Source organism: Roseateles sp. YR242 (assembly GCF_900109745.1).
GTDB lineage: Bacteria > Pseudomonadota > Gammaproteobacteria > Burkholderiales > Burkholderiaceae_C > Roseateles.
Map to the genome: position 1 here is coordinate 1 of NZ_FOAV01000010.1, position 111,240 is coordinate 111,240.

The 111,240-nt window shown below is 65.5% G+C and carries 115 protein-coding genes, 5 tRNA genes, 1 pseudogene and 1 riboswitch (1 of these 122 only partly in view); of the genes and pseudogenes, 33 read left to right on the plus strand and 88 right to left on the minus strand.

Going from position 1 to position 111,240, the window contains the following annotated elements; all coding sequences use genetic code 11:
- Window positions 1–283, plus strand: a 283-nt coding sequence (locus tag BMY53_RS17545) for an IS66 family transposase (protein WP_143074120.1), incomplete at its 5' end; no start/stop codon positions are given.
- Window positions 284–428: 145 nt separating this feature from the next.
- Window positions 429–1,886 (plus strand): hypothetical protein, encoded by a 1,458-nt coding sequence (locus BMY53_RS17550; protein ID WP_143074121.1) that lies wholly within the window; start codon window positions 429–431, stop codon window positions 1,884–1,886.
- A gap of 268 nt (window positions 1,887–2,154) precedes the next feature.
- On the opposite strand, the gene glmS is transcribed toward BMY53_RS17550, so the two are convergent.
- Window positions 2,155–4,029, minus strand: coding sequence for a glutamine--fructose-6-phosphate transaminase (isomerizing) (glmS, locus tag BMY53_RS17555; RefSeq protein ID WP_092947802.1), 1,875 nt, complete (start codon window positions 4,027–4,029; stop codon window positions 2,155–2,157).
- A 135-nt stretch (window positions 4,030–4,164) separates the two neighbouring features.
- On the opposite strand from glmS, the gene BMY53_RS17560 reads away from it, so the two are divergent.
- Window positions 4,165–4,650 carry an Lrp/AsnC family transcriptional regulator gene (locus tag BMY53_RS17560; protein ID WP_092947803.1) on the plus strand — a complete coding sequence of 162 codons (486 nt, stop codon included), beginning with the start codon at window positions 4,165–4,167 and terminating at the stop codon, window positions 4,648–4,650.
- Between the two features lie 6 nt (window positions 4,651–4,656).
- Here BMY53_RS17560 and BMY53_RS17565 read toward each other — a convergent pair whose 3' ends face one another.
- The 8 genes and pseudogenes from BMY53_RS17565 to BMY53_RS17600 form a co-directional block, all read right to left on the minus strand.
- Window positions 4,657–5,838: a class I SAM-dependent rRNA methyltransferase gene (locus BMY53_RS17565; protein ID WP_092947804.1), complete on the minus strand. Its 1,182-nt coding sequence runs from the start codon at window positions 5,836–5,838 to the stop codon at window positions 4,657–4,659.
- Between the two features lie 176 nt (window positions 5,839–6,014).
- Window positions 6,015–6,668 (minus strand): annotated as a pseudogene (locus BMY53_RS17570) (HipA N-terminal domain-containing protein); the annotation flags it as partial.
- Between the two features lie 24 nt (window positions 6,669–6,692).
- On the minus strand, window positions 6,693–6,974 hold the full coding sequence (locus BMY53_RS17575) for a helix-turn-helix domain-containing protein (protein ID WP_092947806.1): 282 nt from the start codon (window positions 6,972–6,974) through the stop codon (window positions 6,693–6,695).
- Window positions 6,975–7,126: 152 nt separating this feature from the next.
- Complete coding sequence (locus BMY53_RS17580; protein ID WP_143074122.1) at window positions 7,127–8,926, minus strand: hypothetical protein; 1,800 nt, start codon at window positions 8,924–8,926, stop codon at window positions 7,127–7,129.
- 11 nt (window positions 8,927–8,937) lie between these two features.
- A complete protein-coding gene (locus tag BMY53_RS17585) occupies window positions 8,938–9,867 on the minus strand; it encodes a tyrosine recombinase XerC (protein WP_092947808.1) in 930 nt (309 codons plus the stop codon).
- The gene (locus BMY53_RS17590; protein ID WP_092947809.1) at window positions 9,845–10,543 is read right to left on the minus strand and encodes a DUF484 family protein; all 699 of its coding nucleotides are present in this window, start codon (window positions 10,541–10,543) and stop codon (window positions 9,845–9,847) included. Before BMY53_RS17590 ends, BMY53_RS17585 begins: the two co-directional genes overlap by 23 nt.
- On the minus strand, window positions 10,540–11,406 hold the full coding sequence (gene dapF, locus BMY53_RS17595) for a diaminopimelate epimerase (protein WP_092947963.1): 867 nt from the start codon (window positions 11,404–11,406) through the stop codon (window positions 10,540–10,542). Before dapF ends, BMY53_RS17590 begins: the two co-directional genes overlap by 4 nt.
- A 45-nt stretch (window positions 11,407–11,451) precedes the next feature.
- Window positions 11,452–12,342, minus strand: a complete 891-nt coding sequence (locus BMY53_RS17600) for an LpxL/LpxP family acyltransferase (RefSeq protein ID WP_092947810.1) — start codon at window positions 12,340–12,342, stop codon at window positions 11,452–11,454.
- A gap of 164 nt (window positions 12,343–12,506) precedes the next feature.
- Between BMY53_RS17600 and metK the strand changes: the two genes are divergently transcribed.
- The 3 genes from metK (at window position 12,507) to BMY53_RS17615 (ending at window position 16,061) form a co-directional block, all read left to right on the plus strand.
- Complete coding sequence (gene metK, locus BMY53_RS17605) at window positions 12,507–13,685, plus strand: methionine adenosyltransferase (RefSeq protein ID WP_092947811.1); 1,179 nt, start codon at window positions 12,507–12,509, stop codon at window positions 13,683–13,685.
- 152 nt (window positions 13,686–13,837) lie between these two features.
- Window positions 13,838–14,872, plus strand: a complete 1,035-nt coding sequence (locus BMY53_RS17610) for a GGDEF domain-containing response regulator (protein ID WP_092947812.1) — start codon at window positions 13,838–13,840, stop codon at window positions 14,870–14,872.
- Window positions 14,873–14,960: 88 nt separating this feature from the next.
- Entirely contained in the window at window positions 14,961–16,061 is a 1,101-nt protein-coding gene (locus tag BMY53_RS17615; RefSeq protein WP_092947964.1) for a DNA glycosylase AlkZ-like family protein, read from the plus strand.
- A gap of 15 nt (window positions 16,062–16,076) precedes the next feature.
- On the opposite strand, the gene BMY53_RS17620 is transcribed toward BMY53_RS17615, so the two are convergent.
- Window positions 16,077–17,132 (minus strand): aldo/keto reductase, encoded by a 1,056-nt coding sequence (locus BMY53_RS17620; protein WP_218151257.1) that lies wholly within the window; start codon window positions 17,130–17,132, stop codon window positions 16,077–16,079.
- Window positions 17,133–17,314: 182 nt separating this feature from the next.
- On the opposite strand from BMY53_RS17620, the gene BMY53_RS17625 reads away from it, so the two are divergent.
- Window positions 17,315–18,241: an AraC family transcriptional regulator gene (locus tag BMY53_RS17625; protein ID WP_092947813.1), complete on the plus strand. Its 927-nt coding sequence runs from the start codon at window positions 17,315–17,317 to the stop codon at window positions 18,239–18,241.
- Window positions 18,242–18,560: 319 nt separating this feature from the next.
- Window positions 18,561–19,109, plus strand: coding sequence for a hypothetical protein (locus BMY53_RS25990; protein WP_092947814.1), 549 nt, complete (start codon window positions 18,561–18,563; stop codon window positions 19,107–19,109).
- Here the strand turns inward: BMY53_RS25990 and BMY53_RS17635 are convergent.
- The gene (locus BMY53_RS17635; RefSeq protein WP_092947815.1) at window positions 19,010–19,843 is read right to left on the minus strand and encodes an HAD-IIB family hydrolase; all 834 of its coding nucleotides are present in this window, start codon (window positions 19,841–19,843) and stop codon (window positions 19,010–19,012) included. The genes BMY53_RS25990 and BMY53_RS17635 overlap by 100 nt on opposite strands.
- Window positions 19,844–19,873: 30 nt before the next feature.
- A riboswitch (S-adenosyl-L-homocysteine riboswitch) is annotated at window positions 19,874–19,971 on the plus strand.
- A 165-nt stretch (window positions 19,972–20,136) separates the two neighbouring features.
- Between BMY53_RS17635 and ahcY the strand changes: the two genes are divergently transcribed.
- The 4 genes from ahcY to BMY53_RS17655 all read left to right on the plus strand — a co-directional run bounded on the left by ahcY (window position 20,137) and on the right by BMY53_RS17655 (window position 24,177).
- Window positions 20,137–21,570 (plus strand): adenosylhomocysteinase, encoded by a 1,434-nt coding sequence (gene ahcY, locus BMY53_RS17640; RefSeq protein WP_092947816.1) that lies wholly within the window; start codon window positions 20,137–20,139, stop codon window positions 21,568–21,570.
- A 111-nt stretch (window positions 21,571–21,681) separates the two neighbouring features.
- A complete protein-coding gene (locus BMY53_RS17645) occupies window positions 21,682–22,446 on the plus strand; it encodes a TlyA family RNA methyltransferase (RefSeq protein ID WP_092947817.1) in 765 nt (254 codons plus the stop codon).
- Between the two features lie 58 nt (window positions 22,447–22,504).
- Window positions 22,505–23,398 carry a methylenetetrahydrofolate reductase [NAD(P)H] gene (gene metF, locus BMY53_RS17650; RefSeq protein WP_092947818.1) on the plus strand — a complete coding sequence of 298 codons (894 nt, stop codon included), beginning with the start codon at window positions 22,505–22,507 and terminating at the stop codon, window positions 23,396–23,398.
- A 119-nt stretch (window positions 23,399–23,517) separates the two neighbouring features.
- Complete coding sequence (locus BMY53_RS17655; protein ID WP_092947819.1) at window positions 23,518–24,177, plus strand: OmpW/AlkL family protein; 660 nt, start codon at window positions 23,518–23,520, stop codon at window positions 24,175–24,177.
- 170 nt (window positions 24,178–24,347) lie between these two features.
- Here the strand turns inward: BMY53_RS17655 and pepQ are convergent, their stop codons facing one another.
- Window positions 24,348–25,724 (minus strand): Xaa-Pro dipeptidase, encoded by a 1,377-nt coding sequence (gene pepQ / locus BMY53_RS17660; RefSeq protein ID WP_218151258.1) that lies wholly within the window; start codon window positions 25,722–25,724, stop codon window positions 24,348–24,350.
- Window positions 25,721–26,377 carry a 5-formyltetrahydrofolate cyclo-ligase gene (locus BMY53_RS17665; RefSeq protein WP_092947821.1) on the minus strand — a complete coding sequence of 219 codons (657 nt, stop codon included), beginning with the start codon at window positions 26,375–26,377 and terminating at the stop codon, window positions 25,721–25,723. Before BMY53_RS17665 ends, pepQ begins: the two co-directional genes overlap by 4 nt.
- An 82-nt stretch (window positions 26,378–26,459) precedes the next feature.
- Here BMY53_RS17665 and BMY53_RS17670 point away from each other — a divergent pair, with 82 nt between their 5' ends.
- Window positions 26,460–26,885 carry a TfoX/Sxy family protein gene (locus BMY53_RS17670; RefSeq protein WP_092947822.1) on the plus strand — a complete coding sequence of 142 codons (426 nt, stop codon included), beginning with the start codon at window positions 26,460–26,462 and terminating at the stop codon, window positions 26,883–26,885.
- On the opposite strand, the gene BMY53_RS17675 is transcribed toward BMY53_RS17670, so the two are convergent.
- Window positions 26,833–27,201 carry a DUF2917 domain-containing protein gene (locus BMY53_RS17675; protein ID WP_092947823.1) on the minus strand — a complete coding sequence of 123 codons (369 nt, stop codon included), beginning with the start codon at window positions 27,199–27,201 and terminating at the stop codon, window positions 26,833–26,835. The genes BMY53_RS17670 and BMY53_RS17675 overlap by 53 nt on opposite strands.
- Window positions 27,202–27,327: 126 nt before the next feature.
- On the opposite strand from BMY53_RS17675, the gene BMY53_RS17680 reads away from it, so the two are divergent.
- Window positions 27,328–28,305, plus strand: a complete 978-nt coding sequence (locus BMY53_RS17680; RefSeq protein WP_092947824.1) for a LysR family transcriptional regulator — start codon at window positions 27,328–27,330, stop codon at window positions 28,303–28,305.
- A 27-nt stretch (window positions 28,306–28,332) separates the two neighbouring features.
- On the opposite strand, the gene BMY53_RS17685 is transcribed toward BMY53_RS17680, so the two are convergent.
- Window positions 28,333–28,923 carry a 5-formyltetrahydrofolate cyclo-ligase gene (locus tag BMY53_RS17685; protein ID WP_092947825.1) on the minus strand — a complete coding sequence of 197 codons (591 nt, stop codon included), beginning with the start codon at window positions 28,921–28,923 and terminating at the stop codon, window positions 28,333–28,335.
- Between the two features lie 11 nt (window positions 28,924–28,934).
- On the opposite strand from BMY53_RS17685, the gene BMY53_RS17690 reads away from it, so the two are divergent.
- Window positions 28,935–30,995 (plus strand): lytic transglycosylase domain-containing protein, encoded by a 2,061-nt coding sequence (locus tag BMY53_RS17690; protein ID WP_092947826.1) that lies wholly within the window; start codon window positions 28,935–28,937, stop codon window positions 30,993–30,995.
- A 54-nt stretch (window positions 30,996–31,049) separates the two neighbouring features.
- A complete protein-coding gene (locus BMY53_RS17695; RefSeq protein ID WP_092947827.1) occupies window positions 31,050–31,754 on the plus strand; it encodes a glutathione S-transferase family protein in 705 nt (234 codons plus the stop codon).
- A gap of 245 nt (window positions 31,755–31,999) precedes the next feature.
- On the opposite strand, the gene BMY53_RS17700 is transcribed toward BMY53_RS17695, so the two are convergent.
- The gene (locus BMY53_RS17700) at window positions 32,000–32,275 is read right to left on the minus strand and encodes a hypothetical protein (RefSeq protein WP_143074123.1); all 276 of its coding nucleotides are present in this window, start codon (window positions 32,273–32,275) and stop codon (window positions 32,000–32,002) included.
- Between the two features lie 194 nt (window positions 32,276–32,469).
- On the opposite strand from BMY53_RS17700, the gene BMY53_RS17705 reads away from it, so the two are divergent.
- Entirely contained in the window at window positions 32,470–33,699 is a 1,230-nt protein-coding gene (locus tag BMY53_RS17705; protein WP_092947966.1) for a multifunctional CCA addition/repair protein, read from the plus strand.
- A gap of 29 nt (window positions 33,700–33,728) precedes the next feature.
- Here BMY53_RS17705 and BMY53_RS17710 read toward each other — a convergent pair whose 3' ends face one another.
- The 11 genes from BMY53_RS17710 to purE form a co-directional block, all read right to left on the minus strand.
- The gene (locus BMY53_RS17710; protein ID WP_177200934.1) at window positions 33,729–34,883 is read right to left on the minus strand and encodes a class I SAM-dependent methyltransferase; all 1,155 of its coding nucleotides are present in this window, start codon (window positions 34,881–34,883) and stop codon (window positions 33,729–33,731) included.
- Window positions 34,880–36,976, minus strand: a complete 2,097-nt coding sequence (locus BMY53_RS17715) for a putative bifunctional diguanylate cyclase/phosphodiesterase (RefSeq protein WP_092947829.1) — start codon at window positions 36,974–36,976, stop codon at window positions 34,880–34,882. Before BMY53_RS17715 ends, BMY53_RS17710 begins: the two co-directional genes overlap by 4 nt.
- A complete protein-coding gene (locus tag BMY53_RS17720; protein WP_092947830.1) occupies window positions 36,977–37,903 on the minus strand; it encodes a uracil-DNA glycosylase in 927 nt (308 codons plus the stop codon).
- Window positions 37,900–38,397: a ribosomal protein S18-alanine N-acetyltransferase gene (rimI, locus tag BMY53_RS17725; protein WP_255370266.1), complete on the minus strand. Its 498-nt coding sequence runs from the start codon at window positions 38,395–38,397 to the stop codon at window positions 37,900–37,902. The genes BMY53_RS17720 and rimI overlap by 4 nt, the downstream gene beginning before the upstream one ends.
- A gap of 10 nt (window positions 38,398–38,407) precedes the next feature.
- A complete protein-coding gene (gene tsaB, locus BMY53_RS17730) occupies window positions 38,408–39,172 on the minus strand; it encodes a tRNA (adenosine(37)-N6)-threonylcarbamoyltransferase complex dimerization subunit type 1 TsaB (RefSeq protein WP_092947832.1) in 765 nt (254 codons plus the stop codon).
- 49 nt (window positions 39,173–39,221) lie between these two features.
- Complete coding sequence (locus tag BMY53_RS17735) at window positions 39,222–39,920, minus strand: OmpW/AlkL family protein (RefSeq protein ID WP_092947833.1); 699 nt, start codon at window positions 39,918–39,920, stop codon at window positions 39,222–39,224.
- 26 nt (window positions 39,921–39,946) lie between these two features.
- Window positions 39,947–41,368: an alpha/beta hydrolase family protein gene (locus BMY53_RS17740; RefSeq protein ID WP_092947834.1), complete on the minus strand. Its 1,422-nt coding sequence runs from the start codon at window positions 41,366–41,368 to the stop codon at window positions 39,947–39,949.
- A 426-nt stretch (window positions 41,369–41,794) separates the two neighbouring features.
- Window positions 41,795–42,733, minus strand: a complete 939-nt coding sequence (locus BMY53_RS17745) for an SGNH/GDSL hydrolase family protein (protein ID WP_092947835.1) — start codon at window positions 42,731–42,733, stop codon at window positions 41,795–41,797.
- Window positions 42,730–43,785: an L-threonylcarbamoyladenylate synthase gene (locus BMY53_RS17750; RefSeq protein ID WP_255370267.1), complete on the minus strand. Its 1,056-nt coding sequence runs from the start codon at window positions 43,783–43,785 to the stop codon at window positions 42,730–42,732. The genes BMY53_RS17745 and BMY53_RS17750 overlap by 4 nt, the downstream gene beginning before the upstream one ends.
- A 5-nt stretch (window positions 43,786–43,790) precedes the next feature.
- Window positions 43,791–44,951, minus strand: a complete 1,161-nt coding sequence (locus BMY53_RS17755) for a 5-(carboxyamino)imidazole ribonucleotide synthase (protein ID WP_092947837.1) — start codon at window positions 44,949–44,951, stop codon at window positions 43,791–43,793.
- Window positions 44,951–45,439 carry a 5-(carboxyamino)imidazole ribonucleotide mutase gene (purE, locus tag BMY53_RS17760; protein ID WP_092947968.1) on the minus strand — a complete coding sequence of 163 codons (489 nt, stop codon included), beginning with the start codon at window positions 45,437–45,439 and terminating at the stop codon, window positions 44,951–44,953. Before purE ends, BMY53_RS17755 begins: the two co-directional genes overlap by 1 nt.
- A 203-nt stretch (window positions 45,440–45,642) precedes the next feature.
- On the opposite strand from purE, the gene BMY53_RS17765 reads away from it, so the two are divergent.
- Window positions 45,643–46,602 carry a tetratricopeptide repeat protein gene (locus BMY53_RS17765; RefSeq protein WP_092947838.1) on the plus strand — a complete coding sequence of 320 codons (960 nt, stop codon included), beginning with the start codon at window positions 45,643–45,645 and terminating at the stop codon, window positions 46,600–46,602.
- Window positions 46,603–46,644: 42 nt separating this feature from the next.
- Here BMY53_RS17765 and BMY53_RS17770 read toward each other — a convergent pair whose 3' ends face one another.
- The 4 genes from BMY53_RS17770 to fba form a co-directional block, all read right to left on the minus strand.
- A complete protein-coding gene (locus BMY53_RS17770) occupies window positions 46,645–47,787 on the minus strand; it encodes a hypothetical protein (RefSeq protein WP_092947839.1) in 1,143 nt (380 codons plus the stop codon).
- Between the two features lie 14 nt (window positions 47,788–47,801).
- Window positions 47,802–48,698, minus strand: a complete 897-nt coding sequence (locus tag BMY53_RS17775; protein WP_092947840.1) for a phosphoribosylaminoimidazolesuccinocarboxamide synthase — start codon at window positions 48,696–48,698, stop codon at window positions 47,802–47,804.
- Window positions 48,699–48,810: 112 nt separating this feature from the next.
- Entirely contained in the window at window positions 48,811–49,245 is a 435-nt protein-coding gene (locus BMY53_RS17780; protein ID WP_092947841.1) for a gamma-glutamylcyclotransferase family protein, read from the minus strand.
- A gap of 30 nt (window positions 49,246–49,275) precedes the next feature.
- Window positions 49,276–50,340, minus strand: coding sequence for a class II fructose-bisphosphate aldolase (gene fba, locus BMY53_RS17785; RefSeq protein WP_092947842.1), 1,065 nt, complete (start codon window positions 50,338–50,340; stop codon window positions 49,276–49,278).
- A 324-nt stretch (window positions 50,341–50,664) separates the two neighbouring features.
- Between fba and BMY53_RS17790 the strand changes: the two genes are divergently transcribed.
- Window positions 50,665–51,684: an STAS-like domain-containing protein gene (locus tag BMY53_RS17790; protein ID WP_092947843.1), complete on the plus strand. Its 1,020-nt coding sequence runs from the start codon at window positions 50,665–50,667 to the stop codon at window positions 51,682–51,684.
- A 103-nt stretch (window positions 51,685–51,787) separates the two neighbouring features.
- Here BMY53_RS17790 and pyk read toward each other — a convergent pair whose 3' ends face one another.
- A complete protein-coding gene (pyk, locus tag BMY53_RS17795; RefSeq protein WP_092947844.1) occupies window positions 51,788–53,218 on the minus strand; it encodes a pyruvate kinase in 1,431 nt (476 codons plus the stop codon).
- A 106-nt stretch (window positions 53,219–53,324) separates the two neighbouring features.
- On the minus strand, window positions 53,325–55,646 hold the full coding sequence (locus BMY53_RS17800; RefSeq protein ID WP_092947845.1) for an NADP-dependent malic enzyme: 2,322 nt from the start codon (window positions 55,644–55,646) through the stop codon (window positions 53,325–53,327).
- Window positions 55,647–55,966: 320 nt separating this feature from the next.
- Here BMY53_RS17800 and pstS point away from each other — a divergent pair, with 320 nt between their 5' ends.
- Window positions 55,967–57,085: a phosphate ABC transporter substrate-binding protein PstS gene (gene pstS, locus BMY53_RS17805; protein WP_177200935.1), complete on the plus strand. Its 1,119-nt coding sequence runs from the start codon at window positions 55,967–55,969 to the stop codon at window positions 57,083–57,085.
- Window positions 57,086–57,228: 143 nt separating this feature from the next.
- On the opposite strand, the gene BMY53_RS17810 is transcribed toward pstS, so the two are convergent.
- From BMY53_RS17810 to def, 8 genes are all read right to left on the minus strand, one after another.
- Window positions 57,229–58,422 carry a phosphoglycerate kinase gene (locus BMY53_RS17810; protein WP_092947847.1) on the minus strand — a complete coding sequence of 398 codons (1,194 nt, stop codon included), beginning with the start codon at window positions 58,420–58,422 and terminating at the stop codon, window positions 57,229–57,231.
- Between the two features lie 108 nt (window positions 58,423–58,530).
- Window positions 58,531–58,860, minus strand: a complete 330-nt coding sequence (locus BMY53_RS17815; RefSeq protein WP_092947969.1) for an AzlD domain-containing protein — start codon at window positions 58,858–58,860, stop codon at window positions 58,531–58,533.
- A complete protein-coding gene (locus BMY53_RS17820) occupies window positions 58,857–59,600 on the minus strand; it encodes an AzlC family ABC transporter permease (RefSeq protein ID WP_092947848.1) in 744 nt (247 codons plus the stop codon). Before BMY53_RS17820 ends, BMY53_RS17815 begins: the two co-directional genes overlap by 4 nt.
- 177 nt (window positions 59,601–59,777) lie before the next feature.
- Window positions 59,778–60,542: a head GIN domain-containing protein gene (locus tag BMY53_RS17825; RefSeq protein WP_092947849.1), complete on the minus strand. Its 765-nt coding sequence runs from the start codon at window positions 60,540–60,542 to the stop codon at window positions 59,778–59,780.
- A 172-nt stretch (window positions 60,543–60,714) separates the two neighbouring features.
- The gene (locus BMY53_RS17830; protein WP_255370268.1) at window positions 60,715–61,212 is read right to left on the minus strand and encodes a hypothetical protein; all 498 of its coding nucleotides are present in this window, start codon (window positions 61,210–61,212) and stop codon (window positions 60,715–60,717) included.
- A gap of 38 nt (window positions 61,213–61,250) precedes the next feature.
- Window positions 61,251–62,096: a zinc metalloprotease HtpX gene (gene htpX / locus BMY53_RS17835; RefSeq protein WP_092947850.1), complete on the minus strand. Its 846-nt coding sequence runs from the start codon at window positions 62,094–62,096 to the stop codon at window positions 61,251–61,253.
- A 159-nt stretch (window positions 62,097–62,255) separates the two neighbouring features.
- Window positions 62,256–63,212: a methionyl-tRNA formyltransferase gene (gene fmt, locus BMY53_RS17840; RefSeq protein WP_092947971.1), complete on the minus strand. Its 957-nt coding sequence runs from the start codon at window positions 63,210–63,212 to the stop codon at window positions 62,256–62,258.
- A gap of 47 nt (window positions 63,213–63,259) precedes the next feature.
- Complete coding sequence (def, locus tag BMY53_RS17845) at window positions 63,260–63,775, minus strand: peptide deformylase (RefSeq protein ID WP_092947851.1); 516 nt, start codon at window positions 63,773–63,775, stop codon at window positions 63,260–63,262.
- A 214-nt stretch (window positions 63,776–63,989) separates the two neighbouring features.
- On the opposite strand from def, the gene BMY53_RS17850 reads away from it, so the two are divergent.
- The 3 genes from BMY53_RS17850 (at window position 63,990) to BMY53_RS17860 (ending at window position 66,956) form a co-directional block, all read left to right on the plus strand.
- Window positions 63,990–65,150, plus strand: coding sequence for a LysM peptidoglycan-binding domain-containing protein (locus BMY53_RS17850; protein ID WP_092947852.1), 1,161 nt, complete (start codon window positions 63,990–63,992; stop codon window positions 65,148–65,150).
- 27 nt (window positions 65,151–65,177) lie between these two features.
- The gene (gene dprA, locus BMY53_RS17855; RefSeq protein WP_092947853.1) at window positions 65,178–66,410 is read left to right on the plus strand and encodes a DNA-processing protein DprA; all 1,233 of its coding nucleotides are present in this window, start codon (window positions 65,178–65,180) and stop codon (window positions 66,408–66,410) included.
- Between the two features lie 93 nt (window positions 66,411–66,503).
- On the plus strand, window positions 66,504–66,956 hold the full coding sequence (locus BMY53_RS17860) for a Smg family protein (RefSeq protein WP_092947854.1): 453 nt from the start codon (window positions 66,504–66,506) through the stop codon (window positions 66,954–66,956).
- Between the two features lie 135 nt (window positions 66,957–67,091).
- Here BMY53_RS17860 and BMY53_RS17865 read toward each other — a convergent pair whose 3' ends face one another.
- From BMY53_RS17865 to yajC, 4 genes are all read right to left on the minus strand, one after another.
- Entirely contained in the window at window positions 67,092–69,461 is a 2,370-nt protein-coding gene (locus tag BMY53_RS17865; RefSeq protein WP_092947855.1) for a DUF1631 family protein, read from the minus strand.
- A gap of 34 nt (window positions 69,462–69,495) precedes the next feature.
- Window positions 69,496–70,527: a protein translocase subunit SecF gene (gene secF / locus BMY53_RS17870; RefSeq protein ID WP_092947856.1), complete on the minus strand. Its 1,032-nt coding sequence runs from the start codon at window positions 70,525–70,527 to the stop codon at window positions 69,496–69,498.
- A 32-nt stretch (window positions 70,528–70,559) separates the two neighbouring features.
- Window positions 70,560–72,488 carry a protein translocase subunit SecD gene (gene secD / locus BMY53_RS17875; RefSeq protein WP_092947857.1) on the minus strand — a complete coding sequence of 643 codons (1,929 nt, stop codon included), beginning with the start codon at window positions 72,486–72,488 and terminating at the stop codon, window positions 70,560–70,562.
- A gap of 120 nt (window positions 72,489–72,608) precedes the next feature.
- On the minus strand, window positions 72,609–72,932 hold the full coding sequence (gene yajC, locus BMY53_RS17880; protein WP_092947858.1) for a preprotein translocase subunit YajC: 324 nt from the start codon (window positions 72,930–72,932) through the stop codon (window positions 72,609–72,611).
- Between the two features lie 263 nt (window positions 72,933–73,195).
- Between yajC and BMY53_RS17885 the strand changes: the two genes are divergently transcribed.
- The 3 genes from BMY53_RS17885 (at window position 73,196) to BMY53_RS17895 (ending at window position 76,719) form a co-directional block, all read left to right on the plus strand.
- Window positions 73,196–73,861 (plus strand): GntR family transcriptional regulator, encoded by a 666-nt coding sequence (locus BMY53_RS17885; protein WP_092947859.1) that lies wholly within the window; start codon window positions 73,196–73,198, stop codon window positions 73,859–73,861.
- Complete coding sequence (locus BMY53_RS17890) at window positions 73,858–74,865, plus strand: proline racemase family protein (protein ID WP_092947860.1); 1,008 nt, start codon at window positions 73,858–73,860, stop codon at window positions 74,863–74,865. The genes BMY53_RS17885 and BMY53_RS17890 overlap by 4 nt, the downstream gene beginning before the upstream one ends.
- Window positions 74,866–75,138: 273 nt before the next feature.
- A complete protein-coding gene (locus BMY53_RS17895; RefSeq protein ID WP_255370272.1) occupies window positions 75,139–76,719 on the plus strand; it encodes a glycine betaine ABC transporter substrate-binding protein in 1,581 nt (526 codons plus the stop codon).
- On the opposite strand, the gene BMY53_RS17900 is transcribed toward BMY53_RS17895, so the two are convergent.
- The 4 genes from BMY53_RS17900 to BMY53_RS17915 all read right to left on the minus strand — a co-directional run bounded on the left by BMY53_RS17900 (window position 76,676) and on the right by BMY53_RS17915 (window position 81,643).
- Entirely contained in the window at window positions 76,676–77,833 is a 1,158-nt protein-coding gene (locus BMY53_RS17900) for an HDOD domain-containing protein (protein ID WP_092947861.1), read from the minus strand. The genes BMY53_RS17895 and BMY53_RS17900 overlap by 44 nt on opposite strands.
- Window positions 77,834–78,047: 214 nt before the next feature.
- Window positions 78,048–78,785, minus strand: coding sequence for an ABC transporter ATP-binding protein (locus BMY53_RS17905; protein ID WP_092947862.1), 738 nt, complete (start codon window positions 78,783–78,785; stop codon window positions 78,048–78,050).
- A gap of 1 nt (window position 78,786) precedes the next feature.
- Window positions 78,787–80,547, minus strand: a complete 1,761-nt coding sequence (locus tag BMY53_RS17910) for a branched-chain amino acid ABC transporter ATP-binding protein/permease (RefSeq protein WP_255370273.1) — start codon at window positions 80,545–80,547, stop codon at window positions 78,787–78,789.
- A gap of 58 nt (window positions 80,548–80,605) precedes the next feature.
- Window positions 80,606–81,643, minus strand: a complete 1,038-nt coding sequence (locus BMY53_RS17915) for a branched-chain amino acid ABC transporter permease (RefSeq protein ID WP_092947863.1) — start codon at window positions 81,641–81,643, stop codon at window positions 80,606–80,608.
- 222 nt (window positions 81,644–81,865) lie between these two features.
- On the opposite strand from BMY53_RS17915, the gene BMY53_RS17920 reads away from it, so the two are divergent.
- Window positions 81,866–82,624: an enoyl-CoA hydratase/isomerase family protein gene (locus BMY53_RS17920; protein WP_092947864.1), complete on the plus strand. Its 759-nt coding sequence runs from the start codon at window positions 81,866–81,868 to the stop codon at window positions 82,622–82,624.
- Window positions 82,625–82,662: 38 nt separating this feature from the next.
- Here BMY53_RS17920 and BMY53_RS17925 read toward each other — a convergent pair whose 3' ends face one another.
- A complete protein-coding gene (locus BMY53_RS17925) occupies window positions 82,663–83,184 on the minus strand; it encodes a GAF domain-containing protein (RefSeq protein WP_143074124.1) in 522 nt (173 codons plus the stop codon).
- 617 nt (window positions 83,185–83,801) lie between these two features.
- Here BMY53_RS17925 and BMY53_RS17930 point away from each other — a divergent pair.
- Window positions 83,802–84,038, plus strand: a complete 237-nt coding sequence (locus tag BMY53_RS17930; protein ID WP_067278790.1) for a hypothetical protein — start codon at window positions 83,802–83,804, stop codon at window positions 84,036–84,038.
- Window positions 84,039–84,098: 60 nt separating this feature from the next.
- Here BMY53_RS17930 and BMY53_RS17935 read toward each other — a convergent pair whose 3' ends face one another.
- Entirely contained in the window at window positions 84,099–84,659 is a 561-nt protein-coding gene (locus tag BMY53_RS17935) for a thymidine kinase (RefSeq protein WP_092947866.1), read from the minus strand.
- 186 nt (window positions 84,660–84,845) lie between these two features.
- On the opposite strand from BMY53_RS17935, the gene BMY53_RS17940 reads away from it, so the two are divergent.
- From BMY53_RS17940 to selD, 4 genes are all read left to right on the plus strand, one after another.
- Window positions 84,846–85,049 carry a hypothetical protein gene (locus tag BMY53_RS17940; RefSeq protein WP_092947867.1) on the plus strand — a complete coding sequence of 68 codons (204 nt, stop codon included), beginning with the start codon at window positions 84,846–84,848 and terminating at the stop codon, window positions 85,047–85,049.
- Between the two features lie 197 nt (window positions 85,050–85,246).
- Window positions 85,247–86,239: a ProQ/FinO family protein gene (locus tag BMY53_RS17945; RefSeq protein ID WP_143074125.1), complete on the plus strand. Its 993-nt coding sequence runs from the start codon at window positions 85,247–85,249 to the stop codon at window positions 86,237–86,239.
- A gap of 100 nt (window positions 86,240–86,339) precedes the next feature.
- Complete coding sequence (locus BMY53_RS17950; RefSeq protein WP_255370274.1) at window positions 86,340–86,948, plus strand: tRNA-uridine aminocarboxypropyltransferase; 609 nt, start codon at window positions 86,340–86,342, stop codon at window positions 86,946–86,948.
- Window positions 86,949–86,978: 30 nt separating this feature from the next.
- Window positions 86,979–88,082 carry a selenide, water dikinase SelD gene (gene selD / locus BMY53_RS17955; RefSeq protein ID WP_092947870.1) on the plus strand — a complete coding sequence of 368 codons (1,104 nt, stop codon included), beginning with the start codon at window positions 86,979–86,981 and terminating at the stop codon, window positions 88,080–88,082.
- Window positions 88,083–88,197: 115 nt separating this feature from the next.
- Here the strand turns inward: selD and BMY53_RS17960 are convergent, their stop codons facing one another.
- The 37 genes from BMY53_RS17960 to BMY53_RS18140 form a co-directional block, all read right to left on the minus strand.
- Window positions 88,198–88,764 (minus strand): hypothetical protein, encoded by a 567-nt coding sequence (locus BMY53_RS17960; protein WP_092947871.1) that lies wholly within the window; start codon window positions 88,762–88,764, stop codon window positions 88,198–88,200.
- A gap of 195 nt (window positions 88,765–88,959) precedes the next feature.
- A tRNA-Met gene (locus tag BMY53_RS17965) sits at window positions 88,960–89,036 on the minus strand.
- A gap of 162 nt (window positions 89,037–89,198) precedes the next feature.
- A tRNA-Met gene (locus BMY53_RS17970) sits at window positions 89,199–89,275 on the minus strand.
- 78 nt (window positions 89,276–89,353) lie between these two features.
- A complete protein-coding gene (gene dsbD / locus BMY53_RS17975; RefSeq protein WP_092947872.1) occupies window positions 89,354–91,300 on the minus strand; it encodes a protein-disulfide reductase DsbD in 1,947 nt (648 codons plus the stop codon).
- 200 nt (window positions 91,301–91,500) lie between these two features.
- On the minus strand, window positions 91,501–91,890 hold the full coding sequence (gene rplQ / locus BMY53_RS17980; protein ID WP_092947873.1) for a 50S ribosomal protein L17: 390 nt from the start codon (window positions 91,888–91,890) through the stop codon (window positions 91,501–91,503).
- Window positions 91,891–91,984: 94 nt separating this feature from the next.
- Window positions 91,985–92,977: a DNA-directed RNA polymerase subunit alpha gene (locus tag BMY53_RS17985; protein WP_058933619.1), complete on the minus strand. Its 993-nt coding sequence runs from the start codon at window positions 92,975–92,977 to the stop codon at window positions 91,985–91,987.
- Window positions 92,978–93,131: 154 nt separating this feature from the next.
- Window positions 93,132–93,755 carry a 30S ribosomal protein S4 gene (rpsD, locus tag BMY53_RS17990; RefSeq protein ID WP_092947874.1) on the minus strand — a complete coding sequence of 208 codons (624 nt, stop codon included), beginning with the start codon at window positions 93,753–93,755 and terminating at the stop codon, window positions 93,132–93,134.
- Window positions 93,756–94,027: 272 nt separating this feature from the next.
- Entirely contained in the window at window positions 94,028–94,432 is a 405-nt protein-coding gene (rpsK, locus tag BMY53_RS17995) for a 30S ribosomal protein S11 (protein WP_056194196.1), read from the minus strand.
- Window positions 94,433–94,457: 25 nt separating this feature from the next.
- Window positions 94,458–94,823: a 30S ribosomal protein S13 gene (rpsM, locus tag BMY53_RS18000; protein WP_067065203.1), complete on the minus strand. Its 366-nt coding sequence runs from the start codon at window positions 94,821–94,823 to the stop codon at window positions 94,458–94,460.
- 32 nt (window positions 94,824–94,855) lie between these two features.
- A complete protein-coding gene (rpmJ, locus tag BMY53_RS18005) occupies window positions 94,856–94,969 on the minus strand; it encodes a 50S ribosomal protein L36 (protein WP_058933616.1) in 114 nt (37 codons plus the stop codon).
- A gap of 218 nt (window positions 94,970–95,187) precedes the next feature.
- Window positions 95,188–96,498 carry a preprotein translocase subunit SecY gene (gene secY, locus BMY53_RS18010; RefSeq protein WP_092947875.1) on the minus strand — a complete coding sequence of 437 codons (1,311 nt, stop codon included), beginning with the start codon at window positions 96,496–96,498 and terminating at the stop codon, window positions 95,188–95,190.
- Between the two features lie 22 nt (window positions 96,499–96,520).
- Window positions 96,521–96,952, minus strand: a complete 432-nt coding sequence (rplO, locus tag BMY53_RS18015; RefSeq protein ID WP_092947876.1) for a 50S ribosomal protein L15 — start codon at window positions 96,950–96,952, stop codon at window positions 96,521–96,523.
- Window positions 96,953–96,977: 25 nt separating this feature from the next.
- Window positions 96,978–97,160 (minus strand): 50S ribosomal protein L30, encoded by a 183-nt coding sequence (gene rpmD / locus BMY53_RS18020; RefSeq protein WP_092947877.1) that lies wholly within the window; start codon window positions 97,158–97,160, stop codon window positions 96,978–96,980.
- Between the two features lie 16 nt (window positions 97,161–97,176).
- A complete protein-coding gene (gene rpsE / locus BMY53_RS18025; RefSeq protein WP_092947878.1) occupies window positions 97,177–97,695 on the minus strand; it encodes a 30S ribosomal protein S5 in 519 nt (172 codons plus the stop codon).
- A gap of 18 nt (window positions 97,696–97,713) precedes the next feature.
- The gene (gene rplR / locus BMY53_RS18030) at window positions 97,714–98,079 is read right to left on the minus strand and encodes a 50S ribosomal protein L18 (RefSeq protein ID WP_092947879.1); all 366 of its coding nucleotides are present in this window, start codon (window positions 98,077–98,079) and stop codon (window positions 97,714–97,716) included.
- Window positions 98,080–98,090: 11 nt separating this feature from the next.
- Window positions 98,091–98,624 carry a 50S ribosomal protein L6 gene (gene rplF / locus BMY53_RS18035; protein ID WP_092947880.1) on the minus strand — a complete coding sequence of 178 codons (534 nt, stop codon included), beginning with the start codon at window positions 98,622–98,624 and terminating at the stop codon, window positions 98,091–98,093.
- Window positions 98,625–98,643: 19 nt separating this feature from the next.
- Entirely contained in the window at window positions 98,644–99,039 is a 396-nt protein-coding gene (rpsH, locus tag BMY53_RS18040; protein ID WP_092947881.1) for a 30S ribosomal protein S8, read from the minus strand.
- Between the two features lie 23 nt (window positions 99,040–99,062).
- The gene (rpsN, locus tag BMY53_RS18045; RefSeq protein WP_058933608.1) at window positions 99,063–99,368 is read right to left on the minus strand and encodes a 30S ribosomal protein S14; all 306 of its coding nucleotides are present in this window, start codon (window positions 99,366–99,368) and stop codon (window positions 99,063–99,065) included.
- 8 nt (window positions 99,369–99,376) lie between these two features.
- The gene (gene rplE, locus BMY53_RS18050) at window positions 99,377–99,916 is read right to left on the minus strand and encodes a 50S ribosomal protein L5 (protein WP_092947882.1); all 540 of its coding nucleotides are present in this window, start codon (window positions 99,914–99,916) and stop codon (window positions 99,377–99,379) included.
- A gap of 10 nt (window positions 99,917–99,926) precedes the next feature.
- Window positions 99,927–100,244, minus strand: a complete 318-nt coding sequence (rplX, locus tag BMY53_RS18055; RefSeq protein WP_092947883.1) for a 50S ribosomal protein L24 — start codon at window positions 100,242–100,244, stop codon at window positions 99,927–99,929.
- Window positions 100,245–100,270: 26 nt separating this feature from the next.
- A complete protein-coding gene (gene rplN, locus BMY53_RS18060; RefSeq protein WP_058933605.1) occupies window positions 100,271–100,639 on the minus strand; it encodes a 50S ribosomal protein L14 in 369 nt (122 codons plus the stop codon).
- Between the two features lie 383 nt (window positions 100,640–101,022).
- Window positions 101,023–101,529: a peroxiredoxin gene (locus BMY53_RS18065; protein WP_092947884.1), complete on the minus strand. Its 507-nt coding sequence runs from the start codon at window positions 101,527–101,529 to the stop codon at window positions 101,023–101,025.
- Between the two features lie 168 nt (window positions 101,530–101,697).
- Window positions 101,698–101,967 (minus strand): 30S ribosomal protein S17, encoded by a 270-nt coding sequence (gene rpsQ, locus BMY53_RS18070; protein ID WP_092947885.1) that lies wholly within the window; start codon window positions 101,965–101,967, stop codon window positions 101,698–101,700.
- On the minus strand, window positions 101,964–102,161 hold the full coding sequence (gene rpmC / locus BMY53_RS18075; protein ID WP_088454501.1) for a 50S ribosomal protein L29: 198 nt from the start codon (window positions 102,159–102,161) through the stop codon (window positions 101,964–101,966). The genes rpsQ and rpmC overlap by 4 nt, the downstream gene beginning before the upstream one ends.
- A gap of 12 nt (window positions 102,162–102,173) precedes the next feature.
- Window positions 102,174–102,590, minus strand: coding sequence for a 50S ribosomal protein L16 (rplP, locus tag BMY53_RS18080; protein WP_092947886.1), 417 nt, complete (start codon window positions 102,588–102,590; stop codon window positions 102,174–102,176).
- A gap of 2 nt (window positions 102,591–102,592) precedes the next feature.
- Window positions 102,593–103,408 carry a 30S ribosomal protein S3 gene (rpsC, locus tag BMY53_RS18085; RefSeq protein ID WP_092947887.1) on the minus strand — a complete coding sequence of 272 codons (816 nt, stop codon included), beginning with the start codon at window positions 103,406–103,408 and terminating at the stop codon, window positions 102,593–102,595.
- A 15-nt stretch (window positions 103,409–103,423) separates the two neighbouring features.
- On the minus strand, window positions 103,424–103,753 hold the full coding sequence (gene rplV, locus BMY53_RS18090; RefSeq protein WP_092947974.1) for a 50S ribosomal protein L22: 330 nt from the start codon (window positions 103,751–103,753) through the stop codon (window positions 103,424–103,426).
- Between the two features lie 11 nt (window positions 103,754–103,764).
- The gene (gene rpsS / locus BMY53_RS18095) at window positions 103,765–104,043 is read right to left on the minus strand and encodes a 30S ribosomal protein S19 (RefSeq protein ID WP_058933599.1); all 279 of its coding nucleotides are present in this window, start codon (window positions 104,041–104,043) and stop codon (window positions 103,765–103,767) included.
- A gap of 13 nt (window positions 104,044–104,056) precedes the next feature.
- Window positions 104,057–104,881, minus strand: coding sequence for a 50S ribosomal protein L2 (gene rplB / locus BMY53_RS18100; RefSeq protein WP_092947888.1), 825 nt, complete (start codon window positions 104,879–104,881; stop codon window positions 104,057–104,059).
- Window positions 104,881–105,195 carry a 50S ribosomal protein L23 gene (rplW, locus tag BMY53_RS18105; protein WP_058933597.1) on the minus strand — a complete coding sequence of 105 codons (315 nt, stop codon included), beginning with the start codon at window positions 105,193–105,195 and terminating at the stop codon, window positions 104,881–104,883. Before rplW ends, rplB begins: the two co-directional genes overlap by 1 nt.
- The gene (rplD, locus tag BMY53_RS18110) at window positions 105,192–105,812 is read right to left on the minus strand and encodes a 50S ribosomal protein L4 (RefSeq protein ID WP_092947889.1); all 621 of its coding nucleotides are present in this window, start codon (window positions 105,810–105,812) and stop codon (window positions 105,192–105,194) included. The genes rplW and rplD overlap by 4 nt, the downstream gene beginning before the upstream one ends.
- The gene (gene rplC / locus BMY53_RS18115; RefSeq protein WP_092947890.1) at window positions 105,812–106,483 is read right to left on the minus strand and encodes a 50S ribosomal protein L3; all 672 of its coding nucleotides are present in this window, start codon (window positions 106,481–106,483) and stop codon (window positions 105,812–105,814) included. The genes rplD and rplC overlap by 1 nt, the downstream gene beginning before the upstream one ends.
- A 385-nt stretch (window positions 106,484–106,868) precedes the next feature.
- On the minus strand, window positions 106,869–107,183 hold the full coding sequence (gene rpsJ, locus BMY53_RS18120; protein WP_092947891.1) for a 30S ribosomal protein S10: 315 nt from the start codon (window positions 107,181–107,183) through the stop codon (window positions 106,869–106,871).
- 111 nt (window positions 107,184–107,294) lie between these two features.
- Entirely contained in the window at window positions 107,295–108,485 is a 1,191-nt protein-coding gene (tuf, locus tag BMY53_RS18125; RefSeq protein ID WP_092947892.1) for an elongation factor Tu, read from the minus strand.
- 49 nt (window positions 108,486–108,534) lie between these two features.
- Window positions 108,535–108,609: transfer RNA gene (locus BMY53_RS18130), tRNA-Thr, on the minus strand.
- 89 nt (window positions 108,610–108,698) lie between these two features.
- Window positions 108,699–108,772: transfer RNA gene (locus BMY53_RS18135), tRNA-Gly, on the minus strand.
- Window positions 108,773–108,874: 102 nt separating this feature from the next.
- A tRNA-Tyr gene (locus BMY53_RS18140) sits at window positions 108,875–108,960 on the minus strand.
- A 1,308-nt stretch (window positions 108,961–110,268) separates the two neighbouring features.
- Here BMY53_RS18140 and BMY53_RS18150 point away from each other — a divergent pair.
- Window positions 110,269–111,240: the start of a TonB-dependent receptor gene (locus BMY53_RS18150; RefSeq protein ID WP_092947975.1), read on the plus strand. The gene runs 1,650 nt beyond the window's last position; the window shows 972 of its 2,622 coding nt (coding positions 1–972); it begins with the start codon at window positions 110,269–110,271; its stop codon lies beyond the right edge, outside the window.

A 111,240-nucleotide genomic window follows, 5' to 3' on the forward strand; every position in this document is an offset into this window, starting at 1 on the left:
CAAGCTCAAGCGCTACGTTGAGGACGGCCGCTACAGCATCGACAACAACGTCCAGGAGAACGCGATCCGGCCGTTCTGCGTCGGCCGACGCAACTGGCTGTTCGCCGACACCGTGGCCGGGGCCAATGCCAGCGCAAACCTGTACTCGCTGCTGCAAACCTGCCAGGTCAACGGCATCGACGGCTACCGCTACCTGCGCGCACTGTTCGTTGCGCTGCCCAAGGCCCAGACGGCGGACGACTACGCCGCATTGCTGCCCTGGCGCATCGACCTCGCGGCCTGAATCGCTTCTACCCCGACAACTCGTTGGCGCCAAGGGCGCAGTTCATTGACCGCTTACCGTTCATTGGCTGTCCGAACGGAACTATGAGTTCGAAAGCACCAGCTATGGCCTGTATGACGCAAACCCAACCACGCTGCAGGTCGACGTGTTTGCTTTATCAGAGGAGGAAGTCTCAACCCAAATCCCTGCCGAGAGCGACGGCTATGGTGGCACGGCCTCGCCACGGGCGTACCTCTGGCACACCTTACAGCGTCATTGGGAAGCGATGAGGCTCATCTGCAGTGCCCTGACGCTTGAACTTGGAGAGGTAGAAGGAACGCCAAAGCTGGCGACCACCATCGCATCCACCCTGCTTTCAGCCAAGTACTTCCAAGAGGGCCTAGACGATGGAGACAAGGCCTTCACCGACCTCGATGACATCCTTCTACGCTATATCGACCTTTGCTGTTTCGACAGGCCGACGCGGGGGCGAATCGAGGGCTTCGTCGACCAGGTGCAGCGGGGGCGCGCGCTAGACACGCCAATCGCGGGCTGGATTTACAGCGGCTCCCGGCACGCATCACACCCGGAAGCACTTGGCCGGCAGATTGCGGCAATTCTTCTGGCGCTCGACCCAGTCGGGACTGTCCATTTTCCTCAAACGGTAGAGCGGCTCAAAAGGATTCAAGACCTCGACATGCTTCGTGCGGCGGGCCGACTACTCGACTCACTGGTTCGAGCCTACGAGTCCACGCAACTTCGCGCGACGTTCGAACAGGCCGCGGAACTTCGAGTCGCATGGACCCCCTCTCGCGAGCTGAAACTTCGCCCCCATCATTTGAAATCCGGTTTGCAGACTTTGCGTGAATTGGTCGGCACCCGGATTGGCGAGATGTTGGCCGGTCTGGAGGTCTCGAGCGCCGAGTTGGGAGGCTTCGCTCTTCGCCTGTCTCAGGCGATGTTTGCCACTTTCGGAGGCCGCGCGTCCCACCGTGCCATTCCTGTTCGAGCGGGAGTTGTTGGCGAAGAAGTCGAGCAGGCCGGGGTTCGGCTGCAGCTAGAGAAGGAGCAGTTCTCCATGCCGCCGCGACACAGGATGTCTGAAGGATACTTAAAGGACCGTGCGACTAACATCGTTGTCTTGGCTGAGCAGATTGGCTTCCGTGCGCTTCTGGTGAAGCACGCGGTTGAACCCGTGACCGGCCGTGACGATTTGGAACTGCTCAAGGCTTTGATTCAATCCTGCGAAGACGTCTCCAGCGCCGGTGGAGCACCGGTGATACTTGCGCCGCTTGGCCCCAAGGGGAGCGCCGTGTTCTCCTATCACTGGGGCTGGGGTGGGCGCCCAAACCTGCCTGAGGACATCAAGCTAGCCGCGAAGGTGCATGAAGAGGGCTCGCTCGGCATGCACGAGGTCAATGGTTACCCAGTACTTCAGATTCAAACCCCAGACGCGGAGTTCTTTGTCATCCATGGTGCTTGGATTGGGTCGCTTGTCTTCGAAGGCGACGAAGTGACTGGGGTGTTCACCCCGGAAGTATTGCCAGGTGCCCCCCAGGAACTCCACCTCAAACTCTCTTGGCGAGCGGAGTTCCAGGAGTCACCTGCACCGCGTCTCCCCTGAAGCGTCAGCGCCAACCGCCCCCCTTCCAGCAAGCGGTTCTTGTTCACATGCGACGCCGGAAGACTGCCTCTCGGGCTTACAGAATCGTTGCACTTTTTAGTCTGCATTCGACGGGGTTCCTAACGCCGTTCGAATATTCGTGGGGATGTCAATTTGAAGGGTCGCCCCACAGGAGGGAATCAACTCCTGCGGGGTCTGGAATCACCTTCTCTGGGGTCCGGAATCAACTTCTGTTTCCGAACCTCACGACAAGTGCCCGCCCTCCCCCTCACTCCACAGTCACGCTTTTCGCAAGGTTCCGTGGCTTATCCACATCCGTCCCCCTCGCACACGCCGTGTGATACGCCAGCAACTGCAGCGTCACCACATGCAGGATCGGGCTCAGCGCCCCATAGTGCTCCGGCATCCGGATCACATGCAACCCAGCTTCGCTCTCAATCCGCGTATCCCCGTCCGCAAACACAAACAGTTCCCCGCCGCGCGCCCGCACTTCCTGCATGTTGCTCTTCAGCTTCTCCAGCAGCGTGTCATTCGGCGCCACCGTCACCACCGGCATCTGCGCTGTCACCAGCGCCAGCGGGCCGTGCTTCAGTTCACCGGCCGGGTAGGCCTCCGCGTGGATGTAGCTGATCTCCTTGAGCTTCAGCGCCCCTTCCAGCGCAATCGGGTAATGCAACCCACGCCCCAGGAACAACGCGTTTTCCTTGCGCGCGAATTCCTCGCTCCACGCAATGACCTGCGGCTCCAGAGCCAACACCGCCTGCACCGCCACCGGCAGATGCCGCAATGCCTTCAGATGTTCCGCTTCCTGCGCTTCCGTCAGATGCCCACGCGTCTGCGCCAGTGCCAGCGTCAGCAGGAACAGGCCCACCAATTGCGTCGTGAACGCCTTGGTCGAGGCCACACCAATCTCCGCGCCAGCCCGTGTAATGAAGGCCATCGCGCATTCACGCACCATCGCGCTCGTCGCCACATTGCAGACGGTCAGCGTGTGCAGCATGCCCAATGAACGCGCATGCTTCAGCGCGGCCAGCGTGTCCGCTGTCTCACCGCTCTGGCTGATGGTCACCACCAGCGTGCGTGGGTTGGGCACGCTGTCGCGATAGCGGTATTCGCTGGCAATCTCCACACTGGTGGGGATCTTGGCAATGCTCTCCAGCCAATACTTGGCCGTGGACCCCGCGTAGTAGCTGGTGCCACAGGCCAGGATCAGCACGTTGTCGATGTCCTTGAACACGCGGTAGGCGCCATCACCAAACAGCTCCGGCGTGATGTCGACCACTGCGTCCAGCGTATTGGCAATGGCCACCGGCTGCTCGAAGATTTCCTTCTGCATGTAATGGCGATACGGGCCCAGCTCGGCGGCACCACTGTGTGCATGCACCGTGCGCACCGCACGCTCCACATTCTGGAAGCGGCCAGTGGCTTCGCCACGCTCGGTGATCCAGTAGCGGCCCAATTGCAGGTCCACCACGTCGCCTTCTTCCAGATAGACGATCTGGTCGGTCACGCCCGCCAGCGCCATGGCGTCCGAGGCCAGGAAGAACGCGCCCGCATGTTCATCACGGCCCACGCCCAGCACCAGCGGCGAACCTTCACGCGCGCCGATGACGCGGTGCGGCTCGTCGCGATGGAACACGGCAATGGCGTAGGCGCCCTTGAGGCGGCCCACGGCCTGCTGCACGGCTTCCAGCAAGTCGCCCTGGTAGAGCAGGTCCACCAGGTGCGCAATGACTTCGGTGTCGGTCTGGCTCAGGAAGACATAACCACGGCCCTTCAGCTCGGCACGCAGTTCGTCATGGTTCTCGATGATGCCGTTGTGCACCAGCGCCACGCGCCCCGGGCCCTGCGGCGCTTCCACGCCAGGGCCGTAGGAGAAGTGCGGATGCGCGTTGTGCACCGCCGGCACACCGTGGGTGGCCCAGCGGGTGTGGGCGATGCCAGTGCCGGCCGCCACACCATCCTGCGCAGCCAGGGTCTGCAGTTCCGCCACGCGGGAAGTGCTGCGCGCGCGGCGCAGTTGACCGTCCTGGTGCACCGCCACGCCGCAGGAGTCATAGCCGCGGTACTCCAGCCGCTTCAGACCTTCGATCAGGATCGGAACAATGTCCTTCTGGCTGACGGCGCCGACGATGCCACACATGGGAAACCTCTCAAATTGCGAATGGTGAGATGCTAGGCAGGAGGCTCAGCAAGAGGCTTTCAAAATGGAGTCACGAACGAAAGAATCAACCGAGCAGCAATAGATGTGACGTTTTCTTTCATAATCCCATCAACCATGGAAGATTCCATCCAACTCGACGCTATCGACCTCCGCCTGCTGGATTTGCTTCAGGCGGACGCCTCTCTCTCCAACCAGGCCTTGGCGGAACGCGCGCACGTCTCTCCCGCCACCTGTCTGCGCCGTGTGCGCCGCCTGGTGGAGTCCGGTGTGATCGAAAAACAGGTGGCCCTGCTGTCTCCCGACAAGCTGGGCAGCGGCCTGAGCGCGCTGGTGGAAATCACCCTGGACCGGCAGGGTGCGGAGCATCTGGACGCCTTTGAAACGCTGGCGGTAGCGGCCACGGAAGTGCAGCAGTGCTGGCGGGTGGCGCCCGGCCCGGATTTCATCCTGGTGCTGCAGGTGCCGGACATGCCGGCCTATCACGCGTTGGTGCAGCGGCTGTTCACGCAGCAGGCCAACGTGCGCAACGTCAAGGCCTTCTTCTCGGTGAAACGCGCGAAGTTTGACCCGCGCGTTCCCCTGCCCCAACCCAGCGCCTGAGCAGCCTCAGCGCTTGAGGATCAACAGCCCCTTCAGGTATTCACCCTCCGGGAAATAGATGGTCTGCGGATGGTCCGGCGACGCGCCGACGCGGTCCAGGATGAACCCGTCCACATAGGCATCCAGCCCCGCCCCCGCCACGATCTTGTGGAACAACTCGGGGCCGACACCACCGGAGCAGGAGAAGGTGAACAGCAGGCCACCGGGTTTGAGCAGCTTCAGGCCCAGGCGGTTGATGTCCTTGTAGGCCCGTGCGGCGCGCTCGGCATGTGCGGCGGTGGGGGCGAACTTGGGGGGGTCCAGAATGATGGCGTCAAAGCTGCGGCCTTGCTTGAGCATGTCCCGCAGAGTCTGGTTGACGTCGGCATCCATCGCTGTGTGGTGGGCCGGGTCGAAGCCATTGAGCTCCACGTGCGCCGTGGCACGCGCCAGGGCCGGGCCGGAGGAGTCCACGCTGACCACCTCGGTGGCGCCGCCGGCCAAGGCCGCCACGGAGAAACCGCCCGTGTAGCTGTAGCAGTTCAGCACGCTCTGGCAGCCGTAGTGGCGCACCAGGTCGGCAAACTTCTTGCGGTTGTCTCGCTGGTCCAGGTAGTAGCCGGTCTTGTGACCCTCAGCCACGTCCAGGCTCAGCTTCCACTCGTGTTCGGAGATGACAACGGCGGTGTCGCCCTCGCCACGAAGCCAGCCGGTCACGGGCTCCAGGCCTTCCAGCGTGCGCACGCCGGAGTCGGAACGTTCATAGAGACGGGTCAGGCCCGTGGCGGCCAGCAGCAGGTCGGCGATGACGTCCTTCCACTTTTCGGTGCCGGCGGAGAGGAACTGCGCGCACAGGGTGCTGCCGTAACGGTCCACGATCAGGCCCGGCAGGCCGTCGGCCTCACCATGGATCAGGCGCACGGCGTCCGAAGCGATGGGCATGCGGGCCCGCAGCGCGATGGCGGCTTCAATCTTGCGCTGGAAGAAGGCTTCATCAACGCGCTCCTGCTCGTCGAAGCTCCACGCCCGCACGCGGATCATGGAGGTGGGGCTGAAGGAAGCCCAGCACAGGAATTTGCCTTCGGCCGATTCCACACGCACGGTTTCACCGGGGTCGGCCTTGCCCTTGTCGATAGAGCCATGGAAGACCCAGGGATGGCGGCGCAGCAGCGAGCGGTCCTTGCCCTCGCGGAGACGAATCACTTTCATGGGGGCGATTGTCCCCGATGCGGCGTGGGTTGGATGCGGCCCTGCCTTATGCGATGCCCGCCAGCCCCTCTCGCCAGTGCTTCAACTGGGTTCGAAGGCCTTCAAATACAGCGTTTGCGGTACGCTCATCGAAGTCCTTGGGCAGCTTCGCCTCAACGGTGGTGATGGCGGGTTCGCCCAAGCGCCGCCAGAATCTGCGCGCAAAGCCATTCGTTCTGAACCGAATGCGTCAGGTCCAGGCGCCGGCCGCCCACCAGGCCCAGGGGCAGCTTGAGGATATGGGTCGTCGGTGTGGCTCCCAGCGGTCGCCGCCACTGTCCGTCGAGGCGCAGCAATGCCGTTTTCTCTTGAGCCCCTGCAATAGAGATCCGGAAATCGTCCGCGTCCTGGTCATCGCCAAATCCTGGTGTGGCGACAACGCCTCGGAGATGCTGCTCTATGGCCGCGTCGCTCATCGGCTCACTGGCGATCTTGTCGAAACCTACTGGCTGAACATCCGGCGGCAGAAGCTGTACGGCGCCAACGCAGTCCCGCCCTATGGCCTGGAGCAACTCGAATGCATCGGTGGAGTTCGTCTTGAAGCGCGCGGCGACACGCCGGCGAATCTGGTCATCGTCCGGCAGCAGGTTGTCGAAGTAGTTGGCAACATATTCACCTGAGACCGTACGGTCCTGCGTGATCGCCATGGAGAGAGACAACGGGCGCACACGCGGGGAGTCCAACCACGCTCGCTCATAGGTGAAGCTGTGGCTTCCGGTTCTACCGCGATGCCATACGCCAACATGCTCACCGTTCATCCAGACCCAGAGCTCGCGCAGCTTGTCAGCCATCAATGGCTCCTGCAGAAGGGGGCTTCACCACTGCCCCTTCGGCGTGTTGGTGTCCTGGCTGGCCGCTGCCACGTCTGGTTCGACGCTGGCGTGCAGGTCTCTCACGACCATTTGAGCATTGAGCGCGGTGAGCACCTGCAGGAGCTGCTCCACGCTGATGACGCCTGGGTTGGCCTCGATATCGGCCACACGTGACTGACCCACACCCAGCCGCTGGGCAAGGGCCGCTTGCGTCAGCCCATTGGCCTTGCGCATCGACCGCAGATGCTGCTTGAGTTGCGTGACGAGCGTGACCGGGTAGTCCATGGCGGTACGTTATCGCCTATGGGAGATAAATGCAATATATCGCTTTAAGACGATATATGCACAATATCGGTTGTGGGCAATATTTATCAAAAATCGCCCGAAGCCGATATTTAGTCCCAGTCACGCCTCCTCCATGAGGCGTCATCCAGGCTTCAACGCGCCGCAGGCCCCAGCGTCCCGAACGCCCACCCAATATTCAGGCTGACCACCGGTGTGCTCTGCTTGGCGCCGCCCAGCGCCTTCCACTGACCCACCCCCACCTTGACGCGCAGGCGGTCCTTGGGTTGGCTACCTTCCCACTGGGCCCACAGCTCCCCTTGGGTGACCGCGCCGCCGCCAACAGCGACACCGCCACCACCGGCCGCGCCCACCAGCGCCTCAGCCCCCACACGGAAGCCACCGGGCAAGCGCGCCGTCTTGGCCCCCAGGCCGAACATGCCGTAGGAGTACGCCCCCGCCTTGCCGAACGCCGCACTGCCCGCCTGGGCTGCGCCGTACCAAGGGCCGCTGAAGTCCCGTGCCATCCCGATGCCCAGGCCGGTGACCGATTCGCGGCTGCCGTCCTTGAACTGGAATTCCTTGAACTTGGGCATGCTCAGGTACCAGTCCTGCTCACGCACCGTGCCGGATTCCAGCGGCGGTGTGTTGAGCACCCGCGAGCCCTTCTCCAGCGGCAGCGCCAGCGAGGCGCGCACCTGCATCGAGTCGTAGTTGCCCCACGGGGCCTTGAGGTAGCTGGCGTCCAGGCGCAGCGTCGGGCCCCAGGGGGTGATCCAGCGCAGCGTCGGCCCCGCGCGGAACAACCAGCCGTTGCCCGTATCAAGATTGCCGCCGCCGCCCAGGCCGGTGGAAATCTGCCCGCCCACGCGCAGGCGTTCGGAGAACACGCCCCAGTCCTGGCCCGCGTTGGCAAAGATCTCCATATAACCGTCCGACCCGCCCGAGGCCGCGCCCGAGGCTTCCAGCCCCCACCACGAGCCGCCATTGCCAAAGTACTGGCGCAGATCCGCCCCGGCCTTGCCCTTGCGGCCCGTCACCGACCGCCCGTCGCGCGTAATGCTGCCGCTGCGCGGCTTCTCCACACCCGCGCTGAGCGCGATTTCGTCGAAGCCCATGCCGGTGCGGTCCCCCGCGCGGCCGAAGGAGCCGGCATCCGCAGGTGAGAAGCTGAGGAACCGGTCCATGCGGCCGACCATCAGCGTCCAGGTGGTGTCCTTGATGTTGCCGCTGGGGAAACGCACCTGCGCCAGGCCCACGCCCGCATACCAGTTGCCAAACTCGCCCCGCAGCGACACCTCCGGCCGCAGCATGAACCCGCCGCCGGCACGTACCTGCTCAGAGCTGACACCACCGCCAGCGCCCGCATACAAGCCCGCCGCCGCATGCCAGTCCTGCGACAGGCGGAACCGGCGCTGGGCCGTGAACCCGGCCGTGAACAGGCCCCCATAGTTGCCTTTGGCTGCACCGTAGAAGGCCGGGCCCAGGCCCCAGTCCTCGTTGACTGCCACCATGTAGCTCAAGCCCAGAAGCGCCGTCTTCTCGCCCGTGGGCATCTTGAGCGGCGTCCAGTTCATCTCGAAGGCGGCCGGGCGGCTGTCCGTGGCGGTCACCGGGGTTTCCGCCGTGGCGCCACTGCGCGCCGGCAGCTTCACCACCGAAGCCGGCGCCTCACTGACCTGCGCCTGGGCACTCGCCGCCAGCAGCGCCGAGCACAGCAACAACGGCCGTGCAGGCACCCGCACCTGGCCACCCAGCCCCAGCGTGAAGAACTGGAGCGCCGCGCCGCAGGCGCGCAGTGCCGCAGGCTTGGGAGACATCAGCGAAAGCGCAGACAGCGAAGACAGCGGAGGCATCGGGATCAACGGGGCCGGCGGATTCAGCGGGGACAGCGGAGACGGCGGGGTCAGCCGGGATAGCGAAGACGTCAGGGACAGCGAGGGCATCGTGGGCATCAGGGATGGGCTTATTTCTTCTTGGCACGCGGATGTGCGGCGTCGTAGACCTTGGCCAGGTGCTGGAAGTCCAGGCGGGTGTAGACCTGCGTGGTGCTGATGTTGGCGTGGCCCAGCAGTTCCTGGACCCCGCGCAAGTCCCCGCTGGATTGCAGCAGGTGCGAAGCAAATGAGTGGCGCAGCATGTGCGGGTGCACATGCGTGGGCATGCCGGCATTGAGCGCGCGCTTTTTCAGGCGCTCGCGGATCTGGTTGGCGCTGAGGCGGCGGCCGCGCTTGTGCACCAGCAGGGCGGGCTCCGCCGCATCGGCCCATTGGGGCCGCACGGCCAGCCATTCCTCGATGGCCTTGAGCGCGGGCCCGCCCAGCGGCACGCCTCGACGCTTGGCGCCCTTGCCCAGCACCTGCGCCTCCTGCACCTCAGGCTCGATCCAGCCGCGCGAATCGGGGAAGAAGCGCACGTCCAGGCCCACCAGCTCCGACACCCGGACACCGCCGCCGTACAGCAGCTCCACGATGCAGCGGTCCAATGCCTCGCCCACCGGGTCGGCATTGGGCTCCTGGTAGTCGGCCAGGCGCACCGCGTCGTCCACATGCAGCGCCTTGGGCAGCGGCCGCCCCACCTTGGGCGGTCGCAGGTCCACGATGGGGTTGGCGGTGACCAGGCCGTTCTGGCCCAGCCAGCGGTACCAGCCCCGCCAGGCGGAGAGGATCAACGCCAAGGTGCGCGGCGAGAGATTGGCCTGGTGCAGCTGCGCCAGAAAGCGCCGCGCCTGATGGGCGCTGAGCCGCAGCAGCGGCACATCACCCGCCGTGGCCAGCGCGTTGAGGCGCTCCAGCGCCTCGGTGTAGAGCGTCAGCGTGCGCTCCGCCAGGCGGCGCTGCACACGCAGGTGGTCCAGGTAGCGCTGCTGCTCGTCAGTCAGCTTGGGCGGCTGCATGCGGATCCGCGTTCAGCAGGCGCGACAGCGCAGCGCTGGCGATCTCGCCCACGCGCGTGAGGAACTCCGTGCCCATCTCCGCCGTGTAGCGGGTCGGGTCCGGAGAGCCGAGCACCAGCAGGCCAAATGGCTGTGCCGGTGCACCAACGGTCAGCGGCACCAGCGCCAGCGAGGCCACGTCCTCTTCCAGCCAGCGCGCCGCCTCGAAGCCGGAGTTGATGCCGCAATACGGCTGGTTCAGGCTGCTGGTGAAGGTCTTCACATCACCGCTGACCTCGGAGGCGAACGGCGTCAGCGCATGGCCCGTGTTCACATTCCACAGGCGCAGGTTGGCCTGGGGGATGAGAAATTGATGGCGCAGCTCACGCAGCAGCACGTCCGGCAGCTGGGTTTCGTCGCGGGTGAGCATCAGGGCCAGCGTCCAGCGGTGCAGGCGGTCGGCAATGGCCACGTTCTCCTGGCCGTTGCGGATCATCTCGACGATCTTGTGCTCCAGGCCCCGGATCTTGTCCCGCAGCAACTCCGCCTGCCGCTCCTGCAGCGAAACCGCACGCTGGCCATGCGGATGGGAGATGCGCACATTGGCCAGCAGCTCGGCGTGACGCTCGAAGAAGCCGGGGTCGTTCGCCAGGTAGTCGGCGATGTCTTGTTCGGTAATGCCTTCGATGCCGCTCACAGTTCGATTTCTCCTTCAAAGACAGTCTGCGCCGGGCCTGTCATGTAGACCGACGCCTTCAGGCCCTGGCTGATGCCGGCCCATTCGATGCGAAGGTCGCCCCCATGGGTGTGGACCTCGACGGCCTCGTCCAGCCAGCCCAGCCGGATGCCGGCCACCACGGCCGCACAGGCGCCCGTGCCACAGGCCAGCGTTTCGCCGCTGCCGCGTTCAAACACACGCAGCTTCACTTCCGTGCGGCTGATGATCTGCAGGAAACCGGCATTCACGCGGCGGGGGAAACGTTCATGCCCCTCCACCTGGGGGCCGATGAGGGCCACCGGCGCATGCGCCACGTCGTCCACACGCTGCACGGCGTGGGGGTTGCCCATGGAGAGCACCGCCACCTCCGCCGAGATGCCGTCACCCAGCGCCAGCGGCCACAGCGCGAAGCCGTTTTCCAGGCGCGGGGTCAGGCCTTCCGGCTGGAACGGCACCTGGGGCAGGTCGAAGATGGGCTCGCCCATGTCCACGGTGACCCGGCCGTCCTCGCGCAGGCGCAGCTCCAGAATCTTGTTGACGGTCTGCACACGGACCGTGCGCTTGTCAGTCAGGCCCTTGTCCACCACGTAGCGCACGAAGCAGCGTGAGCCGTTGCCGCAATGCTCCACCTCGGAGCCGTCCGCATTGAAGATGCGGTAGCCGAAGTCCACGCCGGGGGTCTGCGATGCTTCAATGACCAGTACCTGGTCACACCCCACGCCAAACCGCCGGTCCGCCACATGGCGGAGCTGGTCGGCCGTCAGACGCATGGGGTGCTGCGTGGCGTCCAGCACGACGAAGTCGTTGCCGGCACCATGCATCTTGGTGAAGCGCAGTTTCATGAGGGGATTATCACCGTGGTGCAGGGCTGCGGGCAGCGCCGCCATTCAGCGTTGGTAAAGCGACGGCTCTCCCGGCGGCCGGGTCTTGAAGCGCTTGTGCACCCAGAAATATTGCGCCGGGTTCTCCAGGATGCGGGCCTCCAGCCATTCGTTGAAGCGGCGCGCGTCACCTTCCAGGTCGCCACTGGGGAAGTTCTCCAGGGCGTCATAGGCCGTGATGCGGATGCCCTCGCCCTTGGGCAGCATGGTCACCACCACCGGCTGCACCACCATCTTCATGGTCTGGGCGATCTTGGCCGGCGCCAGCAAGGTGTTGGCCGGTACGCCGAAGAAGGGAACAAAGGCCGAATCCTTGGGGCCGAAGTCCATGTCCGGCAGGTTCAGGAAGCCAAAGCCGTCCCGGATGTAGCGCAGGATGCTGCGCACGCCTTCATGCCGGTCCGCCAGCTTGACCGTGCCAAATCGCGAGCGCGCCCGGCGCAAGGCTGCGTCAAACAAGGCATTGCTCTGCCGCTGGTAAATGCTGCAGCCCGGCTTGGCCTGGTTGAGCATGATGGCCGGGCCCACCCAGTCCAGGCCCACGAAGTGCGGCATCAGCCACATCACTGAGCGGTCCACCTGCTCGGAGAGCTTCATATTGCCCTCCAGCTTCATCAACCGCTGCAGCCGCTGTGCGGACGCAAACCAGAGCAGCCCGCGCTCCAGCAGGCTGCGGCCCAGCCAGCCGAAGTGCTCTTTCACCAAGGCCTCGCGTTCGGCCAACGGCATCTGCGGAAAGCACAGCTCCACGTTGCGCAGGGCCACCCGGCGGCGGGAACCCGCCAGCTTGTGCAGCAGCCTGCCCAGCCCCCAGCCCATCGCGGCCAGCCAGCGCAGCGGCAGCCAATGAAGCAGCCACAGGAGCCCGATCAATGCATAAGTCGCCAGTTTTCCCATCCGTGCCAATTCCATATGGCGGCAAGGTGCCGCCTTTTTTCTATAATGCGCCCGTCGCCGAGTTAATTTGGACAACTTGCGGGGCGACTCATAAATCCCGCTAAAGCGTTCGCCGCCTGACTCCCAGCTCGGCAACGCCCGTAGACTGAACACAGGAGTTTAAATTGGCGAGCGATTTCCTCTTCACCTCGGAATCCGTGTCCGAAGGCCATCCGGACAAGGTGGCCGACCAGATCTCCGACGCGATCCTGGACGCCATCCTGGCGCAGGACCCGCGCTCGCGCGTAGCGGCCGAGACCTTGTGCAACACCGGCCTGGTGGTGCTGGCCGGTGAAATCACCACCAACGCGCATGTGGACTACATCCAGGTCGCCCGCGACACCATCAAGCGCATCGGCTACGACAACACCGAGTACGGCATCGATTACAAGGGCTGCGCGGTGCTGGTGGCCTACGACAAGCAGAGCAACGACATCGCCCAGGGCGTGGACCAGGCCTCGGACGACCACCTGAACACCGGTGCCGGCGACCAGGGCCTGATGTTCGGCTACGCCTGTGACGAAACGCCGGAGCTGATGCCCGCACCGATCTACTACGCGCACCGCCTGGTGGAACGCCAGGCCCAGCTGCGCAAGGACGGCCGGCTGCCCTTCCTGCGCCCGGACGCCAAGAGCCAGGTGACCATGCGTTATGTCAACGGCAAGCCGCACAGCGTGGACACCGTGGTGCTCTCCACCCAGCACGCGCCGGAAATGTCGCTGGGCGACAAGATGAAGCCCGAGTTCTACGAGGCCGTCATCGAGGAAATCATCAAGCCGGTGCTGCCCAAGGAATGGCTGCAGGACACCAAGTACCTGGTCAACCCGACCGGCCGCTTCGTCATCGGCGGCCCGCAAGGCGATTGCGGCCTGACCGGCCGCAAGATCATCGTGGACACCTACGGCGGCGCCTGCCCGCACGGTGGTGGCGCGTTCTCCGGCAAGGATCCCACCAAGGTGGACCGCTCCGCCGCGTACGCCGCCCGTTATGTGGCCAAGAACATCGTGGCGGCCGGCCTGGCACGTCAGTGCCAGATCCAGGTGGCCTACGCCATCGGCGTGGCCCGCCCGATGAACGTGACCGTCTACACGGAAGGCACCGGCGTGATCCCGGACGAGCAGATCGCCGCCCTGGTGAACGAGCACTTCGACCTGCGCCCCAAGGGCATCATCCAGATGCTGGACCTGCTGCGCCCGATCTACGCCAAGACGGCCGCGTACGGCCACTTCGGCCGTGAAGAACCGGAATTCACCTGGGAGCGCACCGACCGCGCCAAGGCCCTGCGCGCCGCTGCAGGCCTCTGACCGCGCCTCGGAGCGGGCTGCGCAACATGTCACGGTCTGCGCAAAAACCCGGTGCAAAGCGGGCGTAGTGCGCGCGCAAGTGCCGGCAATACCCCTCACTCAGGGCCGCCTTCAGCGGCCCTTTTTCATTGGGGCGTGGGCAAAATCATGGCATGCACGCCGCACCGACTCCGCTGACCATTCTCATCGTCGACGACCAGAACGCGACCCGTATCGCGTTGACGGCCGAACTCGACCGTGTGGGCCATCGCGTGCTGGAAGCGGACAGTGCGGAATGGGGCCTGGAGCTCTTCCGCCGCTATCGCCCTGACGTGGTGTTGATGGACGTGGAAATGCCAGGCCATGACGGCTACTGGACCGCCCGCGAAATGCGTGCGGCGGAGCCCGGTGGCTGGACCCCCATCATCTTCCTCTCGCAGTTCAAGCAGGACCTGGACGTCTGGAAGGGCATCGAATCCGGCGGCGATGACTATCTGGTCAAGCCCGTCTCCCCGATGATCCTGCACGCCAAGCTGCGCGCCATGCAGCGCCTGGCGCAGATGCGCCAGCGGCTGGTGACGATGTCCGAGGAACTGCGGGCCGCCAATGCGCAGCTGGAGGAACTCTCCAGCGTGGACGCCCTCACCGGCCTGATGAACCGGCGCGCGCTGGACGCCCGCCTGCAGCAGCAACTGGACCTGGCCCGCCGGGAAGGCAAGCCGTTGACGCTGATGCTGTGCGATGTGGACCACTTCAAGCGCTACAACGACGCCGCCGGCCACGTGGCGGGTGACGCCTGCCTGCGCCGTGTCGGCCAGTTGCTGAAGGAGACCTGCCGCCGCCCCAGCGACTGCGCCGGCCGTTACGGCGGCGAGGAATTCGCCCTGGTGCTGCCCAACACACCGCGCTCCGGCGCGATGACCTATGCGCGAGCGCTGATGCGCACCATCGAGCTGACCGCCATCCCTCATCCGGACTCGCCCACCAGCCCCAACATCACACTCTCCGGCGGCATCACCACCTGCCTGCCCGACGAAAGCACCAGCGCGGAAGGCTTGATCATCCGCGCCGACGAGGCGCTCTACAACGCCAAGTCCACCGGCCGCAACCGCTTCTTCAGCTTCGAGATGCAGATGAACACGCAGGAGCAGAAGTCGACCTTTGGTGCCATCGATGCCGGCGTGGTGCGCAAGGATCCGCCGGCCTGACCGCGCCCGCCGCGCCTCGATCACCCTCCTGCCAGAATCAGGCGCGGCCCGGGATTAACGTCCAAGGCTTCGCTTGGACCTGACCCCGATGCCAGTGATCGACCACGACGCCCTGCGCCGCCACGCCATCGCCCGCACGCTGTTTCCGCCCACCACCTTGCTGCGGGCCATCCGGCGGCTGGGTTTTGTCCAGGCCGACCCTATCCGCGCGCCCGCGCGGGCACAGGACCTGATCCTGATGCACCGGGTCAAGGACTACCGGGCCGGAGATCTGGAAGCCCGCTACGCGAAGCTGCCGGTGGAGGAGGACTGCCTGGTCAATTACGGCTTCCTGCCGCGTGAACACCTGGCACTGATGCATCCACGCACGGCCAAGAAGGCCTGGGACGAGGACACCCATGCCCGCGCCGCCGAATTGCTGGCCTTTGTGCAGCAGAAGGGCCGGACCCATCCCGCCGACGCGCTGGAGGCCTTCAGCCACCACGGGCGGGTGACCGGCTATTGGGGTGGCGAGCTGAACGCCAGCACCCAGCTGCTGGACGGCATGCATTACCGCGGGCTGCTGCGGGTGGCCCGCCGCGATGCGGGCACGCGTGTCTACGAGGCGATCCAACATGCCCTTCAGGAAGACAGCCCGCAGACCCGCCGCGCCCGCGCCGAGGCGTTGCTGGACCTGATCGTCTCGCTGTATGCGCCGCTGCCGGCGGCCAGCCTGGGTTATCTCACCCGGCTGCTCGGCTACGGCGCACCGCATCTGCAGGCGGAGGCGCGCGCGGTCTGCCAGGACGCGGCGCAGCGCTACGGCCATGCCAAGGTGGACGGAGAACGCTGGTTCTGGCCGGCCGACGAGCAACCCGCCGCACGCCGCCACCGGGTGGAGATGGAGCGGCTGCGCTTCCTGGCCCCTTTTGACCCGCTGGTGTGGGACAGGCGCCGGTTCGAGCGGCTCTGGGGCTGGGCCTATCGCTTCGCGGCCTACACCCCGGCGGCCAAACGCACCATGGGCCACTACGCGCTGCCCATGCTCTGGGGCGATCAGATGATCGGCTGGGCCAACCTGAAGGTGGTGAAGGCCCGGCTGGTGCCCGACCTGGGCTTCATCGAGAAGCGCCCCAAGGCACCGGTGTTCCGTACGGCGCTGGATGAAGCGCTGTACAGAACGTCGGCGTTCCTGGGGCTGGAGGACTGAGCGCTCAGGTTCCCGTCACGCCGCCTTCAACGGCGCAGGCGTGGAGCCGTTGAGCAACGCCATCGAGACCTCCGGATATCGCAGGCCGGACACCGGATGCAATGCCAGCAGTGCGGCCAGCTCTTCGCGCAGAACGTCATTGAAGCGCAGCCGGGCCGCCCGGGCGTTTTCTTCCAGGCGCGCCATGCTGCGGGTGCCGGGGATCGGCACGATGTCCGGGCCCCGGTCCAGCAGCCAACCCAGTGCCAGTTGCGCCGCCGTCATGCCGTGGTCGGCAGCCAGCGCGCCAAGTGCATCGGCCAGGCCGAGGTTGGCACGCAGGTGGGCCGGCTGGAAGCGCGGGTTGAGCCGGCGCCAGTCGTCGGTGGCCAGTTGATCGGGGCTGCGGATGGCGCCGGTCAGGAACCCACGGCCCAGCGGGCTGTAGGGCACCAGCGCAATGCCCAGCTCGCGGCAGGTCGGCAAGATCTCCTCTTCGACGTCACGGGTCCAGAGCGAATACTCGCTCTGCACGGCCGTGATGGGGTGGACACGATGGGCGCGGCGGATGGTCTCGGCTGACGCCTCCGACAGCCCCAGATGGCGCACCTTGCCCGAACGCACCAGTTCGGCCATGGCGCCCACGGTGTCCTCGATGGGCACCTGGGCATCCACCCGGTGCAGGTAGTACAGGTCGATGTGGTTCACGCCCAGGCGGCGCAGGCTGGCATCGCAGGAGCGATGCACGTTGGCGGGGCTGCCGTCCACACCGCTGGAGAGCCCTTCGGCACTGCGCACGATGCCGAACTTGGTGGCCAGCACCACCTCGCGGCGGCGGTTGACCAGCAGCCCGGAGAGCAGGCGCTCGTTGGTGCCTTCGCCATAGATGTCCGACGTATCCAGGAAATTCATGCCCAGGTCCAGGGCGCGGTGCAGCACGGCCAGCGAGTGGCCGTCGTCGGCCGGGCCGTAGTAATCGGACATGCCCATGCAGCCCAGGCCGAGGGCGGACACTTCAGGACCATGGGCGCCCAGGCGGCGGCGGGGCACCTGAGGCAGCTGGTTGAGGGGTTCACGGGTGAAGACGGTCATGGCGGCACTCCTTGGTTCTAGCTGCGTTGGCGAGGCCAGTGGGCCTCAACGCGGCGATGTCGAGAGCTTAGGAATTCACCCCCTCCCGCAACCAGCGCAAAGCTCGCACTTCATTGCCCAATCCTCCAGACCCCTTGCGCGCACCCTGTGCATGCGCGCGTTCTATTTGCACAATCCACGGCATGGTTGCCCCCACATCCCTCCCCCTGGCCGACGAACTGCAGGCGCTGCGCGCCCAGATGGTGGATCTCACCCTGCGCCACGTGCCTGGCGAAGGCTCCCACCAGAGCGCGATTTCCTGCCTGCACCTGGTCCGGGCCTGCAGCACCACGCCCAAGGGCCCTGCGCTGTACGAACCCGGTGTGGTCATCGTGCTGCAGGGCCGCAAGAAAGTGGAGCTGGGGCAGGAAACGCTCTTTTACGACCCGCTGCACTTCCTGCTCGTCTCCATGACCATGCTGCCGCGTGGGCAGGTGGTGGATGCCACGCCGGAGAAGCCGTATCTCTGCATCCGCGTGAGTTGCGATACCCAGACCCTGGCCGACCTGATGCTGGAGGTCGGGCCCATGAGTTCCGATGCCACGCCGCAGCCCCAGAGCGGGCTGAACGTGGCGCCGGTGGACGCCCCGCTGCTGGGCGCCGGCCTGCGGCTGATGCAGTTGCTGGACAACCCGCAGGACCAGCGGGTGCTGGGGCCGCTGCTGCAACGCGAGATCTTCTATCGCGTGCTGACAGGGCCGCTGGGCCCGCGCCTGCGCTCACTGGCGCAGCAGGACAGCGCCACGCGCCGGCTCTCCCGTGCCATTGACGAACTCACGCGCCGCTTCAACGAGCCGCTCAGCATCGAGCAACTGGCGGAGGTGGCCCACATGAGCCCTTCCACGCTTCATCAGCGCTTCAAGCAACTGACCAGCTTCTCGCCGATGCAGTACCAGAAGCAGCTGCGCCTGCAACATGCCCGGCGCCTGATGCTGGCGGAAGGCCTGGACGCGGCCAGCGCGGCGCACCAGGTGGGCTATGAAAGCGCCTCGCAGTTCAGCCGTGAATACCGCCGGCTCTTTGGCACGCCACCGCGTGCGGATATCGAGCAGATCCTGCGGGCGAGTTGAGTCGGCGCTGACCTGGATCAGCGATGCAGTGCTGAGGCGCCGAGGCCCATGTGACGCCTGAGGCGCCCGAGGCACCTGAGGCACCTGAGGCACATGGTGGCACCTGAGGCGCCTCAGGCGCTGACCGATCCTGGAACGGACGAAGAGCCCCGAAACGGGGGACAAGCCGGTGCAACCTACTCGCGCGGCCACTTCAGAAGCTCAGCGCAAGAGCCGACAACAAGGTGAAGGCCTGGGCAGGCCATCTCCCCACGGCCTGCCGTTTTTGCGATCATTGCCACACCCGCCACCCCGCGGGCCGCCCCGCAGGAGGTCACCGATGTTCATGACCGGCCGGAGTCAATTCCATGCCTCCCATTCCGATGCCGAAGCGAACCTGCGCTTTGCCTTGTCCCGCCTGGGCGTGGACTGGCGCCATCTGCGCGCCGGAGAGCTGGAAGTCCTGCTGCGCCACTTGCTGATGGCGGAACACCGCTGCATGCCACACCGCAGCGTCGTCCCTGAACTGCCCACCAACCGCTGGCTGCTGCCGCGCCTGCGCTGGCGCCGCCAGTTGGTGGCCCACCGCCTGGTGGCCCTGGGCGGCAAGGTCAGCCACGCCACCCTCTCTCGCGTGCTGCCACGAGGGACCGCCTGGCCGGGCATTGCCGCGCTGGTGGGCCGGCATGCCTGGGACCCGGTGCTGGCCCGCCATCCGCGGGATCATCAGACGCCCGAGCCCATCGCCACTGGCCTGGAGCGCGCGGGCGCCCCGTCGGATCCATCCGATCAGTCGCTCGCGCGCGTCGCTTCACCCACGGCCCTGGCCGCCAACAGCGCCTGGACCACTTCCGCAAAGCCCAAGCCCCGCTCACCCGCCGCCACATAGGCGGGCCGGTGCGTGAGCAGCGGCAGGAAGCGCTGGATATTGGCCACGCCCACCGTCAGCGGCAGGCGCTCGAACATGAGCTGATCGTTGCTGGAGTCGCCCACATAAACCCATTCAGCCGGGTCGAACAGCCGCCCCGTCAGGCGCGGCACGGCCCAGGCTGCCGCCGTCCATTTGTTGTGATCGCCGATCCAGCCATTGATGTGGATCGAGCTCACCGTCGCTCGCAGCCCATGCGCCCGCATGACCGCACACACCGCCTCGATACCGGCCGGCGGCAGATGCGTGAACTCACTATGGTCGATGGCAATGTCCGTCAGGCGACCAGCGATGTCGCGGGCCAGCAGGGCGCCAGGCACGCGCGCCAGGATGTCCGCAGCGCAGCGCTGCAGCCGCTCGAAGTGGCCGAGGCGGGTGGGTTCGTCCTGGGCGAATTCGATGGTCAGCGGCTCTGGCTCGGGGGTCTGCCAGTCAGGCCCGTGGCGATGCAGCAGCACCCCGCCGTTCTCCGCCACGATGCCCCGCACCGGCCAGGCCCGCGCAAATGGTTCGCTCCAGCCTGCCGGGCGCCCCGTGATGGCGATCACCGGCACACCGGCATCCGCCAATCGCGCCAGGGCTTCCCGGGCAGCCGGCGCCAGGGCGCCGTGCTCGGTGAGCGTGTCATCGATATCGGTCAGCACGCCCACCAGGGCGCGCCATTCCTCACGCGAACAAGACTTCAGAGGCTTCATGAGCCGCGATTGTGCGTCTACAATCCCCCTCGTTCCGAGGAGCGTTGCGACCTCTCACTCGACAGAGGCCAGGCTCGGAACCGCTGTGGCACAACCAGCCCACGGCCCAGCAACCGCGCTCACCCGTTGACCTTTTTGGCGGCTGGGTGAGTCTGCTCCCCCCGATCCTGCGGCCGATCTCTTCGCCCGACCTGTCCGGACCTGCCGGACGGCCCGGACCTCGCGAAGGGCCTGCGGATCGCACAGGTTCCTCCAGCCCCAGTGTCAACGGCCCATCCCAAGCAGGAGCCCGTATGACCGCCGTTCAAAAGCCGCTGGCCCAAGACCAGTACCTGATCAAAGACCTGTCGCTCGCCGACTGGGGCCGCAAGGAACTCAGCATCGCCGAAAGCGAAATGCCCGCGCTGATGGCCATCCGCGAGGAATACGCCGCTAGCCAGCCGCTCAAGGGCGCACGCATCACCGGCTCCCTGCACATGACCATCCAGACCGGCGTGCTGGTGGAAACGCTGCAGGCCCTGGGCGCCGACGTGCGCTGGGCCTCCTGCAACATCTTCTCCACGCAGGACCATGCCGCTGCCGCCCTCGTGGCCCGCGGCACCCCCGTGTTCGCCTACAAGGGCGAGACGCTGGAAGACTACTGGGATTACACCCACCGCATCTTCGACTTCGGCCCCAAGGGCTCGGCCGGCGAAGGCCCCAACATGATCCTGGATGACGGCGGCGATGCCACGCTGCTGATGCACCTGGGCCAGAAGGCCGAGAAGGACCTCTCCGTGCTGGCCAACCCCGGCAGCGAGGAAGAGCGCGTGCTGTTCGCCGCCATCAAGCGCAAGCTGGCCGAAGACGGCACCTGGTACACCCGCAAGAGCGCCGAGATCATCGGCGTGACCGAGGAAACCACCACCGGTGTGCACCGCCTGAAGGAAATGTCCGCCAAGGGCAGCCTGCTGTTCCGTGCCATCAACGTGAACGACTCGGTCACCAAGAGCAAGTTCGACAACCTCTACGGCTGCCGTGAATCGCTGGTGGACGGCATCAAGCGCGCCACCGACGTGATGGTGGCCGGCAAGATCGCCGTGGTGGCTGGTTATGGCGACGTGGGCAAGGGTTCCGCCCAGGCCTTGCGCGCCCTCTCCGCCCAGGTGTGGGTCACGGAAATCGACCCGATCTGCGCACTGCAGGCCGCCATGGAAGGCTACCGCGTCGTGACCATGGAATGGGCGGCCGACAAGGCCGACATCTTCGTGACCACCACCGGCAACAAGAGTGTCATCCGCCATGAACACATGGCCGCCATGAAGCACAACGCCATCGTCTGCAACATCGGCCACTTCGACAACGAGATCGACGTCGCCTCGCTGGAACAGTACGAGTGGGATGAGATCAAGCCGCAGGTGGACCACGTGATCTTCCCGGACGGCAAGCGCATCATCCTGCTGGCCAAGGGTCGCCTGGTCAACCTGGGCTGCGGCACCGGCCACCCCAGCTACGTGATGTCGTCCAGCTTCGCCAACCAGACCATTGCCCAGATCGAGCTGTTCGCCCACAAGGACGCCTACGACATCGGCAAGGTCTACGTGCTGCCCAAGCACCTGGACGAGAAAGTGGCGCGCCTGCAGCTCAAGACGCTGAACGCGCAACTGTCGGAACTGACGGACGAGCAGGCCGCCTACATCGGCGTGCCCAAGCAAGGCCCGTTCAAGCCTGACACCTACCGCTATTGATGTCCTGAACGGCCTCGGGGACGACAGCCGTCTCCCGCCACGCCGCCGGCGTTTGACGCATGGCTGCGCGGCCGGAGACAGCGCCGTCGCCCCGGGGCCGCACCTACCCCGATGAGAGCAGACCAGTTGCTGGTGTCCACCGGCCTCGCCCCGACCCGCTCCGCCGCCCAGCGGCTGATTGAGCAGGGGGCCGTCCAATGGGAGTCGCCCAAGGGCTGGACATCGTTGAAGAAGGCCGGTGAGGCCTTGCCCGAGCATGCCGCGCTGCGCATCACCGATGACGCGGAGCTGCGTTATGTCTCGCGTGGCGGGCTCAAGCTGGAAGGCGCACTGAAGGCCACTGGCATCGATGTCACGGGCATGCGCGCGCTGGACGTGGGCCAGAGCACCGGTGGCTTCACCGACTGCCTGCTGAAGGCCGGCGCCGCGCGTGTGGTGGGGCTGGATGTGGGGCACGCGCAGCTACATGCCTCGCTGCGCCAGGACCCACGCGTGACCGCGCTGGAAGGGACGCATGTGCGTTCACTGCCGGACTCCCCGCTGCGCGAGTTGGCCCCCGGCGCGGGCTTTGACATCGTGGTGGGGGACCTGAGCTTCATCTCCATGATCGGCGCCTTGCCCCAGCTGGACCCATGGCTGGCCCCCGGCGGCCATGCACTGCTGCTGGTGAAGCCGCAGTTCGAGCTGGGCCCGCAGGCCATCGGCAAGGGCGGGCTGGTGAAGGATGTGTCGCTGTACCCCCAGCTTGAGCAACAGGCGCGCGACGCCGCGCTGGCGCTGGGCTGGCAGGTGGCGGGCTGGATGGACAGCCCCATCACCGGTGGCGACGGCAATCGAGAGTTTTTCCTGTGGGCGCGCAAGACCGCATCACCTTGAGCAGCGCCGTCAGCGACGCCCTGAACCATGCATGAACAGATCCGGAGGAGCCACCGCCATGACCACGCCCACAACGGCTACAACGGCCACAACGGCCACGACTGCCAAAACCGCCACGACCCCCGTCAGCATTGAATTCTTCCCGCCCAACACGCCGGTGGGCAGCGAGAAACTCAAGACCGTGGTTCAGGAGTTGCGCGCGGTGAACCCGCAATATTTCAGCGTGACCTACGGCGCGGGCGGCTCCACCCGGGAGAAGACGCTGGCCACCGTGGCGAGCATTGCCGGCCAGGGCTTTGATGCCGCGCCCCATCTCTCCTGCGTGGGCTCCACCCGCGAAAACATCGCCGAGATTCTGGCCACCTACCGTGCCCAGAATGTGCGCCGTGTGGTGGCCCTGCGCGGCGACCTGCCCAGCGGCACCGCCACCGCTGGCGAGTTCCGTTATGCCGCCGAACTGGTGAGCTTCATCCGCCAGACGCAGGGCGAGGACTGGGACATCGAAGTCGCGGCCTACCCCGAGTACCACCCGCAGCAACGTTATGCAGCGCGTGACCTGCAGTACTTCGCCGACAAGATGAAGGCCGGCGCCAACGGCGCCATCACGCAGTTCTTCTACAACCCGGACGCCTACTTCCACTTCGTGGACGCGGTGCGGGCGCTCGGCGTGGACGCGCCCATCGTGCCGGGCATCATGCCCATCAACAACTTCTCGCGCATCGCGCAGTTCTCCCAGCGCGACGGCATCGAGATCCCGCGCTGGGTGTCGATGAAGATGGAAGGCTACATGGACGACGCGGCCTCGGTGCGCGCCTTCGGCCTGGATGTGGTCACACGGCTGTGCGAGCGGCTCATCCAGGGCGGCGCGCCTGGCCTGCACTTCTACACACTCAACCAGTCCGCGCTGACCCTTGAGTTGTGTTCGCGCCTCAAGTTGTCACCCGCTCTTTGATATCCAACAAGGCCGCACGGACTGAAGGGGCACGGCGGCCAAACCTTGTGCCGTATCAAGGTTTCTACTGATCTGCAGGCGTTCAATCCGCTGTGTTCGATACACAAGGAGAACCCTACATGAATACCCTTCGCTCCCATACCGGTCGTGTTTCTTTTCGCCCGCTGGCGGTGGCTGCTGCAGTGACCGCTGCGGTGACCGGTTTGTGTGTGCCGATGATGGTTCAGGCCCAGTCCGTGGAGAACCCATGGCAGGTGCGTGTTCGTGCCGTCAACATCGACTCGGCCAACAAGGACAGCACGGGTTATGGTCTCTCCATCAACAAAAAGACCATTCCGGAATTCGACGTCAGCTACTTCTTCACGCCCAACATCGCGGCGGAGCTGATCCTGACCTATCCGCAAAAGCACAAGCTGTATTCCGAAGGCACCCAGATCGGCACGCTCAAGCACCTGCCGCCCACCCTGACGGTGCAATACCACTTCAACCCAACCGGCACCGTGCGTCCGTATGTCGGTGCCGGCCTGAACTACACCCGCTTCTCCGGCGTGCACTTCGACAGTGCCGTGCAGCAGTCGCTGAAACCCAGCATCAAGAACAACAGCTTCGGCGCGGCCGCTCAAGCCGGCGTGGATGTGATGCTGGACAAGGCCTGGTCCATCAACTTCGACATCAAGAAGGTGCAGATCGGCACCAAGGTGTCGTCGGCTGGCACCGAAGTCGGCAAGTTCAAGGTGAACCCGCTGCTCGTGGGTGTGGGCGTGGGCTACCGCTTCTGATCAACGGTTTCATGGTCGGCGCTATTTGGATTTGGGGCATGCGCCGACCATGGAAAAGGCGCCTCCCTTTTTGGGGAGGCGCCTTTTTTTCGTCCCGGTCTTTTCCTTTGGCGCGCCCGGCTCCTGGCGTCCGGCTCGTCAGGCCAGCGCTTTGCGTCGGGCTGCGCGCTTCAGGCCAGCGTGGCGAATGCGTCCCGCGTGAGGTTCTCGGGGGCAACGCCCTCCGCGCGGCAGACGACGTCGTCCTCGATGCGCACACCACCAAAGGCGCTGAGGTGCTTGACCAGTGCCCAGTCCACCGAGGCTGCGGCCGGCGTGGCACGCAGTTGGTCCAGCAGCATGGGAATGAAATACAGCCCCGGCTCGATGGTGACCACCATGCCGGCCTGCAGCACCCGCGTCAGTCGCAGGTAGGGATGCCCATCGGGCTTGGGCAGGGTGCCGCCCTCTTCGTCCTTCATGAAGCCGCCAATGTCATGCACCTGCAGGCCCAGCAGGTGGCCGATGCCGTGCGGCAGGAAGGTGCTGGTGACCCGCTGGGCCAGCATCGCCTCTTCGTCCATCTTCACGATGCCGACCTGGCGCAGCACCTTGGCGCATTCCGCGTGGGCGGCCAGATGGATGTCGCGGTAGTCGGTGCCGGCGCGCACCAGGTCCACCAGGCGCAGTTGGGAGGCCTCCATGGCGTCGATCAAGGCCTGGAAGGTGGCATCCCCGTTGCCAGTGGTGCGGGTGATGTCCGAGGCATAGCCACAGCTGTGGGCGCCGGCATCCACCAGCAGCGACAAGGACTGCGCGGGCGCCTTCAGGTCCTGGTACTGATAGTGCAGGACGGCGCAGTGCTCGTTCAGCGCCACGATGTTGCCGTAGGGCAGCTCACGTTCGGCCAGGCCCACCGCCTCCAGATAGGCGCGGTGCACCTGCGCTTCGGACGCGCCCTCGCGGAAGGCGCGTTGGGTTGCCAAATGGCCACGTGCACCCAGCACCGAGGCTTCACGCATGCGCACCAGCTCGTACGGGGTCTTGACCGCGCGCGCGTAATGCAGGGCGTTGAGCACCGCCGGTGGGTTGTTGGGCACGATGTCGCCCAGCGCGGCGTCCGCCTCGCCGATGATGGCCAGACGGCCCGGCACCTGCAGGTGGGGCACGGCGTCCGCCGCCTTGCGCACAATCACCAGTTCGAAATGTTCCACCCAGAAGCCACTGGGCGCGGCGGGCGGCACATGCCAATAGTCCTCCGGCTGGCAATACACCAGTCGCGGCTTGTGGCCAGGGCGGATCACCAGCCAGCTGTCCGGATGCTGGACCAGCGGCGCCCATAGCTTGAAATGCGGATTGGGTTGGAAGACGTAGGGGCGGTCGTCCAGGAACGCAAATTTCTCGATGCCCGACGCAATCACCAGCGCATCGAAGCCACCGCGTTGCAGCGCGTGTTCGGTGCGCCGCTGTTGCTCGGCGAGATGGGCGGCATAAAGCGTGGAGGTCGGCGCAGAGGTGGGCGCCGAGCGGTCAGAAGTGGTGGACATGGATTCAGGGGCGGCAGTCATGCGCGGGGATTCTCCCAGACCAGCCCCATCTCGGTCAGCATGGCGTCGAGCCGTACGTCGTTCGGCTGGGCGGTCAGCGTGGGTTGGAAGCCATGGCTGTAGCCCACGCCCACCACCAGCGGGCGGGGCGTGATGCGGGCAATGGTGCGTTTCATGAACCCGCCGCCATACCCCATGCGCAGGCCACCGGGGCCGTAACCCAGGCAAGGCAGTAGCAGCAGTTGCGGATCAAAGGCTTCGGTGTCCTTGGGTTTGGTGATGCCGGTACCGTCTTCTTCCATGGGGCAGCCGGGGTACCAGATATGAAAGCGCAGGCGGTTTTCATCCCGGTCCACCACCGGCAGGCCAATACGGCGTTGCCCGTCGGCCTCGCTCCAGCGGTAGAGGGCCGGCATGGGGTCGAACTCGCCCTTGATCGGCCAATAGGCGGCAATGCGGGCTTCCTTGCGGGCCACCAGCCAGACACGCAGCACACGCTGCAGCTGGTCGGAGAGTGCGAGGCGGCCAGGCAGGTCCAGGCGTTCCTGGATGAGCTGCTCGCGCAGGGCGCGCCGTTCAGCCGCGGCCGCCGCCGCGGCTTCCGGCCCCTGCGGGTGGCCGGCATCCGGGGGGCTGCCCCCGTCATGGCCTGGCTTGCTGTCCTGAGAATCCATCCCGCTCCCGCTTCCTTGGGCCCCCTGGCCCTGCCGACGACGATTGTGGCCGCGCGGCGTGGCGCGCGCTAGAGTCCGCCGCATGGGAACGACTCCTCTGGACAACGGCTTCGTCGCGCACTGCATGGAATTGCTGGCCCCCATCGGACCGATCCGATCACGGCGGATGTTTGGCGGGCACGGGCTGTATGCGGATGGGCTGTTCGTGGCCATCATCAGTTCGGACCAGCTCTACCTGAAGACCGACGACCAGACACGGCCTCGCTTCATGGCGGCAGGTTGCGAACCCTTCCGGTATGACCGGCGTGCACCCGACGGACAGGTCACAACCGCCTCACTGGGTTATTTCCAGCCGCCGGAGGAAGCGCTCGAGTCGGTGGTGTTGATGGCACCCTGGGCACGCCTGGCCATGGAGGCATCGCTGCGCTCGGCCAACGCCAAGCCGGCGAAAACGATCAAGCCGGCGTCAGACGCGGCACCAAGGCCGAGAGCAAGGAAGGCCGGCTGACCTGATGGCGGGCCTGCCATTGGGCACAGGCCTGCGGCGGCACCAACAACTGGAAGCGGGCGGTGGGCCAGGCTTCGATCACCAGTTCCGTCCCGCTGGGCACGTCCAGCGCATCTCCCGCGCTGAGCCAGTAATCATCGGCAGGCAGCTCCAGCGCCCCCTGCTGGGTGACCCACACACGCCCTTCCAGCACCCGCAGTTCTCGACGGCCCGGCCCAATGGGCAGTCGCACGGCTTCGCCTTGGCTCAGTTGCCAGGCTGCATCGCTCAGGTCGGGTGGGGTGGGCTGGATTGATGACAAACGCGTGACGGCCATGATTCACTCCTCTGTGCCTGAACCACCACTGAACGGGCAGCTTTCCTCGAAGGCATGAGCGAATGTTAGGGTTCCCCCGAGGCGGCGTCCAATGACTCTTGGCACGTCGATTGATACCATTTGCGCATGAATACCCAGCGCCAGCGTCCCCTTGCCATTGGTCCGCTACGGGCCTTTGAGGCGGTGGCGCGCCGGTTGAGTTTCAGCGCAGCGGCAGAAGAACTGTTCCTCACCCAGTCCGCCGTCAGCCGCCAGATCCGGGCGCTGGAGGAGGAGTTGGGCGCCACCTTGTTCCACCGGGGAACGCGCCATGTGGCCCTGACCGCGGATGGGCAACTGCTGCAAAGCACGGTGTCGACGCTGCTGGAGCGGCTGGACGGTACGGTGCGGCAGATTCGCCAGTCGCGCGGGCGCCGGGTGGTGAACGTGACCACGTTCGCCTCGTTCGCGTCACTGTGGCTGATTCCGCGCCTGGAGGCCTTCCAGCGGGACCATCCGGACATGGACATCCGCGTGTCCGCCCATGACCAGTTGGTGGACCTTGAGGACAGTGAGATCGACATCGCCCTGCGTTATTGCCAGCCACGTGGGGTGCCGCCCAGCGCCCAGCGCCTGTTCGGCGAGGTGCTGACGCCGGTGGTCAGCCCCTGGATGGCGGGCCAGGCTGCGGCGGGCCAGGTGCCACCGCTGAACACGGCGGCCGACCTGCGCCTGCACACGCTGGCCGAGGAGGATGACCAGCGGCCCAGCGGGCTGTTTCTCAGTTGGCGGCGCTGGCTGGCCGAACGGGGCCAGCCCGAGATGCAGCCGCGCCGCTGGATGTACCTGAACTTCACCTACCAGCAGGTGCAGGCCGCCGTCTCCGGCCAGGCCGTGGCCCTGGCGCGGCTGCCGCTGGTGGCGGATGCCCTGCAGCGGGGCGAACTGGCCGAGCCCTTTGGGGCGGCGGGGCGCATCGGCGCACCCACGGTCTACTGGCTGATGCTCTCCCACCAGGGGCGCGCACGGCCGGAGGTGATGGAATTTGCCCGGTGGATTTCAGGCCAGGCCGCCCTCACCCGGCAGGCGATCGGGGAATCGGAGCCGGCGCCTGCGCAGGACTGACACACCGGCCGATGCAAGGCGCACGATTCAGGGCGCCATCACTTCCTTCTCTGTCAGCACGATGGTGAGCGGCTGGTCATGCGGCTGCACCTCGAACGGCGCCTCGCCGCAGGCCCAGGCCACTCCGATGGTGGTCACGCCCGGGTGCTTCTCCAGCCATCGGTCGAAATACCCCCCGCCATAACCCAGCCGGTAGCCCTCACGGGTGAACCCCAGGCAGGGCACCAGCAGCACCTCCGGGATCAGCACCGGCCCGGTGCTGCTGGGAATGCCGCAGTCGTCCTTCACGGTGGGTGTCTGCCCATCCCAACGGTGGAAGGTCATGGGAACCGGTGCCTCCCCCACCTTTCGGGCGAACGGGAGCGCCAATTGCAGGGAAGTATCGAGTTTGTGGGCACGAGCCCAGTCCGCTGCGTTAAATTCTCCTTCCAGGGGCCAGTACAGCCCGAGGCTCAATGGCTCGAGCTGCCGCAGCAGGGCAAGCAGTTGCTCACCCAGCCGATCTTCCGCCAGGCGGGCCTCGGGGGTCGCCCACCATTCCCTGCGGCGCGCCAGCAAGGCGCGGCGCAGTTCGTTTCTCTCATGGGGCCAAGTGTTGTCCGTGGGGGAGGCATTCATCGCAGTACGGCATGAAGTTCGCTCGGATCACTGTAACCGCCCTGGCGTTGTGCGCCATGGGGCTACCGCCTCTCACCCAGTCCACGCTGGCCCAGACCACCTTCGCGGTGGTGGTCAACCCGCCGCCGCCCAATGCCGACCTGGTGCTGGATGCGCGCGACGCCTGGCAGAAGCGCGACCGCGCGCGGCTGTCCGCCGACCGCCAGGCCGCGCTGGACCAGCAGCACCCGTTGGCCCCCTGGTTCGACTACTGGGAACTGAACAACCGTCTCTCCGAAGTCTCCCAGCCGGAAGTCAACGCCTTCTACGCGCGCTGGCCTGGCAGCTATGTGGAAGACCGCTTGCGCAATGACTGGCTGCTGGAGCTGGGCCATCGCCACGACTGGGCGAACTTCCGGCGCGACCATGCGGCCTACAAGATGCAGGACGACCGCGAGGTGGTCTGCTACGCCCTGCTGGCCGACCCCGCCATCGAACGCAACAAGGAACTGCGCGAACAGGCCCGTACGGCCTGGCTCAACCAGCGCAACCCGGACGAGGGCTGCAACCTCCTGGCCGCCACCCTGCTGGAATCCGGCAAGCTCAAGGAGACCGACGTCTGGCTGAAGATGCGCCACGCAGTGGAAGCCAACCGCCCACCGGTCATCAAGCAATTGAGCGGCCTGCTGACCAAGGCCGAGGGCCAGGCGGTGGCTGAGCTGATGGACAAACCGGACCGCTACCTGAAGCGCAAGGGCGCGGCCAAGCCCCGGGCGCAGGCGGAACTGACCGCCATGGCCCTGCTGCGCCTGGCCGTGCAGGACCCGTCTGCCGCCACCGATGATGTGCAGACCTGGGCCCCTCGACTACCAGCCGATCTGGCTGCGTGGGTCTGGGCTCAGTTGGGCCGCCAGTCCGCCCTGAGACTGCAGGACGTGGCCAGCGACCACTTCGACCGCGCACTGCGCCTGCAAGCCCGTGCGGGCGGCACGCTCGACTGGAGCGACGACACGCTGAACTGGATTGCCCGTGCGGCCCTGCGGGCCGACGGCGGCGCTGGGCGCCCCGCGCAACTGCTGGAAGCCATCGCGTTGATGAAACCCTCGGAACAGCGCGACCCCACCTGGATGTACTGGAAGGCCAAGGCCCAACAGGCGCTGGCCGCCAAGGGACCTGCGGGCGACGCCCAGCGCAAGGAAGCGCAGGACACGCTTCGCACCCTCGCCTCGCCGGTCAATTACTACGGCAAGCTGGCAGCGGATGAACTGAAGCTGCGCCTGCCGCTGCCCCCGCAGCCGGCCGACCTGACACCGGCAGAGCGTGCCCAGGCCACCGCCATGCCGGGTGTGTCTCGCGCCTTGCAACTGCTGGCCGTGGGCCTGCGCAGCGAAGGCCAACGCGAATGGAACTTCAGTATGCGCGGCCTGGGCGACCGAGAACTGCTGGCCGTGGCGCAGATCGCCTGCGAACGTGAGCTGTGGGAGCGCTGCATCTCCACCAGCGAACGGACACGGCAGGAGATCGACATCGCCACGCGCTACCCCATGCCCTACCGCGCGGAGGTGTTCCGCACGGCGGCGGCGTCCGGCCTGGACCCCACCTATGTGTATGGCCTGATTCGCCAGGAGTCCCGCTTCATGATGGATGCGCGCTCGCACGTCGGCGCCTCCGGCCTGATGCAGGTGATGCCCGCCACCGCCAAGTGGACCGCCAAGAAGCTGGGGCTGGATGTGAAACCGGAGCTGCTGCATGACCGCGACGTCAACCTGCGCCTGGGCACCGGCTACCTGAAACTGGTGCTGGACAGCTTCGACGGTTCGCAAGCGATGGCAGCGGCGGCCTACAACGCCGGCCCGAACCGACCCCGCCGCTGGCGGGAGGGTTCAACGCTGGACGCGGCCATCTGGACGGAGAACATCCCCATCAACGAGACCCGCGACTACGTCCGCAAGGTACTCTCCAACGCCACCGTCTATGCGCACCTGATGGGCCGCGAGGGCGGCACCCAGCTGCGTGAACGCCTGGGCCGCGTGATCGGCCCGGCGGGCACCACGGCGGCGGTGACGCAAGACCTGCCCGCCAATGGCAACTGACGCCATGAAGCGCATCTAACCCAACCCACCCACCGCACTGAAGCGGCCGACCCTATGAAGCTACTGATTGGCAACAAGAACTACTCGTCGTGGTCGATGCGCCCCTGGGTGCTGTTGAAGGCCCTGGACATCCCCTTCGAGGAACGGATGGTGCGCTTCGACTTCTCGCCCGGGTCGGCCTTCTACCAGGAGGTGCGTGCGGTGTCCCCCACGGGCAAGGTGCCGGTGCTGGTGGAGCCCGATGGGCTGGCGGTGTGGGACAGCCTGGCCATCACGGAATATCTCGCCGAGCGTTTTCCGGACCGGGGCGTCTGGCCCCAGGACCGCGCGCAGCGGGCGCGGGCGCGCACCCTGTGCGCCGAGATGCACAGCGGCTTCGGCAGCCTGCGGTCCTTGTGCCCGATGAACATTGATGCCGACCTGGCGGTGGTGGGCCAACGGCTCCTGGCCAACAACCCGGGCTTGCAGGCCGACCTCGACCGCATCGCCGCCCTGTGGAGCGATGCACTCACCGCCAGCGGTGGGCCCTTCCTGTTTGGCAGCTTCAGCGCGGCCGATGCGTTCTTTGCGCCGGTGGTGATGCGGGTGACCCGGTATGGGCTCCCCCTGCCTGCAACCGCGCAGGCGTACGCGGCGCGCGTGGAGGCGGCCCCGGCCGTACAGGCCTGGGTGGCGGGCGCCATGGCGGAGAAGGATTTCCTCGACTTCGAGGAGCCCTATCGGGATGTGAACGGCCCGGTGCCGGTGATCAAGCCGTAATCAGGCCACTGATCACGTCGGTCGTCACGCTGGCAATCACGCCGGCAGTCCCGCCGGTACAGACAGCACCAACGTGCGCCAGCATACGGAGCTGCGGCAAATTCAGGTGACAGCGCGCCGCAGCCCAGTGCGGCTTGCCAACAACAGCCCGGAGGACTGGGGGCGCCCGGCGCTGAAAAGCACCGCGCTAAAAAGGACAAGCAGAACAAGAAGGACGGGCGCAAGCGCCCGTCCGGCTGGGTGGTTCAGTCCTCGCGACGACGACGGACAAGGAAGCCCATGGCGAGCAAACCGCCCAGCATCAGCGCTTGAGTCTGCGATTCCTTGGCAAACGAAGGCATCAACGAATCGGCGCCTTCCTGCTCATTGACATCCGGCAATTGCGCCGGCCCGGATTGGGTCTGTTGGCTGAAACTGGATTCAGCCGCCACCGGTTCCATCTGGAACTGGTTCGAAGCCCGCGCGGCCAAGGACAGCTGCGGATGGACCTGCTGTTCCTTGGCATGAGCGGTGAGACTCAAGAAGACCAATCCGAGAGTGACTACAGCTTTCATTCATACACTCCCTACTGCGTTGTCGCCTGCCTGGCTCGGTGTCTCTCTCGGCCCGTGGCTTCCTTGATGGAAGCACTGATTTGCAGGTGACTGGGTGAATATACCTACGTAATCTAAATTAACTACCCCCACAACTGGGGATGCTGCACCGCAACATCAGTATGCAAATGTATCTCGTGGGGGGTGCCGTCCGGGACGGCTTGCTGGGGCTTCCGGTCCAGGACCGGGACTGGGTGGCGGTGGGCGCCAGCCCGCAGGCGCTGCTGGACCAGGGTTATCTGGCGGTGGGCAAGGACTTTCCGGTCTTCCTGCATCCGGTCACCCATGAGGAAGTGGCGCTGGCCCGAACGGAGCGCAAGACGGCCTCCGGCTACCACGGCTTCCAGGTGTATGCGGCCCCGGACGTGACGCTGGAGCAGGACCTCGGCCGGCGCGATCTCACCATCAATGCCATGGCCCAGGCCGAGGACGGCACGCTGGTGGACCCCTATGGCGGCCAGCAGGATCTGCAGGCGCGGGTGCTGCGGCATGTGTCCGAGGCGTTTGTGGAGGATCCCGTCCGCATCCTGCGCCTGGCTCGTTTTGCTGCGCGCTTTGGTGACTTCACGGTGGCGCCCGAGACGCTCGCGCTGATGCGGGAGATGGTCAGCAACGGCGAGGTGGATGCGCTGGTGCCCGAGCGGGTCTGGCAGGAGGTGTCCCGCGGGCTGATGGAGCAGCACCCATCCCGGATGATCGAGGTGCTGCGGGCCTGTGGTGCGCTGGCGCGTCTGGCGCCGGCGGTAGACAAGCTCTTTGGTGTGCCCCAGCCGCCCGCCCATCACCCCGAGGTGGATACCGGCGCCCATCTGCTGCTGGTGCTGGACGAGTGCGCACGTGTCCAGGCCCCCTTGCCTGTCCGCTACGCCGCCTTGTGCCACGACCTCGGCAAGGGCGAAACCGCGCCGGAAGAATGGCCGCGTCATATCGGGCATGAGGGGCGCAGCGTGCCGCTGGCAGAGGCGCTGTCGGCCCTTTGGCGCGTACCGACGGAGTGCCGGGAACTGGCGGTGCTCGTGGCCCGCGAGCATTCGCATGTGCATGGCAGCCTGGGCTTCTCGGCCGAGGCACGCATGCGGCTACTGGAGCGCTGTGATGCGTTGCGCCGGCCGGAGCGATTTGCCCAGATGCTGCTGGCCTGCGAATGTGATGCCCGGGGTCGTACCGGCCTGGCGAATCGAGACTATCCGCAACGCCCGCGGCTGCTGCAGGCCTTGGCTGCGGTGCAGTCCGTGGACACCGCTGCAATCTCGGCGGCGGCCCTTGCCGCCGGGCGCAAGGGGCCCGCCATTGGCCAGGACATCCAGCAGGCACGCATGGCCGCCTTGCGGGCGATCGATCAGGCCGATTGATCCCTCGGCGACAGACCGCTGAACCCGCCTTACAGCGTGTAGGACCGATCCCCGACGCTGAAGCCGATGGCGTCAAACTCCTCGCCGGGCACAAAGCCGATGACCTTGAACAGCTCGCCCATCTCATGCTCGGCGATGAGGCGATGCGCCATGGTGCGCTGCACCAGGTCGGCTTCCTGCAGCAGGTCCACCAGGCCGCAATTGATGAGGAAATTGGCCTGGCTGGTGTAGCCCAACACCGTCATGCCTGCCTCCTGCCCGGCCAGTGCGATGCCGGTGAAGTTGACGTGGGTGGTGATGTCCTTCTGGCCGGGTCGGTCCAGCGGGTCCGGGTCTGCCTGATGCAGGTGGTGGCACATCAAGGTGCCGCCGGTGCGTTGCGGGTGGTAGTACTCCGACTCCGGAAAACCGTAGTCGATGAAGAAGGCCGCGCCCCGTTTGAGATGGTCCGCCAGCGTCCGGACGAAGGCCTCCGCCTGGGCATGCACTTCGGTGACGGTGCCGGGCACGAAACCGACATCCGCCTCGGGCGGCGTGGGAGGACGCGCGGCCGTGGCACGGTCCGAGAAGCGCAGGCTGCCGGTCGCCTCCATTTCCACACCGCGCGCCAGCCAGTCGGCACCCGTCCAGAGCAGCAATTGCACCGGCATGGCGTCCAGCAGTTCGTTGGCCACCAGCACGCCGTGGATCTCTTCGGGCCAGCGGTCCAGCCATTGCACACGCGGTGCGAAGCGGCGCAGGCGTTCGGCCTGGCGCTCTCGGAGCGTGCCGGAAAGGTCCACGATCTGATAACGCGCCACGGGTGTCCCCAGCGCATCCAGCGTCTCGATCAGTTGCTCCGCCAGGGCGCCGCTGCCGGCGCCGAATTCGATCACCGTGTCCGTGCCGCTGACCTGCAACGCCTGCGCCACTTGCCGCGCCAGCGCGCGGCCAAACAGCGGCGACAGCTCCGGGGCGGTGACGAAGTCCGAGCCTTGCCTCGGCATCGTGCCGAACTTGCGCAGGCTGTTGGCGTAATAGCCCAACCCGGGCTCATACAGCGCCAGGCTCATGTAGCGGTCAAAAGGCAGCCAGCCGCCCGCATCCGTGATGGCCTGGCGCAGACGCGCCGTCATGGCTTCGGCGAAGGCCGGCGCCTGCCCGGCATTCACGTCCGAGCCATTGGTGGGAGAGGTGGCACTCATGATTCCATTCCAGGACGCGCAGGCCGGCCACGGCGGGCCAGCCAGGCTTCAAATTCATCCGCCGGCATGGCGGTGGCAATGACTTCGCCCTGCAGTTCGTCGCAGCCCCACTCGGCCAGCAGATGCCACTGGCGGGCATTGCGAACGCCTTCCGCGCCCACGCGCAGGCCCAGGCCCTTGGCCATCTGCACCATCGCACGGGTGATGGCGGCCGAGCCGCCGTCCTCCGGCAGGCCCGCCACAAAGCTCTGGTCGATCTTGAGCTTGTCCAGCGGCAGCCGGGTGAGCTGGTTGAGCGCGGTGTAGCCAGTCCCGAAGTCGTCAATGGAGATGGCCAGGCCTTGCGCGCGCAAGGTGCGCAGCAGCTCGGGCAGGCGGTCGATCTCTTCGGTGAGCATGCGCTCGGTCAGCTCCAGCTCCAGCCATTCGCCCGGCACACCGGCGGACTTCAGCACCTGGCTGACGGATTTGGAGAAGCTGGCCAGTCGGAACTGCATGCTGGAGAGGTTCACGGCAATCGGCACCGGAGCCACGCCGCTTTCGTGCCAGACACGGCTTTGGCGGGCCGCCTCCTGCATCACCCATTCCCCCAGCGGCACCATCAGCCGGTGGCGCTCGGCCACGAGGATGAAGGCGTCCGGCGCGAGCAGGCCCCGCACCGGATGGCGCCACCGCAGCAAGGCCTCGGCGCCGACCAGTTGACCGGTCTGCGCATCCACCTGCGGCTGATAGAACAGCACGAATTCATCGGCGGTGAGCGCCTGGGCCAACTCGCCTTCCAGCACCAGATCCGCATAGGCGTTTTCGGCCATGGCGGGTTCGAAGAAACGGTAGGTGGCTCGGCCGGCAGTCTTGGCCAGGTACATCGCGGTGTCGGCGTGCTGGAGCAGCTCCTCCGGCGTGTCGCCATGGTCGGGGTAAAGCGCCACGCCGATGGAGGGGGTGACGGACAAGTCTCGCCCATCAGCACGAACCGGCACCTCCACCACGCTCAGCAGCGCGTTGAGCACCACCTGCACGTCCTTGCGCTGATGCACATCCTCCAGCAGCACCACGAATTCATCGCCCCCAAAACGGGCCACCAGGTCGCTGGCGCGCAGGCCGCCACGCAGGCGTTCCGCCACGGTACGCAGCACCTGGTCACCTTCCAGATGGCCCAGCGAATCATTGACCCGCTTGAAGTTGTCCAGATCGATGAACAGCAGCGCCGCGCGGTCGCCGCCCGGCGTCAGGCGCTCACGCAGCCGTTCCATGAAGGTGGTGCGGTTGAGCAGGCCGGTCAAGGGGTCGTGATGGGCCAGGTGATGAATACGGATCATCGCCGCATGCTGGGCGCGGATGTCCCGTACCACGGCCATGCGCAGGCGCTCACCATGGCGCCACAAGGTGCGGACGATGAATTCCACCGCCAGCCGCTCGCCGTCGCTGTTCACCACCGCCGTTTCATAACGGGTCTCGCCGCCGGCCTCCATGATCGCGCGCACCACGTCCACCTGGTCCGGCGCCACGAGGTCCAGCGCCTGCCGGCCAATCAGGGTTTCCAGGGAATAACCCAGCAGCTCGCACAGGGCGGGGTTGGCGTCGGTGATGACACCGTCCCGGTGGAAGACGATGCCCTCCAGCGAAGCCTCCATGAATTTGGCCATGCGCTCTTCGGACTCGCGCACCGCCTGCTCCGCCTCGTGGAAGCGGGTGATGTCGCTGATGAGCACAAACGCGGACTGCACATCGATGCCATCGGGCCCAACGTGCGGAATGAGGTTGACCTCCACCCAGCGCACCTCGCCGCCGGGCTGTTGCAGCCGTCGCTCGTAGCTGACGCTGACGCGTTCCTGCAGGACTCGCAGCACCTGCGGCTGGATTTCCCTGGCGGCCACCTCGCCGATCACTTCACTGACGGTCAGGCCCACGATGCTGCCCTCGTCCAACCCGAAGGCCGCCGCGTACTGGCGGTTGGCGAACAGGCAGGTGAGGTCGTGGGCGTCAAAGACGGCGATCAGCACCGGCACGTTGTCCGCCAGCAGGCGAAAACGGGCGGCCTGATCGGCGGCGGAGACCGTGGGGCGAGAGACCGGCTTGGCGGATTTGGTCATTCAGGCCGCCGTCTCCAGGGTCTTTCTTGCCAGGCACAGGTCTTCCCAGGCCCGGGCTTTGTCCGGCAGATTACGCAGGAGATAGGCCGGGTGATAGGTGACGACCAGCGGCACGCCCTGGTAACGGTGGACACGGCCTCGCAAGCGGCCGATGGCGTCCTGGCTCTGCAGCAGTTGCTGCACCGCAAAGCGCCCCATGGCCAGGATGATGCGCGGCTGGATCAGTTCGATCTGCCGCTGCAGGAAAGGTTCGCACTGCGCCAGTTCTGCCGGGTCGGGATTGCGATTGCGCGGCGGTCGGCATTTCAGGGTGTTGGCAATGTAGACCTGCTGCTCCGGCGGGCCTTCTTCGCGGCTGAGCCCCAGGGCGCGCAGCATGTTGTCCAGCAGCTTGCCGGCATTGCCGACAAAGGGCTCGCCCTGGAGGTCTTCCTGCTCGCCCGGGGCTTCGCCGACGATCATCCAATGGGCGTTGGGGTTGCCGACCCCGAAGACCGTGTTCTTGCGGGATTCGCACAGCCCGCAGGCCTGACAACCGGCCACGGCACCGCGCAGGCCGTCCCAGTCCAGCGCCGCGATGGCTTCACGTGCCAGACCCGGTCGGCGGGGCGCGTCCCCCTCCGGCGCAGCGCCGGTGCCCGGCAGCACCCGCGCCAGCACCTCGGCCACACGGCGCGGTGCTGCTGGCTCGGCGGCGGCCACTGCAGGCGAAGGCGCGGGCACACGCGGCTGTGCAGGTGGGGCCCGAGGCCGTTCCGGCGTCATCACGGCGGCGCCGGCCTGATCGGCGGCGGCCGCGTGGGTCGTGGTTGTTGAAGCCGGGGGAGCCAACGTGGCCGCTGGGGCGGTGGTGCGTTCACCCTGCGGCACCCAGATCTTCAGGCCCATGGCCTCCAGCATGAGTCGCTGGCGTTCACTCCAGGTCATGCCGCGGGTCCTGTCAATCGAAGCGTCATCAGAATGGCGTCCTCGCGGCCCTCCGCGCAGGGGTAGTACCCCCGGCGCAGGCCGCTCTGCACAAAGCCGTATTGTTCATAAAGCCGGCGAGCACGCTCATTGCTGATGCGCACCTCCAGCCAGATCTGTTCGCAGTGGCGGGCCAGCGCGATGACCGACAACGCGTCCAGCATGCGCCGTGCCAGGCCCTGCCCTTGCAGGTCGGGGGCCACCGTGATGTTGAGCAGGTGCAGTTCATCCACCACCTGCATGGCCATGAAGTAGCCGCACAGGCGGGCCTGCGCGTCCCTGAGCACAAAACCGACATAACCGGCCGCCAGTGAATCGATGAAGTTGCCGCGCGTCCAGGGGTGGCTGTAGGCCACGTTCTCGATGGCCATGATCTCGTCCAGGTCGATGCTGCGCAGCGGTTGCAGCGCCTGGAGGGCGGGCGAGAGAAGAACGTCCTTGGGCTGAGCGCTCACGGCGGCGTCCTCAGGCGGGGGCTGTGCCGGCAGTGGCCTTGGCGGCCTCCCGCTCGGCGGTGGTCTGCGCGACCTTGTCGCGGACATACAGCGGGAGCGCCTGCGAGGCGTCTTCGGCCAGCCCCTGGTCCCAGGCCTGCATGGCGAGCGCCCCCAGGGCACGGGCACGGGAATGGGTGTGTTCGATGCGCAAGGCCGGGCCACCATCCAGCCGCATGGCCACCAGGGCCGAGCCCGCCACACAGGCGGCGGGCTGTTCCGCCCACAGTTGCTGCAGCGCGGCCGCATCAACCAGCATGGGCGCGTCCAGCACCGTCCAGGCCTGGCCCTCCCAGCGATAGCGGCCCGCGTAGATCTGGTTCATGCGGGCGTCCATGGCAACCCAGACGTCCCAGCCTGCGGCGGGCGACTGTGATGGCGGGACTGATGGTGCCTGCGACTGCGATTGCGCCGCCCACTGCTGCCGGGCGTCTTCCGCCACCAGCATGAGGCTGTCCAGCGCCAGCACCGGTTTGTTGGCCCCGAAGGCCAGGCCCTGCGCCACCGAGCAGGCGGTACGCAGGCCGGTGAAGGCGCCAGGGCCACGCCCGAAGGCGATGGCGTCCAGGGCCGGCAGGGCGACACCCGCTTCTCGCAGCAATGCCAGGGCGTCCGGCACCATGTGCTGCGAGGCCTGGGCACCACCATCGGCATCCACAAAAGCAGCATGGCCCTGGCCCACGAGGGCCAGAGCCATGTGTTCGGTGGAGCTATCCAGGGCCAGTAACACGCTCATGCAGCAAGTGTAGTGGCCCCGGCAGGCCCGGGAAGGGCCTCCCCCTCGTTTAGAAGGAGTAGCCGAGCGACAAGGAGTACACCATCGGGCGGAAATTGATGCGCGTACGCAGCGTTTCATCACCGTCATTGGTGGTGGTGACCGCGCGCATGTTGCTCTTCACGTCCGCATAAGCGGCCGTGCCGACCAGCGACCAACGCTCGCTGTAGCGCAGGGTGAAGCCCACGTGGGCCGCGGCGCCCCAGGAGTTGCTCAGGTAGATCTTGGTCGGACCGCCCGAGACCGCATTGCCGGTGGGCGTGCTGCGGGTCTTCTCGAAGTAGGTGTAGTTCAGGCCCAGACCGACGAACGGGTAGAGCTTGGGCAGCAACGGGCCGAAGTGGTAGTTCACGAACACCGTGGGCGGCATCTGGCGCACGGTGGCGATCTGGCCGACGTTCTGCAGAACGCCGGAGCCATACACCTTGTGCGAGGGCGGCAGGCCCAGCACCAGCTCACCACTCCACTGTTCCGCAAAGCGGTAGACATAGCCGAAGCCGGTGGTGGTCTGGTCGCCCACACGCACCTTGGCGCCCGGGTCCGGGAACTCCTTGGAGCCGCCGGTCAACGGGCCGGCCTTGCTGTTGACGTCAATATGGGCCAGGCCCAGATAGACGGTGCTGGTGCCGACCTTGGCGTCCTGCGCGCTGGCCAGGCCGCTGATGGCGAGCAGAGCGGCGCCGGCGAGGATGGAAATGTTCTTGTTCATGTTGCGTCTCCGTGTCTGTTCTTCAATCAACCGCCGGCTGCCAGCACTTGCTGGAAGTAGCTACGCACGACGACGTTGCAGAACGGAGGAACCAGCGTGCCGTGGTAGGCACCGGCAATGGCCGTGGCGGACGCGGTGGCGGCTGCGACGGGGTCGTTCGGATAGGCGGCCGCAGCGGCTGCGCCCGTCGCTGCCTTGCCCTGTGCAAAACCGCCGGCCACGGTAGCGCCCACGGTGGTGGCGTCTTCCACGTTGTACGCCGTCACCGTGGCAGCCTTGGGCTGGGCCGACAGGTTGGCCTTGGCAGCGGTGGTGTTGATCGCAAAGTAAACCGTCGGGTCATTGGCACCACCACACAGGGCGACCGGGTGCTTCGGCGCCCAGTCCAGCAGCGTGTTGGTGACCAGGGCCTTGCGGAAGTTGGAGCTCGCGTAACCAGCACGGAAGGTGTCGGTCAGCAGCCCACCCGTACCGAACAAGGTCCGGAAGGTGCTGTCTGCAGGCAGCTTGCCGGCAGCCATGAGGTCCGCCAGCGACGTGTCGGTCGGGAACAGGGTCTCGGCCGTGGCTGCGTACTGGGTCTGATAGATCTCAGTCGGTGCGCTGTAGATGTTGCCGTAGGCCTTCTGATAGCTGGTCACCATCAGGGGCAGGAACAGCGTGGCGCCGATGTTGCCCTTCTCCCCGCCCACGATCTGGTCGCCAAAGCCGGCCAGGTTGTACGGGCCGGACATGCCGCCGACGGCCGAGATGGTGAACTCGCTGCTGTAGTCACGCTCGATGACCTTCTGCGTGGCCAGCGCCACGTGGCCGCCTTGCGAGTAACCCGCGATCAGCAGCTTGGCGGACGGCTGGGTGGTGATGGTGGTGGCGTTGGCGCCCAGATAGCTCTTGGCAGCGCGCAGGCCGTCCACCATGTCAACGGCCGACGACTCGGCGTTGAGGTAGGGGGTGTAGTTCAGGCCCGAGCGGTCATAACCCATGTAGTTGGGCGCGACCACGATGAAACCCTGGGCGGCGTAGAAGGCCATCACCAGCGACGCTTCAGTATTGGTCGTCACCTGAGCCATGTTGAAGCTCTTGGTGGTGGTGGTGCCGTGGGCATACAGCAGCACCGGGCGCTGGCCCGTGCAGCTGGCATCGGTGCCACTGGGCACCAGCACGCCGGTGGACGCGGTGGCGGGGTTGCCATTCGGGTCACGGGTCATGTAGTAGACGTAGTGCACATCCACGCCGCACTTGGCGGTGCCCGACAGGGCCTGGATGCCCTTGCTGCTGGTGCCGGCGTCGATCTGCGCGATGGTGGCGGAGCCACCCAGCTGGCCCAGCACCACGGTGCCACGCGGCACCACCGGGTCATCGTTGGCGGCGCCGCTGCCGCCGCCGCAGGCGCTGAGCAGGACCGAGGCAGCCAGGGCCAGGCCGGCCAATGGGTAATGGCGATTCATTCAGACTTCTCCAGGGTTGTCTCCGTCGGTTGTGCTCCCGGAGAGAGGTGGGGGCACTAAATCGAACGGTCGTTCGTTTTTCTCAAGGGTCACTATAAGCGCAGGGGTCACCACGTTCTTAAACGTAAAAACCCTGACATGTCGCAGCATGCCAGGGTCTTGCGCACACAAAAACGAAGTCGCGGCGTGCTCGCAACACAAATGACGCAGAAGTGCGATTGCGGCCCGTCAACACACTGAAAGACGCCGAAATGGTGCAAATCGGCGTTGCGGCAATGGCACAGGGGTTGCAGCAATCACCCAATGCAAAGGGGGACAGGCAAGGCCTGTCCCCCTCGGGGTGAATCGTGCGCTGTCCGGTGGCTTACCACTGGCAGCACAGCGCGATCAATGATCGGCCATCAGCGATGGCTCCAATGAGCGACCTTAGAACGGGTTGTTGGAGGCCCGGGTCTGTGCCAGCGAGGCAATACGTGCCTGCACCGACGGGCCCAGCAGCGTGCTGTTGGCCCACATGTAGCTGGACGAAGTGGCGGCACTGACCAGCGTCTTGTCCGTGCACAGCGGCGGCTGGTAGGCATCCAGGCAGGCGGCCTCCGTCGAGTTGGAGAGGCTGTAGTAGCTCGGGTACTTGGCCACGTTCTGCAGCAGCTCATCCGTCAGGATCAGGCCGATCTTGTGGCCGTCATTGACGAGGTTCAGCCGCAGGCCGAGATTGAAGCGGGTGGACAGCTCGGACAGCAGCTTGGCACGGTCGACGTCGGCGTGGGAGTTCTTCTCCGTGACGGCGAATGGGGTCACGCCCATGTCCTGCGTCGTGGAAACGATGACCTTGCCGCCGGCATTGGCGATGGTGTTGATCGTGGCGGCCAGGGCCGCGCCGCGTGCCTCCGCTTCGTCACCCAGGACCTCCTCGCTCTGGGCGCCATAGGAGGCGTAGAGCTCGAGGATGTCATTGGCACCGGCCAGCACCGTCACCAGGTCCTTGCCATTGAAGCCATCCAGCGCGAACTGCTGGTCCACCTGCGTGGCCACATCGGCCACCTTGGCGCCCGAGGTGGCATACATCACTGCCGTGGTAGCCGCGAGGTTGGAGGTGTTGCACTGCTTGAAGACCAGCCCGTAGTAGGACGCCAGGGTCTGGACCCAGATCGGGTTGGACGTGCAGGCGATGGCGCCCGTGGTCGTATCCGTGGCGTTGATGGTGTACTTGCTGCCGTCGCTGCGCAGGGCGCTGGTTTCGTCCCCGAATGCCAGCAGGCGGGTGGGCACGAACGGGTCGATCTGTGAGCTGCCGCCGCCACAGGCCGCCAGCAATACGGTCGCCCCCAGCAGACTGGCCAGGTGGCGCTTCAAACTCTTCATGAATTCTCCAAATCGTCAAACTCGGGCGACGCAAATGCCGCCGCCGCACGGGACAAGCGGTCCCGAACACCATCCCAGGCCGCATCTTCCGGCGGAGCCTCGACCCAGATCTGCACCGCGCCTGCGGCATCCAGTTCACGCAGCACGGCAAACAGTTCCCGTGCGGCCGCCTTGGCATGCCCCGGCATGGTGCGGTGCGTGACCTCGGCAAAAGCCTCGCCAGCCAGCGCAGTGCGGGAATATACCGCCAGCCCCGCTGGTTTCCGGCCAGCCAATGCCTGTTGCAAGGCTTCAGAAGGCAAGAGACGGACCACCGCGCGCGGCGCGTAGTGAGCCGCCAGGGTGCCTGAGGCCTTGGGCGCCTGCCGGTCCGGCGCCCGCAAGGGCTCACCGGCGGCTGCCTCGATCTGGGCGGGCGTGAGCACCCCGGGGCGCAGCAACACGGGATACCCGCGGCTGCAGTCCACGATGGTCGATTCGATGCCTACGTCGCAGGCGCCGCCATCCAGCACCAGCAGTCCCGGACCGAATTCCTCGGCCACATGGGCCGCCAGGGTGGGGCTGACCCGGCCAAACCGGTTGGCGCTGGGCGCGGCCAGCCCTTCCACCCCCCGGTCACGACAGGCCGCCATGAGGGCGCGTGCCACCGGATGGGACGGGCTGCGCAGGCCCACAGTGGCATGGCCGCCCGTGGCGGCGTTGGCCATGCCGGGGCGGCGCTGGACGATGAGCGTCAGCGGCCCCGGCCAGAAAGCCTCGACCAGCCGGTGCGCCACCGGGGGCAGGTCCTGGGCGAAGTGGCGCGCCCCCTGCTCGTCCAGCACATGCACGATGAGCGGATGGTCACTGGGCCGGCCCTTGGCGGCAAAGATCTTGGCCACGGCCGCGTCCTGGTCCGCCCGTGCGGCCAGGCCATAAACGGTCTCGGTGGGCAGGCCCACCAACTCTCCGGCGGCGAGGGTGTGGGCCGCCGCCTGGATGGCCTCGGGCAAGGCACCGTCCAGCACCTGCTGGGTGGTGCCGGCATGTCCGGTGTTTCCGGCTTCGCTCACCCGCTTCACCATTCAGCGGGCAGGCCCAGCAGCGCACAGGCCTGGCGGGCACTGTCCCGAGCAGCCTCGGCCGTGGGGCCGATCAGATTCAGGTGGCCCATCTTGCGGCCCACCCGCGCCTGTGCCTTGCCGTACAGATGCAGCGATGCACCGGGCAGCGCCAGCACCGCCGCCCAGTCAGGCGTGCGCAGCTGACCCTGGGCGTCAAACCACAGATCGCCCAGCAGGTTGAGCATGACCACCGGGGAATGCAGCCGCGGTTCGCGCAGCGGCAAGCCGGCCATGGCGCGCACCTGCATCTCGAACTGGGAGATATCGCAGGCGTCCATCGTGTAGTGGCCGGAGTTGTGCGGGCGCGGGGCCATCTCGTTCACCACGAGCCGGCCATCCTTCAGCACGAAGAACTCCACGCAGAGCACGCCCACATACCCCATGCCCTGGGCAATGGCCACCGCGCTCTGGCGCGCCTGGGCCTGCAGGGCCCCGGGCACGCCCGGCGCCGGCACTTCGGTGACGGCCAGGATGCCGTCGAGGTGCAGGTTCTGCTGGACCGGGTAGGTCACCGCCTGCCCGTCCGCTCCGCGCACCACCAGCACGCTCATTTCCAGCGCCAGCGGCAGCATTTTTTCCAGCACACACTCGACTTCGCCGAGTTCGCGGAAGGCCACGGCGAGCTGGGCGCGGTCGGTGACCCGGCGCTGGCCCTTGCCGTCGTAACCCAGGCGGGCGGTTTTCAGGATGCCGGGGAGCAGGTCGTCGCCCACGCCGGCCAGGTCGGCCCCGCTGCGCAGGACGGCGTACGGCGCGCAAGGCACGCCGCTGGCCACGAAATGGGCCTTCTCACGGCTGCGGTCCTGGCAGATGGCCACGGCGGCGGCGCCCGGAGCCACCACCCGGGTGGCCGCCAGGGTTTCCAGCGCACGGGCCGGCACGTTCTCGAATTCGGTGGTGATGGCGTGGCAGCGCTGGGCCAGTTGGGCCAGGGCCGCGCCATCGAGGTAGTCCGCTTTCAGGTGGGCCTGGGCGACCGTTCCCGCCGGGCTGGACGCATCCGGGTCCAGCACCACGCAGGTGTAGCCCAGCGACTGGGCGGCATGCACGAACATGCGACCCAGTTGGCCGCCCCCCAGCACCCCCAGGGTGGCTTCGCCCGGCAGCAGCGGCATCAGCGCAGCTCCTCGGTCATGGCGGTGGCCACGGCGGTCTGCCGCTTGCGGAAGGCATCCAGCTTGTCGCGCAGCACGGGGTTGTCACGGGCCAGCATGGCCACAACAAAGAGGGCGGCGTTGCCGGCCCCGGCGGTACCGATGGCAAAGGTGGCGACCGGGATGCCCTTGGGCATCTGGACGATGGAATGCAGCGAATCCACGCCCTGCAGGTGGCGGCTGGCCACTGGCACGCCCAGCACCGGCACCAGCGTCTTGGCCGCCAGCATGCCCGGCAAGTGGGCGGCACCGCCGGCACCGGCGATGATGGCGCGCAGGCCCCGACCCTCGGCGCTTTCGGCATAGGCGAACATCTCGTCCGGCATACGGTGTGCGGAGACGACCTTGGCCTCGAAGGGGACGCCGAACTCGGTGAGAATGTCGGCGGCGTGTTTCATGGTCTCCCAGTCACTGCTGGAACCCATCACCACGCCAATCACGGGTGCAATCACGGGTGCGATGTCTGGAGTGGTGGCGCTGCTCACGGGGTCGGTCCTGATTCGTCTAATCCAGAAACCTTGAATTGTAGGCGGCCAACCTCAGTTGCCGTATTTCCGGCCATTGCCGGCCTGCGTCAAAAGCGTGTTGGACCGGAATTGCGGCGCTTTCTGGCGCCCATTCCTGCCGCCCATCGTTCCCAGCTGAATTCGCCATGACCGACATCACCCTGCAAAACTTCGAAGCCGACCTCCTGCAAGCCTCCATGCAGCAGCCGGTATTGCTGGACATCTGGGCCCCCTGGTGCGGCCCCTGCCGCACGCTGGGCCCGATGCTGGACAAGCTGGAAGTGGCCTACGCGGGCCGTTTCAAGCTGGCCAAGCTCAACAGCGACGACCAGCCGGAGATCGCCACCCAGCTGAGCCAGGCCTTTGGCGTGCGCTCCATCCCCTTTTGCGTGATGTTTGTCGGCGGCCAGCCGGTGGACGGGTTCGTGGGGGCCCTGCCCGAGGCGCAGATCCGCGAGTTCCTGGACCGCCATGTGCCCACCGGTGAAGCGCTGGAGGCCGAAGAAGACCTGGCCGAGGCCCAGGCGCTGATGGAAGACGGCGACAGCGAAGCGGCCCTGCAGAAATTGCAGGCCGCCCTGCAGGCCGACCCGTCCAATGAGACGGCCCGCTTCGACCTGGTGCGCGCGCTGCTGGAGGCCGACCTGCTGGCGGACGCCAAGGCCGCGTTCTCGCCGGTGGCGCACCTGGCGGCCGACACCCTCACGCCGCATGTGCGTTTTGCCGCCCTGGCCACCTGGATCGCGGCCGCCGAGCGCGCCGAGCAGGGTCTGGACCCGGCCGGCCTGCAGGCCGCGATCGCCGCCAACAAGCGCGACTTCGAGGCCCGGTTCACGCTGGCCCAAGGCCTGCTGGCTGGCCGTGACTTCACCGGCGCGATGGACGAGCTGCTGGAAATCATCATGCGGGACAAGGCCTGGAACGACCAGTTGGCCCGCAAGACCTATGTGGCCATCCTGGAGCTGATGACCAAGCCCGCTGCCGCCCATGCGGGCGGCGCCCAGGAGGCCAAGGGTGGCTTGCAGCTGTCGGGCCCCAGCGCCGTGGCGTCGGCGGATCCGCTGCTGGATCAGTACCGCCGCAAGCTGAGCATGGCGCTCTTCTGAGAAATCACGGGAAGGCTCGGAGGAGCACTCCCCCGACCCCGGCTACTCGGCGGTCAGCCCGCCGCTGAGCAGCAGCTTGCGCCAGTGCAGCTGCTGCAGGTGGAATTGATCCCAGGCGTCCTTCGCCAGGGCATCGTGCCGCCGGGCATCCGCCGTCTCGCCCAGCCGCTCGAACACCTGCGCGAGCCGGCTGTGCGTGATGGCGCGGTCGTCCAGCTCGCAGCTGGGGTCCAGTTCCACTTCGGCCTCGCGGGCCTGGCGCAAGGCCAGGTCCGGTTGGCCGCTGTTGGCGCGGCACCAGGCCACGTCCGACAGCAGGCTGCTGCCCAGACGCTCCAACCCGAGTGACATGGCCTGCGGCAGGTGCTGCTCATACAGTTCGCGCGCTTCTTCAAAGCGCCCCTCCACCGTCAGCACCTGCGCCCGCAGCACGGGCGTGAGCTCATTCATCATGGCCGCGCCCACGGCCGCGTCGTAGTGGCGGATGGAGTCCACGCTCAGCAGCATCTCCTGCACACGCACACTGCCGATGAGGCTTTCGCGGCGCAGCAACGCCACCCGCATGGCCGCCATGTTGAACATCAGCGCGGAGAGCGTGGTGTCGTCACCCTCGGTGGCGGCATGGCGGCGTGCAAGCAGGTACCAGCGCTGCGCGGCCTCGCCGTCCCCCGCGTAGTGCCAGGACAATCCCAGCGCCATGCCGAGCCGCGCCAGCGCGCCGTGGTCCTGCTCCGGCCGGGCCGTTGCCAGACAGCGGCGGGCGCATTCGATGACCGCTTCCGGGTCGTGGCGCACAAAGGCCAGTTGGGCCAGCCACGCATCGGCCAGCACCTGCACCTCTTCCAGCCCGGGGTGGGTGGTGGCGATGGCATGGGCGCGCAGGATGCGCTCCTGCGCCGGTTGCACGGAGAAGCCGTTGTAGTAGGTCATCAGCCCCTCCGCCAGATGCAGCCACGCGCCGATGTCGGCATGAGGATGCTGGAAGGAGAGCTGGTGCAGGATGGTGAGCGCTTCACGCGCCTCCGCCAGTGCGCCGTGGCGTGCCAGTTGCATGGCGCGACGGGCCCGCGGCACCACCGAGGCCATGGGGGTCGGCGCGGCGGCGACCTGCTGGTCCAGCTGTTTCAGCAGCCGCGATCGGGCCGTGGCAGGGGCAGCAGCAGGGGGGGGCGTGGAATCGGCCATGGTCGGGGCCGGTATCAGCGCGTGAGGCGCTCCAGCGCCTCCTGGTACTTGGCGGCGGTGTTGCTGATCACCTCGGCCGGCAGGGCTGGCGCAGGCGCCACCTTGCCCCAGGGCTTGCCGTCCACGGTGGCCTGCTCCAGCCAGTCGCGCAGGAACTGCTTGTCATAGCTGGGCGGGTTGCTGCCCACGGCGTAGCTTTCAGCGGGCCAGTAGCGCGAGGAGTCGGGCGTGAGCACCTCGTCCATCAACGTCAGCGTGCCGTCGGCATCCAGGCCGAATTCGAACTTGGTGTCCGCGATGATGATGCCCTTGGTGAGGGCAAAGTCGGCTGCGCGGCGATAGAGCTGGATGGCGATGTCGCGCACGCGCTCCGCCAGGTCACGGCCGATGATCTCGACGCAGCGGTCGAAATCGATGTTCTCGTCGTGGTCGCCCATCTCGGCCTTGGTGGCCGGCGTGAAGATGGGCTCGGGCAGCTTGCTGGCGTTCTGCAGCCCGGCCGGCAGTTGCACGCCGCAGACCTGGCCGTTGGTCTTGTATTCCGCCCAGCCGCTACCGGCGAGGTATCCGCGCACCACGGCCTCGATGGGCAGCGGCTTCAGGCGCTTGACCAGCATGGCGCGGCCACGCACCTGCGCCTGCTCGGCGGCGGTGACCACGGAGAGCGGGTCGTCGCCGGTGAGGTGGTTGGGGACGATGCCGTCGAGCTTGTCGAACCAGAACAGCGCCATCTGCGTCAGCAGCGCGCCCTTGCCCGGGATGGGCTCGTCCATGATCACGTCGAAGGCCGAGATGCGGTCCGACGCGATCATGAGGATGCGGTCTTCGCCCACCGCATAGTTCTCGCGCACCTTGCCGCGCGCGATGAGAGGGAGGGAGGTGATCGAAGAGGTATGCAGTGCGGCGGTCATGGGCGGGAGCACACTCGGAGAGTGCGAGGCTGGTGCGGGAGGAACGCCAGGATTCTAGGGGAGCGCGGCGCAATGCGCCGCCGGCGCCGCAGGCATGCGCGCGGGGGACCGCTCAGCGCGGGGCGACCGCGCCGAAGCCGGCGTAGCGCGCGATGAAACGGGCTTTGCCCTCGCGCTCGAAGCGGGCCTCGTCCCAGTCGCCGCTTTCCAGCTGATGGACGCATTCCGGCTTGAACAGATAGGTCCAGGCCCGCAGGGGCTGGCCATCGGGGCCGGTGATCAGGACTTCGCTGCGTTGGTAGTCACCGCCCTCGAAGTCATCGAGCCGCGCCCAGGCCGTCTCCGGCAGGTCGAGATAGACGAAGCCGGACACGCTTGCACCGGTATGCGGACACATGCCGGGATAGTCCTGCCCACGCACAGGGTGGCGGGCGTGGTCCGACAACCTGGCCGGCTGCGGCGGATGCGCCGGCGCGGCGTCGGGTCCGCAGACCCGCGCCATGATGTCGGACCACATCAGCGACCCGTAGGCGAACAGATGTGCCATGCCGGTGCGCGCTCCAGGGCCGGCAGCCGCTTACTGCACCACCTGGGCCAGCTCGCCATTGGCGTAGGCCTTGGCGGTGTCCACCAGGCTGCGGGGCTTGATCTTGCCGGCCTGGCCTTCGCAGTTGAACTCGAGGTAGCGTTGCTTGCACACCAGCTTGGCGGCTTCACGGGCGGGCTTGAGCCACTCGCGGGCGTCGAACTTCTCGGGGTTCTCGAACAGGAACTTTCGCACGGCGCCAGTCATGGCCAGGCGGATGTCGGTGTCGATGTTGATCTTGCGAACGCCGTACTTGATGGCTTCCTGGATCTCCTCGACCGGCACGCCGTAGGTTTCCTTCATGTTGCCGCCGTACTGGCGGATCACTTCCAGCAGTTCCTGCGGCACGCTGGAAGAGCCGTGCATCACCAGATGGGTGTTGGGGATGCGGGCGTGGATTTCCTTGACGCGGCTGATGGCCAGGATGTCGCCCGTGGGCTTGCGGGTGAACTTGTAGGCGCCGTGGCTGGTGCCGATGGCGATGGCCAGCGCGTCCAGGCCGGTGGCCTTGACGAATTGCGCAGCTTCTTCCGGGTCGGTCAGCAGGGCGGCATGGTCCAGCACGCCTTCGGCGCCGATGCCGTCCTCTTCACCGGCCATGCCGGTTTCCAGGGAGCCGAGGCAGCCCAGTTCGCCTTCCACCGTCACGCCGACGCGGTGCGAGAGCTGCACCACCTGGCGGGTGACGTCGATGTTGTAGTCGAACGAGGCGGGGGTCTTGCCGTCGGGCATCAGGGAGCCGTCCATCATGACGGAGCTGAAGCCCAGGTCGATGGCGCCCTGGCAGATGGCGGGCGTCTGGCCGTGATCCTGGTGCATCACCAGGGGGATGTGGGGATAGGACTCCACGGCGGCCTGGATCAGGTGCTTGATGAAGCTTTCACCGGCGTACTTGCGGGCGCCAGCGCTGGCCTGGAGGATGACGGGCGCGTTGACCTCGTCGGCGGCAGCCATCACGGCCTGCACCTGCTCAAGGTTGTTGACGTTGAACGCCGGAATGCCATAGCCCTGTTCGGCGGCATGGTCCAGCAGTTGGCGCATCGAGACGAGTGCCATGAAGGTTCTCCGGAGAAGTGAAAAATCCTGGGCCGTGGAACAGCATTTCGAAGCGCTGTAACCACGCCGTAACTGCGACGATTCTAAACAGGCGCCATGGCGGGACCTGTAACGACCCACAAACAGGTGGCGCACGCTTCGTGGGCATCAGCCCCCCCTGGCTGGGGGTCTGTTCGCTTGCGCACGGAGGAGCGAGGCCGGTAGGCTTGGGGTCGGCGGGCTGGTGCTGTCGCAGTGTCTGCGACAGGAGAGCAAACTTCGTGCCTTGTGCCCACCGCCATGGCTTCTCACCGCCCTGCCCTTTGCCGCATTACCTGAAGCTTCATGACCCGTCTTGTGCTGGACCAGCTCACCCTCTGGATTACCGCCGCCGCCCACGAACATGGGCTGGACCTGGCCAGCCACATCGAGGAGCGCACGGGTGCCAGCCGGCGCGCTGCGCAGGCGGCGCTGAAGCGGCTGGTGGAGGCGCAGTGGCTGGTACGCACGGGCACGGACCGGCGGCCGGTGTTTGCGCCGGGGCCGTTGCGGCAGGTGGTGCGCAGCCTCACGCTGCACCAGTTGCAGGAGGACGTGGCGTGGCAACGGGACTTTGCGCCCCACTTCGACTTCCCGCGGCATGTGCAGCGGATGGTGCAACATGGTTTCACCGAGCTGGTGAACAACGCGATTGATCACAGCGGCGGCACCAGCGTGACGGTGTCGCTGCGGCAGACGCCGCGGCATGCGCAGTTGCTGGTCTCCGACGATGGATGCGGGGTGTTTGAGAAGATCTGCGGCACTTACGAATTGGCGGATGCCCAGCACGCGATGCTGGAGCTGAGCAAGGGGCGGCTGACGACGCAGCCGCAAGCGCATACCGGGCGGGGGTTGTTCTTCAGCTCCCAGTTGGCAGACGTGTTCGACATCCACGCCAACGGAAAGGCCTTCCAGCGCCGCGCCTGGGAAGGCAACGCCTGGCTGCCGGGGCGCGGGCTGCCCCGGCAAGGCAGCTCCATCTACATGGCCGTTTCGCTCGACACCACCCGCACGCTGGACCAGGTCCTTCAGCAGTGGAGCGTGGACGGCACCGGCATCACCTTCGACCAGACCCGGATCATGCTGCAGTTGGTCGTCGGGCCAGGACAGATGCTCGACTCCCGCGCGCAAGCCCGCCGGGTGGCGGCTCGGTTGCCCCAGTTCAAACGCGCCGAAGTGGACTTTGCAGGCGTGGAGGATGTGGGGCATGCGTTTGCGGATGAGCTGTTTCGGGTGTTTGCGCGGGCGCATCCGGAGGTAGCGCTGGTGCCGCTGAACATGACGCCTCGGGTGGCGGCGTTGATTCAAGCCGCCCAGAGCGCGTGAGGCGCGACATGGCCACAGAAAACAAAAGGCTCCGGTACACCGGAGCCTTCAAGGAATGCCAGCTTCCACCAGAGGGTGAGGGAGCACCGCCCCCAATCTCCCCTCATCCCACGCGGCAGACCTTCAGCATGTTGGTCCCACCCGGGTACCCCATCGGCTCCCCGCAGGTGATGGCATAGGTGTCGCCAGGCATCAGCACGCCTCGCGCAATCAACAATTCTTCAGCCGCCTTCAGCGCCTGATCCCGATCTTCGAAGTTGGGCATCAACACCGGCGTGACATTCCGGTAGAGCGCCATTTTGCGATGGGTCAGCACCTGCGACGTCAGCGCATAGATGGGCACATGGATCCGATGGCGGCTCATCCAAAGCGCCGTCGAGCCGGACTCCGTCAGCGCCACAATCGCCTTGCAGCCCAGGTGGTGCGCCGTGAACAGCGCGCCCATGGCAATGGATTGGTCAATGCGGCCAAACTGGCGGTTTGCGAAATCGGTGTCCAGGCTCACGAACTCGGCGTTCTCGGCCTCCAGCGCAATGCTGGCCATCTGCTGGATGGTCTCGACCGGGAAACGCCCCGCAGCCGTCTCAGCACTCAACATCACAGCATCCGTGCCGTCCAGCACCGCGTTGGCCACGTCCGACACCTCGGCACGCGTCGGCACCGGGTTCACGATCATCGACTCCATCATCTGCGTGGCCGTGATGCAGAGCTTGTCCAGCTCCAGCGCCATGCGGATCATGCGCTTTTGCAGCGCCGGCACAGCCGCATGGCCCACTTCCACCGCCAGGTCGCCACGGGCCACCATGATGCCGTCGCTGGCCTTCAGAATGGCTTCCAGATGAGGGATGGCTTCGTAACGCTCGATCTTGGCAATCATGCCGGGCTTGTGACGCCACGGCTCACCAGCCACGTTGGCCAGCTGCCGAGCCATTTCCATATCGGTGGCGTTCTTCGGGAAGCTCACCGCCAGATACTCGCACTGGAAGGACATCGCCGTCTTGATGTCCTCCATGTCCTTGGCCGTCAGGGCCGGAGCCGTCAGGCCACCACCCTGCTTGTTGATGCCCTTGTTGTTGGACAGCTCACCACCCTGCTTCACGATGGTGTGCACCTGCGAGCCGCGCACCGACTCCACGATCAGCACCAGCAGACCGTCATTCAACAGCAGCGTGTCCCCAGGCTTCACGTCACGGGGCAGTTCCTTGTAGTCCAGGCCCACGCACTGCTCGTTACCCAATTCGGTGCGGTCGGCGTCCAGGACAAACGGCGTGCCGTTCACCAGCTCGATCTTGCCGTTCTCGAACTTGCCCACTCGGATCTTGGGGCCCTGCAGGTCGGCCATGATGGCCACTTCCTTGCCGGCACGGGCAGCAACCTCACGCACCAGACGGGCACGGTCGATGTGGTCCTGCGCCTTCCCGTGCGAAAAATTCAGCCGGACCACGTCCACGCCAGATTGAATCATCCGCTCCAGCACCTCCGGTGAGGACGATGCAGGACCCAGGGTGGCGACGATCTTGGTGGCGCGGAACATGGCGTTGTCTCGGTCTGAAATTTAGTTACAGCCGCCGATTATGGATCGCATCGGCGGCTGTGAGGGGTACCGGTAGGTTACCAGCGGGTTTCCAACACAGCGGGCGTTACACGCCTCTTTCCGCTTGCACGTCCGCCACAGCCAACGCCGTCATGTTGACGATGCGGCGTACGGTGGCAGAAGGGGTCAGGATGTGCACCGGACGCGCCGCACCCAGCAGGATGGGGCCCACCGTGACACCCTGGCCGCCCACGATCTTCAGGACGTTGAACAAAATGTTGGCCGCGTCCAGCGTCGGCAACACCAGCAGGTTGGCCGCGCCCTTGAGCGTGCTGTCCGGCAGGAAGGTGTTGCGCACGTCTTCCGACAATGCGGCGTCTCCATGCATCTCGCCATCACACTCGATGTCCGGATGCTGCTGCACGAACAGGTCGCGAGCCTCACGCATCTTCAGGGCGGAAGGCCGCTTGCTGGAACCAAACATGGAGTGCGACAGGAAGGCCAGCTTGGGCGGCAGGCCGAAACGCTGAAGCTCTTCCACCGCCTGCGCGGCAATCTCCGCCAGCTGGCTGGCATCCGGGTCGTCATTGACGAAGGTGTCGGCGATGAACAGCGTGCGCTGCTCCAGCATCAACGCATTCATCGTGGCGAAGTTGCGCACGCCCGGCTTGCGGCCGATGAGGTTGTCGACATGCTCCAGGTGCGAGTCAAAACGACCCACCAGGCCGCAGATCATCGCGTCGGCATCGCCCAGGCGGATGGCCAGCGCACCAATGGTGGTGTTGGAGCGGCGCACCGCCGACTTGGACATCTCGGGGGTGAAGCCCTCGCGGCCCATGACCTCGTGATACGCCTCCCAGTACTGGCGGAAACGCGCGTCGTTTTCCGGGTCGATGACCGCCACATCCTCGCCCAGCTTCAGGCGCAGGCCGGCACGCTGGATGCGCATCTGGATGACCTCCGGACGGCCGATCAGCGTGGGCTTGGCCAGACCTTCGTCCAGCGCCACCTGCACGGCACGCAGCACACGCTCGTCTTCGCCCTCGGCGTAGATCACCCGCGCAGGGTTGGCCTTGGCCGCCGCGAACACCGGGCGCATGAACATGCCGGTCTGGTAGACAAAACGCGAGAGTTGCTCGCGATAGGCATTCATGTCCTCGATCGGACGGGTGGCCACGCCGGACTCGGCCGCCGCCTTCGCCACCGCCGGGGCAATGCGCAGGATCAGGCGTGCATCAAACGGCTTGGGGATGATGTAGTCCGCCCCAAACACCAGCTCCTGGCCGGGATAGGCCGCCGCCACTTCGGGCGGCGTCTCGGCCTTGGCCAGCGCCGCAATCTCGCGCACGCAGGCCAGCTTCATCGCTTCGGTGATCTTGGTGGCGCCGCAGTCCAGCGCACCACGGAAGATGTAGGGGAAGCACAGGACGTTGTTGACCTGGTTCGGATAGTCCGAACGGCCCGTGGCCATGATGCAGTCCGGGCGGGCCTGCTTGGCCAGCTCGGGACGGATCTCGGGTTCCGGATTGGCCAGCGCCAGGATGATGGGCTGGCGCGCCATGGTGGACACCATCTCGGCGCTCAGCACACCGGCAGCGGAACAGCCCAGGAACACGTCGGCGTCCTTGACGACGTCCGCCAGCGTGCGGGCGCTGGTGACCTGGCAATAACGGCGCTTGGATTCGTCCAGGCGGTCCGCATCGGCACGCTCGCTCTGGATCACGCCCTTGGAGTCCACCACAAACACATGCTCGCGCTTGATGCCCAGGCCCACCATCACGTCCAGGCAGGCAATGGCCGCAGCACCCGCGCCAGACACCGCCACCTTCACCGCAGCAATGTCCTTGCCCACCAGCTCCAGGCCGTTGAGCAACGCCGCGCTGGAGATGATGGCCGTGCCGTGCTGGTCGTCGTGGAAGACCGGAATGTTCATCCGGGCGCTGAGCTGCTTCTCGATGTAGAAGCACTCCGGCGCCTTGATGTCTTCCAGGTTGATGCCGCCCAGCGTGGGCTCCATGGCCGCAATGATCTCGACCAGCTTGTCCGGATCACGCTCGGCCAGTTCGATGTCAAAGACATCAATACCGGCAAACTTCTTGAACAAGCACCCTTTGCCCTCCATCACCGGCTTGGCCGCCAGCGGGCCAATGTCGCCCAGGCCCAGCACCGCCGTGCCGTTGGTGATCACACCCACCAGATTGCCCCGCGAGGTGTACTCGGCGGCCAGCGTCGGGTCTTTCTCGATGTCCAGGCAGGGGTAGGCCACGCCCGGCGAATACGCCAGGGACAGGTCACGCTGGTTGGACAACGCCTTGGTCGGCGTCACGGCAATCTTCCCGCGTGTGGGGAAGCGGTGATAGTCCCGCGCCGCTTCACGCAGGGCGGCTTCGGCAGGACTCAGGCCAAGGCCGTCGTTGTGTTCACTCATTCGGGTTCTCCGTCGCGACAAATGCGAATCTGGGTCCAGACAAGGCCCCCTGCCGCCGCGTACATGCCATTAGACAGGAGACCCTAGGTAAATTCCTGGGGGCGCAAAGCTTAAATCCTGTTCGCCCCGCCTGCAGATGCTTTCAGTTTTAACTGGCATGCAAAGATGGCCATGCAACGGGCGCTCATCAGCCCAACCACGTCGGCATTCGCACACCCTACCGGGAGATCTCCCCAGAACGCGGGCGTGGCAAGACGCGCCAGATGCCCCCCCGATACCTAGAATCGCGCGCCGGCCTGCAGCCATCAGATCCTCCCAGCATGACTTCCCAGACACTTCCATCGCGTCAAACCACCCCTCGGCCCCGCGGCACCGGGAGCCCCCAAGCGCCGTCCCGCAGCCTGGCCCGTATCTTGTGCCTGGGTGCCCTGCTGTCCATGGCCAGCGCCGCCTTCGCCCAGGTGCAGGGCGCCGGGGCCTCGTTCCCGTCGCTGGTGTATGGCCGCTGGGCCACGGCCTATGAGAAGAGCAGTGGCGGCCAGGCGGTCCAGTACAAGGCCACCGGATCCGGTGACGGCGTGAAGCGCATCACCGCGCGGGAAGTGCAGTTTGGCGGCAGCGATTCGCCGCTGCCAGCGGACGAGCTGGCCAAGCGCCACCTGGTGCAGATCCCCATGCTGGTGGGCGGCATCGTGCCGGTGGTGCATCTGCCCAGCGTGCCGGAAGGCCGCCTGCAATTGACCGGCGAAGTGCTGGCCGACCTGATGGCCGGCCACATTCGCCTGTGGAATGACCCACGCATCACAGCGCTCAACCCCGGCCTGCCCTTGCCCGCCCTGCCCGTGCGCCGCGTGGTGCGCGCCGACAAATCCGGCACCACCGAAGGCTTCACGCGTTATCTGAGCGAGGTGTCGAGCAGCTTCGCTACCGACATCGGCACCAGCAGCCTGCCCAAGTGGCCCGGTGAGGTGGAGCGTGCCGAAGGCAACGACGGGATGGTCAAGGCCCTGAAGGCCGTGCCGGGCTCGCTGGCCTACGTCAGCTACGACCGTGTGCAGGCCGAGCGGCTGAATGCCGCGAAACTGCGCAATGCCGCTGGCCAGTGGGTGGCCGCCACCGAGGCCGGCTTCCGCGCCGCGATTGCGGACAGCGACCTCTCGCGCCGGGGCGATGACCTGGCGACGCTGATGAACCGCCAGGGCGCCGCCAGCTGGCCCATCACGATGACCAGCTTCGTGCTGATCGACGCCACCCCCGCCAAGGGCGGTGACGCCTCCCCGGTGATGCGCTTCCTGTACTGGTGCTTCATGCATGGCGACGACCTGACGCGCGGCACCGGCTTTGCACCTCTGCCCCTGGCGTTGCAGTCGAAGCTGGCCGCACGCTTTGGATCGGTCAAGGCGCAGGACGGTCAGGCGCCCGCCTATCAGTCCATGTGATCCCCTGCACTGAAGACCAGGCGCCGCTCACCGGCAGCTGCCGCGTGAGACCCCCAGGTCCGCAGCGGCATCACAAAAACAAAGGGGCGCCATCGGCGCCCCTTCTGCTTGGTGTTGCGGGCAGGCCCTGAGCCTGCACCCCATCAGCCCGCCGCGCGGCGGCTCAGGATCTCGAAGGCCGGCAATGTCTTGCCTTCCAGCACTTCCAGGAAGGCACCACCGCCGGTGGAGATGTAGCCCACGTCCTTCTCGATGCCGTACTTGGCGATGGCCGCCAGGGTGTCGCCACCACCCGCAATCGAGAACGCGTCCGACGCGGCAATGGCGCGGGCAATGGTCTCCGTGCCCTGGGCAAAGGCATCGAACTCGAACACCCCCACCGGGCCATTCCAGACAATGGTGCCGGCCGCCTTGAGCTGCTCGGCCAGCAGGGCCGAGGTCTTGGGGCCGATGTCCAGGATCAGATCGTCATCCGCCACGTCCGTCGCGGCCTTGACCGTGGCGGGCGCGTCAGCCGCAAAGGCCTTGGCGGTGACCACGTCCACGGGAATGGGTACGGCAGCGCCACGCGCCTTCATCGACTCGATCACCGCCTTGGCTTCCGCCAGCAGGTCGGGTTCGGCCAAGGACTTGCCGATCTTCAAGCCGGCCGCCAGCATGAAGGTGTTGGCGATGCCGCCGCCCACGATCAGGCCGTCCACGTTGTTGGAGAGTGACTTCAGGATGGTGAGCTTGGTGGAGACCTTGGAGCCGGCCACGATGGCCACCAGTGGACGCTTGGGATTGGCCAGCGCCTTGGTGATGGCGTCGATCTCCGCAGCCAGCAGCGGGCCGGCACAGGCGATCTTGGCGTATTGGGCAATGCCGTAGGTGGAGGCCTCGGCGCGATGAGCCGTGCCAAAGGCGTCGTGCACGAAGATGTCGCACAGGGCCGCCATCTTGCGGGAGAGCTCTTCGCTGTTCTTCTTCTCGCCCTTGTTCACACGGCAGTTTTCCAGCAGCACCACCTGGCCCGGCGCCACCTCCACACCGTCCACCCAGTTGGCCTTCAGCGGCACGTCGCGGCCCAGCAGCTCACCCAGACGCCTGGCCACAGGGGCGAGCGAATCCTCGGGCTTGAACTCGCCCTCGGTCGGGCGGCCCAGGTGCGAGGTGACCATCACTGCCGCGCCAGCCTTGAGGGCCAGCTCGATGGCGGGAATGCTGGCACGCACCCGCGTGTCTTCAGTGATCTCGCCCGCATCGTTGAGCGGAACATTCAGGTCAGCGCGGATGAATACACGCTGGTTGGCGACCTTGCCGGCACTGACCAGATCGGCGAAACGCAAGACATTCATGGTGATTCGTCTGAAGTTGTGGGAATGCGTTGCGGCCAGCCGCTGCTCACGCGGCCGCTGGCGCAAATCGGGCGAAGCTTACCAAGACCCTGGCAGGAGCCGGCCCGGTTACCAGCCCAGGCCGATGCGCAGCGCCAGCATCACCACCGTGCCACTGACGATGGTGCCCAGGATGCCGCGCTTCCAGAAGAAGTAGGCGGTGGCCGTGGCGGTGGCATAGAGCCGGGCGTCTTTCCAGGTGGCGATGAGCTCGCCCTGTGTCATGACGATCTCCGGCACGATGACGGCCGCGAGCGCGGCCAGGGGCGCGTAGCGCAGCCCGTCGCGCAGCCAGTCCGGCATGGGGATCTCGCGGTCCGGAATGAGGAAGAAGCCGCGCGTGACCATGGTGATCAGCGCCATGCCGGCAATGCCCAGCAGCGTTTCCCAGAAGCTCATGTCGGCCTTCCGCCGTGGGCCGTGGGGCCGCCCGGCGGCACCCATCGCTCCATCATCAGGCCCGCAGCCACAGCGGCCGCAATGGCCACCAGGATGTTCAGGCGCAGCGGCAGCCCATACGCGGCCACGGCGGCGCAGGCAGCCACAGCGGCCGAGACCCAGCTGTTGCGGTTGCCCAGCAGGGAATAACTCAGCCCCAGCAAGGCCAGCACGCCAGCAAAACCCAGGCCCCAGTTCGTCGGGATGCGGTCCGCCAGCAAGATGCCGGCAATGGCGGGCAACTGCCACGCCACCCAATTGATGGCCACGCCGCCCCAGAAATAAGGGACCTGGCGCTCCGGGTCCGGCTTCATCTCGGGGAAACGCTTGAGGAAGGCCACGTAGTTCAGGTCAGCCGCGAAGTAGGCGATCCACAGGCGCTGCCGGCGCGGCAACGGGGCGAGGTAATGCCGCCACTGGGTACTGAAGATGACAAAGCGCAAATTGACGCAGAAGGAGGTGGCCCATAGCACCCACAGCGGGGCGCCACTGGCAATCAGCGGCAACGAGGCCAGTTGGGAGCTGCCAGCAAACACCACCAGGCTCATGAACAGGGCCATGCCCACGCTCAACCCGCTCTTGACCATGGCCACGCCCGTCACCAGGCCCCAGGCGGAGATGCCCAGCGTGATGCCCACCATGTCCTTGGCACCTTGCTTGAATTCGGGGTGGCGCCAGTGCGCGGGGAGGAGATCGGCCATGCCGGAATTGTCGGCCCTCACGCGCGCAAGGTGTCGCCCCTCGCCCACGACAGCCTGGCCACCCATCCGGCATTCGCCCGCCAGCCGCCCTCGGTGGCCAACGTCGATGGCTCATCATGCGGGCGAAAACCGCCCGGTGATCCGAGCGGGCTGCAGTGCCGGGTTCAGTCCTTCGGCTCAGTCCTTCAGTCGGCGCACGGAGCCGGATCCCGCGTTGGACATGCTGATTTCGGGGTTGCCCAGATAACCGACGTCACCCGACCCGACAATGTTCACATCCAGCCGCTTGCGGGCCTGCACCGAGACATCGCCGCTGCCGGCGATGCTGACCTTGGCATCCTCCACCACCAGTTCCCGGGCCTTCACGTCTCCGCTGCCGGCGACGTTGACGGTGAGGGTGGTGGCCTTGCCGTTGGCCACGATGTCGCCGCTGCCGGACACCCGCAGGCCGATGCGTTCCGCCTCCAGGCCATTGAAGCGGATGTCCCCACTGCCGGCAATGCTGGCATCCACCGACCCGGTGGTTTTCATCGCCTCGACCCGAATTTCGCCAGAGCCGTTGATGGACACGCCACGCAGCTGGCGCATCTCCAGCGTGATGGTTGGTGTGGTCCTGCTGCTGAGCTGGAAGCCGCGCCGCGCACCGATTTCCAGCGTCCGCCCCTTGCTGCTCTCCACCACGCGGATCTCCAGGTAGGGGTGCAGGTTGCTGTCGGTGCGGATCTCCACCTTGTCGGCGCTGCCCTGGCGCACCACCACCTTGAAGCTGCTGGCCAGCGCCACCGCATCAAAGGCCCCCAGGTCGCGCCGGTCGGTGGTGATGTCTCCGCCGCCTTCCACGTGCTGGGAGCCACCGAAACTCCAGGACCAGGCTTGGGCAGAGCCGGCAGCCGCCAGGCCGAGCACGGTGATGGCGAAGAAGCGGCGCGTGATGTTGTTCATGAGGGCGATCTCCTGGGATACGGAATGATCGCATCATCGGGGTACGGCCCCGGCTGGGGCCAGCCCGGGGTGACGAACTGCATCGGGACCGGGATCAGGTGCAGCCACGGCGGAACAAGTGCAGCGCAGCGCCCGGAGGAGCTCTAGTGCCCCCCGCAGCGCCCGCGGCGGCTCAATGGCTGCTCTTGCCGCCCTTGCCCGACTTCTCACCCTTGGCCGGCTTGGCCGATTCCTCGGTGTCATCCGAGTCGGACGCGGGCTCGGCCGGCTTGCTGGCCGCAGGGTTGGCCACCAGCGGACGGGTACCTTCGAGTTTGTTCTCCCGCATGTACTCGTCCATCTCGCGCCAGCCTTCGTAGATGGAGGCTTTCTGCGCCTTGGGGTTGAGGGCGTAGCAATCTTCGATGGCGCGCATGGCGTTGCGGCACGCGCCGCCAATGGCCTTGCCTTCGGCCTCCTTGGCGGCCGCCACCTTGGCGGGGTCCTCGATGCCGAGCTGGTCGCAACCGGTCAGCAGCAGAAGGCCGACCAGGGCAGCGGGTACCAGCGACGTCTGTGCCAGGGATGAGTGCGCGAGGGATGTGTGCGCCAGGGCGGCCGGCAGCCGGAAGATGGACCGGCGGCGGGCCGGCAGGGCCGACGAGGAAGAGGACGCGCTGAGCTTCATCATGTCCATATCGGCCTGGCGTGACGCCGCTTGAGGAAGAGTTACCGGCGCACCATCGCCATCAGGCGCGCAATGCGCTCCTCGGTCGAGGGGTGCGTGCTGAACAGGCCACGCAGTCCACCGCCGGAGAGCGGGTTCATGATCATCATCTGGGCCGTTTCCGGGTGACGCTCGGTGGTTTCCAGAGGAATGCCCTGAGCATAGCGGTGGATCTTGTCCAGGGCGGCCGCCAGGGCCTGCGGGTCACCGGAGATCTCGGCACCGCCACGGTCCGCCTCGAACTCGCGGGCACGGCTGATGGCCATCTGGATGAGGCTGGCGGCAATCGGCGCGAGGATGGCCACCAGCAGGCCGACCAACGGGTTGGCCGGGCGGCCTTCGCTGTCTCGACCGCTGAAGAACACCGCAAAGTTGGCCAGCGCAGAGATGGCACCGGCCATGGTGGCACTGATGGTGGAGATGAGGATGTCCCGGTGCTTCACGTGGGCCAGCTCGTGCGCCATGACGCCACGCAGCTCACGCTCGCTGAGCACGCGCAGGATGCCGGTGGTCGCCGCCACGGCGGCATGTTCGGGGTTGCGGCCGGTGGCGAAGGCGTTGGGGGCGTCTTCCTCGATGAGGTAGACACGCGGCATCGGCAGCTGGGCACGGTCGGCCAGTTCACGCACCATGCGGTAGAACTGCGGCGCGCTGCGCTCGTCCACCTCCTGGGCGTTGTACATCTTCAGCACCATCTTGTCCGAGAACCAGTAGCTGAAGAAGTTCATGGCCAGCGCAAAGATCAGCGCGATCACCATGCCCTGCTGGCCTCCAATGACGGAACCGATCACCACGAAGAGCGCGGTGATGGCAGCCATCAGGATGGCAGTCTTCATCAGGTTGAACATGGCAAACCTCCTCAATCCTCACAAAACAAGAAACCGGCACGGCCATCGCTGGACGCAGCAATCGCTGGACAGTACACCGTCCTGAAGATCCATGTGGCGGCGTTATACGGCGCTTCAAGTCGGATTCCCCTGAGCGGCGATGAGAGGGGACCGAACTCCTCAGCCGAGCCGCTCACCGGGCTGCAGCGGCCTGGCCTGCAGGAAGGCCGAGGCCGGCAGGCGCTTGCCGCCGGCACGTTGCAATTCAACCAGCCGGACGGTGCCACGGCCACAAGCCACGACAGGTCCATCGGCAGAGACGGCGACGATCTCGCCCGGCGCGGCCGACTGGCCCGCCTCGGCCACCACCTCGGCGCGCCAGACCTTGAGCGGCTCTCCATCCAGCTGGGCCAACCCGCCAGGGAAGGGGTCGAAGGCGCGCAGGCGGCGGGCGATCTGGGCGGCGTCCTCGTCCCAGCGGATCTGGCTTTCGGCCTTCTCGATCTTGTGGGCGTAAATGACGCCGGCTTCGGGCTGCTGGCGAGGTTGCAGCGACGCCGTGGCGGCCAGCGTCAGCGCCTGGACGACCATGCGGCCACCCAGTGCGGCCAGCCGGTCATGCAGCGACGCCGTGGTGTCGTCCGGGGCGATCGGCAGGCGCTCTTCCAGCAGCATGTCGCCCGTGTCCAGGCCCTCGTCCATCTGCATGATGGTGATGCCGGTCTCGGTGTCTCCAGCCTCGATGGCGCGATGGATGGGGGCGGCCCCGCGCCAGCGCGGCAGCAGCGAGGCGTGGATGTTCAGGCAGCCCAGGCGCGGCTGGGTCAGCACCCATGCCGGCAGGATCAGGCCGTAGGCCGCCACCACCAGCACGTCCAGCCGGGCCGCTTCCAGTGCCGCGCGGCCCCTCTCGGCTTCGTCCGGGAACTTGCCATCGAGGCGAAGGCTGCGCGGTTGGGCCACGGTCACCCCATGCTGGAGCGCCAACTGCTTCACGGGCGAAGCCTGCAGCTTCATGCCGCGTCCGGCCGGGCGATCCGGCTGGCTCAGTACCAGGGGCACCGTCACGCCAGCGTCCAGCAGGGCCTGCAGGGCCACAGCGGCAAACTCGGGCGTGCCGGCGAAGCCGACCCTCAGCGTGTGGAGCGTGTCGGAATGCACGGAGGAACCGTTGTGCCCCGACATCAGCGCACTTTCGCGTCTTCGCGTGCTTTTTTCACGAGCTTGGTCTTGATGCGCTCGCGCTTGAGCGGGCTCAGGTATTCCACGAACACCTTGCCGGCCAGATGGTCCATCTCATGCTGCACGCAAACAGAGAGCAGGCCCTCGGCATCGAACTGGAAAGTGTTGCCGTCGCGGTCCAGCGCCTGCACGGTGACGGTGCGGTGCCGCATGACTTTGTCATAAATCGTAGGGACGGACAGGCAGCCTTCCTCCCCCTCGATCAGGTCATCGCTCTTGGCGATGAGCTCGGGATTGACCAGCACCAGCGGCTGGTCGCGATCTTCCGAGACATCCATCACGAGAACCCGCTCATGCACATCCACCTGAGTGGCTGCAAGGCCGACGCCCTCGGCGTCGTACATGGTTTCGAGCATGTCGGCCGCCAGTTGGCGGATGTGGTCGTCCACCACCGCCACGGGCTTGGCCACGGTGTGCAGGCGAGGATCGGGGTAACGAAGAATGTTCAGTTTCGACATGGTAGGAATGTGTGCGCTTGTGGACATCACACAACGCCGGTTTGTAAGGGCTTGCAAGCGGGGGCGGCTCCCTTCATTGCGGGTACCCCTGAATCTGGGCAGAATCGCCGCCAGCGACGGTGGATTTTCGCCGATTTGGGAAGTGCCGCCGTCGCTGGCTTGAAAGCGCCACTGGCCACGAGGGGCCTTCACTACGGGCGCGGGAGAACAAGGAATGACGCAACGGCGGCCGCTGGGCTTGACGACCATTTATGCAGCGCTGCTTGCCGGCGCTCTCATCAGCACGCCTGCAATGGCCGCTGGTGACTATCCCATCACGCCGAAGCAGCGGGAGACCGCCCAAAAGGTCTCCCAGGCTGGCGTGCCGCTGTCGGAGCTGGCGCCCAACGCGCCAGACACGTACACGGTCAAGCGTGGAGACACGCTGTGGGGCATCTCAAGCATCTTCCTGAAGTCACCGTGGCGCTGGCCCGAACTTTGGGGCATGAACAACGACCAGATCCGCAACCCCCACCTGATCTATCCGGGTCAGGTGCTGGTGCTGGTCAAGGGAGACGGGCGTGCCCGTCTGCAACTGGGCCGCGAAGTCGGCGGCAGTGGCACCAACGGCGACGTGAAACTCTCGCCGCGCGTGCGCTCCACAGATCTGAATGACGGCTCCATCGCCTCCATTCCCCAGCATCTGATCGAGCCCTTCCTGAACGAAGCCATCGTCCTCAACACCAACGAGCTGGACACGGCGCCACGCGTGGTGGCCGCCCAGGAAAACCGGGTGTGGATGACCAAGGGCGAGCTGGCCTATGGCCGTGGCGACTTCAGCAGCGGCGAGACCGAATACCGCATCTTCCGCCAGGCCAAGCCGCTGGTGGACCCGGTGACCCAGGAAGTACTGGGTTATGAAGCCGCCTTCGTCGGCACTGCCGAAGTGGTTCGCCCGGGTAGCGCGGCAGGCACGCCTGAAGAGGTGCCCACCACGCTGAAGATCGGCCTGGTGCGCCAGGAAGTGGGCGTGGGCGACCGCCTGGCCCCCATCCCGGCCCGGGGCTACACCAGCTACATGCCGCATGCCCCAGCCGGTCCGGTGGATGGCCGCATCGTTTCGGTCTATGGCGACGCCATCAACGCCGGCCAGAGCCAGATCGTGGCGCTGAACCGCGGTGCAGCGGACGGCATGGAACGTGGCCATGTGCTGGCGCTGTGGCGCGCAGGCCGTGTGATCAAGGACACCACCACCGAGGCCAAGGACGCGATCCGGCTGCCGGACGAGCGTCATGGCTCGCTGTTTGTGTTCCAGGTCTTTGACCGCGTGTCCTACGCGCTGGTGCTGACGGTGCAAGAGCCGGTCACTGCCGGCGATCGTTTCACCCAGCCCTAGCGGGCCCAACGCCGACGCCAGACAGCGATGCAACCCAAGGAACTCCGGACCTGGTTGCATCTGCTGGACAGCGTCGGCCGCGCCGCCGCCCGGCGGCTGCTGGCCCGCCACGGTGATGCCGAAGCGGTGCTGAATGCGGGTCAGGCCGGCTGGACGGGCCTGGTGACCGCCGATGAGGCCCAGCGCCTGCGCCACGGCCCACCGAAGCTCGAACAGACCTGGCATCGCACGCAGGCCTGGCTGGAGGCTTCAGACACCCACAGCGTTCTGCTGTTGGGCGACCCCGATTACCCGCCTTCCCTGTTGCACACGGCCGACCCGCCGTTGATGCTCTACCTCGATGGCCGGCGCGAGCTGCTGGGCCGGCGCGCCATCGCGGTCGTGGGCAGCCGGCATCCCACCCCCCAGGGCGAAGACAATGCCCGCATGTTTGCGGCGGGTCTGGGCCAGGCCGGTTTCTGCGTGGTCTCCGGGCTGGCCATGGGCATTGATGGCGCGGCCCATGAGGCATCGCTGAACACGGCGGGTGGCACGGTGGCGGTGCTGGGCACGGGGCTGGACCAGGTCTACCCGTTGGCCCATGAAGCCCTGGCGCGGCATATCAGCCGGCGCGGGCTGCTCGTCAGCGAGTACTTCATCGGCACGCCGCCGCTGGCGCCCAACTTCCCGCAGCGCAACCGCATCATTGCGGGCCTGGCCGAGGGCTGCCTGGTGGTGGAGGCGGCGATGAAATCCGGCTCCCTCATCACGGCGCGCATGGCCTCCGAAGCGGGCCGCGAGGTCTTCGCCATCCCGGGCTCGATCCATGCGCCGCAGTCGCGCGGTTGCCACCACCTCCTCAAGCAGGGCGCCTGCCTGGTGCAGACGCTGGAGGATCTGCTGTCCGAACTGCCTCCCACGGACCGGCCCAATGCGCAAACCGAGCATCCTGCCAGCCCGACGCACCCGTCCGGGACAACGCCCAGGCCCGCTTCTGCGACGGCGGTCCCCGGCCCTGGCCCGCTGACCGCCCCGGCCAACGATGCGGTGGGCAAGCCGGCCAAGGATGCGGGCGGCCAGCCTGCCGACCCGGCCGACACAGCCAACCCGACTCATCCCGTACTCCGGGCCTTGGGTCATGATCCCATCTCGCTGGAGCAGCTCTCCCAACGCACGGGCTGGTCGGTGAATGAACTGGCGGCCGTATTGCTGGATCTGGAGTTGGAGGGCGAGGTGGCAAGGCTGCCGGGGGCGCGGTTTCAGCGCCGTGTGCGCGCCTGATGGCGGCTGGGCCCCCTCGGTCGGGGAATATCCGTGGCGAGGCCCTGTCATTTCGGCCCGGAGGGCTTTGAGGCCCTGCGGTATAGTCCCCTCATGTTCGACGTGCTCGTCTATTTATACGAAACCTATTGGCGGCCTGACGCTTGTCCGGATCACGCCCAGCTGACCAGGAAACTGTCAGCCGTTGGCTTCGAAGACGACGAAATCCGTGATGCGCTGTCCTGGCTGGATGGCCTGGCGGCGTCCTCCCAATCCCATCACGCCGAGCCTGGCGAACGCAGCCTGCGCATTTATTCGCGCGACGAACAGGAACATCTGGGTGATGCCTCCATGGGTTTCATCAGTTTCCTGGCCTCGGCCGGCGTGCTTCCAACCGCGATGCGCGAAATGGTGATTGACCGCGCCATGGCCATCCCCGGTGGCCCGCTGGACCTGGAAGACCTGAAGATCATCGTGCTGATGGTGTTCTGGAGCCTGGGCGAAGAGCCGGATGCGCTCATCCTGGATGAATTGTTTGTGGCGCCGGAAGAACGACTGATTCACTAAGCCGAACGGCCTCCGGCCCGCCAAACAGAAAAGCCTCAGCGCGATGACCGCCTGAGGCTTTTCTGTTTGGCGGGCGTGCCGCTGCGTCGTGCTTCACGCCGGTCAACGCCAGCGGCGGGGAACGCCAGTAAGCACTCAGGCCAACAACCGACTCGGATCCACTTCCAGCTTCGCCAACGCATTGCGCGTCGCCTTCACCGTCAACGACTCGTCCTGTGCCGGCAGCATCAGGCCGGCCTGCAGGAAAGCTGCCAATCGGCTCAGCTGGAACAGCACGCCCCGTCCTTGCGGCGACACGAACAGGATCAGATGGTGGCGCATCCCGCGCCACACCAGTTGCACCGGCTCGACCCGATTCCGATAGTCCAGCATGTACCAGCTGCCCACTTGCAGCTCCCGCGCCCAGGCCAGCATCGCGGCTGTCGGCACGGTGCCCCCTTCGGCCACCACTTCCAGCCCGTCTACCTCGTGGCTCGACAAGTCCCGCACCAGGGACTCGTTGATCTCCACGCCGGCTTCCGTATTGGGCAGCATGGCTTCCAGCGTCTCCAGCTGGCTCATCAGCTCATCCAGACGCTCACGCGGAATCGCTGCGGTCTTGGCCGTGAACGCGGCAGCCAAAGCATTGTTCAGCGACCGGATCTGCTCATCCTGCCGGTCGGCCGTCATGCCCGCATGCCCCATGCCATCGCGCAGCGTCTTCAGCAGCGGTGGCAGACGCCGGATCACCTCCGCGCGGTCCTCACGTGAGACCTTCGCGCTCGCCGACCAGATCAGATCCGCCGCCGCGCGCTTCATCGACTTGGTCTGGTCCGCCTGCGGCCCATAACGCACACCCGTCACCGCCAGCACATCGGCCCAGATCTGGAACAGGAAGTCCCGCACCCCGTCCTGCACCGGCACCTCGGACAGCATCTTGCGTAGCTCGATGGTGTATTGAATGGCCAGCGTCTCACGCTGCTCCACCTGCTGGGCCAGCGAGACGCCCTTGCGGGACACCTCGTTTTCTTTCTGGAAATAGTGGTCCAGGAACTTCTCGAACTCGGTCAGCACCGTCTGGAAGACGCGCCGACCGGTGTCCGGATAGGCTTCCACCACCTGCACCACGCGCTTGATCTCACGCTCCAGCGCATCGCCGATCTCGGCCGTGGAGGTGCTGAAGCCCATCACGCAGGCGCCCATGCGGTCGATCAGACGGCGCGCGGGATGGTCTTCCGCGGCAAAGAAGTCGGGTTCGCCAATGGCCACCCGCAGCACCGGCATCTGCAGCCGGGCAAACCACACCCGCAGGGCCGGCGGAATACGCTCCTCCTGCAGGATGGCCTGAAACAGCAACGCCACCAGTTCGATGGTGGCGCGCTCAGCCGGTGTATCCGCCGCTGATTTCAGGGCCGACTTCAGCGCCTGGTTACGTTGGCGGATCTCGTCCAGCGCCTGCGGCGCCGTCATGTGGATATCCACGCCGCCCGCATCCGCCTGCTCGGCGCGACGCAACACCGCCTCTTGCGCATGCGTGATGGCAGCACCCAGGCGCTGGGAGGAATGTCTTGTGGTGGGGCCGGCGCCCATCTGCGTGGCCGGCACACCCGCCACCGAGGCGGCGGAACCGCCCACTGCCGGGCCCAACTGGGCAGACCGGGAAGGCGGGGACGGTGCCCGCGCCAGCTCCGGCACATGCCGCGCCAGTACCCGTTGCAATTGCGCCATCACTTGCTGGGCCGACTGGGTGGCCGGTGTCAGTGCGGGCGTGGCGGGCGGCTGGGGCGCCGCCGCAACGGCAGGCGCCATGCCGGCGGCCGGTGCCGGCGCCGAGCCTCCACCGGAGCCGCTGCTGGAAGCCGCAGGTGCGGAGGCGTTGCGACGGATCAGCGGCCGCAGATCCACCTCGGGCATCACGCCCTGCTGGAGCAGCCAGTGATTGCTGTCGTGATAGGCCTCGCTGAGCAGGAGCGACAACTCCTGGTGCAGCGGCCGCTGCAGCATCTGCCAGATGGAACTGGAGAGGCCGGATTCGAACCAGGCGTCCAGCACCAGCCGGGCCAGCACCTGGGCGCGCAGCAGATCCTGGTGGGGCAGGTCTTCCAGCCCTTCCAGCCGCTGCATGCGGTTGCGAAGGTCGCTGAACTCCCAGCTGGCCTTGTCCATCATCGCCAGCGCCAGGCGGGAGGCGATGATTTCGCGCTCGATCGTGTCGTCATCGACCAACGACAGATTCTGGGGACGGCTGGACAAGGAGGCGGACCGGGAATCCCCCGGGCCGTGGTGATACACATGCCGCAGCGACTTGCCCAACCGGGCGTGCCAGGGCGTGGCACAGCGCTGCCAGGCGTCGTACGCATCGCGTCGAGCCATCTGCAGCGCGTGTTCGGCTGGCTGCGAGCGCAGGTCCTGCACCGCCGTGGTGAGCGAAGCCACCACGGCAGGCAAGCCCCGCAGCAGCACTTCCGTGTGAACGCGCCGCGCCTGGGAGGCCATTGCCTGTGAGCGAGCGTCTGCGGCGGTCATCGAAGAAGGGAGTTAATAACTGCGGCTGACTCTACTACACCACTGCGCCTGCGTTGGGGTCGTCAGGATCCTCCCGCTTGGCGGAATGCTTGACGAGATCTTCCCGCTTGACGCCCAACCACATGGCAATGGCCGCCGCCACGAAGACGGACGAGTAGATGCCGAACAGGATGCCGATCGTCAGCGCGATGGCGAAGTAGTGCAAAGTCGGGCCGCCGAAGAACAGCATCGACAGCACCATCATCTGGGTGGAGCCGTGGGTGATGATGGTCCGGCTGATGGTGGAGGTGATGGCGTGGTCGATCACCTCATGGGTGTTGAACAACCGGTATTTGCGGAAGGCTTCCCGCACCCGGTCGAAGATCACCACGGATTCGTTCACCGAGTAACCGAGCACCGCCAGCACCGCCGCCAACACCGCCAGCGAGAATTCCCACTGGAAGTAGGCGAAGAAGCCCAGGATGATCACCACGTCGTGCAGGTTGGCGATGATGCCGGCAATGGCGAACTTCCACTCGAAGCGGAACGCCAGGTAGCACACGATGCCCAGCACGGTGGCCAGCAGCGCGTAGGCCGCGTTGGTGGCCAGCTCCGCCCCCACGGACGGGCCGATCAACTCGCTCTTGGCCAGCGACAGCGGCTCGGTATCGCCCACCGCGCAGGCCTGCTTGCTGACGGCCTCGCCCTGCGGCGACACCGACTGGTGCTGCACCACCGCGCCGTTCTCGGCCTTGCACAGCGCCTCGAAGACGTTCTTGACGATGACGTCCTGCTTCACCTCCGGCTTCACCGGCAGGCGGATCATGACGTCACGGGTGGTGCCGAAGTTGGTGACCTGGACCTCGCCAAACCCCATCTGCTCGACCACATGCCGGGTCTTGTTGATATCCGCCGGCTGGGCGTAGGCCACCTCGATGGAGGTGCCACCGGTGAATTCGATGGAGAAATGCAGCCCGCGCGTGACGAGGAAGAACACGGCGGCGGCGAAGGTCAGGAAGGACACGACGTTGAAGATCAACGCGTGCTTCATGAACGGGATGTCCCGTTTGATTCGGAAGAATTCCATGGCGTTGTGCGCTCTGTGCTAGGTGGCGGCCCTCAAGGGGCCTTCACCGCGTCGTTGACCACATCGTTGGCCTGGCTGCCGGCGGCGCCAGGTTCGGTAGCAGGCTTCCAGACGGTCCCGATGGACACGCCCTTCAGGCGCTTGCGGCGGCCATACCAGAGGTTGACCAGGGCCCGCGAGAACATCACCGACGAGATCATCGAGGTGATGATGCCCAGGCAGTGCACCACGGCGAAGCCCTTGATGGGGCCGGAGCCGAAGGCCAGCAGCGCCAGGCCGGCGATCAGGGTGGTCACGTTGGAGTCCAGGATGGTGGCCCAGGCCCGCTCGTAACCCGCGTGGATCGCCTGCTGGGGCGCCAGCCCCGCACGCAGTTCTTCCCGCACCCGCTCGTTGATCAGCACGTTGGCGTCAATGGCCATGCCCAGCACCAGCGCAATGGCCGCGATGCCGGGCAGGCTCAGTGTGGCCTGCATCAACGACAGCACCGCCAGCAGCAGCAGCAGGTTGAAGCCCAGCGCCAGGGCGGAGAACACACCGAACATCATGTAGTAGAAGCACATGAAGACGGCCACGGCCAGGAAGCCCCAGGTGACGGAGGCAATGCCCTTGTCGATGTTTTCCTTGCCCAGGCTCGGGCCGATGGTGCGCTCTTCGATGATTTCCATCGGCGCGGCCAGCGAGCCGGCACGCAGCAGCAGCGCGGTGTCGCTGGCTTGCTGGGTGGACATCGAACCGGTGATGCTGAAGCGGTTGCCCAGCTCGCCGCGAATCACCGGAGAGGTCACGACTTCACCCTTGCCCTTTTCGAACAGGATGATGGCCATGCGCTTGCCGATGTTCTCGCGCGAGACGTCCTTCATGATGCGCGCGCCCTTGGCGTCCACGCTCAGGTTCACCGAGGCGTTGTGGCTCTCGTCGAAGCCGGGTTGGGCATCGTTGAGATTGTCGCCAGTGATGATGACGGCACGCTTGACGATGATGGGCGTCAGGTCGCTGTCACCACGGCGCTCCATGTAGCGCTCCGAGCCGAAGGGCACGGGGCCGTTGCCGGTCAGCGCGGCCTGGCCTTCGGCGGTTTCGTCCACCATGCGCAGTTCCAGCGTGGCGGTGCGGCCGATGATGTCCTTGGCCTTGGCAGTGTCCTGCACGCCCGGCAACTGGACGATGACACGGTCGCGGCCCTGCTGCTGGATGACCGGCTCGGCCACGCCCAGCTCGTTCACCCGGTTGTGCAGGGTGGTGATGTTTTGCTTGATGGCGGCGTCCTGGACGGCGATGACCGCCGCAGGCGTCAGCGCGCCGGTCAGGCGCAGGTCGCTGCCGTCGCCGGAGGGGGTCCAGCCGACTTCGGTCGTCTGGCCACGAATGACATCCAGTGCCTGGGCGCGGGTGGCTTCGTCGCGGAAGTTGATGACCACGTTGTTGCCGTCACGGGCGATGCCGGCATGGCGAACGTTTTTGTCACGCAACAGGGTACGGACGTCGCTGGCCAGCGAATCGGCCTTCTTGGTCAGCGCCGCCTTCATGTCCACCTGCATCATGAAGTGGACGCCGCCGCGCAGGTCCAGGCCCAGATACATGGGGAAGGCGTGCAGCGCGGTGAGCCATTCGGGCGAACGCGACACCAGGTTCAGCGCGACCACGTAGGGCGGCGCTTCCGTCTCGCTACCGTTGAGGGTGCGGGAGATGATGTCCTTGGCCTTGAGCTGGCTGTCGGGGTCCGCGAAGCGCGCGCGCACCGAGTTGGCCTCGAGGTGCACGAAGTCGGGCTTCAGGTTGGCCTGGGCCAGGGCCTGCTCGACACGCTGGCGCACGCTGTCGTCCACCTTGACGGTGACCTTGGCGCTCGACACCTGCACCGCCGGCGCTTCGCCGAACAGGTTGGGCAGGGTGTAGATGAAGCCCACGAGCAGCGCCACAAGCAGCAGCGCATATTTCCAGAGCGGGTAACGGTTCATGAGGACATCCTCGGAAAACCAGGTGGGGCCTTGGGCCGCCACCTGAAGCGGACCCGGCCGGTGCAGGGCACGGGCCGGGTCGTCTGGGTACCGTAACTGGTGCCGTGACCGGCACTGGCGTCACTTGGTGACGGTGCCCTTCGGCAACACTTGCAGCACGGCGGAGCGCTGCACCTGGATTTCAACGCCCGGGGCGATCTCGACGCTCAGGTAGACCTCGCCGACCTTGGCGATCTTGCCCAGCATGCCGCCGTGGGTGATGACTTCGTCGCCCTTGGCCAGCGCTTCCACCAGGGCCTTGTGCTCCTTCTGGCGCTTCATCTGCGGGCGGATCATCACGAAGTACAGGACCACGAACATCAGCACCAGGGGCAGCATCCCGGTGAGGCCGCCCATCGGGTCGGAGGCTGCTGCGGTCTGGGCGTAAGCGTTGGAAATAAACACGTCGATATCCCTCAGGAAATGGGTCCGTCCCCGACGCCGGGCCTACCCGGCAGCTGGACGAAGGAACCCGTGATTGTATGCGTCCGGTCCGGACGTCCCGGATCGTGCCGGGCGTCGATTAATTAGGGGCAGCATTCGGAAACTCCATCCAGGCTGGCCCGCAGGCCCAACCCCACCCGGGCAGGCACGCCTCGTCAAGCCGGGGGAAGCGAGCGGACGGCGGCGTCCGGGCAGCCGTGCCGATGCTGCGATGATGCGGGCCCATGACTTCAGGCACCCCAGAACAACGAGAACAAGACAATCGCCGGCAGGCGGACCAGGCCTACGACGCGATCGAGAACATGATCGCCACGCTGCAGTTGCGCCCGAGTGCCCCGGTGGTGGAGTCGGAGCTGATTGCACAGATCGGGCTGGGGCGCACGCCCACCCGGGAGGCGCTGATGCGGCTGGTGGCCCAGGGGCTGATCGTGCAGTTGCCCCGGCGCGGGCTGATGGTGAGCGACATCCAGGTCTCCGAGCAGTTCGACCTGCTGGAGGCCAGGCGCTCGCTGGAACGGCTGATTGCCTGCTGCTCGGCGCGGCGTGCCACGCCTGCCCAGCGTGAGGCCTTGCTGGCCTGCGCCACCCGGATGGCCGACGCCGCGGACCAGGAAGACCTGGAGGCCTACATGCGGGTGGACCAGGCGCTGGACCGGGTGAACCATGCAGCCTGCCGCAATCGCTTTGCCGTGGGGGCTGTGGTGCCCATGATCATTCAATGCAGGCGCTTCTGGTACGCTTATCGGCACCATGGCGACGTCGCTGTCGGCGCGCGTTGTCATCAGCGCCTGGCCGAGGCCATCGCAGGCGGAGACGGCCAAGCCGCCGCCCAGGCCTCCGATGCACTGATCGACGCCCTTCGTGAGTTTGCCCAACAGGTGATCGCATGACGCTTTCCGCCCTCCCGCTGGGACTGCCTGCCGGCGCACTGCCAGGGGGACTGGACACCACCACGCGGGTGGTGGACTCCCATACCGGCGGGCAGCCGACACGGCTGGTGGTGGGCGGGGGGCCGGCGCTGTATGGCGCGACCATGGCCCAGCGGCTGGAAGAAATGCAGCACCATCACGATGCGTGGCGACTGGCGCTGGTGTCCGAGCCGCGCGGCCACCACGCCATGGTCGGTGCCCTGCTGACGGAGCCGGAACGGCCCGGGAGCCAGGCCGGTGTGATCTTCTTCGACCAGCAGGGATTTCTGGGGATGTGCGGCCACGGCGCCATCGGGGTGGTGGCGTCACTGGCCCATCTGGGAAAACTGCGCCCGGGGCCGCTATGGCTGGATACCCCTGTGGGGACGGTGCACGCGGAATTCATGCTGGATGGCAGCGTGAGCCTGCAGAACGTGCCGTCGTACCGGCACCTCGCCCAAGTGGCCGTGACCATGGACGGGCAGACCTTTCACGGCGACGTGGCCTGGGGTGGGAATTGGTTCTTCATCTGCGCGGACCATGGGCAAGCATTGCGGCTGGAGGACGCCGGCCGGCTGGCGTCCTTTTGCGATCGGCTCCGGGAGGCGCTGCAGGCGCAGGGCGTGACCGGGGCCGACGGGGCCTGTGTTGATCATGTGCAGCTCACGGGGCTGGCGGTGGATCGAGCACACAGCGCCCGCAACTTTGTACTGAACCCGGGGCTGGCGTGGGACCGCAGCCCTTGCGGAACCGGGACAAGCGCGCGGCTGGCCTGCCTGGCGGCTGACAACCAACTACTGTCGGGCGCCGTGTGGCGGCAGGAGAGCATCACGGGCAGCGTGCTGGAGGCCAGCTGGCAGCCGGCAGAAACAGCCGGGCAGGTGGTGGTCACCCTGGTGGGGCGCGCCTACGTGACGCTGGAGGGGAAGGTGGTGATTCAGCAGGATGATCCGCTGGGATGGGGCAGGAGCGACCTGCGCGACTGAGGGCTCGGGGCATCCGTAAGCGCTTGCGGCGGCGCACAACGGTATGCTGCGCCCATGCAGCCTCACGGACCCGGACCTGAAACAGAACCCCGCCCTACCGCCCCCATCCGCCTGTTGATGCTCGCCTTGGCCTGGCTGCTGTTGGCTGGCCTCCCCGCTCAGGCACAAACGTCGGCTTCGGCTTCGGCTTCGGCTTCGGCTTCGGCTTCGGCTTCGGATCATTCCAGGCTTCAGGGGCAAACGCACAACGCGTCGCCATCACCCACGCAGCCACTGCGAGTGGGCTCCAAGCGGTTCACCGAGAGCTACATCCTTGCCGAAGTGATCGCGCAGACCGTCCGGCGCCACGCCCCATCCGCGCAGGTGGACATCCGCCAGGGGCTGGGCAACACCGCCATCGTCCTGGCCGCACTCAAGTCCGGCAGCATCGATGTCTATGCCGAATACACCGGCACCATCGAGCGAGAGATCCTGGGGCGTACGAGCACGAGCACGAGCACGGATTCGGGTTCGGGCTCCAGCACGGGCACTGCCAGTGGGAGCGCGAATGGCGCCACCCTGGAAGAACTTCGAGCGGCCCTGCGCCCGCTCGGCCTCGGTGTGGATGTGCCCCTGGGTTTCAACAACGGTTATGCGCTGGCGCTGCCTGGCGAGACCTCCAGTCGGCTGGCGCTGACCAAGCTGTCTCAACTCAAGGACCACCCCACCCTGCGATTCGGGCTGAGCAACGAATTCATGGGGCGCGCCGATGGGTGGCCCGGCCTGGCCCGGCGTTACGGACTGCCGCAACGCCCCCAAGGGCTGGACCATGGCCTGGCCTACCAGGCCCTGCGCAGCAACCAGATCGACATCACCGACATCTACACCACGGATGCACAGATCGCGGCACAGCACCTGGTGGTGCTGGAAGACGACGATCACTACTTTCCGCGCTACGACGCCGTGCTGCTGTATCGCCTCGCATTGCCGCAGGACCATCCACAGGCGTGGCAGGCCTTGCAATCGCTGAAGGGTCGCATCAACGAGCCGCGCATGATCGCAATGAATGCCCAGGCAGAACTGCAAAAGCGCGACTTCGCGTCGATCGCCAGCGAGTTCCTGGCGCAGGGCACGAGCAACGCCGCATCCGCCGTTACCGCCGATGTCCACGGACGAGCGATGGCCAGCGCGCCCGCTGGCGCTGCATCCGGCGAGCAGAACACCTCATCCTCCGCGTCCAGCCTGGCGTCGCTCTGGGCCCGCATCGTCGGCCCCGATCTCTCCCGGCTGGCCGCGCAGCACCTGCTGCTGGTCGCCGTGGCCGTGGCGGTGGCCACGCTCATCGGCGTGCCACTGGCCATCCTGCTGCACCCGTGGCCGCGTTGGCGCGGCGCAGTGCTGGCCGTCTGTGCGCTGTTGCAGACCGTGCCGTCGCTTGCCCTGCTGGCGATCCTGATCTGGGCCATGGGGCGCATTGGCCCTGGGCCCGCACTGGTGGCACTGGCGCTTTATGCGCTGCTGCCCATCCTTCGCAACAGCACGGTGGGCCTCGATGAAGTGCCGCAAGGCCTGCTGCTGGCCGGCCAGGCACTGGGCCTGCGGCGCATCCAAGTGCTGCGCTTCATCCAACTGCCGCTGGCCCTGCCCGTGATGCTGGCCGGCGTACGCACCGCCACCAGCCTGTCCGTCGGCACCGCCACCATGGCCGCATTCATCGGTGCGGGCGGTTTCGGCGAGCGGATCGTGACCGGCCTGGCATTGAATGACCAGTCACTGCTGCTGGCCGGCGCGTTGCCGGCGGCCGGACTGGCGCTGGCGTTGGAAGCGGCGTTCAGCCTGCTGTCGAGAGGGCTGGCGCGTCGCCCGACGCATTGAAGCGTTCTTCCAGCGCGGCATAGGCACGCTGCTGCGCCAGGGACCAGTCCCCCAGTTGCGAGGCCGTCAGCCCCGGCTGCAGCAGGTGGCGCAGCGCCACGGCATGCGCCTCCCTAACGATGGCCGCCAGCACGGCCACCTCGGCCCCCTGCCCCGGACGAACCGCAATCGCCTCCGCCACACGGCCGGGAAAGCCCCAGTGCGTGACGATGCGCGCAGACCAGTCCGCCGTCAGCGGCAACAGTTGCCGGTGCAGCCCTTCACGGTCCAGCGAGGGGCGCTGGCCCACGGGCAGACCGTCCAGCACCCGCAGCAGCGCCATCAGGCCCACCTGCGCGCCCAGGCCGGCCAGGTAGGCCGCAAAACGCTCGTCCCCCGGTGGAGAGAGGCACATGGCGGCGAAGGCACAACGCTCGCTCAGGTCCCACGGCAGCGTGCCCGCCTGGCGGCTGAACCGGCCCTGCCGGTCCTGGTTGAAGATGGGGCGCATGGTGACGCGCAACACCACCTGGTTCAGGCCTTCGTGGCCAATGACCATGACGGCGCTGGCCAGGTCGGTGATCTCGCGCTCCGGCCGGTACATCGCCGAGTTGGCCATGCGCATCAGCTCTCCCACCAGGCTGGGATCACGCGAGAGCAGGTCCACCAGTTCTCGCGAGGAAAGGTTCTCGCGCCGCATCAGGCGCAACAATTGCGGCAGCACCGCCGGCAGGCGCGGCAACAGCTCGGCCCAGTCTGCGCCCGAGCGCGCATGCAGCCGCTGCAGCAGCGGCGCCTCCTGCGGATGCGGCGGCACATCGCGCAGGCGCTGGAAACCAAACAGGCGGGCACTGAAGCGCAACCACTCCGGTGTCGCCTGGAGCGTGGTGGCTGTGGCACCCGCCCCTACAAAGGCCGCGGCCGGCAAGGTCGAACCACCCACCGCAGACGCTTGGGTGGAGGGCACCGCCGCATGCGTGGCCGATACCTGCGGCGCGGGTACCGGCCCCTGCGATGGCGTACTGACGCCCGGGCTGCCGCTGCGGGTGACAGTCGAAGCCGTATCGCCACCCGGCTCAGAGGAGCGGTCGCCAGAGGTGGTCAGCAGTTTGCGCAGGGAGTTCAGCAGGGCCATGGTGTTCGCCGCAAATTATCTGGCGGCGCGGTGTCCCAGTGTGCCGGTGCGAAGCACGCCCCCTCATGCAAGGGTGCCGGTGTTGCGAGGATTCCGCACGCGGACGCGCTGCTTCGTGCATCCACACGAAGCGGAAACAATGCGGGCATAGGCGGGCTCAGTGACTGAGCGCCTGAGCTGAAGCAAAAGCTTGGGGAACCTCGGCGGAGGTTCATTAGGCCGAGGCGGCGCGACGGGCGCTGCCCAGGTAGGTGTCCACCACGCGCGCATCCCGCGCGAGCTCCGCGGCGGCCCCCTCCAGGGCGATCTCACCGGTCTCCAGCACATAGGCGTAGTCCGCCACCTCCAGCGCCGCACGAGCGTTCTGCTCGATGAGCAGGATGGACACACCGGTCTCCCGCAGCCGGGCCACGATGCGAAAGATGTCCTTCACGATCAGCGGCGCCAGGCCCAGGCTGGGTTCGTCCAGCATCAGCAGCTTGGGGCGCGCCATCAATGCACGGCCCACGGCCAGCATCTGGCGTTCGCCACCGGAGAGCGTGCCGGCGAGCTGGCTGCGACGTTCGCGCAAGCGAGGGAACAGTTCATAGACCCGGGGCAACTCCTCGCGCCAGTCCCGCTGGCCCAGCCGCATGGGGCGAAAGCCCCCCAGCACCAGGTTGTCCTCCACCGACATGGTGGTGAAGAGCTCGCGCTTCTCCGGCACCAGGGCCAGCCCCTTCATCACCCGTTGCTCCAGGTCCAGGCCCTGAAGGTCCTCACCATCAAAGCGGATCTCGCCGCGCGAGGGCAGTACGCCCATGAGCGCGTTCAGCGTGGTGCTCTTGCCCGCCCCATTGGGGCCGATGACGGTGACCACCTCGCCCTGGCGCAAGCGCAGGTTCAGCCCGGTCAGGACTTCCGCACGGCCATAACCGGCCTGCAGCCCAACAACCTGGAGAAGCTCGCTCATGTCAGTGCTCCGTGCCGAGATAGGCCGCGCGCACGGCGGGGCTGGCCTGGACTTCGGCCGGTGTGCCTTCGATCAGGCGGGTGCCGAACTCCATGACCACGATGCGATCGGTAAGGCCCATGACGAAGTCCATGTCGTGCTCCACCAGCAGGATGCTCAAACCCTCCTGGCGGAGCTGGCGCAGCACGTCGGCCAGCGCCTGTTTCTCCTTGAGGCGCAGGCCGGCGGCCGGCTCATCCAGCAGCAGCAGGGAGGGATCACTGCACAACGCACGCGCAATCTCCATGAGGCGCTGCGGCCCCAGCGCAAGGTTGCCAGCCAGCTCGTCCAGATGGTCCTGCATGCCGATACGCTGGAGCTGCCGCGCGGCTTCAGCCAGGAGGCGGCGTTCCTCTTCACGGTCCAGCCTCAGCATGGCCTTGAGCGTGCCGCTGCGCCCGCGCAGGTAACCGCCGAGGGCCACGTTCTCCAGCACCGTCATGTCGGGGATCATCTTCACATGCTGGAAGGTGCGCGACAGGCCCAGCCGCGCAATGCGCCGCGACGGCCAACCCGCCACCGGCGTGCCGCCCAGTTCGATGGTGCCCCCACTGGCAGGCAGCACGCCGGAGATGAGGTTGAAGGTGGTGGACTTGCCCGCACCGTTGGGGCCGATCAGGCCCATGATGTCCCCCGCGTGCAGCGTGAAGCTCACGTCGTTGACGGCCACCAGGCCGCCGAACTGCTTGCGCAACCGGTCCACGCGCAGCAAGGGCTCGCCGCGCGGGGGACGCGGGCGGCTGGGCAACGCGGCCGCGCCCTGCCAATCCCTGCGCCGCCCGGCCTGTGGCCAGCGCCGGGCAGCCAGCAGCTGCACCGCCGGCCACAGCCCCTTGGGGGCGTACTTGAGCATGAGCACCAGCACCACCCCCAGCACAATGATCTCGAAGTTGCCATTGCTTCCCAGCAAGCGGGGTAGCAATTCCTTCAGCTGGTCCTCGATCACCTTGAACACACCCGCCCCGACAAAGGCCCCCCAAACGCTGGAGACACCGCCCACCACCGTCATGAACAAGTATTCGATCCCCATGCGCAGGCCGAAGGGGCTGGGATTGACGGTGCGCTGCACATGCGCAAACAGCCAACCGGACACCGAGGCCAGCAGCGCCGCGATGAGGAAGACAATGACCTTGTAGCGGAAGGTGGAGACCCCCATGGCCTCGGCCATGACCGTGGCGCCACCGAGCGCGCGGATGGCGCGGCCGGGGCGGGAATCCAGCAGATGGCGAACCGCCACGGCACCCAGCACGGCACACAGCCAGATCAGGTAGTACATGGCCCGGCCATCCGCCAGGCTGATGCCGAAGAACTGCAGTGCTGGCACCCCCAGGATGCCGTCGTACTTGCCCAGCAGGTCGAGGTTGGCAATGGTGTAGTTGAGGCTGAGGGCCCAGGCAATGGTGGCCAGCGGCAGGTAGTGGCCCGACATGCGCAAGGTGATCCAGCCCAGCACCAGCGCCACGCCCAACGTGAGCAGCAGCCCGGCCACGAGGCCGAGCCAGGGCGAGAGGCCATAACGGGTGCTCAGCAAGGCGGTGGCATAGGCCCCCAGGCCGACGAAGGCCGCCTGGCCAAACGAGGTGAGGCCCGCCACGCCGGTGAGCAGCACCAGGCCCAGCACCACCAGCGCAAACATGCCGATGTAGTTGGCCTGGGTGATCCAGAACTCCGGCACCGGCAGCAGGGGAAGCGCCGCCAGGAGCAGCCACACCGCCCCAGCCATCACTCGGTTCGCGCGGCTCGCGTGGTTCGCGCGGGTCGGGCCGCTCGCGCTGGTCACATCAGTGCTCTTCATGGTGCGGGTCACGCCAGCTGCGCCACAGCAGCACGGGAAGGATGGTGGTGAAGACGATGACTTCCTTGAAGGCGCTGGCCCAGAAGGAACTGAAGGCCTCGATCAGGCCCACCATCAATGCACCGACCGCAGCGCCGGGGTAGCTCGCCAGGCCGGCAAAGACGGCGGCCACGAAGCCCTTGAGGCCGATGAGGAAGCCGCTGTCGTAGAAGATGGTGGTGGTCGGGCTGATGAGCAGGCCCGACAAGGCGCCGATGAACGCGGCCAGCGTGAAGGACAGGCGGCCAGCCGATGCGCTGGAGATGCCCATCAGCCGGGCACCTAGCCGGTTCACGGCCGTGGCGCGCAGCGCCTTGCCATGCAGGCTCTTCTCGAAGAAGAGCCACAGGGCCAGGATGAGCGCCACCGAGGCACCGATGATGATCACGGCCTGGCCCGACAGCATCCATGGGCCGGCCGCGAAGGTGGCATCCCAGAAGCTGGGGTTGCGGGAGCCCTCCGCGCCGAAGAACACCAGCCCCAGCCCGGTGAGCGCAAAGTGCACGCCGACCGACACGATCAGCAGCACCAGCACCGACGCATCCGCCAGCGACTGATAGGCCAGCCGATAAAGCAGACCGCCCATGGGCGTGACGATGCCCAAGGTGAGCAAGACCTGCACCAACAGCGGCAGCTTCATCGGCGCCAGCCAGAACGCGACAACACCGATGAGCAAGGGCGGCCAGGCACGCATGGCGACGCCCTTGAAGGCCTTGGCCAAGGGCTGGCGTGCGCGCCACGCAGCGACCAGGTCCAGCACCGCTGCCAGCGCGGCCAGCAGGAGGAGAAAGTGGATGGTCAGCGGCGTCCGGCCCAGTTGCAGGCCTGCCAGCGTGAGCGCGCCGAAGGCGACGAATTCCCCCTGGGGAATGAAGATGACGCGGGTGACCGCAAAGACCAGGACCAGCGCCAATGCCAGCAGCGCATAGATGGCGCCATTGGTGAGCCCGTCCAGCATGAGAATGCCCGCGATCGTCCCGTCCACCTTGTCTCCAGCGATGGGTTGTGTGACTGTTATGGAACTTCTGCATCACTCCTCGCGGCCGAGGTGACCCCGCTTCGGCTCGCGGGAGTCATGCAGAGGGTCCTTATCTTTCAGGCCACTCTATCGACAATCATCTTGCGAGCCGTCAGTGGATGCCGCATTGACAAGCCGGCACCGCACCGGCCGACCGGTCGGTCGAGGGGCCACGGCTAGACTGCAGCCATGGCTCAAAACACGCCCTCCCTGGAGATCCACGGCCCGTTGGCCCGCATCACCCTGCGCCGCCCCAAGGTGGCCAACCGGCTGGAATTGCCCGACCTGCAGGCCCTTCAGGACCATCTGGCCACGGTGAATGCCAACCCGGCGATAGGCGTGCTGCTGCTGCAGGCGCAGGGCCGGCATTTCTGCAGCGGCTTCCATATCGATGCCGTGCCCGGCGTGGATGCCGGCGCACTGTTCGAAGCTCTGACGAATGCCTGGGAAGGCGCACGGCCGATCACCGTCGCGGCCCTTCAAGGCGGCGTGTATGGCGGGGCCACGGACCTGGCCTTGGCCTGCGATTTCCGGCTGGGCGTGCGCGCCTGCGAGATGTTCGTGCCTGCGGCCCGCCTGGGCCTGCATTTTTATCGCGGCGGCATGGAGCGGTATGTGCAGCGCCTGGGGCTGTCCACAGCCAAACGCCTGCTGCTGGCCTGCGAGACCTTTCAGGCGCAGGCCATGTTGGACATGGGATTTCTAGACCAGTTGCACGATGACAGTGACGCGCTGCAACAGGCCACCGATGCGTTGTGCGAGCGGCTGGGCGGGTTGGCGCCGCTGGCACTGGCAGGCATGAAACGCCACCTGAACGCCATTGCCCAAGGGCAGTTGGACGGCGACGCCCTGCAGGCCGATATCGACCGCTGCAATGCCTCCGAGGATCTGGCTGAAGGTGTGAAGGCCTGGAGAGACAAACGCACGCCGACGTTTGTTGGCCGCTGAAGGCAAGGCGGCGGGCCTGGCCCTTCAGACCTCAGACCTCAGACCGTTTCGAGTTCATGCCTCATTCCGTGCAGGCGCAGGCAGGCTTTGGCGGTGGCACGGCGCAGGTCAAGCTCTTCACGCTTGGTCCAGGCACGTGGATCGTCTCGCTGACCCAGGGCCAACACACCAACGGTGCGGCCGTTGATCTGCCCCCCCATGTCCAGCATGGCGCGCCAGGTGGCCAGCGGCAGTCCCTGCAGACGTGCATCCGTCACGGAATCCTCGCAGCGGAAGACGCCTTCGCGAAGCAGAGTGTCGAAGTAGCCAGGGAAGGCCTGCTGATCACAGACCGGCTTTTGTTGACTCGGGCCGTCCGATTCGAAGCTGCCCAGGCAGCGCAGCCGATAACGGCCGGGCGCACCGTCCAGCAGCCAGAGGCTGGCATGCGAGGCGGCAAAGTGCTGGCACAGGGCTTCACTGATCTGGCGGGCAAAGCTGCCGAGGCCCGCGCGGCCTTCCCATTCCAAGGTCTGCGCTGCCGTCCGCATGGCGGAGAACAACGCCTCAATCCTGTCCATTCAATGCGCTCGCTTCCCTGATGTTGCGCGGCGAAACCGCCGCGTGACTGCGCTACCCACTGAACGACCTGCCACGTGCCAGGCAGCGGCCCGGCTCTCGAAAGCCCGCCTCTGCACCATGCGCGCAGCACCGCCCCCTCATGGAGACAGCCAGTCCTGCACCGCGGTGCAGGATGCAGTTTCATGAGCGCAGTGTCATGCGCGGATCGTTGCGGGTTGATTGCGGGGCGTGGAGAAGTGACTCCACACCACCGCTGCGTTTGACTGCTGCGCGACCCGAACGACTTCTTGTCCTGCTTGTTGTTGGCGCCTGGGTAACCGGCGCTGGCGGATTCTAGGTATTTTCCCTAGATCACGCCAAGGCGTTACATGCCTGCGTTACATGTTCGCGCAATGTTGCCCGCTGAGCGCCCGTACGCACCGGCTTGGTGTGCAGAGCGACCTCAATTGGAGGGCATTAGCGATGGCCCGATACGAGGAGGGTCCCGCTTATAGGAAAATAGCGCTTTCGCCGCTCGCCTTCAGGGAGGCATGGACGTGCGCTCATGCACGATATCAGGGATACCAGTGGTATCAGCGGCAACAGGTATTTCACCCTTATCAAGATCAGGATCAGCGTGGCCAAGGATACGACCAAGACGACCATCGAAGCTGATGGATTGCGCTATCGCTCTAAAGCTCCCGGTTCGCCGTTCGCGGCAACCTCCTCGTTCGGCGCGGCCACCATGTCGTGCTTCCTATGCGGCAAGCATCGCCCTCGGGCGCTGCTGAAGTCACGCAAGCTGCTGGGCAAGTCCCAACCGGTATGCGCGCCTTCTTGCAAGGAGCTGGAGGAACAACTCACAAAGAAGTAAGCCCAGGCTAACTTCATTGTTGGAACGGGCGCTGCAGGTCTGCTGCGGCGCCTGGTCTGCTCAGGCCGCGCGAAAGCAGCGGCCGCAGACCGAGCGGTAACGGGAGTTGCCGCCAATCTCGACCTGCGCCCCTTCGGTCTGTTTGCGACCGGACGCGTCTACGCGCATGTTCATCGTGGCCTTGCGACCACAATCGCAGATGGTCTTCATCTCATCCATTTCATCCGCCAAGCCCAGCAGCGACGCTGAGCCGGGGAAAAGCTCGCCCTGGAAATCGGTGCGCAAGCCGTAGCAGATGACGGGAATGTGCTGGATGTGAGCAATCTCATGCAGGGCCCAAACCTGGGTCTTGGTGAGGAACTGCGCCTCGTCGATCAGCACACAGGCGATGTGGGGGGTGGCCGCCAGCAGGGCGCGGAAGTCCGAGTCCCGTGTGAAGACCTCGGTATGACGCTGGGGCCCCAGGCGGGACGTCACCATGCCATGGCCGTAGCGATCGTCCACGGAGGCCGTGAAGATCCGCACCTTGTGCCCGCGCTCCTCATAGTTGTGCGCCACCTGCAGCAGTGCGGTGGATTTGCCGGCATTCATCGCGGCGTACCGAAAAAACAATTTGGCCATTGGGGGCGATTGTCGGCGCATTTGCGACCGTTCGTCGGCCCGGCGCTGTTGCGGCCCCACACCCCCGGGCAAGCGATGTAGCGGGGCGTCACATGCGCCGCCTACTATCAATGTGCGAGGGAATCCAGGAGCCTGCGCGCGTTCATGGCGCGGGTGCCGTCTAAAAGCGTCAAGCAAAGCGAGACCATGAGTAAAGACACCTGCACCGCCGTTCGGGATGACGGCCTGCGTTATGCCTCCAAGCTGGGGGGATCGCCATTCCAGGGGAGCGGACAGACGCGCTCCTGCTTCAAATGCGGGCGCCATCGCCCGCCCAGCAGCCTGCAGTCCAAACGAATCCTGGGGCGTACCGAACTGATCTGTAAACCGGCCTGCGAACCCAAGGTCTGACGAACCGAACCGGTTCGTACGCATTGACCGGAAAAGGCGCTCTCGGCGTCATTTTCCACACGGCCAGCTGACACCCGGTGAGGCGACTGCCGGGTCCGGTTCAGTGCCGGTCATCCATTTGAGATTTGCCACGCCTGCGCGGCTATGGGCACAATCCCCCTTTTTCCCGGATGGCCGGCCTGCGCGCCGCACGATTCATGTCTTCCAGCACCCAGCCGACCCCGGCGCAACCCGGCGAAGCCGTTTCCTCGACGCCTGACACCTCGGCAGCCGCTACCACCCCGGTGACCACCACGGTGACAGCGACTGTGCCGGCGGCTGTGCCAGCACCTGAGGCCACACCCGAAGCCACGCCCGATGCGGAGGCCGCCAAGCCGTCCGCGGAAGAAGCCTCGCCCTGGGCCGACACCGTCGCCGTCGATCCCGCCGATCAGGTGGAACCTGTCGAAGGCGAGGCGCCGGAAGCCACTGACACCGCCGCTGGCGGCCAGCACCCCCCGAAAAGCAGCGACAAGAACGCTGGCAAGAACGCTGGTGAAGGCTCCCGTGTGGACGTCCAGGCCGTGGCCGCTGCGTTGAAGGAGCTTTTCCCCGCCCTCTTCAGCGGCCCCGCCAAGCCTTTGAAGCTGCGTGTCCAGGCCGACATTCAGCAGCGCGCTCCTGGCAAGTTCAGCAAGCAGCAGTTGTCCGCCTTCCTGCGTCGTTACACGGGTGGCACGGGTTACCTGATCGGCCTGACAAAGGCGAAGCAACGCTTTGACCTGGACGGCCAGCCGGCTGGCGAGATCACCGATGAACACCGCGAGGCCGCTCAGCAGGAGCTGGTCCGCCGTCGTGGGGTGACCGAGACCCGCCGTGCGGACGAGGAACGTGGCCGCCAGGAACGCGCGCAATTGCTGCGTGATTTCTCCCGCACCACGCTGACGCCGGCGAACTTCTGCGCCCTCAAGGGGCTGACGCAGGAGCAACTGGACGCCCAACTGGCGCTGGCGCGTGAAGAAGCCGCTCAGCAGCCGCCGCGCCCGGCGCGCGATGACCGTCCGCCGCGAGGTGGCGATCGCCGTCCGCAAGGGCAAGGCCGCCCGGGTGGGGACCGCCGTGCTGAAGGCGGACAACGCCCGCCACGCGGTGAAGGTCAGGGTCAGGGCCGGCCGGAGGGGGGCCGCCGCCCTCCCCGCCGCAACGGCTGAGATGCGCCGCGGTGCCGGGCAGTCCTGGACACCGGCATCACCGGAGGGCTTGGGAGCGGATGCCAGCGCATGCCTGGCGCCGTCGCCTGCGCCTCTGTCGTTGAGGGCGCGCTGCCCGCATTGCACCCGCCCGCTTGAAGGCTGCTGGTGCAGCTGCGTGCAGCCGATCAGCAATCCGGTTCCGCTACTGATCCTGCAGCATCCGGATGAAGTTCATCAGGCCAAGAACACGGCAGCCCTGCTGCACCGTTGCCTGGATCATTCGACCCTGCAAGTGGGTGAACAGTTCGCGGCGCCCGCCACCATGGCGGGCATGGTGCTGCTCTACCCCGACACGCCTGGTGATGTGCGCCTGCCTGCACCGCCCACCTGGCGGCAGGGTCCCGATGGGCCCGTGCAGACACTCGTGGTGCTGGACGCCACCTGGCGCAAGAGCCGCCGCATGCTCTACCTGAACCCCTGGCTGGCCGCACTGCCCCGCCTGAGCCTGCAAGCCGCACCGCCTTCGCGCTACGCCATTCGCCGCGCCCAGGGTGAGGACCAGCGAAGCACCCTCGAAGCCAGCGCATGGGCGCTGGCGCAATTGGACGGAAACACCGGGCGCTATGCGCCGTTGTGGAGGGCCATGGAAGGCTTCGTGGCGCTGCAGCAGCGCCTGCTGCGCGATGGACGTGCCCGACGCACCCAGGCGGCTGATCACAGCAGTTAAGCTGATGGCGTGAAGTCCCCGGAGATTTCGATGAGCCCAGCCCGCGACGCCAACGCCAACGCAAACATCACCGGCACCCGCACCGGCAACGAACCTCGCCTCACCTCGCTCTCGCACGGCGGAGGCTGCGGCTGCAAGATCGCCCCAGGTGTGTTGTCCGAGATCCTGAAGGGGGCCGCCGCGCTGCCGATGCCGCCTGAACTGTTGGTGGGCATCGAGACGTCCGATGACGCCGCCGTCTATCGCCTCAACGATCAACAGGCGCTGGTGGCCACCACCGATTTCTTCATGCCCATCGTGGACGACCCGTATGACTTCGGGCGCATTGCCGCGACCAATGCCATCAGCGATGTGTATGCGATGGGCGGCCGGCCGATCATGGCGCTCGCGCTGGTGGGCATGCCAATCTCGGTGCTGAGTACCGCCACCATCGGCCGCATCCTGGAGGGCGGCGCTTCCATCTGCCGCGAGGCCGGCATTCCCATCGCCGGTGGCCACACCATTGACTCGGTGGAGCCCATCTATGGCCTGGTGGCGCTGGGGCTGGTGCACCCGGATCGCGTGCGCCGCAATGCGGATGCGCAGCCTGGCGACGTGCTGGTGCTGGGCAAGGCCCTGGGGGTGGGCGTGATGTCGGCGGCCCTGAAGAAGGGACATTTGAGCGACCCGCTGTATCAACGCATGCTGTCGACCACCACCCAGCTCAATACGCCGGGGCCCGATCTGGCCACCATCGACGGCGTGCATGCCATCACCGACGTGACGGGCTTCGGTCTGGCGGGACATGCGCTGGAGCTGGCACGCGGATCGCGCTGCCAGGTGGTGCTGGACTGGCAGGCCGTGCCCTTGCTGCCGGGGGTGCCGGCGCTGGTGCGTGAGGGATTCATCACCGGGGCATCCGGGCGCAACTGGGCAGCCTATGGGCAGGAGGTCGAGCTCGCCGCCACCCTGCCTGCCCAGACGCAGGCACTGCTCAGTGATCCGCAGACCAGCGGCGGCCTGCTGGTGTCCTGTACACCCCACGCGCTGGGGGACGTGATGCAGACATTCGCACGACATGGCTTCGACGCCGCTGCGGTGGTGGGCCGGGTGGAATCCCGACCAGCGGCTCAGCGCCCGCTGGTGGTGGCCTAGGCCTGGGCCGCAGGCCTCGCACAGCCCAGCCGCTGACGACCGCATGGCGCTGATGGCGTCGGCGAGGCCGCACTGTCGTCATTGACAGCCGTCGGACTGATGTTGGCCGAGGGGTTCAGCCTGCCGCGATGAAGCGGTCCGCACGTGCCGCCTCAATCACGCGATGCGTGTTCTGGAAGACGAGATCCAGGGGGCGCAGCAGGTCCAGCCAACCATTGGGCTGAGCGAACCATTGGGCCAGTTCCCATCCGTCGAAGACCGGGACCAGCTCGCCCACCACGGACTGCACGTCGGGATTGGGCCGCATGTCCGCATCGAACTGGAACAGCGGCATCCACACCAACCCCGACCAATCGAACTGGATCAGCCGGCCTTCGAGGCGCGCGCGCATCAGTTGCTCCAGACAGCGGCCGCCCTGGTCGCCACCCAGGCGCACCACCTCGCGATCACGGGCAAGTCCGCCGGTGGCACGGAAGGCATTCAGCAGCTGAAGGAAATGTTCGTCGCCACGCCGCCGCAACCAGGCATGACGCCCACCCAGCGTGCCGCCGCGCAGCAGATCTGCATCCTGGAGGGGATCATTGCAGCGGGAGGGATCGGCCTTGTCCACCAACGGAAGGATGGCGGCGGGGAGGCCGGCGGCCCGTTGAGGATCGAACCGCGTGTTGATCGAGTCGTCCATACGGCCTCCAGCGTTGCGCATGGTGTGGACTATGGACGGCGGCAGGCGCATTGACGCCTGCCTTGCGCAGCGGAAGCAGCTCCCCCATAGGGAAGGTGGGCGCGTGCCTCCAGGGGCGGTTCATTGAGCCCGAGACGGAAACGGAAACGGAAACGAAAAAGCCGCTCCGACGATGGCCGGAACGGCTTTTGATGATGGTTGCGGGGGCAGGATTTGAACCTACGACCTTTGGGTTATGAGCCCAACGAGCTACCAGACTGCTCCACCCCGCGACTGTCTTGTCGCGACCGAAAAGTGATGATCACTATCGGTCTTATCGGACCCTGGCTGACATCTTGCATTCGATGTCTTGCCCGGTCTCGTCCGTTCAATCTCGTTCGCCCGAATAACGTGCCAATCAAGACAACACGTTGATTCCAACGAACTCCGTATGCTGGTTGCGGGGGCAGGATTTGAACCTACGACCTTTGGGTTATGAGCCCAACGAGCTACCAGACTGCTCCACCCCGCGACTGAGAAAAAGAGTGTAGCACGGATAAGCTGAGTGAGGCCATCTCACTCTCGATTCATTGCTAAAAGAGCCTCTGCATCATTCGGCGTGAGTCGGAATGCCAGCGGTCTGCAGCGATTGCAGGAAACGTTCAGCATCCTGGAATCCAATGACCCGGATGTTGGTGATCTCTTCGCCGTTGGCGCCAAAGAAGATGGTGCCCGGCGGGCCGAAGAGATGGAATCGCTTGAGCAGCTCACGGTCTTGCGCACTGTTGGCCGTGACATCAGCCTTGAGCAGCAGCATGCCGGCCAGCTGGGCGCGCACACGGGCATCGGTGAAAGTGAAGCGCTCCATCTCCTTGCACGACACACACCAGTCCGCATAGAAATCCAGCATCACTGGTTTGCCAGCCGTACGTAGCGCGTCCTCCAGCTCGGCCACGCTGCTGATCTTGCGAAAGCTCACCTCCGCGGCCGCCGGCGCCGCTACTGCGGCCGAGCTCACCGCCGCCACAGACGGACCAGCGGTCAGCCCCGCCAAAGGCTTCAACGGGTCGGTACCGCCCGCTGCCACACCCACAAACTGAGCGAGCCCGAAAACGGCGGCGGCCATCGCCACACTTTTTCGCAGCCAGGTCCGGGGGGCGTGCGGCTCGGTGGCATGGAACAGTCCAAACAGGCCGGCCAGACCGATCAGCCAGGCGCCCCACAGCAGTTGCGCCACCACATGCGGCAGCACCGGCTGCGTGATCCACAGCGCCACGGCCAGCAGCAGCAGGCCGAAGAAGTACTTGACCGTGTCCATCCATGCGCCCGCCCGCGGGAGCAAGGTACCCGCCGACAAGCCGACGAGCAGCAAGGGCACGCTCATGCCGCATGCCAGCGCATAGAGGGCGCCGCCACCCAGCCAGACATCACCCGTCTGGCCGATATAGACCAGCAACGTCGCCAGCGGTGCGGCGACGCAGGGGCTGACGATCAGGGCGGACAAGGCCCCCATGACAAACACGCTGGCGTAACGCCCGCCGGGCAGGCGCTGGGTGACGCCGGACACTCCGCTGGTGAAGCGGGTGGGCAGCTGAAGCTCATAGACGCCGAACATGGAGAGCGACAACACCACCAGCAGCAGACCGAACACGGTCAGCACCCAGGGCTTTTGCAGGTAGGCCGCCAGACCACCGCCGATCAGCGCGGCCGCGACACCCAGCGCGGTGTAGATCAATGCCATGCCTTGGGAATACGAGAGGGCCAGCAGGAAGCCACGTGTACGTGAGACCTGCGTGCCCTGCCCCACGATGATGGAGGACAGGATGGGCACCATCGGCAACACGCAGGGTGTGAAGGACATCAGCACACCCAGCAGGAAGGCGGCCGCCAGGGCGCCCCAGAGTTGGCCGGACTCCAGCAGACGCTGCAGGCCGGAGCCGTCGGCCAGATCCAGCGCACTGGTGGTGGATTTGGCGGCGGGCGTTTCTGCCTTCTGGCCATTGCCCGCAGCGCTGTTGCCGTCAGTTGCAGCGGTCGTTGCCGTGGCCGCCACCGCCTGCGAGAGCCCAAAGCCGCTCATGGCGTTCTTGGATGCCGAAATCTTCACCGACCCGTCACCACCGAAACCACGCAGGCCCAGGACCACGTCGCTGGTCAAGGGTGGATAACACAGGCCCTTGTCCGCGCAGCCCTGGCCCGTCAGCGCCAGGTGCAGCGGCGCTGCCTCCAGGGAGGCCACAGGCACGTCCAGCGTGAGCTGCTCGCGGTAAGTCTCGACTTCCTTGTTAAAGGTCTCGTCGAACTTGCGCTTGGGCTTGGGCCAGTTGATGGGCCCCAGGCTGGCTCCAGTCGCTTCCAGCTTGAACTGGTCCCGGTACATGTAATAGCCAGGGGCGATATCGAAGCGAAGGCGGAACTGCCGGTCACCCACGAGCTCGACGCTGACCTTGAAGGCCTGTTCGGGGTCCAGGAAGTCGTCGGCATGGGCGGCTTGCGCCAGGCCAACGGCCAACAGCAGCAGGCACAGCAGCCGACGGATCAACGGGAAGACATTCATGAGCACGGCGACGACGAGAGGAAACCGGGAGCTTAGCGCGGCTGCGCCGCCCGGCCGGTCGACAGGGTCACAGCGGTGCGCTGGTGTGCTGGTGTGCTGACGCGTTTTGCAAGTCTGCAACAGGCATGTGAGGCAGCCCCAAAGAAAAAGGCCAGCAGATGCTGGCCTTTCAGGTGCGCGTTCAAGAACGCAGCGGCTGCTTATTCAGCAGCGGCTTCACCTTCGGTGGTGTCAGCACGGTCCACCAGCTCGACGAAGGCCATCGGGGCGTTGTCGCCGACGCGGAAGCCCATCTTCAGGATGCGGGTGTAGCCGCCCGGACGGGTGGCGAAACGGGGGCCCAGCTCGTTGAAGAGCTTGCTCACGATGTCACGGTCACGCAGGCGGTCGAACGCCAGGCGACGGTTCGCCAGGGTGGGTTCCTTGGCCAGCGTGATCAGCGGCTCAACGACGCGACGCAGTTCCTTGGCCTTGGGCAAGGTGGTCTTGATCGCTTCGTGTTGCAGCAGGGACACTGCCATGTTGCGGAGCATCGCGGCGCGGTGCTCGCTCGTGCGGTTCAGCTTACGGAGGCCGTTACGGTGGCGCATGGTGCTTTCCTTTCCTTCAGTTATTGCCAGCAGCCGTATCAGGTACTGCCGGGGGCACCGGGCGGGGCCTTGAGACCCTCACCCTTGTTCAAAATCAACGCTTGTCGAGACCTTGGGGCGGCCAGTTCTCGAGACGCGAACCCAAGGTCAGACCGCGCGAGGCAAGCACTTCCTTGATTTCGTTGAGCGACTTGCGACCCAGATTCGGGGTCTTCAGCAGCTCGGTCTCGGTACGCTGGATCAGGTCACCGATGTAGTAAATGTTTTCGGCCTTCAGGCAGTTGGCCGAACGCACGGTCAGTTCGAGCTCGTCAACCGGACGCAGCAGGATCGGGTCGAAGCTGCTGGAGCGGGCCGCCGGGGCTTGATCAAACGCGTCCACCAGATCGGTGCCTTGCAGCTGGGCGAAGACGGCCAGTTGCTCGACCAGGATCTTGGCAGAAGCGCGGATGGCTTCCTCGGGGGAGATCGCACCGTTGGTCTCGATCTCCATGACCAGCTTGTCCAGGTCGGTACGCTGTTCCACACGGGCGTTTTCAACGGCGTAGCTGACGCGCTTCACCGGCGAGAACGAAGCGTCGAGCACGATGCGGCCGATGGCCTTGGTCGGCTCGTCGCCATAACGACGCATGTTGCCGGGCACATAGCCACGGCCCTTCTCGACCTTGATCTGCATGTCCAGCTTGCCACCTTGCGACAGGTGGGCAATGACATGCTCAGGGTTGATGATCTCGACGTCGTGCGGGGTCTGGATGTCAGCGGCAGTGACGGGGCCTTCGCCTTCCTTGCGCAGGACCAGCGTGACCTCTTCACGGTTGTGCAGGCGGAACACCACGCCCTTGAGGTTCAGCATGATGTGAACCACATCTTCCTGCACGCCATCGATGGCGGAGTACTCGTGCAGCACGCCCGCGATCGTCACTTCCGTCGGCGCATAACCCACCATCGAAGACAGCAGCACACGGCGCAGGGCGTTGCCCAGGGTGTGGCCATAGCCGCGTTCAAACGGCTCCAGGATCACCTTGGCGCGATGACCGCCCAGGGGCTCCACAGTGATGGATTTGGGTTTGAGCAAATTCGTTTGCATGAGGTCTTTCTTTCAATACCCTCGGTTCGTTACACCGATAAGGCTGAGGGACCAACCGGACCCACCCCTCAACGGGCGGGCATAGTCCGGACGAGGAAAAGCCAAGCAGGCCCCTACAGAACAATGTCTGGGCCGCTTGGCAGGCGCGGAAGAATTAACGCGAGTACAACTCAACGATCAGGGATTCGTTGATTTCGGCGCCGAATTCGTCACGGTCCGGCGCCTTCTTGAAGACGCCTTCCATCTTGGCCAGGTCCACGGCCACCCAAGCGGGCAGACCGATCGAGTCGGCCAGCTTCAGGCTGTCGATGATGCGGAGCTGCTTCTTGGACTTTTCGCGCACAGCCACCACGTCACCGGCCTTGACCAGGTAGGAGGCGATGTTGACGCTTTCACCGTTCACGGTGATGCCCTTGTGCGAGACCAGCTGACGTGCTTCAGCGCGCGTCGAGCCGAAGCCCATGCGGTACACGACGTTGTCCAGGCGGGACTCCAGCAGCACCAGCAGGTTCACGCCGGTAGAGCCCTTGCGGCGCTCGGCTTCAGCGAAGTAGCGGCGGAACTGACGCTCCAGCACGCCATACATGCGCTTGACCTTTTGCTTCTCACGCAGCTGCAGACCGAAGTCCGAGGTGCGCTGGCCCGAGGTACGGCCGTGCTGACCCGGCTTCGTGTCGAACTTGGCCTTGTCGCTGATGGCGCGGCGGGCGCTCTTCAGGAACAGGTCGGTGCCTTCACGGCGGGAGAGTTTGGCCTTCGGGCCGAGATAACGTGCCACTTTGCGTGTCCTTCATCAATCTGACGCGGCACGGCTTCACCCGAGGCGAAACACGTACCACGCGAGTCTGGCCAAATGTTGTTCTGGGCTCAGACGGTGGGCTTAAGCATCGGTGACCGGCCCGGTGAACCTGTACTTGTGCACAGACCCGCCTTACCGCGTCACCTCAGCAAAACGGCCGACTGGTGCTAAACACCAGCCGGCAGCATCGGAAATGAATCCGAAATTATGGCACCAAACCAGCCGGTCTGGTGCAATCCAGCGCAACAGCCTTAGATACGGCGGCGCTTTTGGGGACGGCAGCCGTTATGCGGCACCGGGGTCACGTCCGAGATCGAGTTGATCCGGATGCCCAGTGCAGCCAGCGCGCGAACCGACGATTCACGACCGGGGCCGGGGCCCTTGATCTTCACGTCCAGGTTCTTGATGCCTTGTTCTTGAGCAGCGCGGCCCGCCACTTCGGCAGCCACCTGGGCAGCGAAGGGGGTGGACTTGCGGGAGCCCTTGAAGCCCTGACCGCCCGACGAGGCCCAGGACAGCGCACCACCTTGACGATCGGTGATCGTGATGATGGTGTTGTTGAAGGAGGCGTGGACGTGGGCGATGCCGTCGGCAACGTTCTTCCGAACCTTCTTGCGAACGCGCTGGGCAGCCGAGTTATTGGGTGCTTTTGCCATGGTGAGCTTTCTTCAGTTGCCGCGATTACTTCTTGCCAGTAGCCGCCGACTTGCGCGGACCCTTGCGGGTACGGGCATTCGTGCGGGTACGCTGACCGCGCACCGGCAGGCCGCGGCGATGGCGGAAGCCACGATAGCAACCCAGATCCATCAACCGCTTGATGTTGATGGACATCTCGCGACGCAGGTCGCCTTCGATGGTCATGCGGCCGACTTCCTCACGAATCTTTTCCAGATCGGAGTCGTTCAGGTCCTTGACCTTCTTGTCAAACGGAATGCCACAAGTCGTGCAGATCTTCTGCGCGGTCGTACGGCCAATGCCGTAGATCGAAGTCAGACCGATCTCGGTGTGCTTGTGCGGCGGAATGTTGATGCCAGCAATACGTGCCATGTGCGTCCTCTAATTCGCTTTGGTGGTGCCAATCAGCCTTGACGCTGCTTGTGGCGCGGATCGGTACAGATCACACGCACCACGCCATTGCGACGGATGATCTTGCAATTGCGGCACATCTTCTTGACGGATGCCGAAACTTTCATGGTCTGCTCCTTGACCTAACTTTGCGCTCAATCAGCGTTGATCCGGGGGGTTGCTATAAAGCTCACTTCGCCCGGAACACGATGCGAGCACGACTCAAATCGTACGTTGACCACTTTCCCACTCGACTCGACAGCTTGCGTCGGATGACATCATCTTTCGCTCACCTCCAGCGCCATGCGGGAGAGGGTCTCTCTGTTAATGACTGGGCCCTGCGGCTTCAGTTGGCCTTGAAACTGGCCTTCTTCAGCAGCGACTCATACTGTTGGCTCATCACGTAGGACTGGACCTGAGCCCAGAAGTCCATCGTGACCACCACGATGATCAGCAGTGACGTGCCACCAAAATAGAACGGTACGTTGTACTTCAGCGTCAGGAACTCAGGCAGCAGGCACACGCCGGTGATATACACCGCCCCTGCCAGCGTGAGCCGGGACAGGATCTTGTCGATATGCCGAGCCGTCTGATCGCCAGGACGGATACCCGGGATGAACGCGCCACTCTTCTTCAGGTTGTCTGCAGTCTCACGGCTGTTGAAGACCAGCGCCGTGTAGAAGAAGCAGAAGAAGACGATCGCAGCGGAGTACAGCATCACGTAGATGGGACGGCCAGGACGGAGTTCGTCCGAGATGTCCTTCAACCAGCGCATGCTGTCACCCGTCGCAAACCAGCTGACCAACGTGGTCGGCAGCAGGATGATCGACGACGCGAAGATCGGCGGGATCACGCCAGACATGTTCAGCTTCAGCGGCAGGTGCGAGCTCGTACCGCCATACACCTTGTTCCCGACCTGGCGCTTCGCGTAGTTGACCAGGATCTTGCGCTGGCCACGTTCCACGAACACCACCAGGAAGGTCACTGCGGCAATGATGGCAATGACGATCAGGCACGAGAAGATGCTCATCGAACCGGTGCGCACCAACTCCAGCAAACCACCCACTGCACCCGGCAGACCTGCAGCGATACCACCGAAGATCAGGATGGAGATGCCGTTGCCCAGACCACGCTCGGTGATCTGCTCACCCAGCCACATCAGGAACATCGTGCCGGCCACCAGGCTGGTCACGGTCGTGAGCCGGAAGCCGAAGCCCGGGCTCAGCACCAGACCTGGAGAGCTCTCCAGCGCAAACGCGATGCTCAGGCTCTGGAAGATGGCCAGACCGAGCGTCCCGTAGCGGGTGTATTGCGTGATCTTGCGGCGGCCAGCCTCGCCTTCCTTCTTCAGCGCTTCCAGGCTCGGCACCACATACGTCATCAACTGCATGACGATGGAGGCCGAGATGTAGGGCATGATGCCCAGCGCGAAGACGGTGAAGCGCGACAGCGCACCGCCCGAGAACATGTTGAACAGGCTCAGGATCCCGCCCTGCTGACCCTTGAACAGCTGCTGCAGCTGGTTCGGATCGATACCGGGCACGGGGATATGGGCCCCGATGCGGTACACGACCAACGCCAGCAACAGGAAGACGAGCCGACGACGCAGGTCGCCGAACTTGCCGCTCTTGGCCAACTGGGATGCGTTGCTTGCCACTGTTGCCTAGTCCTGTGACTGATTAAGCGACGGAACCGCCGGCTGCCTCAATGGCGGCCTTGGCACCTGCAGTCGCGCCGAGACCCTTGAGGGTCACCTTGCGGCTGATCTCGCCCGACTTGATGACCTTGACCGTCTTGGCCAGTTCGGACACCAGGCCCACGGCCTTCAGCGTCAGCAGGTCGATCTCTTCGGACGTCAGCGCGTGCAGTTCCGACAGCGTCACTTCAGCGTTGTAGGGACGAGCCAGCGACTTGAAGCCACGCTTGGGCAGGCGACGTTGCAGCGGCATTTGACCGCCTTCGAAGCCGACCTTGTGGAAGCCACCGGCACGCGACTTCTGACCCTTGTGACCACGACCAGCCGTCTTGCCCAGACCAGAGCCGATGCCACGGCCCACGCGACGCTTGGCGTGCTTGGCACCAGCGGCAGGCTTGATGGTATTGAGTTGCATGTTTTTCCTCGATTCGTGCCGGCGCTTACAGCACCTGCACGAGGTAGGCGATCTTGTTGATCATGCCGCGCACTGCGGGCGTGTCTTCCAGCGTGCTGGTGCTGTTGAGCTTGCGAAGGCCCAGGCCAGTCACCGTGGCACGGTGGGAAGCACGGCAACCGATAGGGCTGCGAACCAGCTTGACCGTCAGAGTTTTCTTGTCAGACATCTCGATCTCCCGGCAATCAGTTGAAGATCTCTTCAACAGTCTTGCCGCGCTTGGCTGCCACTTGGGCAGGCGTGGAGCAGCGCTTGAGCGCGTCCAGCGTGGCACGAACCATGTTGTACGGGTTGGTCGAACCGTGGCTCTTGGTCACGATGTCGGTCACACCCATCACTTCGAACACGGCACGCATCGGGCCACCGGCGATGACGCCAGTACCAGCGGGAGCCGGCGCCATGATCACGTGCGCGGCACCGTGCTCACCCACCACGTTGTGCTGGATGGTGCCGTTGCGCAGTTGCACCTTGATCATGTTGCGACGGGCAGATTCCATCGCCTTTTGCACGGCCACGGGCACTTCCTTGGCCTTGCCCTTGCCCATACCGATGCGACCATCGCCGTCACCGACCACCGTCAGTGCTGCGAAGGACAGCGTGCGGCCGCCCTTCACCACCTTGGTGACGCGGTTGACCGCAATCATCTTTTCCTTCAGGCCGTCGTCATTGCCTTCGGTCTGAGCGCGGGGTTGAAACTTTGCCATTTCTTAATCCTTTGTGCGTCAGAACTGGAGGCCAGCCTCGCGAGCGGCTTCTGCCAGGGCCTTGACTCGGCCGTGGTACGCAAAGCCGGCGCGATCGAACGCCACCTTCTCGACGCCAGCAGCCTTCGCCTTTTCGGCAATACGCTTGCCGATCAGCGTGGCAGCGGCCACGTTGCCACCCTTGCCAGCGGCGCCCAGTTGAGCGCGCACTTCCTTTTCGGCGGTCGAAGCGCTGGCCAGCACGCGCTGACCGTCTTCGGAAATCACCGAGGCGTAGATGTGCAGATTCGAGCGGAAGACCGTCAGACGGGCCACGCGCTGCAGCGCAATGCGAGCACGCGTTTGGCGCGAACGACGCAGGCGTTGTTCCTTCTTGTTCAGCATGGCGCGGCTCCTTACTTCTTCTTGGTCTCTTTGAGAGAGACCTTTTCGTCGGCGTAACGGATGCCCTTGCCCTTGTAAGGCTCCGGCGGACGGATGGCGCGCACTTCAGCGGCCAACTGACCCACCACTTGGCGATCCGCGCCCTTGATCAAGATTTCCGTCTGTGTCGGGCATTCCACCTTGATGCCGGCGGGCATGTCCTTCACGACCGGGTGCGAGAAGCCGATCTGCAGGTTCAGCTTTTGACCTTGGGCCTGGGCACGGAAGCCCACGCCAACCAGGTTCAGCTTCTTTTCGAAGCCCTTGCTGACACCGTTGACCATGTTGGCCAGCAAGGCGCGCATCGTGCCGCTCATCGCATCGGCTTCAGCCGAGTCGTTGTTCGGGACGAAGGTCAGCTTGCCGCCTTCAAACTTCACCGTCACCAGCGGGTTGACGGCCACGAACAGGGTGCCTTGGGCGCCCTTGACGCTGATCTTGTCAGCGGCGATCGTCACTTCCACGCCTTGCGGGACGACGACCGGCATTTTTCCTACGCGGGACATTGTCTGTCTCTCCTTGCGCTTAGGCGACGTAGCAAAGCACTTCGCCGCCGACACCGGCTTGACGTGCCTTGCGGTCAGTCATCACACCCTTGGGCGTGGTGACGATCGCCACGCCCAGGCCATTTTGGACCTGGGGAATGTCGTGGCGGCCCTTGTAGATGCGCAGGCCAGGACGGCTCACGCGCTCGATGCGCTCGATCACCGGACGACCGGCGTAATACTTCAGCGCAATTTCGAGCTCGGGACGGGCTGCATCGCCACGCACCGCGAAATCGTCGATATAGCCTTCATCCTTCAGGACCTTGGCGATCGCGACCTTCAGCTTCGAAGAAGGCATCACGACGCTGGCCTTCTCAACGCTCTGGGCGTTGCGAATGCGGGTCAGCATATCGGCGATAGGATCACTCATGCTCATACGAAATCTCCTAAACCTGCCGATTACCAGCTGGCCTTGACGACACCGGGGATGTCGCCCTTGAAGGCCAGCTCACGAATCTTGTTACGGGCCAGGCCGAACTTGCGGAACGTGCCACGGGGGCGACCGGTCAGCTCGCAGCGGTTGCGCTGGCGGGTGGGGTTGGCGTTGCGAGGCAGCTTTTGCAGCTCCAGGCGGGCGAGGTAGCGCTCTTCATCCGACTTCTTGCTGTCGTTGATGATGGCCTTCAGTTCCTCGTACTTCTTCGCGTACTTGGCGACCAGTTGGGCGCGCTTCAGCTCACGTTGCTTAATCGAGAGTTTTGCCACAGGTCACCTCAGTTCTTGAACGGGAACTTGAACGCAGCCAGCAGAGCCTTGGCTTCGTCGTCCGACTTGGCCGTCGTCGTGATGCTGATGTTCAGACCACGCAGAGCATCCACCTTGTCGTATTCGATTTCGGGGAAGATGATCTGTTCCTTGACGCCGATGTTGTAGTTGCCACGACCATCGAACGAGCGACCAGAGATCCCGCGGAAGTCACGAACACGCGGCAGCGCCACGGTCACGAAACGGTCCAGGAATTCATACATCTGGGCGCCGCGCAGGGTCACCATGCAACCGATAGGCACGCCGTCACGGATCTTGAAGCCGGCGATAGCCTTCTTCGACTTCGTGACCACGGGCTTTTGGCCGGCGATCTTCGTCAGATCGCCCACAGCGTGATCCATGACCTTCTTGTCGGCAACAGCCTCGCTCACGCCCATGTTCAGGGTGATCTTGGTGATGCGCGGCACTTCCATCACGGACTTGTAGCCGAACTTCTCGGTCAGGCTGGGCACGACCTTCTCGCGATAAAACGCTTGCAAACGAGCCATGTCTAACCTCTTAAGCCTTGATCTCTTCGCCGGTCGACTTGAACACGCGTACCCGCTTGCCGTCGGTCGAGAGCTTGATGCCCACGCGATCGGCCTTGCCGGACGCAGCGTTGAAGATCGCCACGTTGGATTGGTGGATGGGCATCGCCTTATCGACGATGCCACCAGTCGTGCCCTTCAGGGGGTTGGGCTTGACATGCTTCTTGACGATGTTGATGCCGTCGACCACCACGTGGTCAGCATCGACTCGCAGCGACACAGTGCCGCGCTTACCCTTGTCGCGGCCGGTCAGGACGATGACCTCGTCGCCTTTGCGGATCTTGTTCATTGGCAATACCTCTGTCTGTGCGGTGCTCAGAGCACCTCAGGCGCCAGCGACACGATCTTCATGAAGCGCTCGGTACGCAGTTCACGCGTGACCGGGCCGAAGATGCGGGTGCCGATGGGCTCCAGCTTGGCGTTCAGCAGCACGGCGGCATTGCCGTCGAACTTGACCAGGGAGCCGTCTTGACGGCGCACGCCCTTGGCGGTGCGAACCACTACTGCGTTGTAAACCTCGCCTTTTTTGACGCGGCCACGCGGAGCGGCTTCCTTGATGCTGACCTTGATGATGTCGCCAATATGGGCATAACGGCGCTTGGAACCACCCAGCACCTTGATGCACATGACGGACTTGGCGCCAGTGTTGTCCGCGACGTCGAGTCGCGATTGCATTTGGATCATGTCTGTCCCCAACTTTTCCCGTTCAGGCAACTGCGACCATCGCAGCCATCCAGAGCGGTCAGTCTTGGGCCCGTAAGCCATTCACTTGTCGCTTGATGCCGCGACCCGCGTCTGGCCTGCTTGGGCAAGAAACCGAGAACCGAAGCAAGTGCTGCATTCATCAGCGTTGGAGAAGATCCGTGGAGGACCTCTTGACTGATGAGTGCCGCACTGTGGATGGCTTTTACTGTTGTTGTCATCGCTGCAGCCCCGGTGGAAACATCCACAGTGGCTGCGTTGTTGAACACAGCAAAAACCGCACTTCGGCGAAGCAGCGGATTATGCCTGGGGCATTCTCCGCCTGTCAACCATGGGCTTTCAATGAAGCCATGGCTGCCGTGGCATCAGGCCTTGGCCTGCGCCAGCAGCGTCGCCGCATCGCTGACTTCGAACTTGCCAGGCGCCTCGATGTTGAGCGTCTTCACCACGCCGTCCTTGACCAGCATGGAGTAGCGCTGCGAGCGCAGGCCCATGCCACGAGCGACCAGGTCCAGCGTCAGGCCGGTGGCCTGGGTGAAGGTGGCGCTGCCGTCCGCCATCATGCGGACCTTGCCAGCGGTCTTTTGTTCGCGCCCCCAGGCACCCATCACGAAGGCGTCGTTCACGGAGACACACCAGATCTCGTCCACGCCGGCGGCCTTGAACTCGTCAGCCGCAGCCACATAGCCCGGCACATGCTGGGCGGAGCAGGTGGGCGTGAAGGCACCGGGCAACGCAAAGATTGCCACGGTCTTGCCAGCGGTCAGCTTCTGGACATCAAAGGTATTCGGGCCCAATGAGCAGCCGTCGCCTTCCACTTCGATGAATTCCTGCAACGAGCCTGCGGGCAGATGGTCGCCAACTTTCAACATGCTTCTCTCCTTGTTCATACCAAGCCGACACCCCAGGGCCACACCAGCCGCTGCGAGTCGGGGAAAAAGAAAAAGGCCGGGACACCGGTTTCCCGGTGTTCCAGCCTTTTGTTCATCGGAGCCGCACCGCCACTCTCCGATGGATCATTGCCTTGACGGCGCCGACGATCAGACCAGGTGAGCCTTCTCGACCAGGCGGGTTACCACCCAGCTCTTGGTCTTGGACAGCGGACGACCTTCAGCGATCTCGACCACGTCGCCCATCTTGTACTCGCCCTTTTCGTCATGGGCGTGGTACTTGCGGGAACGGGCCACGATCTTGCCGTAGAGCTCGTGCTTGGCACGGCGCTCGACCAGCACGGTGACGGTCTTGGCGCGCTTGTCGCTGACCACACGACCGACCAGGGTGCGGGTGTTCTTTTCTTGAGCTTGCGTCATTTCGCGGCTCCCTTCTTCTCGGCCAGGATGGTCTTGGCGCGGGCGATGTCACGACGCGTCTTGCCCAGCACCGTGGTGTCGGACAGTTGTTGCGTCGCCTTTTGCATGCGCAGACCAAAGTGGGCCTTCAGCAGATCCGTAACTTCCTTTTCCAGGGCAGCCACGTCTTTCGCGCGCAGTTCAGATGCTTTCATGGTGTTCTCCAATCAGGCGCCGAGCTGGCGAGAAACGAACGTGCAGCGCAGGGGCAGCTTGGCAGCGGCCAGCGTGAACGCTTCGCGCGCCAGGACTTCAGGAACGCCGTTGACCTCGTAGAGCACCTTGCCGGGCTGGATCTCAGCCACGTAGTACTCCGGATTACCCTTACCGTTACCCATACGGACTTCGGCAGGCTTTTGCGAGATCGGCTTGTCCGGGAAGATGCGGATGAAGATGCGACCACCGCGCTTGATATGGCGCGAGATGGCACGACGTGCCGCTTCGATCTGACGAGCCGTGATACGGCCGCGTTCGGTGGCCTTCAGGCCGAAGTCACCGAAAGCAACGGTAGCGCCGCGGGTTGCAACACCAGTGTTACGACCCTTTTGCTCCTTGCGGTATTTGCGACGAGCAGGTTGCAGCATGTTTATTCTCCTTTGGCCTCACCAGCGGCGGGCTTGCGCACCACACGCTTGGCTGCCGGCTTGGCATCGCCACCTTCGGCGGGCTTGTCGCCACGGCCACGACCACCCGGGGCACCCGGACGAGCGTTGCGACGCGGACGACGGTCCTCTTCAGCACCAGCGGGGGTGTTGATCACGGGGGCCTCGCCATTGGCCAGGCGGTCACCGCGGTACACCCACACCTTCACGCCGATGACGCCGTAGGTGGTCTTGGCTTCGGAGAAGCCGTAGTCGATGTCAGCCTTCAGGGTGTGCAGGGGCACACGACCTTCGCGATACCACTCGGTACGAGCGATTTCGATACCGTTCAGACGGCCGGCGGACATGATCTTGATGCCCTGGGCGCCCAGGCGCATCGCGTTCTGCATTGCACGCTTCATGGCGCGGCGGAACATGATGCGCTTTTCGAGCTGCTGGGTGATCGAGTCGGCGATCAGCTGAGCATCGATTTCAGGCTTGCGCACTTCTTCGATGTTCACAGCGACGGGCACGCCCAGACGCTTGGTCAGCTCGGCCTTCAGGTTCTCGATGTCCTCGCCCTTCTTGCCGATCACCACGCCCGGACGCGCCGAGTAAATGGTGATGCGGGCGTTCTTGGCAGGACGCTCGATCAGAATGCGCGACACGGCGGCGTTCTTCAGCTTGGCCTTCAGGAACTCGCGAACCTTCAGATCTTCAGCCAGCATCGTGGCGAAGTTCTGGTTGTTCGCGTACCAGCGCGACGCCCAGTTACGGGTGACGGGCAGGCGGAAGCCAGTCGGATGAATTTTCTGTCCCATAGTCTTCCTTCAGCCTTAGTTGCCGACGGTCACGTAGATGTGGCAGGTCGGCTTGCTGATGCGATTGCCGCGGCCCTTGGCGCGAGCCGAGAAGCGCTTCAGCGTGGTGCCTTGCTCCACATAGATCGAAGTGACCTTCAGCTCGTCAATGTCGGCACCGTCGTTGTGCTCAGCATTGGCGATTGCCGATTCCAGCGCCTTCTTGATGATCAGCGCGGCCTTCTTCTGGGTGAATTCCAGGATGTTCAGCGCTTGTTCCACCTTCTTGCCGCGGATCAGGTCTGCCACAAGGCGGCCCTTATCGAACGACAGGCGGACGCCACGAACGATTGCTTTGGTTTCCATCGTCGCCATCCTTACTTCTTCCCGGCCTTCTTGTCGGCCGGGTGGCCCTTGAAGGTGCGGGTCAGTGCGAATTCACCCAGCTTGTGACCGACCATCTGGTCCGACACATAGACGGGGACGTGCTGCTTGCCGTTGTGCACGGCGATCGTCAGACCGATGAACTCGGGCAGGATCGTCGAGCGGCGCGACCAGGTCTTGATGGGCTTCTTGTCCTTGATGGCAACAGCCTTATCGACCTTGGCCATCAGGTGGTGGTCCACGAAGGGACCCTTTTTGAGGGAACGAGCCATGGTGGTCTACCCTTTACTTCTTGCGACGCGAGACGATGAAGGTCTGCGTGCGCTTGTTGTTACGAGTACGGTAGCCCTTCGTCAGGGTGTTCCACGGCGACACAGGCGCTTGGCCCTCACCCGTACGACCCTCACCACCACCGTGCGGGTGGTCGACCGGGTTCATGGCGGTACCACGCACGGTCGGGCGGATGCCCTTCCAGCGGATCGCGCCGGCCTTGCCGTATTGACGCAGGCTGTGCTCTTCGTTGCTCACTTCACCAATGGTGGCGCGGCAATCGATGTGAACACGGCGAACTTCACCGGAACGCAGACGGATCTGAGCGTACGTGCCATCACGCGCCATCAGCACGGCGGAAGCGCCAGCCGAACGAGCGATCTGGGCGCCCTTGCCCGGCAGCATTTCCACGCAGTGGATCGTCGAACCCACGGGGATGTTGCGGATAGGCAGGGTGTTGCCGACCTTGATCGGGGCTTCTGCGCCGCTCAGCAACGAGCTACCCACTTCGAGGTTGCGCGGAGCGATGATGTAGCGACGCTCGCCGTCGGCATAGCACACCAGTGCGATGTGAGCCGTACGGTTGGGGTCGTACTCGATGCGCTCGACCTTTGCCGGGATGCCGTCCTTGTTGCGACGGAAGTCCACCACACGGTAGTGGTGCTTATGACCACCGCCCTTGTGGCGCATCGTGATGTGACCGTTGTTATTACGGCCGGAGTTCTGCTTTTGGGGCTCGAGCAGCGAGGCTTCGGGAGCGCCCTTGTGCAGGTGCTTGTGCACCACTTTCACCACGCCACGACGGCCAGGCGAAGTCGGCTTGACTTTAACGACGGCCATTACGCAGCCTCCCCGGAGAAGTTGAGCTCTTGGCCCGCCTTCAGCGACACATACGCCTTCTTGACGTGGTCACGACGGCCCAGACGGCCACCAAAGCGCTTGGTCTTGCCCTTCTGGTTCACGACGTTCACGGCTTCGACTTCGACCTTGAACATCAGTTCAACAGCGGCCTTGATCTCGGGCTTGGTGGCGTCGCGCAGGACCTTGAACAGGACTTGGTTGTGCTTTTCGCCGGCAGCCGTGGCCTTTTCGGACACGATCGGGGCAAGCAGCACCTTGGCCAGACGGCCTTCAGCAAACTTGGGCGCGCTCATGCCAGCATCTCCTTCAGTTGCTCGATCGCAGCCTTGGTCACCAGCACCTTCTTGAAGAAGACCAGCGAAGCGGGATCGACATAGCGCGGCTCAACGATCAGCACGTTGGGCAGATTGCGCGAGGCCAGCAGCAGGTTGTCATCCACCGAGTCGGCGATCACCATCACGTGATCCAGACCCATGCCCTTGAGCTTGGCGGCCAGCAGCTTGGTCTTGGGGGCTTCGATCGAGATCGAATCCACCACGGCCAGGCGACCTTCGCGAGCCAGTTGCGACAGGATGGCGGCCATACCGGCGCGGTACATCTTCTTGTTCAGCTTGTGCGAGAAGTTCTCGTCAGGCTTGTTCGGGAAGATGCGACCGCCCCCACGCCACAGCGGGGAGGAAGTCATACCAGCACGGGCGTTGCCGGTACCCTTCTGACGGAACGGCTTCTTCGTCGAGTGACGAACTTCAGCGCGGGTCAGCTGGGCACGGGTGCCTTGGCGGGCGTTGGCTTGATAGGCAACGACGACCTGGTGAACCAGGGCTTCGTTGTAATCGCGTGCAAACAGGGTGTCCGGAGCGTCCACTTTGGAAGTGGCCTGGCCCTGCTCATTGAGGAGCTCGAGCTGCATCAGTTAGCTCCTTTCTTGACCTTGACCTTGACGGCGGGATGGATCACAACGAATCCTTCCTTCGCGCCAGGAACGGCACCGCGCACCAGCACCAGCTGACGCGCTTCGTCAATGCGGACCACGTCCAGGTTCTGGACGGTCACGGTGACGTCGCCGAGTTGGCCGGACATCTTCTTGCCGGGGAACACACGGCCAGGGTCCTGCGCCATCGAGATCGAGCCGGGCACGTTGTGCGAGCGGCTGTTACCGTGGGAGGCGCGTTGCGACCGGAAGTTGTGGCGCTTGATGGTGCCGGTGAAGCCCTTACCGATCGACGTGCCTTGCACGTCAACCTTCTGGCCTTCAGCGAACAGCGTCACCGGAACAGCGGCACCAGCCTTGTATTCGGCGGCGACGTCCGCGGCGACGCGGAATTCCTTCAGGATTTGGCCGGCTTCAACACCTGCCTTGGCGAGGTGACCCGCTTCAGGCTTCGAGACGCGGGACGCCTTGCGTGCGCCGTAAGTCACTTGGATGGCGCTGTAGCCGTCAGTTTCTTCGGTCTTGATCTGGGTCACGCGGTTGTTGGACACATCCAGCACGGTCACAGGGACGGAATCACCGTCTGCCGTGAACACACGCATCATGCCAACCTTGCGGCCCAGCAATCCGAGACGATTGCTAAGACTCATGGTTTTCTCCTGACCTTCAACGCCCGACGGAGACACCGCCTGCTGCGTCAATAGTCATCTCACACACCCGACATCGGTTGGCCGGGCTGACAAGCATCACATTCAAACCGCGACGTGGGTAAAGGCCACGAACACTGCTCTTACGCGATGCGACGACACCGCACAGGAAAACCCTGGGCGGCAAAAGCTGGCGAGTATAGCGCCGCAGCTGGAGTTGCTGCAAGCTGTGATCGGCGCCCTGCCCTCACTCCTGCCGTCTCGCGTCATCAAGGCGCCGCAAAGTTCTCGCAGAATCATTGAAATGGCGATCGGTACCCAATAAAAAAGGGCGACCCGAGGGTCGCCCTTGACGTGCGCTCCAGTGGCAAGCCACCGGATCACCGCATTACTGCAGCTTGATCTCGACGTCCACGCCAGCCGGCAGGTCCAGCTTCATCAGCGCGTCAACCGTCTTGTCGGTCGGGTCGATGATGTCCATCAGACGCTGGTGGGTACGGATCTCAAACTGGTCGCGCGAGGTCTTGTTGACGTGCGGCGAACGCAGGATGTCGAAACGTTCCTTGTGGGTCGGCAGCGGCACGGGGCCGCGCACGATGGCGCCGGTACGCTTGGCGGTCTCGACGATTTCCAGAGCCGATTGGTCAATCAGCTTGTAGTCGAAGGCCTTGAGGCGAATACGGATCTTTTGCTTGGTAGACATGACTATTCCTTCAAAGAGCGAAGCACACCCGGACGCTAATCACGGGTGAGCAGTTGTCAGCACCAGCCACCCCGACACAGGTCGGAATGACGGGCGCATGCCAGCAAAAGATTAGGCGATGATCGTTGCCACGACACCCGAACCGACGGTACGACCGCCTTCACGGATAGCGAAGCGCAGACCTTCTTCCATGGCGATCGGAGCGATCAGCTTCACGGTGATGCTGACGTTGTCGCCAGGCATGACCATTTCCTTGTCCTTCGGCAGCTCCACGGCACCGGTCACGTCCGTCGTGCGGAAGTAGAACTGGGGACGGTAGTTGTTGAAGAACGGGGTGTGACGGCCGCCTTCGTCCTTGCTCAGAACGTAGATCTCAGCAGTGAAGTGCGTGTGCGGCTTGATCGAGCCCGGCTTGGCCAGCACTTGGCCACGCTCAACGTCTTCACGCTTGGTGCCGCGCAGCAGAATGCCCACGTTGTCGCCAGCTTGACCTTGGTCCAGCAGCTTGCGGAACATTTCCACGCCCGTCACGGTGGTCTTCTGCACGTCGCGGATACCGACGATTTCGATTTCCTCGCCGACCTTGATGATGCCGCGCTCAACGCGACCCGTCACCACCGTGCCACGACCCGAGATCGAGAACACGTCTTCCACCGGCAGCAGGAAGGCACCGTCCACAGCGCGCTCAGGCGTCGGGATGTAGCTGTCCAGTGCATCGGCCAGACGCATGATCGCGGCTTCGCCCAGGTCGCCCTTGTCGCCTTCCAGCGCCAGCTTGGCCGAACCCTTGATGATCGGGGTGTCGTCGCCAGGGAAGTCGTACTTGCTCAGCAGCTCGCGGACTTCCATTTCCACCAGCTCCAGCAGCTCGGCGTCGTCCACCATGTCGCACTTGTTCAGGAAGACGATGATGTACTTCACACCCACCTGACGCGCCAGCAGAATGTGCTCGCGGGTCTGGGGCATCGGGCCGTCAGCGGCCGAGCACACCAGGATCGCGCCGTCCATCTGCGCCGCACCCGTGATCATGTTCTTCACATAGTCAGCGTGGCCCGGGCAGTCAACGTGGGCGTAGTGGCGGTTAGCCGTCTCGTATTCCACGTGCGCGGTGTTGATCGTGATGCCACGTGCCTTTTCTTCGGGCGCAGCGTCGATCTGGTCGTAGGCCTTGGCTTCGCCGCCAAACTTGGCCGCCAGAACGGTTGCGATTGCAGCCGTCAGCGTCGTCTTGCCGTGGTCAACGTGACCAATCGTGCCCACGTTCACGTGCGGCTTGGTACGTTCAAACTTGCCTTTTGCCATCTTGCGCTCCTGGCGATCAGATCGAGAAATCAGATAGAGAGGAAAAAGGTGGTGCCCATGACGCGGATCGAACGCGTGACCTCTCCCTTACCAAGGGAGTGCTCTACCACTGAGCCACATGGGCATCGACACAGGACTGGTGACCAACATCAACAAACCTGTGCCGACACTATCGACACAACAACTACCGACGCAACACCTGTACTTCCAACGTGGAGCGGGAAACGGGAATCGAACCCGTGTCATTAGCTTGGAAGGCTAAGGTTCTACCATTGAACTACTCCCGCCCGGGAGTTTTTCACGTCTCTCACTACCGCTTCAATCACGAAGCAGATGCATCAAACACATGTTCTTTGCATCCACTTCGGATCTCTGCATTAGTTTGCCTTTGGTGGAGGAGGCTGGATTCGAACCAGCGTAGGCGTAAGCCAACAGATTTACAGTCTGCCCCCTTTAGCCACTCGGGCACCCCTCCAAGGCAAGCCCACGACTATAGCACCACTATTTTTGGCCGCAAACAAATTTTGTGGGTTCACTTGCACGAGTGCGAAAGCCGCGCAAATCCAATCGCTCAATGCCATCTCGCCATCATTCATTGCAATGGCGCGAGACCCGCCAGCTCAGCAATTCACCGCCTCTTCCAAAGACCGCCACCAACACCACACCTACGCCAACACCGGCCACTGGATCGCTGGATCGCTGGATCGATGGATCGATGGATCGATGGATTGTTCCTGAGCCTGGGTGAGTGGGGAGCGAGCGCACGCGCGCATCAAACCCACCCTTACCCAATTTGCTCACCCTGGACCTCACGATGTGCTCGCGCATTGCTGCATATGCACGCGCTCCGGCTCCGGCTCCGGCTCGGCCCCGGCTCGGCTCGGCTCGGGTCGGCTCGGCTCGGGTCGGCTCGGGTCGGCTCGGGTCGGGTCGGCTCGGGTCGGGTCGGCTCGGGTCGGGTCGGGTCGGGTCGGGTCGGGTCGGGCAAGGGGCAAGGGGCAAGGGGCGAGGACAAGGACAAGGACAAGGACAAGGACAAGGACTGGGGCTGGGGCTTTCGGTGCGGTGCGGTGCGGTGCGGTGCGGTTGTTTTTGGTATTTGGGGAGGGTGGTTGGAGCGCGGTTCGGAAAGTGACGAGCCGGGAGGCGTTTGCGGAAGTCATGGAAGGAATGGCCGGCGAAGCCGGACAGGAGGGACATGGAGCAAATGTCTCCCGGCTCGGCGCTTTCTGCGGAGGGCAAGGTGGAGCTTGGCGATGGCCGCGGGCGGCGCTGGTGGACTGACCGGCCGGCGTCGGCGTCGGCGTCGGCGTCGGCGTCGGCGTCGGCATCAGCATCAGCATCAGCATCAGCATCAGCATCAGCATCAGCATCAGCATCAGCATCAGCATCAGCTCCGGCTCCGGCTCCGACTCCGACTTCGACTTCGACTTCGACTTCGACTTCGACTTCGACTTCGACTTCGACCCCCACGCTAATACCAATTAGCGACCAAGCAAACCCCTCCCGCCCGCCACAACCCCACCACCCCCACCCCCTGGACAAACCCCTAGACAACCCTACATCCAGCCCCTCCCCCTGGTAGCACCCCCACCACAGCAGGGAAAACACGCCCCTGAAACTGGTAGCAAAGTGGCACTACCGCTCGTTATAGTGGCATGGCATTGGTTGTATTAGAGGTGTATTCGGGGGCGCCAGCTGCATGCCACTCCGGGAGGGTGACGTGGTCCGGTGCCGAGTCTTCATCACCGGCCAAAGATCCATGGCCACTGAGGAGCAGTTCATGAAGGTCAACAAGACCCCAATCGCGGCGGCGGTGTCTCTGACACTACTGAGCGCGGCATTTGCCGTGCAGGCGCAGCAAGCCGACCAGGCGACCAAACCCACCGAGGCCAGCCAGCTGGACCAGGTGGTCGTGACCGGTATTCGAGCTTCGCTGCAGTCTGCGGCCAACATCAAACGCAACGCCAGCGCCACGGTCGACGCGGTCACTGCCGAGGACGTGGGCAAGCTGCCCGACTCCGACGTCGGCCAGGCCCTCGGTCGCATCCCCGGCATCTCTGTCGGTCGTGACTTCGGCGTGGGCGCGTCCGTGTCCATCCGTGGCACCGACCCGCAGATGACCTACACCACGCTGAATGGCCAGTCGGTGGCCTCCACCGGCTGGTATGACCAGAAGGCCATTGACCGCTCCTTCAATTATTCGCTGCTCCCCCCCGAACTCATCGGTGGCATGGAGGTCTACAAGACCTCGCAGGCCGACCTGACCGAAGGCGGCATCGGCGGCACGGTGATCGTGCGCACCCGCAAGCCGCTGGACCTCGCGGCCAACACCGGCTTCGCCAGCGTCAAATACGGCAAGGGCACCGTCAGCAAGGATGGCGACAAGGAAGCGTCTGCGCTCTACAGCTGGCGCACCACCGACAAGACCTTTGGCGTGCTGGTGGCCGGCACCATCCAGAAGGGCGACTACATGCGCCGCGGCATCGAGGCCGATGGCCGCTGGTCCGAGGACGTCACGCCCGGCACCTTCATCCAGGAGCGCAAGCGCACCGCGCTCAATGCCACCCTGCAGGCGCGCCCCACCAACAACATCGAACTCGGGTTGAACTACAACCGCCTGGAATTCGATGCGGACGGCCTGAACTCCACGCACTACCTGTTCACCGGTGCCGACCCCACCGCCTGCACCCAGCGCAATCCCGATACCGGCCTGTGCATCAAGAGCACCACCACGGCGGCCAATGCCACCGAC

Coding starts and splice junctions, on each gene's coding strand:
- def (WP_092947851.1), bottom strand. CDS start 63,775: ATGTCGAAACTGAACATTCTTCGTTACCCCGATCCTCGCCTGCACACC.
- dsbD (WP_092947872.1), bottom strand. CDS start 91,300: ATGAATGTCTTCCCGTTGATCCGTCGGCTGCTGTGCCTGCTGCTGTTG.
- tuf (WP_092947892.1), bottom strand. CDS start 108,485: ATGGCAAAAGGCAAGTTTGAACGTACCAAGCCGCACGTGAACGTGGGC.
- BMY53_RS17715 (WP_092947829.1), bottom strand. CDS start 36,976: ATGACCAAATCCGCCAAGCCGGTCTCTCGCCCCACGGTCTCCGCCGCC.
- BMY53_RS17675 (WP_092947823.1), bottom strand. CDS start 27,201: ATGGCCGTCACGCGTTTGTCATCAATCCAGCCCACCCCACCCGACCTG.
- BMY53_RS17695 (WP_092947827.1), top strand. CDS start 31,050: ATGAAGCTACTGATTGGCAACAAGAACTACTCGTCGTGGTCGATGCGC.
- BMY53_RS17820 (WP_092947848.1), bottom strand. CDS start 59,600: ATGGCCGATCTCCTCCCCGCGCACTGGCGCCACCCCGAATTCAAGCAA.
- rplO (WP_092947876.1), bottom strand. CDS start 96,952: ATGCAACTCAATACCATCAAGCCTGCCGCTGGTGCCAAGCACGCCAAG.
- BMY53_RS17810 (WP_092947847.1), bottom strand. CDS start 58,422: ATGAATGTCTTGCGTTTCGCCGATCTGGTCAGTGCCGGCAAGGTCGCC.
- tsaB (WP_092947832.1), bottom strand. CDS start 39,172: ATGAGCGTGTTACTGGCCCTGGATAGCTCCACCGAACACATGGCTCTG.
- secF (WP_092947856.1), bottom strand. CDS start 70,527: ATGGAATTCTTCCGAATCAAACGGGACATCCCGTTCATGAAGCACGCG.
- rpsQ (WP_092947885.1), bottom strand. CDS start 101,967: ATGACGCAAGCTCAAGAAAAGAACACCCGCACCCTGGTCGGTCGTGTG.
- BMY53_RS17800 (WP_092947845.1), bottom strand. CDS start 55,646: ATGAGTGAACACAACGACGGCCTTGGCCTGAGTCCTGCCGAAGCCGCC.
- BMY53_RS17890 (WP_092947860.1), top strand. CDS start 73,858: ATGACGCTTTCCGCCCTCCCGCTGGGACTGCCTGCCGGCGCACTGCCA.
- BMY53_RS17740 (WP_092947834.1), bottom strand. CDS start 41,368: ATGAATCGCCATTACCCATTGGCCGGCCTGGCCCTGGCTGCCTCGGTC.
- BMY53_RS17780 (WP_092947841.1), bottom strand. CDS start 49,245: ATGGCACATCTGTTCGCCTACGGGTCGCTGATGTGGTCCGACATCATG.
- BMY53_RS17765 (WP_092947838.1), top strand. CDS start 45,643: ATGACCGACATCACCCTGCAAAACTTCGAAGCCGACCTCCTGCAAGCC.
- rplQ (WP_092947873.1), bottom strand. CDS start 91,890: ATGCGCCACCGTAACGGCCTCCGTAAGCTGAACCGCACGAGCGAGCAC.
- secD (WP_092947857.1), bottom strand. CDS start 72,488: ATGAACCGTTACCCGCTCTGGAAATATGCGCTGCTGCTTGTGGCGCTG.
- pyk (WP_092947844.1), bottom strand. CDS start 53,218: ATGTTCCGCGCCACCAAGATCGTCGCCACCCTGGGTCCTGCATCGTCC.
- rpsS (WP_058933599.1), bottom strand. CDS start 104,043: ATGGCTCGTTCCCTCAAAAAGGGTCCCTTCGTGGACCACCACCTGATG.
- BMY53_RS17850 (WP_092947852.1), top strand. CDS start 63,990: ATGACGCAACGGCGGCCGCTGGGCTTGACGACCATTTATGCAGCGCTG.
- BMY53_RS17645 (WP_092947817.1), top strand. CDS start 21,682: ATGAGAGCAGACCAGTTGCTGGTGTCCACCGGCCTCGCCCCGACCCGC.
- rpmJ (WP_058933616.1), bottom strand. CDS start 94,969: ATGAAAGTTTCGGCATCCGTCAAGAAGATGTGCCGCAATTGCAAGATC.
- BMY53_RS17865 (WP_092947855.1), bottom strand. CDS start 69,461: ATGACCGCCGCAGACGCTCGCTCACAGGCAATGGCCTCCCAGGCGCGG.
- BMY53_RS17560 (WP_092947803.1), top strand. CDS start 4,165: ATGGAAGATTCCATCCAACTCGACGCTATCGACCTCCGCCTGCTGGAT.
- rplR (WP_092947879.1), bottom strand. CDS start 98,079: ATGCTGAACAAGAAGGAACAACGCCTGCGTCGTTCGCGCCAAACGCGT.
- BMY53_RS17755 (WP_092947837.1), bottom strand. CDS start 44,951: ATGCCGCTGCTGCCGGGCGAAGCCACCCTGGGGGTGCTGGGGGGCGGC.
- rpsE (WP_092947878.1), bottom strand. CDS start 97,695: ATGGCAAAGTTTCAACCCCGCGCTCAGACCGAAGGCAATGACGACGGC.
- glmS (WP_092947802.1), bottom strand. CDS start 4,029: ATGTGTGGCATCGTCGGCGCCGTCAGCCAGAAGGACATTGTTCCGATC.
- BMY53_RS17830 (WP_255370268.1), bottom strand. CDS start 61,212: ATGATGAAGCTCAGCGCGTCCTCTTCCTCGTCGGCCCTGCCGGCCCGC.
- BMY53_RS17935 (WP_092947866.1), bottom strand. CDS start 84,659: ATGGCCAAATTGTTTTTTCGGTACGCCGCGATGAATGCCGGCAAATCC.
- pstS (WP_177200935.1), top strand. CDS start 55,967: ATGACTTCCCAGACACTTCCATCGCGTCAAACCACCCCTCGGCCCCGC.
- rpsM (WP_067065203.1), bottom strand. CDS start 94,823: ATGGCACGTATTGCTGGCATCAACATTCCGCCGCACAAGCACACCGAG.
- BMY53_RS17985 (WP_058933619.1), bottom strand. CDS start 92,977: ATGCAAACGAATTTGCTCAAACCCAAATCCATCACTGTGGAGCCCCTG.
- BMY53_RS17655 (WP_092947819.1), top strand. CDS start 23,518: ATGAATACCCTTCGCTCCCATACCGGTCGTGTTTCTTTTCGCCCGCTG.
- BMY53_RS17575 (WP_092947806.1), bottom strand. CDS start 6,974: ATGGACTACCCGGTCACGCTCGTCACGCAACTCAAGCAGCATCTGCGG.
- rplC (WP_092947890.1), bottom strand. CDS start 106,483: ATGAGTCTTAGCAATCGTCTCGGATTGCTGGGCCGCAAGGTTGGCATG.
- rpsK (WP_056194196.1), bottom strand. CDS start 94,432: ATGGCAAAAGCACCCAATAACTCGGCTGCCCAGCGCGTTCGCAAGAAG.
- rpmC (WP_088454501.1), bottom strand. CDS start 102,161: ATGAAAGCATCTGAACTGCGCGCGAAAGACGTGGCTGCCCTGGAAAAG.
- rpsJ (WP_092947891.1), bottom strand. CDS start 107,183: ATGTCTACCAAGCAAAAGATCCGTATTCGCCTCAAGGCCTTCGACTAC.
- BMY53_RS17670 (WP_092947822.1), top strand. CDS start 26,460: ATGGGAACGACTCCTCTGGACAACGGCTTCGTCGCGCACTGCATGGAA.
- BMY53_RS17925 (WP_143074124.1), bottom strand. CDS start 83,184: ATGGACAGGATTGAGGCGTTGTTCTCCGCCATGCGGACGGCAGCGCAG.
- BMY53_RS17940 (WP_092947867.1), top strand. CDS start 84,846: ATGAGTAAAGACACCTGCACCGCCGTTCGGGATGACGGCCTGCGTTAT.
- BMY53_RS17635 (WP_092947815.1), bottom strand. CDS start 19,843: ATGAAGCCTCTGAAGTCTTGTTCGCGTGAGGAATGGCGCGCCCTGGTG.
- BMY53_RS17580 (WP_143074122.1), bottom strand. CDS start 8,926: ATGCCCACGATGCCCTCGCTGTCCCTGACGTCTTCGCTATCCCGGCTG.
- BMY53_RS17860 (WP_092947854.1), top strand. CDS start 66,504: ATGTTCGACGTGCTCGTCTATTTATACGAAACCTATTGGCGGCCTGAC.
- BMY53_RS17565 (WP_092947804.1), bottom strand. CDS start 5,838: ATGAAAGTGATTCGTCTCCGCGAGGGCAAGGACCGCTCGCTGCTGCGC.
- BMY53_RS17790 (WP_092947843.1), top strand. CDS start 50,665: ATGACCCGTCTTGTGCTGGACCAGCTCACCCTCTGGATTACCGCCGCC.
- BMY53_RS17610 (WP_092947812.1), top strand. CDS start 13,838: ATGCACGCCGCACCGACTCCGCTGACCATTCTCATCGTCGACGACCAG.
- BMY53_RS17905 (WP_092947862.1), bottom strand. CDS start 78,785: ATGAGCGAGCTTCTCCAGGTTGTTGGGCTGCAGGCCGGTTATGGCCGT.
- rpsH (WP_092947881.1), bottom strand. CDS start 99,039: ATGAGCATGAGTGATCCTATCGCCGATATGCTGACCCGCATTCGCAAC.
- BMY53_RS17920 (WP_092947864.1), top strand. CDS start 81,866: ATGGCTCAAAACACGCCCTCCCTGGAGATCCACGGCCCGTTGGCCCGC.
- rplV (WP_092947974.1), bottom strand. CDS start 103,753: ATGGAAACCAAAGCAATCGTTCGTGGCGTCCGCCTGTCGTTCGATAAG.
- rplB (WP_092947888.1), bottom strand. CDS start 104,881: ATGGCCGTCGTTAAAGTCAAGCCGACTTCGCCTGGCCGTCGTGGCGTG.
- htpX (WP_092947850.1), bottom strand. CDS start 62,096: ATGTTCAACCTGATGAAGACTGCCATCCTGATGGCTGCCATCACCGCG.
- selD (WP_092947870.1), top strand. CDS start 86,979: ATGAGCCCAGCCCGCGACGCCAACGCCAACGCAAACATCACCGGCACC.
- rplN (WP_058933605.1), bottom strand. CDS start 100,639: ATGATCCAAATGCAATCGCGACTCGACGTCGCGGACAACACTGGCGCC.
- fba (WP_092947842.1), bottom strand. CDS start 50,340: ATGGCACTCGTCTCGATGCGCCAACTGCTGGACCATGCCGCCGAACAG.
- BMY53_RS17625 (WP_092947813.1), top strand. CDS start 17,315: ATGGTTGCCCCCACATCCCTCCCCCTGGCCGACGAACTGCAGGCGCTG.
- BMY53_RS17710 (WP_177200934.1), bottom strand. CDS start 34,883: ATGAGTGCCACCTCTCCCACCAATGGCTCGGACGTGAATGCCGGGCAG.
- ahcY (WP_092947816.1), top strand. CDS start 20,137: ATGACCGCCGTTCAAAAGCCGCTGGCCCAAGACCAGTACCTGATCAAA.
- BMY53_RS17745 (WP_092947835.1), bottom strand. CDS start 42,733: ATGAAGAGTTTGAAGCGCCACCTGGCCAGTCTGCTGGGGGCGACCGTA.
- BMY53_RS17585 (WP_092947808.1), bottom strand. CDS start 9,867: ATGCAGCCGCCCAAGCTGACTGACGAGCAGCAGCGCTACCTGGACCAC.
- BMY53_RS17690 (WP_092947826.1), top strand. CDS start 28,935: ATGAAGTTCGCTCGGATCACTGTAACCGCCCTGGCGTTGTGCGCCATG.
- BMY53_RS17945 (WP_143074125.1), top strand. CDS start 85,247: ATGTCTTCCAGCACCCAGCCGACCCCGGCGCAACCCGGCGAAGCCGTT.
- BMY53_RS17910 (WP_255370273.1), bottom strand. CDS start 80,547: ATGGCTGGGGCGGTGTGGCTGCTCCTGGCGGCGCTTCCCCTGCTGCCG.
- rplW (WP_058933597.1), bottom strand. CDS start 105,195: ATGAGCGCGCCCAAGTTTGCTGAAGGCCGTCTGGCCAAGGTGCTGCTT.
- BMY53_RS17770 (WP_092947839.1), bottom strand. CDS start 47,787: ATGGCCGATTCCACGCCCCCCCCTGCTGCTGCCCCTGCCACGGCCCGA.
- BMY53_RS17825 (WP_092947849.1), bottom strand. CDS start 60,542: ATGAACAACATCACGCGCCGCTTCTTCGCCATCACCGTGCTCGGCCTG.
- BMY53_RS17720 (WP_092947830.1), bottom strand. CDS start 37,903: ATGACCTGGAGTGAACGCCAGCGACTCATGCTGGAGGCCATGGGCCTG.
- BMY53_RS17665 (WP_092947821.1), bottom strand. CDS start 26,377: ATGGATTCTCAGGACAGCAAGCCAGGCCATGACGGGGGCAGCCCCCCG.
- BMY53_RS17775 (WP_092947840.1), bottom strand. CDS start 48,698: ATGACCGCCGCACTGCATACCTCTTCGATCACCTCCCTCCCTCTCATC.
- BMY53_RS17705 (WP_092947966.1), top strand. CDS start 32,470: ATGCAAATGTATCTCGTGGGGGGTGCCGTCCGGGACGGCTTGCTGGGG.
- BMY53_RS17615 (WP_092947964.1), top strand. CDS start 14,961: ATGCCAGTGATCGACCACGACGCCCTGCGCCGCCACGCCATCGCCCGC.
- BMY53_RS17620 (WP_218151257.1), bottom strand. CDS start 17,132: ATGACCGTCTTCACCCGTGAACCCCTCAACCAGCTGCCTCAGGTGCCC.
- rpsC (WP_092947887.1), bottom strand. CDS start 103,408: ATGGGACAGAAAATTCATCCGACTGGCTTCCGCCTGCCCGTCACCCGT.
- BMY53_RS17685 (WP_092947825.1), bottom strand. CDS start 28,923: ATGAATGCCTCCCCCACGGACAACACTTGGCCCCATGAGAGAAACGAA.
- dprA (WP_092947853.1), top strand. CDS start 65,178: ATGCAACCCAAGGAACTCCGGACCTGGTTGCATCTGCTGGACAGCGTC.
- BMY53_RS17885 (WP_092947859.1), top strand. CDS start 73,196: ATGACTTCAGGCACCCCAGAACAACGAGAACAAGACAATCGCCGGCAG.
- pepQ (WP_218151258.1), bottom strand. CDS start 25,724: ATGACTGCCGCCCCTGAATCCATGTCCACCACTTCTGACCGCTCGGCG.
- rplE (WP_092947882.1), bottom strand. CDS start 99,916: ATGGCTCGTTTGCAAGCGTTTTATCGCGAGAAGGTCGTGCCCAGCCTG.
- BMY53_RS18065 (WP_092947884.1), bottom strand. CDS start 101,529: ATGTTGAAAGTTGGCGACCATCTGCCCGCAGGCTCGTTGCAGGAATTC.
- rplP (WP_092947886.1), bottom strand. CDS start 102,590: ATGCTGCAACCTGCTCGTCGCAAATACCGCAAGGAGCAAAAGGGTCGT.
- BMY53_RS17960 (WP_092947871.1), bottom strand. CDS start 88,764: ATGGACGACTCGATCAACACGCGGTTCGATCCTCAACGGGCCGCCGGC.
- rpmD (WP_092947877.1), bottom strand. CDS start 97,160: ATGTCTGACAAGAAAACTCTGACGGTCAAGCTGGTTCGCAGCCCTATC.
- rplF (WP_092947880.1), bottom strand. CDS start 98,624: ATGTCCCGCGTAGGAAAAATGCCGGTCGTCGTCCCGCAAGGCGTGGAA.
- rplD (WP_092947889.1), bottom strand. CDS start 105,812: ATGCAGCTCGAGCTCCTCAATGAGCAGGGCCAGGCCACTTCCAAAGTG.
- rplX (WP_092947883.1), bottom strand. CDS start 100,244: ATGAACAAGATCCGCAAAGGCGACGAGGTCATCGTCCTGACCGGCCGC.
- BMY53_RS17600 (WP_092947810.1), bottom strand. CDS start 12,342: ATGGGAAAACTGGCGACTTATGCATTGATCGGGCTCCTGTGGCTGCTT.
- BMY53_RS17900 (WP_092947861.1), bottom strand. CDS start 77,833: ATGGCCCTGCTGAACTCCCTGCGCAAACTGCTGACCACCTCTGGCGAC.
- BMY53_RS17680 (WP_092947824.1), top strand. CDS start 27,328: ATGAATACCCAGCGCCAGCGTCCCCTTGCCATTGGTCCGCTACGGGCC.
- BMY53_RS17735 (WP_092947833.1), bottom strand. CDS start 39,920: ATGAACAAGAACATTTCCATCCTCGCCGGCGCCGCTCTGCTCGCCATC.
- dapF (WP_092947963.1), bottom strand. CDS start 11,406: ATGAAACTGCGCTTCACCAAGATGCATGGTGCCGGCAACGACTTCGTC.
- BMY53_RS25990 (WP_092947814.1), top strand. CDS start 18,561: ATGTTCATGACCGGCCGGAGTCAATTCCATGCCTCCCATTCCGATGCC.
- metF (WP_092947818.1), top strand. CDS start 22,505: ATGACCACGCCCACAACGGCTACAACGGCCACAACGGCCACGACTGCC.
- BMY53_RS17815 (WP_092947969.1), bottom strand. CDS start 58,860: ATGAGCTTCTGGGAAACGCTGCTGGGCATTGCCGGCATGGCGCTGATC.